General features: G+C 35.8%; 98 protein-coding genes and 1 pseudogene (2 of these 99 cut by a window edge). 59 read left to right on the plus strand and 40 right to left on the minus strand.

Annotation, left to right across the window (positions count from 1 at the left end):
* The 5 genes from EGI26_RS16865 to EGI26_RS16885 all read left to right on the plus strand — a co-directional run.
* On the plus strand, window positions 1-837 hold the 3' portion of the coding sequence (locus EGI26_RS16865; RefSeq protein WP_255080231.1) for a carboxypeptidase-like regulatory domain-containing protein. Its footprint begins 1944 nt before the window's first position; 837 of the gene's 2781 nt are visible here — the last part of the coding sequence; the start codon falls outside the window, past its left edge; the stop codon is at window positions 835-837.
* Window positions 838-942: 105 nt separating this feature from the next.
* Window positions 943-3396, plus strand: coding sequence for a DUF1549 domain-containing protein (locus EGI26_RS16870; protein WP_255080232.1), 2454 nt, complete (start codon window positions 943-945; stop codon window positions 3394-3396).
* 343 nt (window positions 3397-3739) lie between these two features.
* A complete protein-coding gene (locus EGI26_RS16875; protein ID WP_255080233.1) occupies window positions 3740-5167 on the plus strand; it encodes a DUF1501 domain-containing protein in 1428 nt (475 codons plus the stop codon).
* Between the two features lie 410 nt (window positions 5168-5577).
* Window positions 5578-7800 carry a catalase/peroxidase HPI gene (katG, locus tag EGI26_RS16880; RefSeq protein WP_255080234.1) on the plus strand — a complete coding sequence of 741 codons (2223 nt, stop codon included), beginning with the start codon at window positions 5578-5580 and terminating at the stop codon, window positions 7798-7800.
* Window positions 7801-8270: 470 nt separating this feature from the next.
* On the plus strand, window positions 8271-8675 hold the full coding sequence (locus EGI26_RS16885; protein ID WP_255080235.1) for a YMGG-like glycine zipper-containing protein: 405 nt from the start codon (window positions 8271-8273) through the stop codon (window positions 8673-8675).
* Between the two features lie 130 nt (window positions 8676-8805).
* On the opposite strand, the gene EGI26_RS16890 is transcribed toward EGI26_RS16885, so the two are convergent.
* Both EGI26_RS16890 and metH read right to left on the minus strand, forming a co-directional pair.
* On the minus strand, window positions 8806-9369 hold the full coding sequence (locus EGI26_RS16890) for a nuclear transport factor 2 family protein (RefSeq protein WP_255080236.1): 564 nt from the start codon (window positions 9367-9369) through the stop codon (window positions 8806-8808).
* A gap of 522 nt (window positions 9370-9891) precedes the next feature.
* Window positions 9892-13647, minus strand: coding sequence for a methionine synthase (gene metH, locus EGI26_RS16895; protein WP_255080516.1), 3756 nt, complete (start codon window positions 13645-13647; stop codon window positions 9892-9894).
* A 142-nt stretch (window positions 13648-13789) separates the two neighbouring features.
* On the opposite strand from metH, the gene EGI26_RS16900 reads away from it, so the two are divergent.
* From EGI26_RS16900 to EGI26_RS16915, 4 genes are all read left to right on the plus strand, one after another.
* Window positions 13790-14254, plus strand: a complete 465-nt coding sequence (locus tag EGI26_RS16900; protein WP_255050341.1) for an Lrp/AsnC family transcriptional regulator — start codon at window positions 13790-13792, stop codon at window positions 14252-14254.
* A 129-nt stretch (window positions 14255-14383) separates the two neighbouring features.
* Complete coding sequence (locus EGI26_RS16905) at window positions 14384-15316, plus strand: DUF1295 domain-containing protein (protein ID WP_255080237.1); 933 nt, start codon at window positions 14384-14386, stop codon at window positions 15314-15316.
* Between the two features lie 172 nt (window positions 15317-15488).
* Window positions 15489-16079: a DUF3575 domain-containing protein gene (locus EGI26_RS16910; protein ID WP_255080238.1), complete on the plus strand. Its 591-nt coding sequence runs from the start codon at window positions 15489-15491 to the stop codon at window positions 16077-16079.
* A gap of 21 nt (window positions 16080-16100) precedes the next feature.
* The gene (locus EGI26_RS16915) at window positions 16101-17864 is read left to right on the plus strand and encodes a hypothetical protein (protein WP_255080239.1); all 1764 of its coding nucleotides are present in this window, start codon (window positions 16101-16103) and stop codon (window positions 17862-17864) included.
* Between the two features lie 67 nt (window positions 17865-17931).
* Here EGI26_RS16915 and EGI26_RS16920 read toward each other — a convergent pair whose 3' ends face one another.
* The gene (locus EGI26_RS16920) at window positions 17932-18666 is read right to left on the minus strand and encodes a murein L,D-transpeptidase family protein (protein ID WP_255080240.1); all 735 of its coding nucleotides are present in this window, start codon (window positions 18664-18666) and stop codon (window positions 17932-17934) included.
* Window positions 18667-18823: 157 nt separating this feature from the next.
* Between EGI26_RS16920 and EGI26_RS16925 the strand changes: the two genes are divergently transcribed.
* From EGI26_RS16925 to EGI26_RS16950, 6 genes are all read left to right on the plus strand, one after another.
* Window positions 18824-19237, plus strand: coding sequence for an HYC_CC_PP family protein (locus EGI26_RS16925; RefSeq protein WP_255080241.1), 414 nt, complete (start codon window positions 18824-18826; stop codon window positions 19235-19237).
* A gap of 60 nt (window positions 19238-19297) precedes the next feature.
* Complete coding sequence (locus tag EGI26_RS16930) at window positions 19298-21487, plus strand: TonB-dependent receptor domain-containing protein (protein ID WP_255080242.1); 2190 nt, start codon at window positions 19298-19300, stop codon at window positions 21485-21487.
* Between the two features lie 35 nt (window positions 21488-21522).
* Window positions 21523-21876, plus strand: a complete 354-nt coding sequence (locus tag EGI26_RS16935; RefSeq protein ID WP_255080243.1) for a heavy-metal-associated domain-containing protein — start codon at window positions 21523-21525, stop codon at window positions 21874-21876.
* 81 nt (window positions 21877-21957) lie between these two features.
* Window positions 21958-22380 (plus strand): OsmC family protein, encoded by a 423-nt coding sequence (locus EGI26_RS16940; protein ID WP_255080244.1) that lies wholly within the window; start codon window positions 21958-21960, stop codon window positions 22378-22380.
* A 53-nt stretch (window positions 22381-22433) separates the two neighbouring features.
* Window positions 22434-22628 carry a hypothetical protein gene (locus EGI26_RS16945; protein WP_255080245.1) on the plus strand — a complete coding sequence of 65 codons (195 nt, stop codon included), beginning with the start codon at window positions 22434-22436 and terminating at the stop codon, window positions 22626-22628.
* A gap of 93 nt (window positions 22629-22721) precedes the next feature.
* Window positions 22722-23513: a thymidylate synthase gene (locus tag EGI26_RS16950; protein WP_255080247.1), complete on the plus strand. Its 792-nt coding sequence runs from the start codon at window positions 22722-22724 to the stop codon at window positions 23511-23513.
* A 1-nt stretch (window position 23514) separates the two neighbouring features.
* Here the strand turns inward: EGI26_RS16950 and folK are convergent, their stop codons facing one another.
* From folK to EGI26_RS16970, 4 genes are all read right to left on the minus strand, one after another.
* Window positions 23515-23994 (minus strand): 2-amino-4-hydroxy-6-hydroxymethyldihydropteridine diphosphokinase, encoded by a 480-nt coding sequence (gene folK, locus EGI26_RS16955; protein WP_255080248.1) that lies wholly within the window; start codon window positions 23992-23994, stop codon window positions 23515-23517.
* Window positions 23994-24749 (minus strand): geranylgeranylglyceryl/heptaprenylglyceryl phosphate synthase, encoded by a 756-nt coding sequence (locus EGI26_RS16960; RefSeq protein WP_255080249.1) that lies wholly within the window; start codon window positions 24747-24749, stop codon window positions 23994-23996. Before EGI26_RS16960 ends, folK begins: the two co-directional genes overlap by 1 nt.
* Complete coding sequence (locus tag EGI26_RS16965; RefSeq protein ID WP_255080250.1) at window positions 24730-25050, minus strand: hypothetical protein; 321 nt, start codon at window positions 25048-25050, stop codon at window positions 24730-24732. Before EGI26_RS16965 ends, EGI26_RS16960 begins: the two co-directional genes overlap by 20 nt.
* 92 nt (window positions 25051-25142) lie before the next feature.
* Entirely contained in the window at window positions 25143-27041 is a 1899-nt protein-coding gene (locus EGI26_RS16970; RefSeq protein ID WP_255080251.1) for an ATP-dependent DNA helicase RecQ, read from the minus strand.
* A 121-nt stretch (window positions 27042-27162) separates the two neighbouring features.
* Between EGI26_RS16970 and EGI26_RS16975 the strand changes: the two genes are divergently transcribed.
* Window positions 27163-29796: a T9SS type A sorting domain-containing protein gene (locus tag EGI26_RS16975; protein WP_255080253.1), complete on the plus strand. Its 2634-nt coding sequence runs from the start codon at window positions 27163-27165 to the stop codon at window positions 29794-29796.
* Between the two features lie 59 nt (window positions 29797-29855).
* Here the strand turns inward: EGI26_RS16975 and EGI26_RS16980 are convergent, their stop codons facing one another.
* The 6 genes from EGI26_RS16980 to bshA form a co-directional block, all read right to left on the minus strand.
* Window positions 29856-30710 carry an SRPBCC family protein gene (locus tag EGI26_RS16980; RefSeq protein ID WP_255080254.1) on the minus strand — a complete coding sequence of 285 codons (855 nt, stop codon included), beginning with the start codon at window positions 30708-30710 and terminating at the stop codon, window positions 29856-29858.
* Window positions 30707-31030 (minus strand): helix-turn-helix transcriptional regulator, encoded by a 324-nt coding sequence (locus EGI26_RS16985; RefSeq protein ID WP_255080256.1) that lies wholly within the window; start codon window positions 31028-31030, stop codon window positions 30707-30709. The genes EGI26_RS16980 and EGI26_RS16985 overlap by 4 nt, the downstream gene beginning before the upstream one ends.
* Before the next feature lie 66 nt (window positions 31031-31096).
* A complete protein-coding gene (locus EGI26_RS16990; protein ID WP_255080257.1) occupies window positions 31097-31666 on the minus strand; it encodes a pentapeptide repeat-containing protein in 570 nt (189 codons plus the stop codon).
* 13 nt (window positions 31667-31679) lie between these two features.
* Window positions 31680-32330, minus strand: a complete 651-nt coding sequence (gene hxpB / locus EGI26_RS16995) for a hexitol phosphatase HxpB (RefSeq protein WP_255080258.1) — start codon at window positions 32328-32330, stop codon at window positions 31680-31682.
* Window positions 32327-34114, minus strand: a complete 1788-nt coding sequence (locus tag EGI26_RS17000) for an ABC transporter ATP-binding protein (protein WP_255080259.1) — start codon at window positions 34112-34114, stop codon at window positions 32327-32329. The genes hxpB and EGI26_RS17000 overlap by 4 nt, the downstream gene beginning before the upstream one ends.
* Window positions 34115-34194: 80 nt before the next feature.
* On the minus strand, window positions 34195-35322 hold the full coding sequence (gene bshA, locus EGI26_RS17005) for an N-acetyl-alpha-D-glucosaminyl L-malate synthase BshA (protein WP_255080260.1): 1128 nt from the start codon (window positions 35320-35322) through the stop codon (window positions 34195-34197).
* A 190-nt stretch (window positions 35323-35512) separates the two neighbouring features.
* Here bshA and EGI26_RS17010 point away from each other — a divergent pair, with 190 nt between their 5' ends.
* Window positions 35513-36301 carry a geranylgeranylglycerol-phosphate geranylgeranyltransferase gene (locus EGI26_RS17010; protein WP_255080517.1) on the plus strand — a complete coding sequence of 263 codons (789 nt, stop codon included), beginning with the start codon at window positions 35513-35515 and terminating at the stop codon, window positions 36299-36301.
* 7 nt (window positions 36302-36308) lie between these two features.
* Window positions 36309-36896, plus strand: coding sequence for a phosphoribosylglycinamide formyltransferase (purN, locus tag EGI26_RS17015; protein ID WP_255080261.1), 588 nt, complete (start codon window positions 36309-36311; stop codon window positions 36894-36896).
* Here the strand turns inward: purN and EGI26_RS17020 are convergent.
* From EGI26_RS17020 to EGI26_RS17035, 4 genes are all read right to left on the minus strand, one after another.
* Complete coding sequence (locus tag EGI26_RS17020; protein ID WP_255080262.1) at window positions 36867-37271, minus strand: DoxX family protein; 405 nt, start codon at window positions 37269-37271, stop codon at window positions 36867-36869. The genes purN and EGI26_RS17020 overlap by 30 nt on opposite strands.
* A 2-nt stretch (window positions 37272-37273) precedes the next feature.
* Window positions 37274-37507 carry a DUF4834 domain-containing protein gene (locus tag EGI26_RS17025; RefSeq protein ID WP_255080263.1) on the minus strand — a complete coding sequence of 78 codons (234 nt, stop codon included), beginning with the start codon at window positions 37505-37507 and terminating at the stop codon, window positions 37274-37276.
* Window positions 37508-37601: 94 nt separating this feature from the next.
* Window positions 37602-38846 carry a thioredoxin family protein gene (locus EGI26_RS17030; protein WP_255080264.1) on the minus strand — a complete coding sequence of 415 codons (1245 nt, stop codon included), beginning with the start codon at window positions 38844-38846 and terminating at the stop codon, window positions 37602-37604.
* A gap of 729 nt (window positions 38847-39575) precedes the next feature.
* A complete protein-coding gene (locus tag EGI26_RS17035; protein ID WP_255080265.1) occupies window positions 39576-42515 on the minus strand; it encodes a leucine--tRNA ligase in 2940 nt (979 codons plus the stop codon).
* Between the two features lie 271 nt (window positions 42516-42786).
* On the opposite strand from EGI26_RS17035, the gene EGI26_RS17040 reads away from it, so the two are divergent.
* The gene (locus EGI26_RS17040; protein WP_255080266.1) at window positions 42787-43482 is read left to right on the plus strand and encodes a hypothetical protein; all 696 of its coding nucleotides are present in this window, start codon (window positions 42787-42789) and stop codon (window positions 43480-43482) included.
* A 181-nt stretch (window positions 43483-43663) separates the two neighbouring features.
* Here the strand turns inward: EGI26_RS17040 and EGI26_RS17045 are convergent.
* Window positions 43664-43947 (minus strand): annotated as a pseudogene (locus EGI26_RS17045) (alpha/beta hydrolase family protein); the annotation flags it as partial.
* Window positions 43948-44158: 211 nt separating this feature from the next.
* Here EGI26_RS17045 and EGI26_RS17050 point away from each other — a divergent pair.
* Window positions 44159-45172: an exo-alpha-sialidase gene (locus tag EGI26_RS17050; protein ID WP_255080267.1), complete on the plus strand. Its 1014-nt coding sequence runs from the start codon at window positions 44159-44161 to the stop codon at window positions 45170-45172.
* A gap of 119 nt (window positions 45173-45291) precedes the next feature.
* Window positions 45292-46788 (plus strand): sodium:solute symporter, encoded by a 1497-nt coding sequence (locus EGI26_RS17055; RefSeq protein ID WP_255080268.1) that lies wholly within the window; start codon window positions 45292-45294, stop codon window positions 46786-46788.
* Window positions 46789-46851: 63 nt separating this feature from the next.
* On the opposite strand, the gene EGI26_RS17060 is transcribed toward EGI26_RS17055, so the two are convergent.
* The gene (locus EGI26_RS17060; protein ID WP_255080269.1) at window positions 46852-47412 is read right to left on the minus strand and encodes a hypothetical protein; all 561 of its coding nucleotides are present in this window, start codon (window positions 47410-47412) and stop codon (window positions 46852-46854) included.
* A gap of 156 nt (window positions 47413-47568) precedes the next feature.
* Between EGI26_RS17060 and EGI26_RS17065 the strand changes: the two genes are divergently transcribed.
* The 3 genes from EGI26_RS17065 to EGI26_RS17075 are packed head-to-tail and all read left to right on the plus strand — an operon-like array spanning window position 47569 to window position 50957.
* Window positions 47569-48198: a DUF6134 family protein gene (locus EGI26_RS17065; RefSeq protein ID WP_255080271.1), complete on the plus strand. Its 630-nt coding sequence runs from the start codon at window positions 47569-47571 to the stop codon at window positions 48196-48198.
* An 11-nt stretch (window positions 48199-48209) separates the two neighbouring features.
* Window positions 48210-49487 (plus strand): NAD(P)/FAD-dependent oxidoreductase, encoded by a 1278-nt coding sequence (locus tag EGI26_RS17070; RefSeq protein ID WP_255080272.1) that lies wholly within the window; start codon window positions 48210-48212, stop codon window positions 49485-49487.
* A 6-nt stretch (window positions 49488-49493) separates the two neighbouring features.
* Complete coding sequence (locus EGI26_RS17075) at window positions 49494-50957, plus strand: 4Fe-4S dicluster domain-containing protein (RefSeq protein ID WP_255080273.1); 1464 nt, start codon at window positions 49494-49496, stop codon at window positions 50955-50957.
* A 67-nt stretch (window positions 50958-51024) separates the two neighbouring features.
* Here the strand turns inward: EGI26_RS17075 and EGI26_RS17080 are convergent, their stop codons facing one another.
* Window positions 51025-52740, minus strand: a complete 1716-nt coding sequence (locus tag EGI26_RS17080; RefSeq protein WP_255080275.1) for a GMC oxidoreductase — start codon at window positions 52738-52740, stop codon at window positions 51025-51027.
* Window positions 52741-52748: 8 nt separating this feature from the next.
* Window positions 52749-53237 carry a gluconate 2-dehydrogenase subunit 3 family protein gene (locus EGI26_RS17085; RefSeq protein ID WP_255080276.1) on the minus strand — a complete coding sequence of 163 codons (489 nt, stop codon included), beginning with the start codon at window positions 53235-53237 and terminating at the stop codon, window positions 52749-52751.
* A gap of 146 nt (window positions 53238-53383) precedes the next feature.
* Here EGI26_RS17085 and EGI26_RS17090 point away from each other — a divergent pair, with 146 nt between their 5' ends.
* From EGI26_RS17090 to EGI26_RS17100, 3 genes are read left to right on the plus strand one after another with little or no spacing between them, the layout of a single operon-like run.
* Window positions 53384-54076, plus strand: coding sequence for a glycosyltransferase family 2 protein (locus EGI26_RS17090; RefSeq protein WP_255080278.1), 693 nt, complete (start codon window positions 53384-53386; stop codon window positions 54074-54076).
* Between the two features lie 20 nt (window positions 54077-54096).
* Window positions 54097-55518: a cellulose synthase family protein gene (locus EGI26_RS17095; protein WP_255080279.1), complete on the plus strand. Its 1422-nt coding sequence runs from the start codon at window positions 54097-54099 to the stop codon at window positions 55516-55518.
* Entirely contained in the window at window positions 55511-56815 is a 1305-nt protein-coding gene (locus EGI26_RS17100; RefSeq protein ID WP_255080280.1) for a hypothetical protein, read from the plus strand. The genes EGI26_RS17095 and EGI26_RS17100 overlap by 8 nt, the downstream gene beginning before the upstream one ends.
* Here the strand turns inward: EGI26_RS17100 and EGI26_RS17105 are convergent.
* The 3 genes from EGI26_RS17105 to EGI26_RS17115 are packed head-to-tail and all read right to left on the minus strand — an operon-like array spanning window position 56793 to window position 61177.
* A complete protein-coding gene (locus EGI26_RS17105) occupies window positions 56793-58004 on the minus strand; it encodes an SGNH/GDSL hydrolase family protein (protein WP_255080281.1) in 1212 nt (403 codons plus the stop codon). The two genes, EGI26_RS17100 and EGI26_RS17105, sit on opposite strands and share 23 nt — an antisense overlap.
* Window positions 58001-59368, minus strand: coding sequence for an MFS transporter (locus EGI26_RS17110; RefSeq protein ID WP_255080283.1), 1368 nt, complete (start codon window positions 59366-59368; stop codon window positions 58001-58003). The genes EGI26_RS17105 and EGI26_RS17110 overlap by 4 nt, the downstream gene beginning before the upstream one ends.
* Window positions 59369-59401: 33 nt before the next feature.
* The gene (locus EGI26_RS17115; protein ID WP_409035376.1) at window positions 59402-61177 is read right to left on the minus strand and encodes an alpha-amylase family protein; all 1776 of its coding nucleotides are present in this window, start codon (window positions 61175-61177) and stop codon (window positions 59402-59404) included.
* A gap of 94 nt (window positions 61178-61271) precedes the next feature.
* Here EGI26_RS17115 and EGI26_RS17120 point away from each other — a divergent pair, with 94 nt between their 5' ends.
* From EGI26_RS17120 to EGI26_RS17135, 4 genes are all read left to right on the plus strand, one after another.
* On the plus strand, window positions 61272-63137 hold the full coding sequence (locus tag EGI26_RS17120) for a glycoside hydrolase family 13 protein (protein ID WP_255080284.1): 1866 nt from the start codon (window positions 61272-61274) through the stop codon (window positions 63135-63137).
* A gap of 11 nt (window positions 63138-63148) precedes the next feature.
* Complete coding sequence (pgmB, locus tag EGI26_RS17125) at window positions 63149-63799, plus strand: beta-phosphoglucomutase (RefSeq protein ID WP_255080286.1); 651 nt, start codon at window positions 63149-63151, stop codon at window positions 63797-63799.
* Window positions 63800-63816: 17 nt separating this feature from the next.
* The gene (locus tag EGI26_RS17130; RefSeq protein ID WP_255080287.1) at window positions 63817-66126 is read left to right on the plus strand and encodes a family 65 glycosyl hydrolase domain-containing protein; all 2310 of its coding nucleotides are present in this window, start codon (window positions 63817-63819) and stop codon (window positions 66124-66126) included.
* Window positions 66127-66191: 65 nt separating this feature from the next.
* Window positions 66192-66740: an NUDIX hydrolase gene (locus EGI26_RS17135; protein WP_255080288.1), complete on the plus strand. Its 549-nt coding sequence runs from the start codon at window positions 66192-66194 to the stop codon at window positions 66738-66740.
* On the opposite strand, the gene surE is transcribed toward EGI26_RS17135, so the two are convergent.
* A complete protein-coding gene (gene surE / locus EGI26_RS17140; protein ID WP_255080289.1) occupies window positions 66741-67517 on the minus strand; it encodes a 5'/3'-nucleotidase SurE in 777 nt (258 codons plus the stop codon).
* Window positions 67518-67702: 185 nt separating this feature from the next.
* On the opposite strand from surE, the gene EGI26_RS17145 reads away from it, so the two are divergent.
* The 5 genes from EGI26_RS17145 to EGI26_RS17165 all read left to right on the plus strand — a co-directional run bounded on the left by EGI26_RS17145 (window position 67703) and on the right by EGI26_RS17165 (window position 75872).
* Window positions 67703-68332 (plus strand): deoxynucleoside kinase, encoded by a 630-nt coding sequence (locus EGI26_RS17145; protein WP_255080291.1) that lies wholly within the window; start codon window positions 67703-67705, stop codon window positions 68330-68332.
* 111 nt (window positions 68333-68443) lie between these two features.
* Window positions 68444-71434 carry a DUF2723 domain-containing protein gene (locus EGI26_RS17150; RefSeq protein WP_255080292.1) on the plus strand — a complete coding sequence of 997 codons (2991 nt, stop codon included), beginning with the start codon at window positions 68444-68446 and terminating at the stop codon, window positions 71432-71434.
* A gap of 72 nt (window positions 71435-71506) precedes the next feature.
* Window positions 71507-73894: a TonB-dependent receptor gene (locus EGI26_RS17155; RefSeq protein ID WP_255080293.1), complete on the plus strand. Its 2388-nt coding sequence runs from the start codon at window positions 71507-71509 to the stop codon at window positions 73892-73894.
* A gap of 46 nt (window positions 73895-73940) precedes the next feature.
* Window positions 73941-74480, plus strand: coding sequence for a hypothetical protein (locus EGI26_RS17160; RefSeq protein WP_255080295.1), 540 nt, complete (start codon window positions 73941-73943; stop codon window positions 74478-74480).
* Between the two features lie 99 nt (window positions 74481-74579).
* Window positions 74580-75872, plus strand: a complete 1293-nt coding sequence (locus tag EGI26_RS17165; protein WP_255080297.1) for a hypothetical protein — start codon at window positions 74580-74582, stop codon at window positions 75870-75872.
* 1 nt (window position 75873) lies between these two features.
* Here EGI26_RS17165 and EGI26_RS17170 read toward each other — a convergent pair whose 3' ends face one another.
* On the minus strand, window positions 75874-76773 hold the full coding sequence (locus tag EGI26_RS17170; protein ID WP_255080299.1) for a glycosyltransferase family 2 protein: 900 nt from the start codon (window positions 76771-76773) through the stop codon (window positions 75874-75876).
* Between the two features lie 314 nt (window positions 76774-77087).
* On the opposite strand from EGI26_RS17170, the gene EGI26_RS17175 reads away from it, so the two are divergent.
* Genes EGI26_RS17175 through EGI26_RS17185 form a run of 3 tightly spaced genes read left to right on the plus strand, consistent with a single transcriptional unit; the run spans window position 77088 to window position 80502 of the window.
* Window positions 77088-78212 carry an acyltransferase gene (locus tag EGI26_RS17175; protein WP_255080300.1) on the plus strand — a complete coding sequence of 375 codons (1125 nt, stop codon included), beginning with the start codon at window positions 77088-77090 and terminating at the stop codon, window positions 78210-78212.
* 36 nt (window positions 78213-78248) lie between these two features.
* Entirely contained in the window at window positions 78249-79391 is a 1143-nt protein-coding gene (locus EGI26_RS17180) for a glycosyltransferase family 4 protein (RefSeq protein ID WP_255080301.1), read from the plus strand.
* Window positions 79392-79395: 4 nt separating this feature from the next.
* On the plus strand, window positions 79396-80502 hold the full coding sequence (locus EGI26_RS17185; protein WP_255080302.1) for a glycosyltransferase: 1107 nt from the start codon (window positions 79396-79398) through the stop codon (window positions 80500-80502).
* Here EGI26_RS17185 and EGI26_RS17190 read toward each other — a convergent pair.
* Window positions 80499-81764, minus strand: a complete 1266-nt coding sequence (locus EGI26_RS17190; RefSeq protein ID WP_255080303.1) for a hypothetical protein — start codon at window positions 81762-81764, stop codon at window positions 80499-80501. The two genes, EGI26_RS17185 and EGI26_RS17190, sit on opposite strands and share 4 nt — an antisense overlap.
* A gap of 240 nt (window positions 81765-82004) precedes the next feature.
* On the opposite strand from EGI26_RS17190, the gene EGI26_RS17195 reads away from it, so the two are divergent.
* The 4 genes from EGI26_RS17195 to EGI26_RS17210 all read left to right on the plus strand — a co-directional run bounded on the left by EGI26_RS17195 (window position 82005) and on the right by EGI26_RS17210 (window position 84499).
* Window positions 82005-83075 carry an SGNH/GDSL hydrolase family protein gene (locus EGI26_RS17195; protein WP_255080304.1) on the plus strand — a complete coding sequence of 357 codons (1071 nt, stop codon included), beginning with the start codon at window positions 82005-82007 and terminating at the stop codon, window positions 83073-83075.
* A 108-nt stretch (window positions 83076-83183) separates the two neighbouring features.
* Window positions 83184-83498 carry a 50S ribosomal protein L21 gene (gene rplU, locus EGI26_RS17200; RefSeq protein ID WP_255038233.1) on the plus strand — a complete coding sequence of 105 codons (315 nt, stop codon included), beginning with the start codon at window positions 83184-83186 and terminating at the stop codon, window positions 83496-83498.
* Window positions 83499-83527: 29 nt separating this feature from the next.
* A complete protein-coding gene (rpmA, locus tag EGI26_RS17205) occupies window positions 83528-83794 on the plus strand; it encodes a 50S ribosomal protein L27 (protein WP_255049611.1) in 267 nt (88 codons plus the stop codon).
* A gap of 108 nt (window positions 83795-83902) precedes the next feature.
* Entirely contained in the window at window positions 83903-84499 is a 597-nt protein-coding gene (locus EGI26_RS17210; RefSeq protein WP_255080306.1) for a NifU family protein, read from the plus strand.
* 4 nt (window positions 84500-84503) lie between these two features.
* Here the strand turns inward: EGI26_RS17210 and EGI26_RS17215 are convergent, their stop codons facing one another.
* Together EGI26_RS17215 and EGI26_RS17220 are read right to left on the minus strand one after the other, a co-directional pair.
* The gene (locus tag EGI26_RS17215) at window positions 84504-85982 is read right to left on the minus strand and encodes a helix-turn-helix domain-containing protein (RefSeq protein WP_255080307.1); all 1479 of its coding nucleotides are present in this window, start codon (window positions 85980-85982) and stop codon (window positions 84504-84506) included.
* Between the two features lie 37 nt (window positions 85983-86019).
* A complete protein-coding gene (locus tag EGI26_RS17220) occupies window positions 86020-86466 on the minus strand; it encodes a hypothetical protein (protein ID WP_255080308.1) in 447 nt (148 codons plus the stop codon).
* Between the two features lie 36 nt (window positions 86467-86502).
* On the opposite strand from EGI26_RS17220, the gene EGI26_RS17225 reads away from it, so the two are divergent.
* Genes EGI26_RS17225 through EGI26_RS17245 form a run of 5 tightly spaced genes read left to right on the plus strand, consistent with a single transcriptional unit; the run spans window position 86503 to window position 92511 of the window.
* Complete coding sequence (locus EGI26_RS17225; RefSeq protein WP_255080309.1) at window positions 86503-88167, plus strand: T9SS type A sorting domain-containing protein; 1665 nt, start codon at window positions 86503-86505, stop codon at window positions 88165-88167.
* On the plus strand, window positions 88164-90185 hold the full coding sequence (locus tag EGI26_RS17230) for a thioredoxin domain-containing protein (protein WP_255080310.1): 2022 nt from the start codon (window positions 88164-88166) through the stop codon (window positions 90183-90185). Before EGI26_RS17225 ends, EGI26_RS17230 begins: the two co-directional genes overlap by 4 nt.
* 2 nt (window positions 90186-90187) lie before the next feature.
* A complete protein-coding gene (pxpB, locus tag EGI26_RS17235) occupies window positions 90188-90841 on the plus strand; it encodes a 5-oxoprolinase subunit PxpB (protein WP_255080311.1) in 654 nt (217 codons plus the stop codon).
* Between the two features lie 7 nt (window positions 90842-90848).
* On the plus strand, window positions 90849-91778 hold the full coding sequence (locus tag EGI26_RS17240; protein WP_255080312.1) for a biotin-dependent carboxyltransferase family protein: 930 nt from the start codon (window positions 90849-90851) through the stop codon (window positions 91776-91778).
* Between the two features lie 13 nt (window positions 91779-91791).
* On the plus strand, window positions 91792-92511 hold the full coding sequence (locus EGI26_RS17245) for a 5-oxoprolinase subunit PxpA (protein WP_255080313.1): 720 nt from the start codon (window positions 91792-91794) through the stop codon (window positions 92509-92511).
* Here EGI26_RS17245 and EGI26_RS17250 read toward each other — a convergent pair.
* Genes EGI26_RS17250 through EGI26_RS17260 form a run of 3 tightly spaced genes read right to left on the minus strand, consistent with a single transcriptional unit; the run spans window position 92489 to window position 97973 of the window.
* On the minus strand, window positions 92489-93790 hold the full coding sequence (locus EGI26_RS17250; protein ID WP_255080314.1) for a TolC family protein: 1302 nt from the start codon (window positions 93788-93790) through the stop codon (window positions 92489-92491). The genes EGI26_RS17245 and EGI26_RS17250 overlap by 23 nt on opposite strands.
* An 8-nt stretch (window positions 93791-93798) precedes the next feature.
* Window positions 93799-96885, minus strand: coding sequence for an efflux RND transporter permease subunit (locus tag EGI26_RS17255; protein WP_255080315.1), 3087 nt, complete (start codon window positions 96883-96885; stop codon window positions 93799-93801).
* A gap of 2 nt (window positions 96886-96887) precedes the next feature.
* A complete protein-coding gene (locus EGI26_RS17260; protein WP_255080317.1) occupies window positions 96888-97973 on the minus strand; it encodes an efflux RND transporter periplasmic adaptor subunit in 1086 nt (361 codons plus the stop codon).
* A gap of 184 nt (window positions 97974-98157) precedes the next feature.
* On the opposite strand from EGI26_RS17260, the gene EGI26_RS17265 reads away from it, so the two are divergent.
* Together EGI26_RS17265 and EGI26_RS17270 are read left to right on the plus strand one after the other, a co-directional pair.
* On the plus strand, window positions 98158-99321 hold the full coding sequence (locus EGI26_RS17265) for an NRAMP family divalent metal transporter (RefSeq protein ID WP_255080318.1): 1164 nt from the start codon (window positions 98158-98160) through the stop codon (window positions 99319-99321).
* A gap of 71 nt (window positions 99322-99392) precedes the next feature.
* The gene (locus EGI26_RS17270; RefSeq protein ID WP_255049625.1) at window positions 99393-99521 is read left to right on the plus strand and encodes a hypothetical protein; all 129 of its coding nucleotides are present in this window, start codon (window positions 99393-99395) and stop codon (window positions 99519-99521) included.
* Between the two features lie 12 nt (window positions 99522-99533).
* Here the strand turns inward: EGI26_RS17270 and EGI26_RS17275 are convergent, their stop codons facing one another.
* The 3 genes from EGI26_RS17275 to rpsT form a co-directional block, all read right to left on the minus strand.
* The gene (locus EGI26_RS17275; protein WP_255080319.1) at window positions 99534-99812 is read right to left on the minus strand and encodes a rhodanese-like domain-containing protein; all 279 of its coding nucleotides are present in this window, start codon (window positions 99810-99812) and stop codon (window positions 99534-99536) included.
* Window positions 99813-100508 carry a RadC family protein gene (gene radC / locus EGI26_RS17280; protein ID WP_255080320.1) on the minus strand — a complete coding sequence of 232 codons (696 nt, stop codon included), beginning with the start codon at window positions 100506-100508 and terminating at the stop codon, window positions 99813-99815.
* 86 nt (window positions 100509-100594) lie between these two features.
* On the minus strand, window positions 100595-100852 hold the full coding sequence (rpsT, locus tag EGI26_RS17285; RefSeq protein WP_255049628.1) for a 30S ribosomal protein S20: 258 nt from the start codon (window positions 100850-100852) through the stop codon (window positions 100595-100597).
* Window positions 100853-101055: 203 nt separating this feature from the next.
* Here rpsT and EGI26_RS17290 point away from each other — a divergent pair, with 203 nt between their 5' ends.
* From EGI26_RS17290 to EGI26_RS17300, 3 genes are read left to right on the plus strand one after another with little or no spacing between them, the layout of a single operon-like run.
* The gene (locus EGI26_RS17290; RefSeq protein ID WP_255080321.1) at window positions 101056-101928 is read left to right on the plus strand and encodes a glycerophosphodiester phosphodiesterase family protein; all 873 of its coding nucleotides are present in this window, start codon (window positions 101056-101058) and stop codon (window positions 101926-101928) included.
* Window positions 101929-101931: 3 nt separating this feature from the next.
* Window positions 101932-103278 (plus strand): amidohydrolase, encoded by a 1347-nt coding sequence (locus EGI26_RS17295; protein WP_255080322.1) that lies wholly within the window; start codon window positions 101932-101934, stop codon window positions 103276-103278.
* Complete coding sequence (locus EGI26_RS17300; RefSeq protein ID WP_255080323.1) at window positions 103279-103908, plus strand: L-threonylcarbamoyladenylate synthase; 630 nt, start codon at window positions 103279-103281, stop codon at window positions 103906-103908.
* On the opposite strand, the gene EGI26_RS17305 is transcribed toward EGI26_RS17300, so the two are convergent.
* On the minus strand, window positions 103905-106031 hold the full coding sequence (locus tag EGI26_RS17305; RefSeq protein ID WP_255080324.1) for a Tex family protein: 2127 nt from the start codon (window positions 106029-106031) through the stop codon (window positions 103905-103907). The genes EGI26_RS17300 and EGI26_RS17305 overlap by 4 nt on opposite strands.
* 137 nt (window positions 106032-106168) lie before the next feature.
* Here EGI26_RS17305 and EGI26_RS17310 point away from each other — a divergent pair, with 137 nt between their 5' ends.
* Both EGI26_RS17310 and EGI26_RS17315 read left to right on the plus strand, forming a co-directional pair.
* On the plus strand, window positions 106169-106666 hold the full coding sequence (locus tag EGI26_RS17310; protein WP_255080325.1) for a hypothetical protein: 498 nt from the start codon (window positions 106169-106171) through the stop codon (window positions 106664-106666).
* A gap of 3 nt (window positions 106667-106669) precedes the next feature.
* Window positions 106670-107881 (plus strand): NAD(P)/FAD-dependent oxidoreductase, encoded by a 1212-nt coding sequence (locus EGI26_RS17315; protein WP_255080326.1) that lies wholly within the window; start codon window positions 106670-106672, stop codon window positions 107879-107881.
* On the opposite strand, the gene EGI26_RS17320 is transcribed toward EGI26_RS17315, so the two are convergent.
* Window positions 107870-109243 (minus strand): sodium:solute symporter family protein, encoded by a 1374-nt coding sequence (locus EGI26_RS17320; protein ID WP_255080328.1) that lies wholly within the window; start codon window positions 109241-109243, stop codon window positions 107870-107872. The two genes, EGI26_RS17315 and EGI26_RS17320, sit on opposite strands and share 12 nt — an antisense overlap.
* A 79-nt stretch (window positions 109244-109322) precedes the next feature.
* Here EGI26_RS17320 and EGI26_RS21250 point away from each other — a divergent pair, with 79 nt between their 5' ends.
* The gene (locus tag EGI26_RS21250; protein WP_255080329.1) at window positions 109323-110162 is read left to right on the plus strand and encodes a tyrosine-type recombinase/integrase; all 840 of its coding nucleotides are present in this window, start codon (window positions 109323-109325) and stop codon (window positions 110160-110162) included.
* Here EGI26_RS21250 and pdxA read toward each other — a convergent pair.
* Window positions 110159-111238 (minus strand): 4-hydroxythreonine-4-phosphate dehydrogenase PdxA, encoded by a 1080-nt coding sequence (gene pdxA / locus EGI26_RS17330; protein WP_255080330.1) that lies wholly within the window; start codon window positions 111236-111238, stop codon window positions 110159-110161. The two genes, EGI26_RS21250 and pdxA, sit on opposite strands and share 4 nt — an antisense overlap.
* A 343-nt stretch (window positions 111239-111581) precedes the next feature.
* Here pdxA and EGI26_RS17335 point away from each other — a divergent pair, with 343 nt between their 5' ends.
* Window positions 111582-111998: a hypothetical protein gene (locus tag EGI26_RS17335; RefSeq protein WP_255080332.1), complete on the plus strand. Its 417-nt coding sequence runs from the start codon at window positions 111582-111584 to the stop codon at window positions 111996-111998.
* A gap of 61 nt (window positions 111999-112059) precedes the next feature.
* Here EGI26_RS17335 and EGI26_RS17340 read toward each other — a convergent pair whose 3' ends face one another.
* Both EGI26_RS17340 and EGI26_RS17345 read right to left on the minus strand, forming a co-directional pair.
* Complete coding sequence (locus EGI26_RS17340; protein WP_255080333.1) at window positions 112060-112698, minus strand: Crp/Fnr family transcriptional regulator; 639 nt, start codon at window positions 112696-112698, stop codon at window positions 112060-112062.
* 68 nt (window positions 112699-112766) lie between these two features.
* Window positions 112767-113861, minus strand: coding sequence for a chorismate mutase (locus EGI26_RS17345; RefSeq protein WP_255080334.1), 1095 nt, complete (start codon window positions 113859-113861; stop codon window positions 112767-112769).
* A 109-nt stretch (window positions 113862-113970) separates the two neighbouring features.
* Between EGI26_RS17345 and EGI26_RS17350 the strand changes: the two genes are divergently transcribed.
* Window positions 113971-115164, plus strand: a complete 1194-nt coding sequence (locus EGI26_RS17350; RefSeq protein ID WP_255080335.1) for a proline dehydrogenase family protein — start codon at window positions 113971-113973, stop codon at window positions 115162-115164.
* On the plus strand, window positions 115161-115343 hold the beginning of the coding sequence (locus EGI26_RS17355) for a lipoprotein signal peptidase (protein WP_255080336.1). It continues 483 nt past the right edge of the window; the window shows 183 of its 666 coding nt (coding positions 1-183); it begins with the start codon at window positions 115161-115163; the stop codon falls past the right edge of the window. Before EGI26_RS17350 ends, EGI26_RS17355 begins: the two co-directional genes overlap by 4 nt.

Consider the following 115343-nt stretch of genomic DNA (forward strand, 5'->3'; position numbering starts at 1 on the left):
GAGCCTTTAGAGCATGCTGTGGTACTTATTGATAAGTTTCCTGTAGCTATGCAGATAGCCAATACTGTTAGCCAAAAGGCTGAAATGAGTGAAGAAACTAGAAAGGATTTTGAATGGCAACAAAAATTTCCTGATGGAATTTCAAATATAAAAAACACAGAGGTTTTTGTGGCCGAAAGTAATGGAAAAGAGGATCAAATAGACTCCGATGCGGGGGTAACCAAAATATATGGTGAGCCAGACTATTATGTAAATTTTGATAAGCAAATGAATTTTACGAACGTCTATGAAATGTTGCAAGGGAATTTGCCGGGTGTAAAAGTAGAAAAGACACGGAATTTTTATAAGGTTTTTGTGAGAGGAATAGGCTCATGGAATACCGGTCAATTAGATCCATTATTTTTAGTGGATGGTGTAGAAATGACCGATTTGAGTTCCATAAATCCGAACGATATTATCAGGATAGAATTATTAAGTGGCGGAAAAGCGGCTATTTTTGGAATGAAAGGCTCAAACGGAGTGATTGCTTTTTACACCAAGAGGTTTGCCGAAAAAAAGGCTGGTTTGCAATTTACCAAAAATGAAACCATAAACGGTTATCAAAAAGAAATTGAATTCCAACAGCTTGATTTCGAAAAGGTTGGGCTTGCTTTGGTCGAAGATAAACGCAGTGCCGTTTACTGGAATCCCGAAATTATCTTAGATTCCAAAGGCCAAGGTCAGTTTAGTTTTAAGGCTTCAGGTGTCTCAGCAAGGCTAAAAGTTGTAATTGAAGGTGTAACTTTATTTGGTTTTACGGTCAGAAAAGAATTTGAAGTTCAGGTTTCAGATAAATAGTTAGGCTGGCTTTTTTTGCATCTATTCGTAATAAAAACTATATTCGTAATCAAATCTATTTTCGCAATTCAGATTTGTATTTATTCAACCCGTAAATTCTTTTTAATGCCCGCAATATACCGAAAACGCCTTTTTGGAGTTGTTTTTTTTGTGTTTTTAGTGAGTTTTCAAACCTTTGGTCAGGAAACCACCGACCTTTTAAAAGTGGATGGTGGTTTTGATTTCTGGAAGTTTATAGGTCGATTTCATATCGTCATCGTTCATTTTCCCGTAGCCATATTGCTTTTGGCTGCTTTTTTAGAAATACATACAATCAAAAATTTCTATTCGAAATACCGTCCAGCCATCAATTTATCTGTGGTTTTTGGATGTATTTCGGCTATTTTTTCGGCTGTTTTCGGATATATTTTGGCACAAAATGAAGAAATTTCAGGTCAAACCTTGGATTTGCATCAATGGGGTGGAATTACAACGGCTGTTTTGAGTTTTTCAACGCTGTTTTTTCTTTTCTTGGTTTTGAAAAAGAGTCAATCAACTAAAATATCCCTTTACAGATATTCTCTTTTCGCAGCTTCTTTGGGTGTGATTTTCACTGGGCACTTTGGCGGTTCATTGACGCATGGGGACAACTATTTTAGCTTCATAAATGAAAAAGAAACTACAGAAAAAAGCGAGTTTTTGTCTTTAAATACAGATTCGGATAGTCTTTCTAAAGAAAATCAGGTAAAACTAATAGGAGAGGTAAGGGCGATTTTTGCTCATAATTGTTACAAATGCCATAGTTCCAATAAACAAGAAGGTAAATTGCGACTCGACCAAAAGGAGTTCGTTTTTGCTGGTGGAAAACATGGAAAAATTATTGAGCTAGGTAATCCAGAAAAAAGTGAGTTATCCAGAAGAATTTCTTTGCCTCGAAATCACAAAGAAGCCATGCCTACAAAAGGCAAGGCTTTGAAAGCTGAGGAAATAGAATTGATAAATTTCTGGATAAAAAAAGGTGCTCCTTGGCCAGATGGCTCCTTGCAACCCATGCTGTTTAAAGTGGCTAAAATGGAACCCAGAAAGCCAGCTCTGCCCGCTCCAACGGGCGATTTGAAAAATCCGATTGATTTGTGGGTAAATGAATATTTTAAACAAAACGAAATAGAATGGAAACCAAAGGTGGATGATCGTACTTTTTTGAGAAGAGCATATTTGGATATTGTTGGACTTTTACCCACCGCTTCACAAATTATTGCTTTCTCCAAAGATCAAAATCCTAACAAAAGGGCTTCCTTGATAAAGCAACTTTTGGCCCAAGATGAGGAATATACACAACATTGGTTGACTTTTTGGAACGATGCTCTCAGAAACGATTATACTGGGCCGGGATATATTACCAATGGCAGATACAATATTACAGATTGGCTCTACACGTCTATAAAGCAAAATAAACCTTATGACCAGTTTGCCAAGGAATTGCTCTCCCCGAAAGAATCTTCTAAAGGCTTTGTGGAGGGTATTCAATGGAGAGGAACCATCAATGCCAGTCAGCGGGTAGAAATGCAAGCCGCCCAGAATGTTGGACAGGTGATTTTAGGCTTAAATCTCAAGTGTGCATCCTGTCATGATAGTTTCATAAGTGACTGGAAATTAGACGATGCCTATGCTTTTGCCAATATTTTTGCAGAAGAAAGGTTAGAAATAAACCGCTGCGACAAACCAACCGGAAAAATGGCAGACACAAGGCTGCTGTGGCAAAACTTCGGAAATATAGATTCTACAGCTTCGAAGGCGAAAAAAATGGAACAAATGGCCAATCTTTTGGTACAACCAGTAAATGGCCGAATGTACAGAACGCTTGTGAATAGGGTTTGGAAACAGATGATGGGGAGGGGAATTATAGAATCACCCGACGAAATGGACAATGAGCCGTGGTCACAAGATTTATTGGATTGGTTGGCCTCAGATTTTGCAGAAAAGAAATACGACATCAAAGAGTTGATTTATTTAATTGCTACTTCGAAAATCTATCAGTCACCATCAGAAAGTGTTAAAAGTACCAACTTGCTTTATGACAATAATTACAGATTTGGTGGCATGACCCGAAGAAGACTTTCGGCTGAACAGTTTTCTGATGCGGTTAGTCAAATCATTACACCGATTTTTACGATAAAAGACATGAAATATTCGGGAACGAAGCCTAATGTTATTAAACCCGCTTTTGCAAGAGCATCTTTGGTGGCTAACAATGCTTTTTTGACGGCTTTGGGTAGACCAAATAGGGAGGTGGTATCCACAAGCAGAGATAGCCAAGCCAGCCTTTTGCAAGCTTTGGAGTTGACCAATGGTGAAAGATTGACGAATGTTTTGGCGAGAGGTGCCAAATATTGGAAGGCCCAATTTAAAACTCGGGATGTTATCATTAGAGTATTGTTCAGCAAAGCTTTGGGTAGATTACCCAGCAAATCTGAAATGAAAACCGCCCAGTCTGCTATGGACGAAAATCCAACTATTGAGCAAATTCAAGACTTGTTTTGGGCAGTTTTGCTTTTACCTGAGTTTCAGCTTATTTATTGAAAATATTTTCTTTTGAACAAAAATTAAACTTTTAATAAAGTTTTGAAAAATAAATACTTTTGTTTCCTTTAATCACAAAAATGGCCGTTTGTAAAATTTGATCTAGACTAAATTTTATTAGAATTTGAAAGTAAAAAATCAAATTTTTCAAGAGGACTTATTTTTTGTGAGTGTTTTTTTTGGTTACTTTTTTTCAAAAAAAAGTAACTCCCCGCCGGAAAGGCGACGCAGAATATGTTTAAGAGTTATTTTATTTTAATTTTCATTTTAGCCAAGAATCTGCTTATAAGGTCATTACTTGGAAAATATTACCTTTTGCGTTTTTGCGAGAAAAAATAAAAATATGAAAAACAACAGAAGAGATTTCCTTAAACAAAGTGCGGCTACCATTGCCACAATGGCTGTAGGCAGTCCAATAAGTCAATTATTGACATCTTGTGGGGTAAAAAACACAGGTAATGCAACAGCAGAGTCGGTTATTGTGCTTTTTATGGCAGGAGGAATGGCTCACACCGAAACTTTTGACCCTAAAAAGTATACTCCCTTCACGAAAGGAATGCGTTCTGATAGTGTTTTGAGTACCTTTAAGTCTGTTCCTACAGCCTTAGATGGCGTTCATTTTTCGGAAGGTTTGGAATCCATCGGTAAAGTTTTAAATAAAGGAACTGTCATTCGCTCTTATGTGGCTGCTGATTTGGGGCATATTTTGCACACCCGTCACCAATACAATTGGCACACTTGTTATGAACCGCCTCAATCGGTTGTGGTGCCACATTTGGGTTCATGGATTGCCAAGGAATTAGGGCCAAAAAATGAAGTAATCCCTCCATTTATTAATATCGGTCAGCGGTTTGACGTGGGTGAAGGCGAAGAACTCAAGGCTTTTCATAGTGCAGGGTTTTTAGGAAGTGAATTCGGACCTTTCATGATTCCTGACCCGACCAAAGGGCTTGATAGCGTGCGTCCGCCTGTTGGAATGTCGCTCAAACGGTTCGAAAGTCGTAACCAATTATATGAAAAACTCGTGAAAGAATCTGCCATGGGTGAGTTTGGGAGCGATTATCAGAAAGAATCCTTGAAACGCTCGATGGAGCAAGCGTACATTCTTCTAAATTCACCCGAAGCAAAAGCTTTTGATTTGAGTCAAGAACCTAAAGAAAAATACGATGTTTATAATACTGGAAAATTTGGCTTGGGTTGCTTGATGGCCAAGCGGTTGATTGATCAAGGAGCGAGATACATTACCGTTACGACAGAATATGTACCTTTTGAAGGCTGGGACACCCACGAAAACGGCCACACGAGATTAGTGGACATGAAAAAAATGATAGATGCACCTATAGCTCAATTAATAAAAGATTTGGACGAAAGTGGCAGGTTGGAAAAAACCCTAGTAATAGTTGCCAGCGAATTCAGCCGAGATATGCTCATGGAAGGTCGTCCAGACTTGCGAGTTTTGGACCAAGTGGATCAACCAGACGTGATTGAAGACATTAAAAACTATGGAATGCACCGCCATTTTACCGATGGTTGCTCCATGTTGATGTTTGGTGGAGGTATAAAAAAAGGAAGCGTTTTTGGTAAAACAGCTGACGAAAGACCCTGCAAAACTGTCGAAAAACCCATAAAAATAGCTGAAGTACACCAAACCATTTATCATGCCCTTGGTATAGTGCCAGACACCAATTACGAAATAGAAAAACGGCCATTTTACACCACGCCAGATGGCAAAGGGAAAGTGGCGATGGATTTGTTGGAGAAGAAAGTTTAGGTTTTTTGAAATGTATATTTTATTAGGAATAATTTAACTTTACTTTTTTTGTCTTTAAGGTTTTTTACCATCAATTTAGGAAACTTAAAATATAATTTTTTTGAATAAAGCTTCAATATTTCTTAATTGATGGAAAATTGGCAAAATGGACTTCTAGTTTTGGCTTGAATTTAAAAGTTAAGATATTTCCTCAGCTTTCAATCTCCATATCTATATGGCAATTATACTTTATAACTAAAAGTTATATCATAATAAAATCTATCGATTTGTCTTATGATTGATTTCTATGGATATTTGTATAAATTTATTGTAAAATATCACTGAAGTCATTTTTATATTAAAATCAAAGTGATTATTTAGTGTATGTTTTAATAGAAGCTCTGTTTTAATCTTAAAATAATTATTTACTAATGGAAAATTATACTTCCTCAGACTCTAATGGTGCAGGCAAATGCCCATTTAACCACGGTGCTGTAAATCAGAGTGCAGGTGGTGGCACCAGAAATCAAGATTGGTGGCCAAACCAATTGAATTTAGGCATATTGCGTCAACATTCGTCTCTTTCTGATCCAATGGATCCAGATTTCAATTATGCTGAAGAGTTTAAATCATTGGATTTTGCTGCTTTGAAGCAAGAAATCTATGACCTCATGACCAACTCTCAAGACTGGTGGCCAGCAGATTATGGTCATTATGGCCCGTTTTTTATTCGTATGGCTTGGCACAGTGCAGGTACTTACCGTATAGCTGACGGTCGTGGTGGTGCAGGTGCAGGTGGACAACGTTTTGCTCCATTAAACAGTTGGCCTGACAACGGCAACCTAGACAAAGCACGCCAGTTACTTTGGCCAATCAAACAAAAATATGGTCGTAAAATCTCTTGGGCCGATTTGATGATTTTGGCTGGAAACTGTGCTTTGGAATCAATGGGCTTTAAAACTTTTGGTTTTGGTGGAGGTCGTGCAGATGTTTGGGAGCCAGAAGAAGATATCTACTGGGGTTCAGAAGGTGAGTGGTTAGCAGATAAAAGATACACTGGCGATCGTGAATTAGAAAATCCATTAGCGGCAGTGCAAATGGGACTTATTTATGTAAACCCTGAAGGTCCAAACGGAAATCCAGACCCAATTGCCGCTGCAAAAGATATTCGTGAGACTTTTGGTCGTATGGCTATGAACGACGAAGAAACTGTGGCTTTGATTGCTGGTGGACACACATTTGGAAAGGCCCACGGTGCAGGAGATCCAGGCCAATATGTTGGTGCTGAGCCAGCGGGTGCTGCTATCGAAGAGCAAGGTTTAGGTTGGAAAAACTCTTTTGGTACAGGAAATGGAGAGTTTACCATAACCAGTGGACTAGAAGGTGCTTGGACAAGTACACCTACCAAATGGAGCAATAATTATTTCTGGAATCTTTTCGGATTTGAATGGGAATTGACGAAAAGCCCAGCCGGAGCTCACCAATGGATACCAAAGCATGGTATGGCCGCTGATACAGTGCCTGATGCTCACAATCCTGAGAAGCGTCATGCTCCTATAATGTTTACCACGGATATTGCTTTGAGAATGGACCCAATTTATGGGCCGATTTCGAGACGTTTTCATGACAATCCAGACCAGTTTGCGGATGCTTTTGCCCGTGCGTGGTTTAAGTTGACACACCGTGATATGGGTCCTAAAGTGCGTTATGTTGGTCCAGAAGTTCCTGCTGAAGACCTAATTTGGCAAGATCCAGTTCCAGCGGTTTCTCACAAACTAATCGATGATGCTGATGTGGCTACCTTGAAAGGTAAAATATTGGCTTCAGGACTTTCGGTTTCAGAATTGGTTTCTACAGCTTGGGCTTCGGCTTCAACTTTCCGTGGGTCTGACAAACGTGGAGGTGCCAATGGTGCTCGTGTACGTTTGGCTCCACAGAAATATTGGGCTGTGAATAATCCAGTTCAGTTGTCTAAAGTTCTGGATGTTTTGGAAGGAATTCAAGCTGAATTTAACGCTACAGCTACAGAAGGAAAAGCTGTTTCGATAGCAGATTTGATCGTTTTGGGTGGTTCAGCTGGTATTGAGCAAGCTGCCAAAAACGCAGGTCAGGATATCACAGTTCCTTTTACTGCTGGTAGAACAGATGCTTCACAAGAACAAACCGATGTAGAATCATTTGGTGTGTTGGAGCCTTTGGCAGACGGATTCAGAAATTATAGAAAGGGTCATTATACCACTCCAGAAGAAAAAATGTTGGTGGATAAAGCACAATTGTTGACTTTAACACCACCAGAAATGACAGTTTTGGTAGGCGGAATGCGTGTTTTGAATACCAATTTTGACAAATCTCAACATGGAGTGTTTACGAGCAGACCAGAAAACCTAACCAACGATTTCTTTGTGAATCTTTTGGACATCAGCACAACTTGGAAAGCGACCTCAGCTCATGCGGATGTGTTTGAAGGCCGAAACCGCAGTACTGGTGAATTGGTGGCTACAGCTACACGTTCAGACCTTATTTTTGGTTCAAACTCAGAGTTAAGAGCATTGGCGGAAGTTTATGGTTGTGCAGATTCTCAAGCTAAATTCTTGAAAGATTTTGTGGCGGCATGGACAAAAGTGATGAACTTAGACCGTTTCGAATTGGCTTAATTTAATTAAGATTTATAAGTTTCAATGGGTGGCTTGATTTTCAGGCCACCTTTTTTTTGTAACAAAAATGAATTTTCATGAGCTACAAATGGCAATGTTTTAAGTTGGTTTTTGGCAGAATGTAGAGACAATTTTGCTTTGGTAAGAATTAAATTTTCCTTAAATTTTCAATAAACAAATTTGTGTTTTCTAGATTATGTATTTAATTCTAGTAGAATGTAATTTATTGATTTTCAATAAATTGTGTTACATTTATGTAGCATTAAAAATAGCTTAAAACCCATCGTTGATTCCTTCTTGATATATTGGAGCGTGTTTTTTTTCATCTTTAGTACTTAGATTTGCATAGATATTTTACAAAAACATAAGAAACAAATCTGAAATAATTTCTGAAATTCATTTCTTAACATTTGAAAAATATTTACCCATAATATAAACGAATTTTTAAATCATTAAAACAAATTAAAATCATGAAAAAATTATTGTTGTTGATGCCCGCGTTTATAGTTGCAGCGAGCTGCACAAATCCAAAATCTGAAGTAAATACTCCAGCTGTGGAAGATGCTGTTGTAGATTCTACCAGTATCAAAGAAGCAGAGAAAGTTGCAGAATCAAAAAGTACAGATGCTGATAATCAAGGTGCGGCCGTGTCTTCGTCTAGTGAAAATAAGACAACGACAACAGCTAGTACTCCTGCTGAAAAAAAGAAGTGGTCTAACAAGAAAAAGGGTGCTATAATAGGAGCGACATCAGGTGCAGTGGCAGGTGCGGTAGTTTCTAAAAAACGAGTAAAAGGTGCTTTAATCGGTGGTGCAGTTGGAGCAGGTGTAGGATTGGGTGCAGGTGCTATTTTGGATAAAAAAGAGAATAATTGATCAAAAGCTGATTTTTTCAGTAGTTCAGTTTACCGTACAAAAAAGGTGATTTTAAAGAAAATCACCTTTTTTGTGTTTAAGCTTTATTTTTCTTTTGAATATTTTGCCGATTTACAAATTCTAAAAAAAACTATTTTTTTGCAGGAACAACCGTACCCATAGCCAATGCAGGAGCAAGGTTATCAAACCAAATATTTGTTTGTCTGATCTTTCCGTCGTCAATTTTAAAGACCGAATGCCACGGCACTTTTATATCTTTACCAGTTTTGTTGTCGTTGGCCACATAAGTACCCCATAGACTTACCCAGTCACCAACTAGGGGGCCTTCTGTTACTGTTAAGCAGCTACTAGCAAAAATTCCAGCATCTTGTTTCGTTCTGCTGGTTCCATTGTTTGCCCACTGGGTTTTAACTTGGGCAAAAGTTGCAGAGTCACTGGCGGCGGGGCCATAAGCCATAAAATTAGCCGTCACCATTTTTTCTGCTTCCCCACCATCGCCATTCAGAAGAGAAGCAAGATAACCTTGAGCCATCGCAATATTTACAGAATCATTTTCGGTTACATGGTAAATACGATTGCTATTTTCCGAGTCTTTTGGTGCATCGGCCACTGTAGATTTACAAGAATAGAAACTTACACTAGCAACTGCCAGCATAAAGATCAAATGGGCAATTGAACGGTTAATTTTTTTCATGATAGTTTATTTTTGGTTGTTTAAGAATTGAGAGTCTTGTAAAATATCTTATTATCAATACTTTACAATAATGAAAGTAATGTTAATAATTTACAATAAAAATAGTTTTCTATTTAACGGTAGATGAATTTTTTCTAGAAAAGAATAAATATTTGCTTTTGAGCTTTAAGAAAGTAAATTTGGAATTATTAGCATCCGACTAAATATTGAAAATCAAAGGCTCAAATCATAAATAACTGGTAATCAACAACCCCGAAGGGGTGATATTATTATAATAAAAATGATACTTTTGAATTAGAAACCCTGTACGGGTTTAATTTTCAAATAATTATGATGAGTTTCAGTTTTTTAGTCGGACGTCAGTAATTTGGAAAGAATAAAACGCATCTTCTTTCCTAAATTGAAACAAATTTTCCATTGTAATTTTTAAAAAACAAAAAAGCCCCAATCACTCAGGGCTTTAAAATTTTATCAGTGAAAATCTGTCAAATCAGCGTTATCAGCGTTCAAAAAAAAGTCGCTTCAATAATTCAAAGCAGGACTCAACCACCTTTCTGCTTCTTCTATCGATACTCCACGCTTTTTAGTATAGTCTTCTACTTGGTCTTTTTCTATTTTTCCTAGTCCAAAATACTTGGATTGTGGGTGAGAATAGTAAAAACCACTTACAGCAGAAGCCGGCCACATGGCTAAGCTTTCTGTTAAAGTAACGCCGATTGAATTTTCTACGTCCAAAAGTTTGAATAAGTCGGTTTTCAAGGTATGGTCAGGACATGCTGGATAGCCTGGTGCTGGTCTTATGCCTTGATATTTTTCTTTGATAATTTCCTCATTGTTAAGCGTTTCGGTGTTTGAGTAACCCCACAAGTCAGTTCTTACTTTTTTGTGTAAAAGCTCCGTGAAAGCTTCAGCAAATCTATCGGCTAATACTTTGAGCATAATAGAATTATAGTCGTCTAGATTGGTTTCGAATTCTTTTGCTCTTTCGTCTGCACCAAAAATACCTACCGCAAATCCACCAAAATAGTCAGTTTTGCCTGCCGAAACAGGAGCTATAAAGTCAGCCAAAGAAATATTTGGAACTCCATCACCTTTTTTGCCTTGCTGTCTTAGGTGCTGGAACTTCGCCAATGTTTGTTGCGTGTCAACTGTATAAACCGTATGGTCATGAGCTAGACTTGTACACGAACTGGTATGTCCTTCGTCGTTTTTCTCAAATCCATAAATGATTTGCGTGTCATCATTTTCAACATTACTCGGCCAAAAACCTACTACTCCGTTGGCTGTTAACCATTTCTCAGAGATAATTTGTTTCAGCATTACTTGAGCATCGTCGTATAGTTTTTGTGCTTCTACACCAACAACCGCATCAGTCAATATTTTAGGATAATGCCCATGCAAATCCCACGATTGGAAGAATGGCGTCCAGTCGATAAATTCGGCTATTTCTTTCAGACTATATTTCTCAAAAGTTTTTGTACCCAAAAACTGCGGTTTTGTAATTTGAGTGGCTTCCCAGTCTATTTTCAACTTATTCTGACGAGCTTCAGATATTCTGATATAGGCCTTGGCCGTTTGGCGACTTTGGTAATCTATTCTAAAACGTTCATAATCAGCTTTTACACTTGTAACGTAGTTTTCACTTAGCTCTTTGCTCAATAAATTACTCACCACGGGTACAGACTTCGAAGCATCCAAAACATGCACTACTGGTCCAGCATAAAATGGGTCGATTTTCACTGCAGTATGTACACGTGAAGTAGTGGCTCCGCCTATCAAAAGTGGCATTTTCATGCCTCTTTTTTCCATTTCTTTTGCCATATATACCATTTCGTCAAGAGAAGGCGTAATCAATCCGCTCAAACCAATGGCGTCCACATTGTGCTCAACAGCAGCAGCTAGGATTTTCTCGGCAGGAACCATTACCCCAATATCAATGATTTCGTAGTTATTACAAGCCAAAACAACGCCCACAATATTTTTACCGATATCGTGTACGTCGCCTTTTACGGTTGCGAGCAAAACTTTGCCATTGTTTGTACTCAAATCACCACTTTTAAGTTTTTCAGCTTCAAGAGCGGGCAGGAGGTAAGCCACCGCCTTTTTCATTACCCTGGCCGATTTTACCACCTGTGGCAAAAACATTTTTCCAGAACCAAAAAGATCACCTACCACATTCATGCCGTCCATCAAAGGCCCTTCTATAATGTGCAAAGGCACCGGATAAGTATCCAAAGACTCCTGCATGTCTTCATCGATAAACTCGATGATTCCTTTTACCAAAGCGTGTTCAATACGTTTTTCTAGCGGATAGCTTCTCCATTCTTGAGTGACAGTTTCAGCTTCTTTTGAACTACCTTTCAAGCCTTCTGCAATGTCCAACAATCGCTCGGTGGCGTCTTCTTTTCTATTCAAAAGTACGTCTTCCACCGCTTCCAAAAGGTCTTTCGGGATATCGTCGTACACCTCTAACATACTTGGGTTTACAATACCCATATCCATACCAGCACGTGTAGCATGGTACAAAAATGCCGTATGAATGGCTTCACGCACCTTGTCATTTCCTCTAAATGAGAACGAAACATTACTCACGCCACCGCTCACGTGAGCGTATGGCAAGTTTTCTTTCACCCATTTTGTGCCTTCAAAAAACGAAATCGCATTGATTTTGTGTTCTTCAATCCCTGTCGCAACTGGGAATATATTTAAATCAAAAATGATGTCCTGTGGTGGAAATTTAACTTTCTCTACCAACACATCATACGAACGTTTTGCTATTTCTATTCTTCGTGCTGTTGTGTCTGCTTGGCCGTCTTCATCAAATGCCATCACGATAACCGCCGCACCAAATTTCCTGACAATATTTGCCTGACGTATGAATTCTTCTTCTCCAGATTTTAGCGAAATAGAGTTTACCACACCTTTTCCTTGCACACACTTCAAACCCGCCTCTATGATTTCCCATTTAGAGGAGTCCACCATTATCGGCACTTTTGAGATTTCTGGTTCAGAAGCAATCAAATTTAGAAAGGTAGTCATAGACTCTATTCCGTCCAACATACCTTCGTCCATGTTGATGTCAATCACGTTTGCTCCGCCTTCTACTTGGTCTTGTGCCACAGAAAGAGCTTCTTCAAACTGACGATTTTTTATCAAACGCAAGAATTTCTTCGAACCTGTTACGTTGGTTCTTTCGCCAACATTCACAAATCCCAATTCTTTCGTTAAGGTCATCGGTTCCAAACCGCTCAATCTGAGTTGAGGTTCTATGGTTTTTGGTTGTCTTGGAGCAAATTCGCCAGCTATTTTAGCAAATTCTCTGATATGGTCTGGGGTAGTTCCGCAACATCCACCCAATATATTGATGTATCCTTCTTCTAAAAATTCACGAACTTGCTCCGCCATGTAGGCTGGAGATTCGTCGTATTGACCCATTTCGTTGGGTAAACCAGCATTGGGATACACACTCACCATACAATCTGCCACTCTTGAAAGTTCCGCCAAATACGGTTTCATGGCTCTTGCACCCAAGGCACAATTGAGACCAATCGACATCAGATTTCCGTGCGAAACGGAGTTGTAAAAGGCCTCAGAGGTTTGTCCTGTGAGTGTTCTTCCAGATTGGTCAGTGATAGTTCCTGATACCATTATTGGTATTTCGAAAGAAGCGTCTTTTTCTTTTCGTTCGTCTATAACTTCTGTAGCGGCATAAATGGCAGCCTTACAGTTTAATGTATCGGTTACCGTCTCTATCAAAAGCAAGTCTACTCCACCGTCTATCAGAGCATTTACTTGCTCTTTAAAAGCGACTAAAAGTTCATCAAAAGTAATGGCTCTAAAACCCGGGTTGTTTACATCTGGCGAAAGTGAGGCCATTTTGGTGGTTGGTCCCATTGATCCTGCCACAAATCTCGGTTTGGCCGGATTGGCTTTTGTGTATTCATCTGCGGCAATGCGAGCCAATTTGGCTCCTTCGTAATTGATTTCATACACCAAATCTTCCATGTGGTAGTCGGCCATAGCCACGGTTGTTCCACTGAAAGTATTGGTTTCTAAAATATCTGCTCCAGCGTCTAAATATTCTTTGTGAATAGCCAAAATGACATCTGGACGGGTGATAGAAAGCAAATCGTTGTTACCTTTTATGTCGTGCGGAAAGTCTTTGAATCGCTCGCCTCTGTAGTCTGCGTCCTCTAATTTATATCTTTGAATCATGGTACCCATGGCACCATCTAAAACCAATATCCTATCTTTTAAAACTTCTGTAATTTTGCTCATGTAGCCTTTCTCTGAATTTTTGTTCAAAATTAATAAATAAAAGATAAAAAAATAAGTGATGTTGTATAAATATAGATAAATTATCTATAAATGCTATTTTTTTTGAATACTTTATCTAAATTTGTCTTTCAAATCTCTGATTATGATAAAACTAGACGAAACCGACAAAGACATTTTGAGGTATTTGCAGCAAGATGCAAAACTAACCACCAAGGAATTGGCCAGCAGACTAAACCTCTCGCCAACGCCTGTCTATGAGCGTATCAGAAGGCTTGAAGACCAAGGTGTTATAAAGAAATATGTGGCTTTGGTGGATAGAGAAAAAGTAGGTCGAGACTTGATGGTTTTGTGCAATATCAGACTAAAAGAACATGCCCAAGAAGCAGGAGCGAAGTTTGTAAAAGCCATTGTCGGAATGTCAGAAGTGGTAGAGTGTTTGAATATTTCTGGTGATTATGATTTTTTGATAAAAGTTGTAGTAAGCGATATGCGTGAATATCAGTCGTTTATCATGAATAAATTGGCATCATTGGAAAATATCGGTTCTACACAAAGTATCTTCGTGATGGGCGAAATAAAGAATGAGACGGCTTTTGAGCCTGAGTGAGTTTTGTTAAAATCAAATAAATTAGTACTTAGGAAATCGCTAAAAATCAATAGTCGTCGAAATTGATGCTTTTACTTCATTGTTCTAACAAAAATTCATATTATTGTTAGTGAAAATAAACCTTAAACCATGAAGTTTAACCTAATTCTGATTTCTTCTCTTTTAGTCTTAGCTCTTATTTTTGTTCCCGTTTTCACTTTTTATTTTGATACCAATCATCCATTATCGGTTTTTCAAATTAGCACTTTACTTTTTTTAGCTAAACTGATGCTTGGTTTAGCTATTTTGGTTTTTATCGTTGGTGAAATCACTCAAAACAATAGTCAAGTTGATAAGCTTTGGAGTATTTTGCCGGCTGCCTATGTTTGGATAGTTGCATATGCTTCTGATTTTAATCCCAGAAATGGGTTAATGGCTATTTTAGTCACAATTTGGGCGGTGAGACTTACCTACAATTTCAATAGAAGAGGAGGTTATTCTTGGAAGTTTTGGGAAGGAGAAGAAGATTATCGCTGGGAAGTTTTGAAGCGAAATCCTGCTTTTAAAAGTAAAATTGTATGGAAATTATTTCATTTGTTGTTTATATGTATGTATCAGATGGCTTTGATTTTGCTATTTACATTACCAAGTATAGTGGCATGGCAAGGCAAAAATCCACTAGGACTTTTTGATTTGATTCTAACAGGCTTTTTTCTATTTTTTCTGATTTTTGAAACAATTGCGGATCAACAACAATGGAATTACCAAACAGTAAAATATGCAAAAAAAGCTGCGAATGAGCCGCTTGAAGGTGATTTTGAAAAAGGCTTTGTTGACACTGGATTATGGAAAAAAATGCGTCACCCAAATTACTTTGCTGAGCAATCTATATGGTTAATCTTTTATTTATTTAGTGTTTCTGCTACAGATAGGTGGCTTAATTGGTCAATAATGGGTATTGTTTTACTGCTTTTGCTTTTTCAAGGTAGTGCAGATTTTAGCGAAAAAATTTCCGCAGAGAAATATCCTGCATATAAAGATTATTTGAAGCGTGTTCCTAGGTTTTTACCAAAACTATGGTGACCTAAATCAGCCGAACTTGGGTTTTGAGTAATTTCAAATAATTATTAACCATAATAATTTTATAATCAGCTATTTAGTTTTTTTTGCAAAATTAGTTTTTTATTTAATGGTAATTTAGAAGATTGTGTTGCCTACTTTTGCGGCAATTTTTAATTAAACACAATCATCGAAAATGAAAAAAAATCTACTTTACTTCTTCTTAATTATTCCCTCTTTTGTCTCTGCACAATTAGATATTAAGTTGAATACCAGTGCGTTGTTGTCTAAAAAGCCAGAAATTGGACTCGAAATGGGCTACAACAAGTTTAGTGTAGAATTGGTCAATGGTTTTATTTTCCAAAAATGGGGCGAGGCTACTGTAATCGACAGTGAAGGCAACGAAACCGAAATTGGAGTAAAAAGGTACGGCTACAACGGCACACTTAGAGCCAATTATTACTTTAGTCCAACTGAAACACTAGACGGTTGGTTTGTTTCACCATTAGTTAAGTATCGCTCACAAAAAATTCAATTTGAAAATCCTATCAAAAATCAAAGATTGGGAGCCGGATTTACCTTGGGTAGGAAAGGCCTCATTACAGAGAAAATTGGTTATTTGGCCGAGGGAGGGTTTGGATATTGGTTTGTAAACAAGTACAAAGATAATAATGGCATGAATGCTCCAGTCTACAGAGATGTACCGTTTATAGGAGACTTACTCCAAAAAATGGATAAGTATATGGTGCCTTGGTCGGTAACCGTATTTTATAGAATAGGAGAATAATAAACATACAAAATAAATATAATGCAAAAAATATTAAAGGTAGTTACCGCTTTTTTACTATTCGTTTCTGTGCAATCTACTGCCCAGAGGGTAGATATAGACAAAGCTAAGTTTGTAATAAAAAGGACTTTTCTGCCTAGAAATCCTTTGGCTGAGGACGTGTTTTTCTATGGGGTCAATGTGAAGAATTCAGCATCTGTACGTCAATATATGCAAGAAGATGAAATAGCAAGTAGAATAAAAATTGATGGTTTTCAGAGAGCTGATGGACAACCTAATTCAGTGACTATAAATATGAATTTTGACGAGTTTATTGTAAGAAAAAATGAGCTCACTTCAAGAACTGAAGAAACCAAAGATAAAGCGGGGAAGGTAACTAAAAGCTATTATTATCGGATCAAGCTGACATATACTTTAGGAGCAGCATATGAAGTGAAATCTCCTGATAATAAAGATATTGTGAAATATGTGAATTATTACGATAACAGCGACTTAAAAGTTTGGGAGTCAAGTGAATATTCTACTTCAGCCGAGGCAAATAGATATTATAATGATAATTCAGCTTCTATAAGAGCTAATATTTTAACCAACCTTGTAAATGCCTTTACAAATAGAATTTCAAGCTACTTGCGTTACGAAATCGGATTTGCATCTCAGGAATTGAACGAATATTTTTGGATTCTTGATTCTAAAAAGCATGACGAATTTGAGAACAATCAGAAAATTACTAAACAACTGATTGAAGAAATGAAAAGGTTTACTGCTAATTCAAAACCTGAAAACGTTGACGAACATTTTAAGCCATATTTTGACTATTTTAATAAATTAGCAAAACTAGATATGGAGGAAAAAGGTAATAAAAAATTGGTTTATGCTGCCCTGTATAACTTATCGATTTTGAGTTATTATCTTGATGACCCCATTCAATCTAAAGTTATTGCAGAGCGTTTAATCAAAGATGATATAGACGAAAAAGATGGGAAAGAGTTGGTAAAAAATGCAGACTACCTGATAGATGTTTTCAAGAAAAACAATAAATTCTCGACGCATTTTGAACGCAAAATACCTGAAGCAGATGTTTCTCTAATACCTAAAAAGAATACGATATCAGCTACAAACGTTAAGATAGTAGAGGCTCCTGCTGCCCGTTTCTTAGAAGGGTTTGTCATTACTCTAGACGACAAGGAAGTCGAAGGGTATTTTTTCAATGAATTTGTAAATGCACCTTGGGAAGTGCAAGACGGCATCAGGTTTATACCTGCATCATTATTTAATGATGGCAAATATGATAAAAAATCTATTGAGAAATATTCTCCAAAAGAACTAAAAGGAATGGCTGTGGAGAAGAAGCTTTACATACCGATCTTGTTCAGTGATATTTCAAAATTGGCCAATGGAAGTCCGCTTGGTGCTACCTCAAAGAAGTATTTTATGGAAGTCATTAAAGATGGCAAATACAAATTGTTAAAATATTTTGAAGCACCTCCTTCTACAATGGTCTTTTCTGGCTCAATGGATGCTAAGCCAAATTTAGATAATCTAGAGGTATTCACTATTTTGCTATCTCCAAACGAAGAAAAGGGCAAAAGGCTTACTACCAGTACGTTAGAGGATGCATTGATGGCAAACAAGGTTGCATTTGATAAATACCAGAAGGGCGAGTTTTCGCTAAACGGAAAGCCCGTAAATGTAAAAAGAGATATGATTGACAGAATGACTGCGAAGTCTAGCTTAGACAAAAATATTAATCTGGAAGCAATTATGGAGGAATTAAACAAGAAATAATCTGCTAGATAATCTATTCCATATTGGCCGAGACTATTTTTAGTCTCGGTTTTTTTTGTTCAAAATATTATTTTTGAAGAACTATATCATAAATACCGTCTTTTCGAATATCTATTTTGGGGAGTTTTTTTCTACTTTCAAAAAACAAATATCCTTTCTGTAAAGTTTTCCAGAAGATGTAGCTTGGACTTTCTAAATGCTTATTTAATTTATTGTCAGTCATTTCAAAAGGAAAAATATGAACCGCAATTAGTTTTTGACCACCATTTCTAGCTTGAACGGCCAAAGTATAAACTTCTTTTATTTTATCATCCGTCAACGGCACGCAGCCTACAGTAACATCCGAGCCATGTATAAATATATCGCTTCCGGGTTTTTCTGTCCCCAATATTTTGTCTGAAGCATTTGGGTAATTTATGCCTAATGAAAGATAGAAACTACTCAATGGATTAAATCTGTCGATATGATAAAAGCCCTCTGGAACTTGTAAATCCCCTTCTGTACGTTTTGGTCCAAGTATACCCGATGAACGAGCCACATCATAAGTTTTAAGCAGTTCGAATTTTGATTTTGTATTTTTGCTTATCCAAATTTCAGTTTTTTGCTCCTCTTTAAAAACTCGGATGAATATCCGGAACTTCTCAGCATCAAAACCTTTATTCTTAATCAAAGTTTCTAAATCTGTCCATTTGGTGTCGTAAGCATCTTTTACTCTCTCAAATTTGAGCTGTTTTTGTTTGAAAGATTGGGCAGAAGTATTCAAAAGGAGTAAGTTTAGAATTATAATGAATGTTATTTTCATTTTGTGCCATTAATTATTGCGAAAATAAGATGAAACAAACTGAATTAGCACAATTTTTGAAAGAAATTCTTCAATATAAATCTTTAGAGATATGTAAAATTTTTCAAAAGTTCTAAATAAGGAAAACTTTTCAAAAGATTTTAACGTTTTAAATATTATGCGTCAAAAAGCAAAAAAAATATTCACAATATTTATGGTGCTAACCATTTTGGTTAGTTCTCATGCTTTTGCCTATTATGAGCATATTTGTTTGATAACCAAGCAAAAAACAGTCTCTTTCGAGCCCAAAACTTGTACTGGAAAGTCGGTTTTATCAGAAGAAAGCAAAACGCCTCAGCTTAAACGCTCCTCTTGCTGTGAACAAAGCTTCAAGTTGCAAAAAGTTGACAACGCTCAACAAAATCACCTTTTCGCTCCGGTTTTTATTGTTTTTGATGACGTTTTTCAAACTCCAAATTTTGTTTTTTCTACGATTGTTCTCAAAAAACAAAAATCTATTGTTTTTGTTTCTAGCAATTCTTCTCCTCCAAGAAAAAAACTTTTCATTTTAAACGATCAATTTCTGATTTGAGATTTAATCTTTTCTTCTTCTGAAGGAGATTAAACTATTGTTTCATTATACAATCAAATCATGAAAAATATTATCATTTTACTTTTTATATCAGTTTCTGCTTTTTCTCAAGTTATAGAAGGAAGAGTAATTGACAAGACCCAACAATCGTTACCAGGTGTAATAGTTTTTTGGAAAAATAACCCTAATTCTGCCGTGCTTACCAATGAGTCAGGTGGTTTTGAAATCAGTAGGCTTTCTGAAGATAAGTTGCTTGTTTTTAAGTTTTTAGGATACAAAACAGATTCTTTGCTTTTGACAAATGACGACTTTGTGACAAAAGTACTCCAGGAAGACGATCAGGATTTGGATGGAGTTATTGTTAAAGGAAACGCTACAGTTATTGATAGGCTTTCGCCAATTCATACTGAAATTATTACCACGAAAACCCTCGCAAAAGCGGCGTGCTGTAACCTCTCCGAGAGCTTTGAAACCAATGCCTCTGTAAGCGTAAGTTATGCGGACGCAGTAACTGGCTCAAAACAAATTCAACTTTTGGGGCTTTCGGGAACCTATGTGCAAACAAATATAGAAAATATACCCAATATCAGAGGTTTGGCCTCAACTTTTGGATTTAATTATGTGCCAGGCACATGGGTACAGTCTATAGATGTCGGCAAGGGAGTAGGTTCAGTAGTGAACGGCTATGAAAACATGATAGGAGCCTTAAATGTAGAATTGAAGAAACCCGAAGCCTCCGAAAGAATGCTTCTCAATATGTATTTCAATAACTTTGGAAGGTCAGAGGCAAACTTAAATCTCTCAAAAAAAATCAATAAAAAGTGGGCAGTAGGGCTTTTGAGTCATGGTTCGTTTTTAAAATCGAAAATTGATAATAATGGAGATGGGTTTTTGGATTTGCCCAAATACGATCAGGTAAATTTGCTAAACCGCTGGAAATACACGTCGAATAGATTTGTTGCTCAGTTTGGACTTAAGTGTTTGAAAGAGAACAGGATAGGAGGGCAATCGGACTTTGTGAATAGAGAAGCCACTCCTACATTTTACGGCTTTACCAACAATACTTCAAGGGTAGAGTTTTTCTCAAAAACTGCCATTCTTTTTCCTGAAAAACCTTATAGAGGTTTGGGATTGATAGTGAATGCATCTTCTCATAATTCGGATTCATATTTTGGTTTTAAACCTTATTTGGCAAATCAGAAAACCATTTATACCAACCTTATCTATCAGGATATTATTGGAAATACCAATCATAATTACAAGGCCGGTTTGAGTTTTTTAAATGATAATTATGATGAAAATTACGGAGCAATAGTGCTTCAAAGGAATGAATTGGTGCCTGGTGCTTTTTTTGAATATTCCTTCAATCATTTAGATAGAACGAATTTGCTCATTGGCGTCAGAGAGGACTTTCATAATCTTTATGGGAATCAGTTTTCGCCAAGACTACATTTCAAACGAGAATTTGGTCAAAATCAAACCCTTAGATTATCGGCTGGACGTGGATTTAGAGTACCTAATCCTTTAGCTGAATATTTCGGAAATTTGGTGAGTAGCCGTGCTGTAAGAATTCTTGAGCCACTAAAACCAGAAGTTTCTTGGACGTTTGGGTCGAGTTATATGGTAAACATCAAGAAGTTTAGTATCTCAGGCGAATATTATTTTACGAGTTTCGAAAACCAGATGATAGCCGATTTGGAACATTCGGAATATTTGTATTTCTATAATTCGGAGGGCAAATCCAATGGACAAAGTGCACTTATTGAGCTGAATTACGGGCCTGTGAAAAACTGGGAGGTAAAACTCGCCTACAGATATGTTCAAATTCAGCAAACAATGGGCAAGCCACAAGGCGAGAAAGTTGTATTAGACAAGATGTTTTTGCCTAAAGAAAGAATTTTGCTAAATGTTGGTTATGCATTTCCTTACGACAAATGGAAAATTGATGGAACGCTCCAATGGAACGGAAAGCGAAGAATAGCTGATATGGAAGCCTCGGCAGATCACGTATCTTATTATGCTATGCCTTCCAAATTGGCACCAAGTTATGTAAATATCAACGGACAAATATCAAGAAATTTTCCTCGCTTTGAATATTATCTAGGGGGAGAAAACATCACGGGTTTTAAACAAAAAGACCCAATTTATAAAGCTCAACATCCTTTTAGCACGCATTTTGATGCAGGAATGGCTTGGGGACCTGTGGTAGGAGCAACTGTTTACACAGGTTTTAGATATAAATTATTATAAAAGAACGCAAAACAATAAATTTAAAAACAAATAAAATGAAAAAAATCGTAGCAGTATTGGTAACTATTCTAGCCATTAGTTTTGGCTCAAACGCACAAAGTGTAGCTAAAACAGAAGTCGTGAAGTTTAAAACATCTGCCAAATGTGGCATGTGTAAGGCAAGAATCGAAGGCGATATGGGCAAAACTAAAGGGGTTCAAAAAGTAAAACTTGACTTGAGTGACAAAACGGTGAGCATTGTTTATAACCCAAAAAAGACTAATCCTTCGGCATTGAAAGCGTCGATTTCGAAAATTGGATACGATGCTGATGAGGTTATTGCCAATCAAAAATCACACGATGCATTGCCTGATTGTTGTCAGAAAGACGCAGCTGCTCATTTGGATTAATCTCTCAAAAACTGAGGTTTTTTTGCAAACTGTTTTAAATTTGTGTTTTAAGGCAGGGTTATTATTAAGTAAAATATTTTTATGAAAGTTGAATTAAATAGGGTAGACGAGGCATTTCACTTCGAAGCTACTGGAGCTTCGGGTATTGCTGTAAATATAGACGCTGGTGAAAATATCGGTGGCCATAATGCTGGTGCAAGGCCAATGGAATTGTTATTGATGGGTTTGGGAGGTTGCACTTCCATTGATCTTATTTTGATTCTAAAAAAACAAAGACAGCCTCTGGAAGACCTGAAGCTAGTGATAGAAGGTGAAAGGGTAAAAATTGAAGGGACGGAAATGTCACCTTTCCGCAAAATCAATATCCATTTTGTTTTTAAAGGCAATTTAGATCAAAATAAGGTAGAAAAAGCTATTGCTCTTTCTATGGAAAAATACTGTTCGGCTACGGCTCAGCTGGCTTGTTCATCAGAAATTACACATTCTTTTGAGATTAACGAATAGTTGGCACGGCGTTTGAAATGTATCTAGTATCAATCAAAATAACACTAGGAAGCATGAAAAAGTCAATAGCATTATTCGCAGTTTTAGTAGGTTTGTCGATGTCGTCTTTTGCGGCCGATTCTCCTTTGAATAGAGAAAGAAAAAAATTAAGAAAGTCGAAGTCATCGGCTTGTTGCACCGAAATGGTCAAACAAGAATGTAAAGCAGTTTGTACCAAAGAGGAGCAGAAGTCTTGTATGAAAAAATAATATTCATTTAGATTTTTATTGTTAGAAATGGGCTTCGCTTAGGCGAAGCCTTTTTTTTGTTTATTTTTGTGTAGAATTCAGAAAAACTATCCAATGAAGCAATACCAAGACCTACTCAAGCATATTTTAGATAACGGAACAGAGAAAACAGATCGTACGGGTACGGGTACTATCAGTGTTTTTGGTTATCAAATGAGATTTAATCTCAATGAAGGTTTCCCATTGGTAACCACGAAAAAAATCCACTTAAAGTCTGTTATTCATGAGTTGCTTTGGTTTATAAAAGGAGAAACCAACATACAATACTTGAAAGACAATGGAGTGAAAATATGGGACGAATGGGCCAGCGAAAGTGGCGATTTGGGTCCTGTATATGGTAAACAATGGCGTTCATGGGATAGTAAAAATGGTGAAATTGACCAGTTGAAGGAAGTACTGAAACAACTAAAAAATAGCCCGGATTCAAGAAGAATTATAGTGTCGGCCTGGAATGTTGGTGAACTATCAGAAATGGCTCTCATGCCTTGTCATGCTTTTTTTCAGTTCTATGTTGCTGATAATAAGCTTTCTTGCCAATTATACCAACGCAGTGCCGATGTATTTCTTGGCGTGCCATTCAACATTGCCTCTTATGCATTATTAACTATGATGATTGCCCAAGAATGCGACCTAGGTTTGGGAGATTTTGTTTGGACAGGTGGCGATACACATATCTACTCCAATCACATGGAGCAAGTAAATCTGCAATTAAGCAGAAATCCAAAAACTCTGCCAATCATGAAACTAAATCCTGAAATTAAATCAGTTTTTGATTTTAAGTATGAAGATTTTGAATTGCTAAACTACGACCCTTATCCACTTATTAAAGCCCCTGTTGCTGTTTGATTTAAAGTTTTTTTATCCAGCTTTTGTCGATAGACTCAGCTGAGAGTTGAGCAATGCTTTTCCTTAGTTTTGGGTGAATAAAATTTGGAATGATCTCATTGAGCGGTTCTAAAACAAAATTTCTTTTTTCTAAAAAAAGATGTGGAATATGTAAGTGATCTGTAGAAATAATTAAATTTTCATAAAGTAGTATATCGATATCTATTATCCGGCTGTCCCACTTCTTTTCTCTGACTCTGCCAAGCTCTTTTTCTAACTCTAAAACCTTTTCTATCAACTCCAATGGCAATAATTTCGTATGTATTTCAATTGCCATGTTATAATAATTGCCTTGATTTTCGACTCCCCAAGCTTCGGTTTCGAAAAGACTTGATTTTTTTGAAATTTGCCCAATTTCATTTTCAACCTTTGAAATAGCTAGCTTCAAATTTTCTTCTTTTTGTCCAAGATTAGAGCCTAATCCTATGTAAGCTTTAAACATCAGGCTTCGCTTAAATTATAAGATTCTATCAATTGTGATACTTCACTCAAAAAACTTGGATTGTCTTCTATTGCATTTCCAACTACGATAATATCAGCACCGGCCGCAAGTGCTTTTGACGCTTTTTGAATAGTGTTTATACCACCACCCACTATTAAAGGCACTTCAATGTTTTTCTTTACTGTGGATATAATAGCTTCACTAACAGGTATTTGAGCACCTGAGCCGGCATCTAAGTATATTAGGTTTAAACCAAGCATTTCTCCAGCTATAGCTGTAGCAGCAGCTATGTCTGGCTTGTTGTTTGGTAGTGGAATGGTATTACTTATGTATGAAACTGTGGTAGGTTTTCCACCATCCACCAGCATGTAGCCTGTAGAAATTTTTTCGAGTTTGCTGCGTTTTAGTATTGGTGCTGATATCACATGCTGCCCAATCAAGAAATCAGAATTTCTTCCTGAAATCAATGAAAGTAATAATATTCCATCGGCTAAGTCATTTATATGTAGTCCGTTGCCCGGAAATATGATTTTTGGGATAAAGGTTTTTTCTTTCAATTCTGACAAAACAAAGCTCATATTGTCGCTAGAGATTAAGCTTCCACCCACAAAAACATAATCTACAGCAGAACTGTTTATTGAGGCAATTCTATTCTCTAGAATTTCAGGATTGAGCTTATCGGGGTCTAGCAATACAGCAAAAGCTTTTTTGCCAGATTTACAGTTGGCGTATATGTTATCCTTTAGTTTCTTCATTCTGGTTTAATTGCTCAATCAGCTCTAAGATTTTGTTTTTCGCCAAGGTCAGCAACACCGATGTCACCATGCCGGTAATTGCCGTACCCACAAAAGATGGCTCAGATTTTTTTCCCGCAGACTCATCCTCGCTATCTTCACTAAAAACTCTGGTTATTGCATAAGCGGCCGCAATAATTCCCCCGACTATTAGCAAGTTTTTGCCTTTTTCTTTATAATCACCCAGTTGATTTTGAATAGCATCTGAGGCAGATTTTGCAATATTTTCTAATTGACTCTTTTTTTGGTCCCTAATTTCCATGATGATTCCTTTTGAAAAAACAATGCTAAAATAGTCTTTTTGGTTCAAATTCGGAGGTTTGCAGGATGAAAAATTAATAAACTATGGTCTTTCTATCTTTTATAAATTAAACCTTGACCATCAATAGCCAGCGTGCCAGACTCAAAATGATATTTCAATATTTTAGTAATCAGTAGCTTATCTTCTCCAATCATTTTATTTTCTAAGTTTGACGGAGTAGATGGTAGGATGTTAAGTATTCTTTTGGTGATTTCATTGGTTTGTTCCGTTGCTAAGCCTAATCTTTTCATTTTTAAGCACACATCGCATATACCACAGGTTTTTGAGGTGTTTTCATCAAAATAATCTTGTATCAGCAACATTCTGCATTTAGCAGTCTGCTCAGTGTAAAGCTTTACCGACCTTAATGCCTTTTTTTCGTTTATTTTTCTTTGTTCTATCTCTTTATGGTTTATTGATAGGTTTTCAGCATCTTGTCTTGGAGTAAGAAACCCAAGTTGGGGCACCGATTTCTGAGGACTATAATCTACGATATGATGCTTATTAAGCAAATTAAGATTTTGTAAAACTTCATTGAACGAAGCATTGTACGAATTACCTATTTCTTGCTCAGATATGCTGATATAATTCGCATAAATTTCGCCACCATAAATTCTTAATAATGTCTTGCAAAACAATTCCAGGGAAGGATTTCGCAATTGAAAATTATAAAAATCAATTGGATTTGCTATGATTTTAAGCTTTGATGGATTAAAATAAGCATCACTTAAATAAATCAACCCTTGGCTTTCAAGTAATTTGAGGGCATAATGTGTAAGTCTAACATTCATGCCGAAAGTGGCTGTAAAATTTTGGATTTCAAAATCAAAACTCTCGAAGGCCTCACTTTCAAATGCCAATTTATAATAGTTACAAAGACTTTGGTATACTTTAGAAAGAAATTGGGGATCAGGGTATTTAAGCTCCAAATTAGTCTCTAGATTTTCAATATCAGTGATATTGTAAAGTGAAACGGCATAAGCTTTATAGTTATCTCTTCCGGCTCTGCCAGATTCTTGGTAATAAGCCTCGAGATTCTCGCATAAATCCACGTGTACTACACATCTAACGTCTGGCTTGTCAATACCCATTCCGAATGCATTGGTAGAAACCATCACTCGCGTTATATTATTTATCCAATCTTCTTGTTTCTTGTTTCTTTCTTTCAAACTTAAACCAGCGTGGTAATAATCAGCTGAAATACCATTGGCTTTTAAGAATTTTGAAAATTCTACAGTTCTGTTTCTAGTTTTTGTATAAACTATTGCAGTTCCTTCTACTTTAATAAGTATTTGAAGCAGTTTGTTCTCTTTTTGATCGGTTTCTATGACTGAGTAGGAAAGATTATTTCTTGCAAAACTTTGCACAAATGTGTTTGACTTTTTCAAGTCTAGTTTATCAATGATGTCTTTTCTGACTTTTTCTGTGGCGGTAGCGGTGAGTGCTATTGTATTTACATTAGGAATGAGTTTTTTGAAATCGCTAATTTGTAGATAGGCAGGTCTAAAATCGTAGCCCCATTTAGAGATACAATGTGCTTCGTCAATGGCAAAAAGCCCAACTTGCATATATTTGATTCTATCTTGAAAATTTCTGGCTTTAAGTCGCTCGGGTGAAACATATAAAAATTTTATTTTCCCGTCTACTGCATCGTCTAAAATAGCTTCAATTTCTGAGAATTTCATACCTGAGTAGATAGCTTCAGATGAAATATTCCTCTCTTTTAATTGCCTCACCTGGTCTTTCATGAGGGCAATTAGGGGGGAAACAACTATACAAATTCCTTCAAGAATTAAACCTGGAACTTGAAAACAAATAGATTTTCCACCCCCAGTTGGAAGCAAAGCCATTGTGTCATTTTTTGCTAAAACACTATTGATTATTTCTTTTTGTAATGGTCTAAAATCGCTGTAGCCCCAATATTTTTTTAATATTTCCTCAGGAAGAAGCATACTTTTGAAAGAGAAATTGCGTATTTGATGTAAAGCTATCGATTATTTTGCTTTTTAGAACCAATGGCCTTGTTTTTTGATTTATATTTACAAACTGACCGAGGAAAATTTAATTTATACTATGAAAAAACTTGTACTTTTTGGACTATGTTTATTTAGTTCATCTTTAGCCTTTTCACAACAAAAATATAAGCTCAAAATAGAGCATACCAAAGGACAGGAAATAATTTGTCCTGCTAGTTTTGTAGATAGGCCTTCATTTGTAGACATGCCAGCAGAAGTTAAAGCCAAACTTCTTAACAAAAAAGCGAGAACTGAAGGCGGGCAAGCAGCCACATTTGTGGTCACATATGTTGACTTTCCCGAAAATGCTAAAGCTGCATTTCAAAGGGCTGTTGATATTTGGGCAGAACTGTTAGTTTCAACTGTTCCTATCAGGGTTACTGCTTATTGGGAAGATTTAGGAGATAATGTTCTTGGAGCTGCAAATACAAACGATTATTACAGAAATTTTCCAGGAGCTAGAGAAGTAAATACGTTTTATCCATTGGCGTTGGCAGAAAAACTAGCAGGGAGGGAACTGAACTCTGTCAACGAGGATGATATTTTTTGTAGGTTTAACAGTAAAATCCCGTGGTATTATGGCACTGCCTCTAACGTCCCTATCGGAACTTTTGATTTTACATCAATCGTATTGCATGAATTAGGACATGGGCTGGGTTTTGTCTCCTCTATGCGTGTCTCTGGTCAACAAGGTTTTTATGGCTTTGGTACTAAGTTTAATGCCATTTATGATAAATTTTTGCAAAATGGCGAAGCCAAGAGTTTAATAGATACTTTAACTTTTAAGAATCCTTCAAATGTGCTTAGGAATGCTTTGGTAAGTGAAGATATATTTTTCTCAGGACCGAATACCAAAGCCGATGTCAAGGAAAATAAAGTTTTGATTTATGCCCCTAATCCTTGGGAAGGAGGTTCGAGCATTTCGCATTTGGACGACGATAAGTACGGTAACGGAGGCATAAACTCGCTGATGACGCCCACGGCAAGTTTAAGAGAAAAAAACCTTAATCCAGGACCATTGGTTATGAAGATGTTTCAAGATATGGGTTGGAAAAGTACTTCGATTGTCCACGATCCCTTGAAAAATAGAGCATTAGCAGGTGCGATTAGATTCGAAGCTAAAATATTGTCAGACACAACATTAGTGAATAATTCTGCAAAGTTGATTTATGTTTTAAATGACGCAGCTTCAAGCCAAGCTAAAATAGTAGAATTGCAAAAGGATCCGACAAGCGGAAAATATTTTGCGAATGTTGACCTACCAGCTAATACAACTAAAGTAGAATACTTTTTTGAAATTAAAGACAACTATGGATTGACCACAACAAGCCCGGGTAATGGAGGATTGGAAGCATCTAATTTTGTTTACAGCTTTGAAATAGGCTCTAAAGACGTTTCTGGGCCAGGAATAGAGCATTATGCTCCGGATATTTTACTATCTACTTCACCAGTTAGTATTTTGGCAAATGTCATTGATGACTTTCAGGAAGGTATTGATACAGTATATATCTTATTTACAGTGAATGCCATAAAGGCTCCTTTAAAGCCTTTGAAAAAATATAAGCCTGGTGTAGATAATCCAGTTTTCTCACAAGGAAGAGCCGATGACAATGCTTATCTGGCAGAAAATGTGATAACAGACTTGAAGGTTGGGGATAAGGTCAGGTACCAAATTGTGGCCAAGGATAAGGCAGGTAATCAAACCATATTACCAACAAACTATAGTGGGACCAATCAAAACGATAAGCCCGGTGATGGTTTCTATACTTTTACAGTTACATCTATTAAGAATTCAACAGTTACTGAATATGTAACGGATTTTGAAAGCTCAAACGAGGATTTTGCACTTTTAGGATTCAATATTGATCAGGCAGATGGGTTTGCGTCTAAGGCATTAAATACTGCTCATCCTTATATTAATGGTTTAGGATTGTTAGATCCAGTAGATGGAGGAATCTATATGCCATTTGATAAAAGTGACATAGCGATGCTTAGAATTCCAATAGAATTAAAATCAACCAACGCAACTATAACATTTGATGAAGTGGCTCTTGTAGAGCCAGGTGATGTTGGTTCATCTTTTGGCGATCAAGACTTTTACGACTATGTTGTGGTTGAGGGTTCTTTGGACGGAAGTTTTTGGTTTCCGCTAGAAGATGGTTATGATAGCAGAGCCAATGCCACTTGGAACAATGCTTTTAATAGTAGTTTTTCGTCAGGTACTGCACCAAACTCAATAGCAAAAGCTACTTCAGCTATGCTAAAACGTAGGACTGTTCAGATATATGGTTCGGATTTTACATCAGATTTTGCTGGTGAGAATCTTCTAATCAGATTCAGAATGTTTGCTGATCAGTGGACCTCTGGGTGGGGTTGGACCATTGATAATCTTTATATTCAGAAAGATATTCCTGTGATTTTGGCCAATGAAAATACTTCAATAGTTGGCTTGAAAATTTTTCCAAATCCGACAGAGGAAACCTTGAAAATAAACTTAGACTTGGCTGAAAGCCAGAATGTAAGACTGGAGGTGTATTCTTTGAGAGGAAGCAAAATGATGGACGAGATGATACCTTCAGATGGTAATATGCTCAATTATGAAATAGCCATTGGCAATTTTGCTCCGGGAACTTATATGCTCAAACTTACAGAAAAGCGAGGTGCCGTAGTGAAAAAATTCATTAAGAAATAAAACCAGGATTGTAAATAAAACAGGATGCTTTCTCCAAAAAAGCATCCTTTTTTTCTGTTTTAAGAATATAAAAACTCTAAAAGGGAAGTTCCAATAATTGATGTCCATCCCGCTTCGAAATTTTTCTTTGCAAAGTCTGGATTGTTGCTCGGGAATGATTGAAGGCCTTTGTGGGCTAGTGTCAGTTTTGTTTGCGTTCCAATTGATTCTAATTCAAAAATGACTGTAGAAATGCCTCCATATCCCGCATAAGCCCATGTGTAGGCCAATGTTTTTTCATGAACGACTTCTACTATCTCGCACAAATGTAAATATTCTTTTGGTGGCTCTCCTCCAACAAAATTAAACTTAAAACCAACCTCAGCCTTAAATTCTTCTAAATCAAAATACCACAGTTTCATTACATCTTTGTTCGAAATAGCTTCCCAAACTTTAGAAATGTCAGCATTGTATGTTCTTTCAATTACAAAATCACTTGATGTAGGAATGTAAGCTTCTAATTTCTCGATGTTTTGTTTTAAGCCTTCCTCAACAATGCCCTCTTTTAATATTTCTTTTAAAGTTTGCTCTGACTCAAAGTTAGAAATCAAGGTCAATTTGGTTTTTTCTCCCAGATCTTCAAAAGTCATTTGCAATTCAAAATGTGGAGGCCCTTGGTGAATAATCACTATTTTTTCATGAAAAACCAGCTCCTTAAATATGTTAAAGTTGTTGTAATCTGTGCCATCGGGACCATGCATTATAAATTTCCATTCACCATTGTTTTTTGCTTCCATTTTATGGATGGTGCTGGTGAAGCCATTTGGACCCCACCAATGTTGAATATGCTCAGGCTCAGTCCACATTCGCCAAACAAGCGAAATCGGTGCGTTTAAGATTCGTTCAATTCCAATTTGATTTTTCTCAAGGTTCATGATTCTTTAAGTTTTATTTCTTCTAAATAATTTTCCAAAGCATCGAGTTTCTGATTCCAGAACTCCTTGTATTTCTCTATCCAAACAGAAACTTCGTTGAGTTTGTCCAGTTTGGCTTCACAATAGCGTTCTCTTCCTTTTTGTTTGATTATCACCAAACCACATTCTGTGAGGATCTTCATGTGTTTAGAAATGGCCGGTCTACTTACATCAAAATTGTCGGCGACGGCATTTAAATTAAGCGGTTGTTTAGTTAGAAGCCCAATGATCTCCCTTCGAGTGGGATCTGATATGGCCTGAAATACGTCTCTACGTGTCATATATGTAACTGATTGGTTACAAATATATGCGTAACTATTTGGTTACGCAATAATATGCAGAAAAAATTACTTAATAATTATTTTGAAGTCTAATAATAACCCACTTAGGTTTTCAGAAGAGAAAATGGCTTTTGTTATTCGGTTGGTAGATGGGTTGATTCTGAAGTTAATTGCGGTCTTAAAGTCTGCTTTTTCTAAAATACTGTTTTCAAAAATAGCACCCAAAAGGTTGGAGTTTTTAAAGACTGCCTCTGTAAGATTGGCTTCAACAAAATCCGATTCTTCCAATGAACAGTTTTCAAAGTTGGCTTTTTTAAGATTGAGTTTATAGAAAGAACAGTGATTTAATAAACAGTCTTTGAAATTTACCTCAAATAGGAATGGGTTACAATTCGCAAATTGCAATCCCAAAGCTTTGCAGTTGATAAACTTAACGTCTTTAAAACCACAATTGATGATGGTAGCATTGCTCAAATTGCAATTGGTAAAAGTACATTCCGCAAAAACAAAGTCTCTGAAGTTAGCATCCGAAAAATCACAATCGACAAACTGACAGTAATCGTATTCCGCTTTTTCTAATGGAGAATCGCCACTTTTTATTTTCGAGAATCGCTCGTTTTCTATACTTTTTAACATCTTTGTTTTATAATCAACTAATGAGTTCTAATAGGCTTTTTATCTTGTGGTCAGCAATTTTGTATTCGTCAAACTCAAAAAAATGAGCCTCAGGAACGGCTATAACCGTGGCTCCAGATGCTTTTGCACCTTTTACACCATTTACAGAATCTTCTAATATTAAGCAGTTTTCAATTGGACAATTTAGTTTTTTTGCTACTGTCAAATAAACATCTGGATGCGGTTTGTTGTTTTTCTCCAAAGTGGCCGAATGATAGAAGTCAAAATAGCTTTTGATTTCTAGTTTTTCAATAACAATTTCAATCAACATAAGGGGAGAAGCAGATGCTAAGCCAATCTTTAGACCTCTTTTTTTGAAATATTCTAGAGTTTCCAATACACCTGGCATTGGCTTGGCTTTTTGTTTTATAAGTAAAACCATTTTCTCAAAAAGCATCGTTTCCAATTCTTTTTTGGTCTTACCAGTCCATGGCGATATTTCATACCAATAATCAAAAACCACCCCCGTAGGCATTCCAGTTGTTTTGAGGCAATCTTCAGTGCTTAGATTTATACCAACGCTACTAAAAACTTCTTTTTCAGCGATGTGCCAAAGTGGTTCGGAGTCGACTAACAAGCCGTCCATATCGAAAATTACACCTTGTATTTTTTCTAAAGAAATCATAATTCTATTGCTTCCGTATAACTTTGTTTTTCGTAAAGGTCGTTATACATTCCAGCAGCTTGAAGGAGCTGTTCGTGTGTGCCTTGTTCTACAATTTTTCCTTCGTCCAGCACTATTATTTTATCCGCTAGTCTTGCATTTGATACCCGGTGAGATATTAAAAATGTAGTTTTTTCGTTCATAATTCCCTTTAGATTGTTCAAAATGGCGTTTTCGGTGTTGGTGTCTACCGCTGACAAACAGTCGTCCAAAACCAATATCTTGGGATTTCTTATAATGGCTCTTGCTATAGAAATCCTCTGTTTCTGTCCACCAGAAAGTGTTATGCCTCTTTCGCCTATTTTGGTGTCAAATCCTTCTTCAAAGTCCATGATGTTATTGTAAATCTCAGCTTTTTTAGCAGATTCATGAATTTTATCCTCTGAAATTCCATTTATTCCAAACTGAATATTGTTTTTTATGGTTTCTGAAAAAAGAAATACATCTTGTGGTACATAAGCCATTTGTTCTCTGAAATTGGAAATATTCAAATTCTTAATATCAACGCCATCAAACAATATTTGTCCTTCGGTAACATCGTACATTCTCAAAAGAAGATTGGCAATCGTACTTTTTCCCGAACCAGTGGAGCCGATTATGGCGACAGATTCTCCTTCATTTATTTCAAAACTGACATTTTTTAATGCTTCTATTCCAGTATCAGGGTATTTGAAACTCACATTTTTGAAGCTTATTTTTCCTCGAAGCTCCAGTTTTTTGTTTTCGATAGAAACTATATCTGTTTTGATTTTCAGAAATTCGTTTATCCTTTTTTGTGAAGCCGCCGCTCTTTGTATCTGGCCGGATGTCCAGCCGAGAGCTGTTAATGGCCATGTGAGCATAAATACATACATGATAAATTCTGTTATATTTCCGGCGGTTATTTTGCCAGAAATTATTTCTTGCCCACCCACAAAAACACAAATGACTGTACTCAATCCAATCAAAAATGAAATGGCAGGAGAAAATAAAGCATCCACCCTTGTAAGACTCAATGATTCCTTTCTATAGTTTTCGCTTTCTTTGGTAAAAGTCTCAACAAAATTTTCTTCTTTCGCAAAAGATTTTATGATTCTTATTCCGGAGAATGCTTCTTGTACGAACGTGGAAAGGTTAGAAAGACTTTTTTGAATTTTCTCTGACTTTTTGTTGATGATACTACTTACAAAAAAAATGCTGATAGATAAGATTGGCATCGGAATTAAAACATACCAAGTGAGTCGAGCATTTACTGAAAACATGTATGAAAGCACCAAAAATACCAAAATAACCATGTTGAGCAAATACATGAGCGATGGGCCAATGTACATTCTAACTTTAGACACATCTTCAGAAATCCTCGCCATGAGGTCGCCCGTGCTGTTTTTCTTGTAAAAAGAGAGCGGAAGTGTTTGATAATGAGCGTAAATTTCGTTTTTTAAATCATACTCAATATGCCTTGACATCACAATCAGTGTTTGCCGAACGGCAAATAAAAATATTCCTTTCAGAATAGCCATAGCCAATATCAATATGCCAAAAATAGCTATGCTAAAAGTTATGATTTTATAAGAACTAACTTGTAGAGAGGAGTTTTCAAACAAAAAATACAGGTCAATGTTGATCTTGACCATTTCCAAAGCATGTCTTACCACTTGTGCTGGTACAATGCCAAAAAGATTAGAAACTAGCGTAAAAACAATACCCCAAAAAAGATAGAACTTGTATTTGTAGAAGTATTTGTTGAGGTAAGCTAGTTCTTTCATTTAAAATTTTTACAAATCCTTGCGGCGATTATCTACAACCTTTCTGAGTTAATTTTCAAGCAAATTACCAAAAAAAAGGCTTATTTCAAACCATCGATTACTTTGTGGTAATAAGCTTCATATTGCTGTACAATCACGTTTACATCGAATTGTTTAGCTCTTTCCAGAGCGTTCTTTTTGAAAATTGGGAGATTTTCTTCTTTCAGAATAAACAAAGCATTTTTTACCATATCATCAATGTCTCCAACATTGCTTAAAAAGCCTGTTTCTCCATGAATATTTAGTTCTGCCAATCCACCTGTATTACTTGAAATTACTGGTACTTCGCAAGCCATAGCTTCCAAAGCAGCCAATCCAAAACTTTCTTTTTCAGAAGGCATAAAAAACAAATCAGCCACCGAAAGTACTTCTTCTATAGCTTCTAGCTTACCAATAAACCGTATATCGTCGCTCAAACCAAGATCACGACTGAGTAATTCCATTTTTTGTCTTTCCTCACCATCGCCCACCATTAGTAGTTTACATGGTATTTGTTTCCTTATTTCAGCAAAGGCTTTTATGATATCATCTATCCTTTTTACCTGTCTGAAGTTGGAGGCATGTACCAATAATTTTTCGTTATTTGGACAGATAAAACGCTTAAAATGCTCTTTTTCTTGTTTATAAAAACGCGTTAAATCAACGAAGTTGTAAATAACCTCAATGTCTTTATTTACTTTAAATGCAGATTCTGTATCTATTTTTAAATCTCTCGAAACGGCTGTAACACCGTCAGACTCATTGATACTGAACGTTACTACTGGACTCAAAGCTGGGTCTCTGCCTACTATTGAAATATCAGTACCATGCAGCGTAGTAACCACAGGAATATTCAAACCCTCACTTTTGAGTATTTGTTTGGCCAAATATGCCGAGGTAGCATGGGGAATAGCATAATGCACATGAAGCAAATCCAAGTTAGCGTGTTTTACCACATCCACCATTCTCCCAGCCAAGGCCGACTCGTAGGGTGGGTATTGAAAAAGAGGATAAGATGAAATACTTACCTCATGATAAAAAATATTTTCGTTGAAAAAATCTAATCTGATAGGTTGAGAGTAGGTGATAAAATGTACTTCGTGACCTTTTTGTGCTAATGCTTTCCCTAGTTCTGTGGCTACAACTCCACTGCCTCCAAAAGTTGGATAACATACAATTCCGATTCTCATTCTTAATTTTTTGCGTATTGAATATACAACAACAAAAAGCAACTAAATAATTCCCTTTCTGAAGTTTGGACAAGAAGGCCAATTAATCATTTCCTTTTTTTATCTAAGGTTTTATTGATATTTTTGAGCACCAAAGAAATATCTCATTAAACCATTCCTAAAACTTATTCGTTGGAACAACCTGCTCATTATTGCATTTTCGCAGTATTTGGTGAGATATTTTTTGGTTGAAAATGCTGAAAATTCAATTTTTAAGGATTGGGAGTTTTTAATTTTGGTGTTGTCGACTGTTCTTATTGCCGCTGGAGGATATATCATCAATGATTATTTTGATGTTAAAATCGACCAAATAAATAAGCCAGATGAGGTTTTTGTGGGAAGAATTATCAAACGAAGATATGCATTGCTCATCCACCAAATCTTGAGTGGAATGGGCGTTGTTCTTGGACTATTTTTGAGCTGGAAGATTTTATTGGTAAATAGTTTCTCGGTGACTATTTTGTGGTTCTACGCTTCCATTTTTAAGAAAAAACCTTTTTCAGGAAATCTTATCGTGGCGTTTTTAACGGCATTATCTATAAGCGAAATCGCACTTTATTATGAACCTGGTAGAATCATAATTCATATATATGCTTTGTTTGCTTTCTTTATAAATCTCATAAGAGAAATTATAAAAGACATGGAAGATATGAAAGGCGACGCTGCACATGGATCTAAAACCCTCCCGATATTTTTGGGAATAAGAAAAACAAAAAATATAATATACTCATTGTTAGTGCTTTTTGTTGCTCTGGTACTGATTTTACTTGCCAAGTTGTCTAACTTTAATCTTTGGCTTTGTTTCGGTATTTTGGGATTACTTTTGTTGCTAATGCTATATAAACTAATTTTGGCAGATAGAAAAAAACACTTCGCTGAATTGAGCAGAATTTGTAAGATTATTATGCTCTTGGGTGTTGCGAGTATTGTTTTTGTGTAAATATAATATGATAAAAATTGCCATTTTTGCCTCTGGCTCAGGATCTAATGCTGAGCGAATAGTTGAGTTTTTTAGCTCAAATGAAGAAATAGAAGTTACCTTGGTATTGACCAATAATCCAGCTGCAGGAGTTATTGAAAGAGCCCAAAGGTTGAATATTCCCACTTTGATTTTCAACAAAACTCTTTTTTCTAAAACTGACAAAATTGTCGAAATTCTTCAGTCACAGCAGATTGATTGGGTTATATTAGCTGGTTTTCTGTGGTTAGTTCCCAATAATCTCACAAGAGCGTTTGAAAACCGAATGATCAATATTCATCCAGCTTTATTGCCAAAATATGGCGGAAAGGGCATGTGGGGGCATTATGTCCATGAAGCTGTTGTGGCCAATCAAGAGAAAGAATCAGGAATTACGATTCACTACGTGAACGAAAAATATGATGAAGGCAAAGTGATTTTCCAGGCTAAGTGTGAAGTTACTTCAGGCGATTCACCAGAAGATGTTGCTAAGAAAATACATGAGCTTGAATATCAGTATTTTCCAGAGATAATATATCAAGAGATATTATCTGCTAAAAATTCGATTGTCGAGTGAGAATCTTCCAGGACCAGTGATGAAAATAGCTGTATAGATAATCAAAAACGTTAGTGCGTGTTCTTTTACAGTTATGGGGTCTGGTGCATGAACTATAAATCCCGCCACAGCCATTGTAAACATCAGCAACAACAATGCAGGCCGTGTCAATATTCCAAAAATGACCATCAAAGAGCCAAAAAACTCTGCTAAAACGGCCAAAAAAAGAGAAATACCTTCACCCAATCCCAATGGATCTGCAAAAGTCCAATCTCCTGAAATGAGTTTTATGAGTTTTTCCCAACCATAAGTCAGCATGAAAAGCGATGGAAAAACCCGAAGGATCAAAACAGCAAAATCTATGGAAATAGGTATGTGGAATTTTTTCCTCAACATAATTATTTTACTTCTTCGTAGTCAACATATTGTCCACCAGACTCATTTGGGCGGTCGTTTCTGTTGGGTTTGTAATCTACTTTTATTTCACCTTCTGGACGTACAGGAGTGTTAGGTTGCTGATATTTTTTTTGTTCTTTAACTATCTGCCTTCCAACAATGAGCCAAAATAAGAACCTTCTGAGAGGTGCCACAAATACCAACAATAACAATATAAGAAATATGAACTTGAACATTTTTTTTATTTTATTCTTTTAAATAAAACGCTTCAAAGCCGTTATTGATTCAAAATTATTAAATTTTTGGTATTCTCAATCTTATTATTTCCAATTATTTTGCAAGTTCTAATAATTCGCCCAAAGTCTCGGGACTGCTCGGCCTTTTGGCATTTGCATTTACGATTTTGCCTGTTTTGTCAATCATCATATAGCGTGGTATCGTGCGAATCATGTATTGTTGTGAAACCTTGGCCGACCACTCTGGCGTTACCCAACCGTTTACAAAATCTCCCAAGTCATTAGATTCAATGCCGCCTTTCCACTTTTCCTCGGTGTCGTCAATTGAAATGTAGAGGAAAACTATTTTCTTTTTATCTTCTTCAGACAGCCCTGAATGCATGATTTTAGAATGAGGAAATTCAGCTTTACAAGGGCCGCACCAGCTTGCCCAAAAATCCACATAAACCACTTTGCCTATATATTTGCTAAAATCGAAGTTTTTTCCTTCTAAATCTGCAAACTGCACCGCCGCTTTTTGTGCTGCTTTGGCTTCTTCTTCTTTTTTCTTTGCTGCTGTGATGGCCTCATTGGCTACAACCTCATTTATGAATTTACTTTCAAAAATATACCTGACGTTGTTGTTTTTAATGTTTTTGGCAATACTTCTTGTTGTTCTTCCAGTAAGGTATTTCTTATTATTTACCAGCAATTGAGCTAAAGAATAGTCTAAAATATCACTATTAAAGCTTTTTAAGGCATACTCGGCTTTGTCGTTTACAGACTGCAATTGGTTGGAGTATTTCACAAAATCCTTTTCCTCAGAGTTTTTGTAAGTGATATAATACATCAGCAGATTTCTGAATGATTTGTTATGAATCAGGCTTTGATCTTTAAGTAATTCAGCTTTCAAATTGGCAACCATCACTGTTGGAAGCGAAATAACCCTTCGAAGCTGCTGATCTTTATTACCTCTTTCGATAGGATACGAAAAAATCAAATGCCAATAGTTGTATTTTATTTCTTTTTCTAAATGTTCGGCTAGAAATTTCGAAATATCAGCTTTTTTTAAGAAATCTAATTGAGCCTTTCTTTGGTCAAACAAATCCATTTCTAGCTGGTCAATATTGGACGTCAAAAGTGCTTCATATTGAGTTTTTGTATCAAAATTTGCTCCGAACTTTTTATTAAAATCCTTTAAAAATTCTTGATTTTCAGGCTTTGAAAGCTCCAGTTTTAAGGAATCGTATTTAGCATATTTGAAACTGGTGTATACATCAGTACTATCAGCTAATAAATTGTCAGGAAATTGAGCGATAGCATTAAAACTTATAAAAAGAAGGACAATGAGTTTTTTCATTAAAACGAAAATGGTTTGTTATCCTTATAACAAATTTTGTTCCTAATTATTGAGTTTTCAATAAAAAAACCTATTTGCTATTGATTATAGGTCAAAGTTTTAAATCACAGAGTATTTTTTTTACATACAATTCATTTAGAAAGTAATAAGGGGGGGTATTAATGATTTGATTGCTCTGCTCTTGTTCATTAAGACCTTAGAGCGGTCGAAATAAAATAAAAAATGGTTTTAGACATATCAACCCGACCGCAGAGCGGTCGAACTATATTAGAAATTAGTATGTGAAGTATCAATCCGACCGCAGAGCGGTCGAATTATATTAGGAATTAGTATGTGACGCATCACCCCGGCCGCAGAGCGGTCGAAGAAAATTGAAAATGGTTTAGGATTTATCAAGCCGACCGCAGAGCGGTCAAACTATATTAGAAATTTGAAATGGTTTACGATTCACCAATCCGACCGCAGGGCGGTCGAAGTATTGCAGATTTTGATAATATCACGACCCGAAGTCCAACATCTCTGAGGTCGCTATATTCGTTTTTGAACGTCTTTTTTAATATAATTTGATCGCTCTGCGGTCATCTTTGAGTTGGTTGTATCCCTCTTGAAACTAATATTGAATTCGCTATTTTATTCTAAAAAAAAGCCTGAAGAATTTAATCCTCAGGCTAAAATATTAAAAATCAGCATTAATCCGTCCTATCTGTGTCATCCGTGTTCCATTGAGCCTCAAACCACTACATTCACGATACGCTTTGGCACCACAATGATTTTCTTCAGTTCTTTTCCTTCCATCCATTTGATTACCTGGTCGTTAGCCAATACTTGTTTCTCAATTTCTTCTTTCGCCATATCAGCTGGGAAGTTTAGGTTTACCCTCACTTTTCCATTGATTTGTACTGGATATTCGAAACTATCCTCTACCAAATAAGCCGCATTAAAGGTAGGATACACAGTTTTGGTAATGCTTTCTGTTTCACCAATTTGCTCCCAAAGTTCTTCAGCAATATGCGGAGCATACGGTGAAAGTGTAATCAATAAATCCCTCAAAATAGCTTTTTTATGGCATTTTAGATCCGTCAATTCGTTCACACAAATCATAAACGAGCTTACCGAAGTATTGAAAGAGAAATTCTCCACATCTTCAGCTACTTTTTTGATGGTTTTGTGCAAAGATTTTAACTCGTCTTTGGTAGGCTCTTCGTCTTTGAAAATCGGATAGCCGTTTTGGTCAAAAAACAAACGCCAGAATTTCCTCAAGAATCTATAAGTTCCCTCAATTCCACGTGTATCCCAAGGTTTTGACTCTGTCAAAGGCCCCAAAAACATTTCATACAAACGCAAAGTGTCAGCTCCGTATCTTTCAACCAATGTATCAGGATTTACCACATTGAACTTGGATTTTGACATTTTTTCATGAACCGGATATAGCTTCAAATTATCCGTTTTTGAAAGAAAAGTACTATCAAATGTAAAATTTGATAACAAATAATTATAGTCTGCAATTTCTATATCTGCAAATTTTAAATACACTTTACCTAACTCAGTTAAACTAGTCTTATTTAAATAGACATCGCCATTCACATATTCTGCAAATTCTATTGGAATATTGACGTCCGCAAATGTTCCATTTCTAAGACAGAATTCACCTTCTAAGAGTGGTTTTGAATTATATGGTAGTAAATAAGATCTTTGCTTGTTAGAATTATTAAGTTCAGTTTCATTTAAATTGCCTTCCCATGCTATTGTGGCAAGCATACTCACGCCCTGAATCATCCCTTGATTGATCAATTTTTTGGCAAATTCTTCTTGTTTTACATAACCCAAGTCTTTCAAAACTTTGTTCCAAAAACGGCTATACAAAAGGTGACCTGTGGCGTGTTCGGTTCCGCCCAAATACAAGTCTATATCTTGCCAATAATCCAAAGCTTCTTTTGAGGCAAAATCGGTGTCGTTGTTGGCATCCATGTAGCGGTACCAATACCAACTACTTCCTGCCCAGCCCGGCATGGTGCTCATTTCTAGTGGATAAGCTTCTGTTGAACCTTCAGGTGTATAAGTCCAGTTTTTGGCTCTTCCCAATGGCGGTTCACCTGTTTCGGTTGGTTGGTATTTGTCGATTTCAGGCAAAATCAAAGGCAAATCCTTTTTATCAACCAAATGAGGCACAAGGGTTCCTTCGGCATTTGGCTTGAAATAGACGGGAACTGGCTCGCCCCAATAACGCTGACGAGCAAAAACAGCATCACGCAAACGGTAATTTACTTTTCCTCGGCCAATTTTATTTTCTTCCAAATAAGCCACCAATTTGGCAGTTGCTTCTTTGTAATTCAGGCCATTTATCATGCCCGAATTGATGTATTTTCCTTCTTTGGTGGCATCCGCTTGGGTTTCGATGTCCGCTTGAGCATCCAAAATCGGGATGATGGGCAAGCTGAAATGCGTCGCAAAATTCCAGTCACGTTGATCGCCCGATGGTACGCCCATCACGGCACCTGTTCCGTAACCCGCCAAAACGTAATCCGCAATCCAAATTGGCACTCGCTCACCATTGAAAGGATTTATACAGTACGAACCCGTAAACGCACCCGAAACTTTCTTGACATCAGACATACGGTCCAATTCCGAGCGTTTTTGGGTTTCTAGGATGTATTCTTCTATACTTGCTTTTTGCTCAGAAGTCGTCAAATCGGCCACCCATTCGTGTTCTGGAGCTAAAACCAAGAACGAAACGCCATAAATGGTGTCAATTCTGGTCGTGAAAACTTCTATTTTTTTGTCCGAATTTTCCACTTCGAATTTCACTGAAGCACCGTTGGATTTGCCAATCCAGTTGCGTTGCTGGTCTTTCAAAGATTCCGACCAGTCGATGGTATCCAAGCCAGAAATCAATCTGTCGCAATAAGCCGTGATTCGCATCATCCACTGACTCATTTTTTTCTGAATCACCGGGTAGCCACCACGCTCCGAAACGCCGTCTTTCACCTCGTCGTTAGACAATACCATGCCCAATTCTGGACAGAAATTGACCACAGATTCCGCCAAATAGGTCAAGCGGTAGTTTAATGAAACCTCATATTGTTTTTCTTTCGACCACGAATTCCATTCTTCGGCGGTAAATTCTGGCAATTCTTCATCACAAACGGCCTTGGCCTCATTTGAGCCTCCTTTTGCAAACAAATCGTACAAAGTAGCCACATTTTCGGCTTTGTCAGACTCCTTGTTGTACCAAGAATTAAATAATTCCATGAAAATCCACTGCGTCCATTTGTAGTAAGCAGGGTCAGATGTACGCACTTCACGCGACCAATCGTAGCAAAAACCGATGTTTTTTAACTGGCCAATATATGTTTCGATGTTTTTCTCTGTCGTAATGGCCGGATGCTGCCCCGTTTGGATGGCATATTGCTCGGCAGGCAATCCAAATGAGTCAAAACCCATGGGGTGCAACACGTTGAAGCCCTTGAGTTTTTTGTATCTGCTATAAATGTCAGAGGCGATGTACCCGAGCGGGTGGCCCACATGCAAACCTGCCCCAGATGGATACGGAAACATATCCAGCACGTAGCATTTAGGTTTTGTGGTGTCTATTTCAACTTTGTTGGTGTGGTTATTTTCCCAATATTGTTGCCATTTTTTTTCTATCTCTCGGTGTCTGTACTCTGCCATTGCGTTTTTTAAATCAAATTTTCCGCAAAATTAGTGATTTTTGGTGGAATTTGGTAAGTTGAGAAACGCTTTAAGCCGAAAAGAAAAGATTTATTGTCAATTTTTAGATGAAATAAATTGATAATTATTTGAAATTTTATAAAGGTGAAGAAATTGTGAAATTAATATATTTCAATAGCTTTGAATCTGATTGGAAATCCACCCCATCTTGTTTCGACATTTGGAAGAAACCAAAGAGTTGTTTAATCAAAGTTAATTTATAATAAATTCGATGAAAAAATTAAATGAAAACTGGGCAGTATTCTTAGCCCTATTACTTATTCTATGTTATTCTTACATTAAATTTAGGTATAGTTTTATTGGTTTCAATCCATTTCCATATATGGAATTTTCGGAAGTAATATCATTTGCTTTTAATCCATTTTTTAACTTTAAATTCACATTGATAATAATATTATTGTCAACTTGGATATTTGCAATGTTTTTTCCAGAAAAACTTGATAGAGATAAAGATTACGTCAATTTTCAAGCTTTTTTTATTATATTTTTTATTGTTTGTTACTCTGCAATTAAGATATTAATTGAATTCTTGGGTAATCGTTATCTTCAGGTTACAAACAAAAATATCCCCTTACAATATGAAACCATCTCAATAATTATTTCAATAGTCATTTATTTTTTATTAATTATTAAAACTAATATCTGGACTAAATTTAAGTTCAATATTGTTTTAGGAGTATCTTTTGTCGTACTTTTTTTTGTAATCTTTTTTAAAATTGACTTTAAAGAATTTTCAGATAATAATATTAAAAGTCTTATTTCAAATTCACAAACAATTGAAATTAAAGGAGAACTAATTGTGGCAGGAGACTTTAAAAACTACATAGTATTAAGAAACAATTCCTCCAAAGAAATCATTATATATAACAAATCTGATATTCAAAAAATAATATTGAAAGGTGATTAAAAACATCACTTTCTGTGCTTAGTCTTCTGACTATGCACGAGTGAATTTCGGTCTTCAGACCGATGAACTTAACCAATAGTTATCCAAAAGGCATTTTCAACATTTGAACCTTTACAAAAATCCTTCAAACCAAAAGGAAATTGTTAATTTAAAACCTTTTAAATAAGTCCACTTCAAACCATCACCTCCCTCCAGCCGCACAATGTTCTTTCAAATACTTTGTGTAGAGCGTAGAAGGTGTAAAGTGGTGCCTTCGCCTTCGTAAATGCCGTGGCTTCGGTTGGGGTAGGGCATAAACTGGAACTGCTTGTGGTATTTTATCATTTCGTTTATGAGCAGTTCTGCATTTTGGTAATGCACATTATCGTCGCCTGTTCCATGTATGTAGGGCAGATTTCCTTTAAAATTCTTCACAAAATGTATCGGAGAGCCATTTACAAAATCTTCTTTGTTTTCTTGCGGAAGCTTTATGTTTTCATATTACCATTGTTTTTTGCTGCAGTGGAGTTTCAATTTAGTCTTTAGTCCAATTCAAATTTTTAATTTAAACTTAGAATATCCGTAAAACTTAAAGATATATGATCCTAATTCAATCCAAACTTTAATCTCTTAATTCTTTCCCCACCAGATATTTTTCCTAAATTTATCTCCATAAAATTCAACCATAATCTTACAAATGAAATACCTACTTATTTTCTGTGCAGGAATTCTGTTTTCTGCCGCCCAATCTCCCATCGTCAAATCCGAATTTATTTACGAAAATGCTCCTTTTCCTTCTTGTCATGCATCCACATTGGCCGAAACGCCTAATGGAATAATAGCAGCATGGTTTGGCGGTACGGCAGAAAGAGACCCAGATGTGGGTATTTGGGTAAGCAGAATAGAAAATGGCAAATGGACAACTCCTGTAGAAGTAGCCAATGGGGTGGAAAGTCCGAAGAAAAGATATCCGACTTGGAATCCCGTTTTGTTTCAAATGTCTGGAGCCGAATTGATATTATTTTATAAAGTAGGTCCAAGTCCATCTACTTGGTGGGGAATGTTGAAAAGATCTTTTGATGGAGGCAAAACTTGGTCAGCGGCTGAAAAATTGCCTGATGGAATATATGGACCTATAAAAAATAAACCAGTTTTGCTTTCAGATGGTACTTTGCTTTGCCCAACAAGCTCTGAAGACAATGGCTGGCGTGTCCATTTTGAAATGACCAAAGATGCAGGTAAAACTTGGACAAAAACAGAAGCTATAAATGATGGGAAGGAGTTTTTAGCCATTCAACCGAGTATTTTGTTTACCAAAGATGGTCAATTACAGATCCTGTGTAGAAGTAAGAATAGTTATATTTTAGAAGCTTTTTCTAAAGATAATGGAAAAACCTGGTCGGCATTGAAGCCCATTTCACTACCAAATCCAAATTCAGGGACAGATGCTGTTACGCTAAAAGATGGTAGACAATTTTTGGTTTATAATCATGTGGGCAAAAGCGAGGAACTTTGGGGTGGAAAACGCTCACCGTTAAATGTCGCCATTTCTGATGACGGAAAAGAATGGAAACCGTTTGTGGTTTTGGAAAATGAACCCAAAATGGAGTTTTCATACCCAGCGGTAATTCAAACATCGGATGGAAAAGTGCATATAACTTACACTTGGAAACGTAAGAAAGTGAGGTATGTGGTGCTGGATGTGAAATGACGGCACCTTCGGCTTCGCTCAGTGACGGCACTTTGGCTCAGCTCAGTGTGAAATGCGTTGTCTGAGGCAGAGTCGAAGACAAAACCCAAATTTAATATTCAACCCTGTAAAATTGTAAAATGGCCATTTTAGACATTTCCATTATTGTATTTTATCTCCTTGCCATGGTAGGTATTGGCTTATATTTTTCTAGAAAGAATAAAAGTACGGCTCAATTTACCACTGCTTCCAGCACCATTCCGGGTTGGGCCATTGGGATGAGTTTTTATGCTACTTTTTTAAGTGCGATCACTTTTTTGGGAGATCCCGGCAAATCATTCGGTAGCAACTGGAATCCATTTGTATTTAGTATTTCTATGCCGTTTGCGGCTTATTTCTCTTCTAAGTTTTTTGTAAGTTTTTATCGAAATACTGGTGAAATCAGTGCCTACACCCATCTCGAAAAGCGTTTTGGCTCCTGGGCGAGAAGTTATGTCATGCTGTGTTTTATCCTTACGCAATTGGCCAGAATGGGAACCATTTTTTACGCAATTGCCATTGCTATCAATGCTTTGACTGGATTTGATATTTCTTTAATTATCATATTTTCAGGTATTTGTGTAATCGTTTACACAGTATTCGGTGGTATGGAAGCGGTGATTTGGACTGAAGTGGTGCAAGCGGTTCTGAAAACCATGGGAGCATTGCTTATTTTAGGAATTATTTTGTATGCCATTGACATTCAAACGATTGTGAATGAAGGTCTTGCAAAGGATAAATTTAGTTTGGGTACTTTCAAACCTGATTTTACTCAAAGCTCGTTTTGGGTGGTTTTTGTGTATGGTTTTTTCATAAACTTGGTCAATTTTGGGGTAGATCAGAATTATATCCAACGTTACCATACCGCCCAAAGTACCAAAGACGCTCAAAAAAGCATCTGGCAATGTGTGATTTATTATGTGCCTGTTTCATTCTTGTTTTTCTTTGTAGGTACTGCCTTATTTGTTTATTATCAGCACTTTCCTGAGCAGATTCAAAGTCTGAAAGAAGTGGTTTCTCTCGAAAAAAGTATAGCACTGCCTGATTTACAACCTGCAGATTATGGCGACAGAGTTTTACCACATTTTATCAAAACTAAAATCCCGACTGGTCTTTTGGGATTGTTAATGGCGGCTTTACTTTCAGCAGCCATGAGCACCATGAGCAGTAGCATGAACAGCTCCGCAACCGTTTTTTTGAAAGATTTTTATACCAGATATTTCCAAAAAAACTTGAATGATTTGCAGCAACTCAAAGTTTTAAGAATTGCCACCGTTGGTTTTGGTCTGTTGGGTATCAGTTTTGGAATTGCCATGATTGGGGCTAAAAGCATTCTTGATATCTGGTGGAAACTCTCTGGAATATTCGCTGGAGGAATGTTGGGTATATTTTTGCTGGGCTTTTTGGTAAAAAATGCAGGAAAGGCTGCTGCCATCGGAGGTACAATGGTAGGAGTGGTCGTAATTGCCTATTTGTCTCTACAAACTTATTTGCCAGAAAACGTTAAAACCAATTTGGAACCTAAAATGACGGTGGCATTTGGCACATTGACAATTGTAGGAGTTGGCTGGTTGATTACGAAGCTTGCGAAGCGTTAAGAAGTTTACATTTTCTTGAAAAGTCAAAGTATTAATTTGTAGAGAAATAGATTGATGCTTTTTTTATTTCCAGCCCCAAGGTTTCCAGTCTATTTGGATGGGATTTTTCAGGTCAAATTTTACGGTAAAAAGTCTATCTGAGCCGATTTTTCTGAGATTGTAGCTAAAAAAATCATCGTTGAGCTCAACCCACCAAACATTTGTTGCGGCTAATGGAAGCATTTTGGCAGTTTCATCATCTGCAGGAAACATCTGTAAACCCTCTTGCCCACTATTTGAACTGGTACCACCATACATCGTTACTTTATCAGGCTCGCCATTTTCGTGTCGGTGATCGTGTTTGAGTTCAATTTTATCTCCTTTTAAAGTAAAAACCCAAGTTCTGGATTTGTCTCCATCGACATAAAAAGGAATTTTGATAACGTTTTCTTCACAGCTAATCACTTGCATTACCAGTCGTTTATTTTTGAAAGTGTCATTGTCTACTCCTGCAATTGGCGTTCCTTCATAGGATTTTCCGCAGTGTTTCTTCAAATTTTGCCAAAAGACCGAACTATTTGCTGGGGCCTGTGACTTTCCCAATATGGGAATCAAAATCAAAAATAAAAAAGTAAATCGTTTCATCAGAAAAGTTTTTCTTGGCAAATTATGATTTAATTGACCAAAATATTGTTAAACAAATAAATTATTACGTTTTGTAACATAGATGACAATCCTTTAGCGTCACAATTCCGTAATTTGAACAAAATTATTTACACACCATACAGTATTTTCAAAAAAATGACTCGATTAATTTTTATTCTGTACTTGTTTTTTTATCCACCTGCTTTTTCACAAGAAACTGTTGAAACGAAGAAATATGCCATAGAAGTGGCTGGCATTAAAGTTGGAGAAATGCATGCCACCAAATATCAAGTGAGCAAAGATGTAGTAAATTATAGGGTCAAAAGTGATGTGAAGATTAATTTATTGGTTTTTACATTAAAAATCAAATACGAGGTAAAGAGTCAATTTGATAAAAACAGGTTGGTTTTTTCTGAGGCAAAGGCGAATTCAAACAAAGGCGATTTTTTTACCACAACCATATTTAAAAATGGACATTTTGAGGTGAAATCGAAACAAGAAAAAAAGGAATTTGAAAAAGTCTTGAATACTGATATTACATGGACTTCAAGCAGGTTGTTTTTCGATGAACCAACTCATAATCAGAAGTTTTATGCAGAATATTATGCTTTTTTCAACAACGTAAAGAAGAATAAAGATGGTACATTTACTTGCCAAATAGAAAACAATATCGACAAGTATGTGTATGAAAATAGTAAATTGGTAAAAGTTATAAAAAAGAACCCGATTAAGAACATTGAATTGAGGCTTATTTCAGAGAAAGTACAAGCCGATATTGGATTATAATTATTGAATAGATGTCAAAAAAAGTTGTAATTATCGGTAATGGTGTGGCAGGAATAACCACTGCAATTGAACTCAGAAAACTAACGGATTTTGATATTTCGGTTGTTTCTGATGAATCCGAGTTTTTCTTCTCTCGCACCGCTCTTATGTATGTTTTCATGGGTCACATGAAGTTTGAGCATACCCAACCTTATGAAAACAGCTTTTGGGAAAAGAATAAAATCTCATTGATAAATGGCCGAGTAAGCGAAGTTTTGTCTGAAAAAAATACAGTTTCTTTAGAAAATGGAGTCAATTTGGTTTACGATTATTTGTTGATTGCAACTGGCTCAAAACCAAATAAATACAATTGGCCTGGACAAGATTTAGAAGGTGTTTCGGGTTTGTATCACAAGCAAGATTTGGAATATCTTGAAAAATATTCCTCAAAAATCAAAAAGGCGGTAGTTGTTGGAGGTGGATTAATAGGAGTGGAGTTGGCCGAAATGCTGAATTCGAGAGGAATTGAAGTTACGTTTTTGGTTAGAGAAAATAGTTTTTGGAACATGGTTTTGTCGGAAAATGAAGGCAGAATGCTCGAAAAACATATTTTAGAACATGGAATAAACCTTAAATTAAATGTAGAACTAAGAGAAATAAAAGGGAAAGATTCGGTCGAGTCAATTATTACATCAGAAGGAGAAAGTATTGATTGCCAGTTTGTTGGGCTGACGGTTGGTGTAAGTCCGAATATTGATTTTCTGCGAAATTCTAATATAAATATCAACAAAGGAGTTTTGGTAAATGAATATTTGCAAACAAATGTTCAAAACATTTATGCCATAGGTGATTGTGCCGAAATTCAGCAGCCGCAAGTGAGTAGAAGGCCAATTGAGGCGGTTTGGTACACAGGAAAAATAATGGGACAAACACTTGCAAAAACTTTGGCTGGAGAAAAAACTTCTTACAATCCAGGACATTGGTTTAACTCTGCCAAGTTTTTTGATATCGAGTACCAAACTTATGGATTAGCCCCAGCTAAATTGACCGAAAATCAAGAGGAGTATTATTGGGAAATGGAAAACAAAGCAGTCAGAATAGTTTTTAACAAAGAAAATCGAGCTTTTGAGGGAATAAATACTTTCGGAATACGTATGAGGCAGGATTTCTTTGAAAAGGTTTTGAATAAAAAGGAAAGTGTAGACTTTGTATTAAAAAATCTAGAAAAGGCCAATTTTGATCCTGAGTTTTTCAAGAAGTTTGAGAAAGAGATAAAACAAGTATTTTCAATGCAAGTATCTCAAATATAGATAATTATGAAATTGGAAATTAACAAAAGCATAGGTTTAAGTTTGGGTTTTGGCGGAATGATAATTCTTGTAGCTGCCCTTTTTAATTTATTGGAAGGCTCAGCTTTACTATACCTTTCTTTATGTATGATTCTAACTGGAATTGTCGTGTATTCATTTGGTGAATATTCCAGTGAATTGTCTGGAATCAAGAACAACGAAGTTTGGTTTAAAAGTGTTTCTTCAAAAGGAATTGTGGCTTGGATTCTGGGTTTTGTGCTTACTGCTTTTTATATTGTAATTTATTGGTTTCCAGAGTATTTAGGCTTAAAAAAAGAAGGAAATACGGGTTTAGTTGCATTTTTTGATCCACTAAGTTTTGCTTTAAACGGCCACGGTGCAAGTCAGTGGTTTGTTTATGGAACACTTTATACAATAGCCATACTTGGATTTGGCGTGAAATTTATTCTGAAATATCGTCATAATACCTATCAAATTGTAAGGACTTCTTCGGTAATGTTTTTCCAATTGGGATTTGCATTCTTACTTCCAGAGTTTTTGGCGAAGCTTAATCCCAAACTTGATTATTTTGCAAAAGATATAAAAAACATGTGGCCACTGAACTACTATTTCTTCGAAGATTGGCACTTGAAAGCCATGTTGGGCGGCGGAAATCTCGGGATGTTTATGCTATTCTTTGGTATTGGCATGATATTTTTGATTTCACCGATTTTGACCTATTTTTTCGGCAAAAGATGGTATTGCTCATGGGTTTGTGGCTGCGGCGGTTTAGCCGAAACTGCTGGAGATTCCTTTCGTCAGCTTTCAGACAAATCTGTAAAAGCTTGGAAAATAGAGCGATGGATGATTCATTCGGTTTTGTTGTTTGTTTTTATCACTACAGTAGCGGTTATTTATTCATTTTTAATCAATGAAAAGGCGGCTCTTAATCCCCAGCTTTTTTTGGTTGGGGTAATTATATTTTTGGGAGTTTTTAGTTTGTATGTTTTCAAAATTGCTTACAAAAAACTGGCATTGGATGCTAGAAAAGGGATTTATTGGGCATCAGGAATAATTTCGACTTTCTTGATTATCAATATGGCCATCGGCAATACCAATGTGTTTTTTATTGATTCCTACACTTTACGTTCTTGGTACGGCTTTTTTATTGGAGCAGCCTTCAGCGGTGTAGTTGGGGTTGGTTTTTATCCTATTTTGGGCAGTAGAGTTTGGTGTAGATTTGGTTGTCCAATGGCAGCCATTTTAGGATTTCAACAAAAACTTTTGTCGAGATTCAGAATCACTACTAATGGCTCGCAATGCATTTCATGTGGCAATTGTTCCACCTATTGCGAAATGGGCATTGATGTGCGAGCCTATGCACAAAAGGGCGAGGATATTGTTCGTTCATCATGCGTAGGTTGTGGAGTTTGCTCGGCGGTTTGTCCTCGAGGAGTATTGAAATTGGAAAATGGGAGAGTGGAGATTTGAGAACATAAAAAAATAGACGAATTGGTTAGATTATTTAAACATCAATGCCAATTCGTCTAATGCTTTTTTACAAATTCCCCTTCCGAAACTCCTCCACAGCATGATTAGCCGCTCTGGCAGTCAATGCCATATAAGTTAGAGAAGGATTTTGGGTTGAATTGCTGGTCATGCAAGCCCCATCGGTTACAAACACGTTTTTGCAATGGTGCAATTGGTTCCATTCATTCAACTGCGAGGTTTTAGGGTCTTTGCCCATTATTACGCCGCCCATTTCGTGTATATCAAGACCCGGATTCCATCCATTTCTTCCATTGGCTTTTATGTTGGTAAAACCTGCTAAAGTGTACATTTCGGTCAATTGCTCTCTAAAATCCTTGGCCATTTTGGCATCATTATCATCCATGGCTACGTTAATTCTTATCTGCGGAACACCCCATTGGTCTTTAAGCGTTTCGTCCAATTTTACATAATTGGTTATTTTCGGGATGGTTTCACCCATAAAATGTGAACCCACTCTCCAATTGCCATATTTTTTCTCGAAAAGATTATTTTTGAGTTCCTCACCCCATCCTTCTCTGTTTGTTATTTCTGTTCTACTCGCACTAAAGCCTGATGCATAACCTCTTAGGAAGTCTGTTTCTTGTTTTTTTACATTTCTAAAACGAGGGATATAGCTTCCGTTTGGTCTAATTCCATCTGTCTTTTTATCCAAGAAACCTTCATATTCGCCCGAAATGGTGGTTTGGAAGTTATGAAAATGTATATACTTGCCCATCAAGCCGTTGTCATTACTCAATCCATTCGGAAATCTACTTGATTTTGAGTTTAGTAAGATAATATTTGTGTTGACAGTCGAACCGTTTACAAAAATAATCCTTGCGAAATACTCTACTTCTTGTTTGGTAATCGCATCAATAACTTTTACGCCTACTGCTTTTTGCTTTTTCTCGTCATAAATGATCGAATGAACCACCGAATTGTTTCTCATGGTCATGTTACCAGTCATTTTGGCCCAAGGAAGGGTTGAGGCATTGCTACTAAAATATCCGCCATAAGGACAACCTCTTTGACACAAATCTCTTTGTTGGCACTTGGCTCTACCTTGTTGGTAATGAATAGGTTGAGGGTCGGTCAAATGAGCACATCTACCGATAATCACCGGTCTTGCACCGTTGTAATGCTTTCGCATCTGTTCAGTAAAATGCTTTTCGACACAAGTTTGCTCGTGTGGTTTTAGAAATTCTCCATCTGGCAAAGATTCCAAACCATCTTTATTGCCAGAAATACCAGCAAAAATCTCTACGTGACTGTACCAAGGAGCAATGTCGTCATAGCCAATCGGCCAATGCACATCGAATCCATCTCGGGCTGGCCCCTCAAAGTCATATTTGCTCCAGCGTTGTGTTCCTCTTGCCCACAGAAGCGACTTACCACCTGATTGATAGCCTCTTATCCAGTCGAAAGGTTTTTCTTGGATATAAGGATGTTCTGCATCTTTTACAAAAAAATGACTTGAATCTTCACCCATTGCATAGCATTTACTCGCAATCGGATTGGCATCTTTCATTTCTTTAGTGAGTTGCCCCAAATGTTCAAATTCCCAAGGCTGCATCATGGTGGTGGGGTAATCGCCATGATTTACTTCTTTACCACGCTCTAGAACCAAGGTTTTTAAGCCTTTTTCGCTGAGTTCTTTAGCTGCCCAGCCACCACTTATTCCTGAGCCAATCACTATTGCATCAAAGGTTCTTTTCTTTTTAGAATCTATATTAAAATTTGCCATAATTCGGTTTAAATCTCAACACAGCCATGGAAATATGCCGGGGCCATTTGATAGTTTTTATGATTGGTTAAATAAAATTCTGAACTTGTATATGACCTGATGGTCAGGTTTTTAAGGAACTCAACAGTCTTTTTATTTGAGGTGTTGTTTTTCAGGATATCCACGGCTTGTAGATTATCAAGTTTTTCAAAAGACTTTTGGTGTTTAGCCATCGCATCTTTGCTCAAACTCTCCAAAGTTTGATTGACTTCACTTTGAATTTGCTCCGAATAGCAGTCCTTTATTACTTTTTCAACATATTGATGAGCTCCGACTGATTTTGCACCTGGCGTATTTGTTTCAGGAATTAGACAGTCAACTATTTTGCTAAACATATTGGAATTCTCGAATTCTAAATGCTCAAAACTATCGGAATTCCAATTATTTGCCCAAGATGGCAATTGGCCAAGTCCTAAAAGGCCAATTCCTAAAGACTTAATTACATTTCTTCTTTCCATTAAAGGTTGATTTTTGGCTAAATTACGGATTGACTTTTGAAAATTCTACATTTTTAAAAAATATTAATAATTCAAAATCTATTCATTTAGTATAAAGTTTGAAAATACCCTTTTTCGAGGGTAAATTTGTAATAGAATCAGAAAATATGCCCCCAAAAGTAAGAGTAATCATACCCGCCTATAACGAACAAGATTCCATTGGAAAAGTTATTAGTGAAATACCTGCTATCGTCACCGAAATTATTGTGGTGAGCAATAATTCTACGGATAATACGGAATCGGTAGCACGAAATGCGGGAGCGACTGTTTTGAAGGAGAACCAAAAGGGATATGGATATGCTTGTCTTTTAGGAATGCAACATATTGCCAACACGGCTCCAGATACCGATATTGTCGTGTTTCTGGATGGAGATTATTCAGATTATCCAGAAGAATTGCTGCTCCTTATAAAACCTATTTTGGAGAACAATGTTGATATGGTGATAGGAGCGAGGTCGGCTCATTTACGATTGTCAAATTCTATGACACCACAGCAGGTTTTTGGCAATTGGTTGGCTACTTTTTTGATGAAAATATTCTTTGGTGCAAAATTTACCGATTTGGGGCCTTTTAGAGCTATAAAATATCAGAAGTTGCTCGCCTTAAATATGGAAGACAAAACCTATGGCTGGACAGTAGAAATGCAATTAAAAGCCCTGAAGCAAAATCTTTCGTATGTAGAAGTACCTGTGAGATATAGAAAGAGAATTGGAGTGAGCAAAGTTTCTGGTACCATAAGAGGCACCATCATGGCAGGGGTAAAAATTTTGGGATGGATATTTAAATATAGTTTTAAGTGATTTTTTTGTCAAATATTACTGTGATATTATACGGAATAGCGGCCTTTTTGGTGTTGCTGTATAGTATTTCGCAGTTTTTTCTTTTTTATTCCTATTTGAGAAAAAAGTCGAAAAATCCAGATTCGCTCTTTGAAAAACTACCTTTCGTTACCATCCAGCTACCTATTTTCAATGAGAAATATGTAGTAGAAAGGCTTCTAAACTGCATTGAAAAGATTGATTATCCATTTCTTCAGATTCAAGTTTTGGATGATTCCACAGATGAGTGTTTAGATATTTCAAAAAATTTGGTTGAGAAGCTAAAATCAAAAGACTTAGATATTGAATTGATTCACCGGACGGACAGGTCAAATTTTAAGGCAGGTGCATTAAAAAATGGCTTGGAATCGGCAAAAGGGGAGTTTATCGCCATTTTTGATGCTGATTTTTTGCCTGAGCCTGATTGGATAAACAAAATCATTCATCACTTTACAAATTCAGAAGTTGGAGTAGTGCAAACTCGATGGAAACACATCAATAGAAATTACGGAATTTTGACAAAGGTTTTAGGTATGGCCTTAGATCATCATTTTACCATTGAGCAGGTTGGGAGAAATCAAAGTCAGCATTTTATAAACTTCAACGGAACGGCCGGTGTTTGGCGAAAGGAGTGCATTTTGGATGCAGGAAATTGGCAAGGAGATACCTTAACAGAGGACTTGGATCTAAGTTATAGAGCTCAGATGAAAAACTGGGAATTTGTATATTTAGAAGATGTGAAAACCCCGTCAGAATTACCAGTAGTGATGTCAGCCATACGCTCACAACAGTTTAGGTGGAATAAAGGTGGTGCCGAAAACTTTCGTAAATTCGGTTGGGAGGTAATTAAAAGTAAAACTATTGGCTTAAATCACAAAGTTCAAGGATTTGCACATTTGTTAAATAGCTCGGTTTTTGTTTGGGTATTTTTGATGTCTATTTTGAGTGTTCCATTGGTATTTATTCAAGAAACTAAATTTGATGCACTTCTGATTTTTGGTACTGGATTGAAATATACAGTGGTAATCCTATTTTTTGTGTTCTACACGAGTTTTAGGAAAGCTCAAAGTGCCAGTTTCAAAGATTTTCATAAGTTTTTACTTCAATTTTTGGTGTTTTTTCCTGTTATATTGGGCTTAACTTTTCATAATTCCATGGCGGTCTTAGAAGGATATTTTGGCATTAAATCTGACTTTATCCGTACGCCGAAGTTCAATATTGTTTCTAATAATGATACTTGGAAAAACAATCAATACTTGGGTAAAAAACTGACATTAAGTCTGTTTATCGAGATATTATTGATTGCTTACTTTTCATTTGGAGTATTTTTAGCCTTTAAAAATCAACAATTTGATTACTTGCCTTTTCACGCTCTTTTGGTTCTAGGATATAGCATTGTGGTAATTAAGTCGTTTGATGAATAATCCTTTGAAAATATCAAATTCTTGGTTGATTAGCATTGCTGTAGCATGTTCTTTAACTTATTATGTATTTGCATATCATTTAGAAAGGTCAAATTTTAATCTTCTTTTGGCACTTTATTCTGGACTTTTCATTGGATATATTTTACTTATTTCTTCTGATTTTAAATACAAATTCGCTCTTGGACTATTGTTTAGGGCGATTTTTGTCCTCCAAATACCAAACCTGTCGCAAGATTTTTATCGTTTCATTTGGGATGGCAGATTGATGGTATCGTATCTAAATCCATATTCATTCATTCCAGTAGAAATTGTCGATAAAGTCTTTGATGGCCAGTTTTTGATATCAAAAATGGGAGATTTGAGTGCTCATAATCATAGCAATTATCCACCTTTGAACCAACTTATTTTTGCAATAGGAGCTTTTTTGTCACCCAAAAATTTGTTAGGAAATGTTTTGGTTTTGAGAGTATTAATCATTGTTGCAGATATAGGAATTTATATTTTTGGTAGAAAAATATTAGAATTTCTTAAGCTAGAAAAAGAAAAAATTCATTATTACTTCCTAAATCCTTTAGTGATAATCGAACTCGCCGGAAATCTGCATTTTGAAGGTGTGATGATGTTTTTTTTGTGCATTGGCTTCTATTTTTTCTATAAAAGTAAATATATATTTTCAGCGGTTTTTATAGCTTTAGCCATCCTCACAAAGCTCATTCCTTTGATGTTATTACCTTTTTTCATTAAGAAAATTCCTGCAAAAAAATTGATAGGTTTTTATGCCCTTATTGGATTGATTTGCCTTGGAGCGTTCATTCCATTTTATGATGAAAATCTCGTCTCGAATTATTCAAAAACAGTAGGTTTGTGGTTTAACAATTTTGAGTTCAATGGTAGCATTTATTATTTATTGAGAGAAGTCGGTTATTGGGTAACAGGATACAATATAATTGCCATAATAGGAAAAATAACGCCTGTTTTTATAGTTATATATATCGGGTATTTAGCTTTCAAAAAGTCAAATTTTCTAGAAAATCAATATTTGGCTTTAATGGTTTACTTTTTTTTGTCCACTACCATACATCCATGGTACTTGATTTCCATGATATTTTTAGGAGTTTTTCTTAACACCAAAACTATCTGGATTTGGTCGTTTACGGTAATTTTTAGCTATTCTGCTTATGAAGGAAATCAGTTTGAAGAAAAGCTTATTTTCCTAGTTTTGGAGTATTTGCCAGTATTCGTAATGTTTTATTGGGAACACAAAAATCGTAGAATTAATTATTCGCAGGGGCTATAGTTCTCCATTTTGAAACCAGTTCATTCCCGATTTTCTCATGGCCTTTGGAGTTGATATGATCGTCCAAAAAGTAGTAATCTTCGATTGTTAGTTTTCCGCCCATATTTACAAAGTGTACACCTTCAATATTGTTTTCTGTCGCATATTTCTCAAAAACTGCCACTACTTTAGGTTCAGTATAAAAACTCCCCGCATAAGTGAATATGATTGGGCCGGCGTAGGTTTCTCTAATTTGCTCAACAATGGAATAAAAGTCCTTTCCAAAGCTCGGTATTTTCTTAAATTCGGCCCCTAAATCATTCCCTTTGGCATTTGGATCAAGTTTAGGACTCGGTGTAATGAAGTCAATAATGGCTGCTTTAAGATGTTTAAAAAGGTAGTATTTTTTGATTTTCGAGTTATTTTTTACTTGAGATTCAAAATCTGCGGCTGTTTTATCTCCAAGTTTTTTATTTTTTATCCAGTAATTATTTTCCTCTAAATCCGTATCGTGAAATTGAATTACGATAAGTTTTAACGAATCAGGACTTATTTTTTTGAAATTAAAATATTCACGAGCCGTTCCATAGGATGAAATGCCAGAATTTAAAACCTTTAATTTTGTCTGATTTTCAAATACTTGGGCAAAAGTCTTATCTTGGTCAATTCCCCAACCCATCGTAAATGAATCGCCCAAAAACAGAACTTCTGGATGGTTTAAATCAGCTTCAGAATCTCTAAAACCACCTGAATTTACATTATACTGATTATCAAATTCATAACTCGCAAATGTTGATTGACCTGGTTTTAATGTGTAAAATAAGGTAGAATCATATCTCGCACAATCTGCTTCAAATTGTATTAATGTCCTGTTGGCCAAAGAAACTCGCTTAAAATGACCGAAAAATCCTTTTGCTTTTATGCTTTCAGGAAGAAAATTTGGGCCAAAGTTGAAAACAAACAGATAGGTACATTCCCAAAAAACAAAAATTGCAATAAATAGCCACCATTTAATTTTAAAGGCTTTAGCCAAAAAATAACCAAATAGTAAAATAGAAAGAGAAATACCCCAAAGTGAGAAATAATTTTGCATAAATGCATTGATTCTCGGGCGATTAGGAAAACTCAGTAACTCGCCTCTAAATACGATTATGGCAAAAAGTAGGAACGAAAATAGTAGTCCTATGAGGTTTTTCTGTGATTTGGTCATGAAGCTTTATTAACAATCTCGTCTTTATCTTCCACAAAATTAACACTAATTGCGGCAATTAAGAAACAGATTCCGCCTAGAATTAAAGCAAATATGGCCTGACCTCCGAATAAATATTTTACCAAAAGCCCTCCAACTATTGCGTTTAAAATTTGCGGGATAGTAATGAAAAGGTTAAAAATACCCATGTAAACACCTATTTTGTGGGCCGGCAGTGCTCCTCCTAGAATAGCATAAGGCATGGCCAAAATACTTCCCCAGGCTATTCCAACGCCAATCATTGACAGCAGAAGGAAGTTTTCGTTTGGAGCAAAGTAGATAGAAATCAATCCAACAGCTCCTGCAATCAATGAAAAAGCATGGGTCTTTTTACGTCCATATTTTTTTGCAATACTTGGCAGAATAAATGCAAAAATAGCACTTACGGCATTGTAAACCCCGAAAATAATTCCTACCCAATCTCCTGCTTTGTTAAACATCACTGAAAAATGGTCAGATTCTGGTAGTCCATAAATATGCTGAGCAACTGCAGATGTGGTGTAAACCCACATACTAAACAAGCCAAACCAAGAGAAAAACTGAACTACACCCAGCTGAAGCATGGTTTTGGGCATGGAGAGTATATCAGCTAGAATATTTGAAGATTCGTGTGTTTCCTCCACCTCTTCGAAGCTTTTGAGTTCTTCTGGAGAGTATTCTGGTGTAGTAATGATGGTCCAAATTATAGTGCCTAAAAGAAAAAGACCACCAATGATAAACGACCAAATGACGTTTGATGGAACTTCGCCTTCGGCGGCCGGAGCATCAAATCCCAGCCAGTTGGTTAATATATAAGGTAACCACGAGCCTACTACCGCACCAATACCTATTAGTGCTGTTTGAATGGCATAACCTTTGGTCCTTTGTGAAGAATTAAGTTTGTCAGCCACCAATGCTCTAAATGGCTCCATGGCTACATTAAATGAAGCGTCCATGATCATCAAGAAACCTGCACCTACCCAAAGAGCAGGTAAGTATTTGGTAAAACTACCTGCGTTGGGCATTAAAAATAAGCCCAAAGCAGCCAAAATAGCTCCAACTAAAAAGAAAGGTCTACGTCTGCCCAAACTTGTCCAAGTATTGTCGCTCATTTTACCAATTATGGGCTGAACAATCATACCGGTTAGTGGTGCAACAATCCAAAACCACGACAATTGGTGAACATCAGCACCGAAATTCAAGAGAATCCTGCTGGCATTTCCGTTTTGAAGTGCAAAACCCATTTGAATTCCCAAGAAACCCAGACTCATGTTCCAGATTGTGGAAGTTGACAAATTCGGTTTTTTCGAACTTGTATTTTTTGAAATCGATCCTGAAGAAGCCATTTTTTATATTTAAGGTTAAAGTTTATAGTATATCTAAGGTTTTGTTATCTCAAAAATTTTGAATGAATTAGGTTGAATATTTATTAAATCAGTTTGTGATTTTTCTATGGTCAATTTTTGCTTTTCTTTTCCTTCAAAAACTTGTTTTAGTTTTACCTGAGTCACATTTCCAAACTGTTTTTCCAATACATTTTTTGGAAGTGATACTTTTATGTTTTTTTCGCTATTTAAATCGAAATTATATACAAAAAGTAATATTTGCTCATTGGTATATCTCAAATAAGAATAAACTTTTGAAGAATCATAACCTTCAGAGTTAAAATTCAAATATTGTAAATCATGAAATTCGCCATCAGAAATAGCAGGGTTTTCTTGTGCAAAAATCAATGTGCTTCCGTAAAATTCTCTTAAACTTTTTTGTTCTTTACTGAGTTTTTTGGTGTCAAACTTTCCTTTATTTATCCAGTTCTGAAGCTCAGTTACTCCCCAATAATCAAATATCGTAGTTCGGCCATCGTTGCCTTGAAAACCTTCGGCTTGGCTAGGTTTTACTCCAAGTTCCTGACCATAATAAACCATAATTGGTCCTGTGTGTAGTGTTGCCGAAAGCATCATTGCTGCTAAAGCTGATTCTCGATTTTTGCCAAATTCTTCGGAAGCAATACGTTGTTCGTCATGGTTTTCGAGAAACCGAAGCATTCTGTTTGAGAAATTACCCGATTCTTTTTGCCAAACCGCTGTGATGTCATTGGCATTTCCATGACCTTCAATTAGTCTTCTAAGAGCGTCATAAAGACCAACTTTATCGTATAAATAGTCAAATTTTCCTTTGAAAAGGTAATTTCCGTATTCGTTAGGATTATAAATCTCTGCAATGAAAATTACTTTAGGATTTATCGCCTTTATTTCAGGAATTACCCAGCCCCAGAACTCTACAGGAACCATTTCTGCCATGTCGCAACGGAATCCGTCTACACCTTTTGCACTCCAATAGGCTAAAATATCCTTCATTTTCAACCAAGTATCTGGAATTGGGTCAAAATGAGTGGTTCTGCCATTCAAATAATCCACACCGTAGTTTAGTTTCAAGGTTTCAAACCAGTCATTGATACTTGGTTTGGCCGAAAATACATCATTTCCCGTCGCTTTGGCTGGGAATTCACTATATTTTTCTTTAAAAGCTACTGGAGGATTCACACCCTCAGGAATCTCAAATGCTTGATTCGGAAGGTAATAGAAATTGTTTTGGGAATTAAAAGTCTTAGATTTATCATCTTTTTCACCAAAATCAGTAATTCCTTGGGGTTTGACATCCGAATTGTACTCTCTAGAAACATGATTGGGTACAAAATCAATTATAACTTTTAAATCAAGCTCATGGGTTCTCTTTACCAAATCTTTAAATTCGGTCATTCTATTTTCCACATTTTCAGCCAAATATGGATTTACATCGTAATAATCCTTGATGGCATAAGGCGAGCCAGCAATGCCTTTTACAACTTGCGGATGATCTTTTTTTATGCCAAATTTACTAAAGTCACTCATGGTAGCGTGCTCAATAATACCTGTGTACCAAACGTGGCTAATCCCAAGCTCCTTAATAGACTTTAATGCATTTTTATTGATGTCTTTGAATTTGGCGGTTCCGTTTTCTTCTAAAGTCCCATTGAACTTGTTTGTGGTGTTTTGGTTGGCAAATAATCTCGTGAAAATCTGATAAACAGCTAATTTGTCCGAACTTTTGGTTTGGTTTTGGGCAATACTCATAATAGGCATTAAAACGATGAGAATTGAAGATAAAAACTTCATTTTAGGTTAAAGTATAATTTCAAAGGTAAATATGTTTTTTTTATGAAAAAACAGTCATAATGCTTTATTTTGTAAAAAAAATACTATTAACCTCATGAAGAATAAATTACCAAATTTGTATTATCTTGGAATAATACTAGTTTTCTGTGTTTTTACGTCCCAAGCCCAAAAAGCTGATATTGCAAGAGTAAATCCTACCAATTGGTTTGTTGGAATGAAAAATCCAAATCTCCAGCTGATGATTTATGGCAAAAATCTAAAGGCAAACAATGTTATTTTGAAGCCTTATGTTGGTGTGAAACTTAAAAAAGTACATACCGTAGAAAATCCAAACTACCTGTTTGTGGATTTAGAAATTTCGAAAAGTACCAAGCCTGGAAATCTTAAATTTACATGCAATGGGACAACTTTTGATTTCCAACTTAAATCAAAATCAGCAAATCCTAAAGGACTAAATCAAGCAGATTTCATATACTTATTGATGCCCGACAGATTTGCCAATGGCGATCCCTCAAACGACAAATTTGCTGACATGGCGGATCCTAATCATGACAGAAAGAATCCGTTTCTACGCCATGGAGGTGATTTGAAAGGAGTTACCGAGCATTTGGATTATCTTAAAGAACTTGGGGTCACAGCTATTTGGATGACGCCCGTGATTGAAAACAATCAGTTTTTAACCGACGAAGGTGGCGTAATGCGAAGTGCTTATCATGGATATGGTTTTACAGACCATTATAATGTAGATAAAAGACTTGGAGGAAATGAGGCCTACAAAAAACTCTCGGATGAAGCACACAAAAAAGGCATAAAAATGGTGCAAGATGCTGTTTATAACCATGTTGGGATAAATCACTGGTTTTTAAAAGATATGCCATCAAAAGATTGGCTCAATCAATGGGACAAATACACCAACACTACCTACAAAGATCAGCCACTTTTTGATATTCATGCCTCGCCAAAAGACACCAAGGAAGTTAGAAATGGTTGGTTTACCTCATTTCTGCCAGATTTGAACCAAAATAACCCCTTCGTTGCAAATTTTCTAATTCAGCATGCCCTTTGGTCAGTCGAAACTTTTGACCTTGACGCTTGGCGAATAGATACCTATATTTATAATGATTTGTACTTTATGAATAAATGTAACCAAGCATTGCTTACCGAATATCCTAAAATTCATATTTTTGGGGAATCAGCGGTGAATACGGTTATCAGTCAGGCGTATTTTACAAAGAATAATTTGGCCATTCCATTTAAAAGTAATTTGCCAGGAGCATTGGATTTTGTGGTTGAAGAGGCCATGTTTGATGCATTAAACCACGATTTTGGGTGGAATGATGGAGTAAGTAGGTTGTATAGCGTTTTGGCTCAAGATTTGGCTTATGCTGATGCTACCAAAAATGTTAACTTCCTTGAAAATCATGATCATCACCGATTTTTCTCGGTTATTGGTGAAGATTTCAACAAATATAAAATGGGAATAACTTGGTTGATGACCTTGAGAGGCATTCCTCATTTTTATTATGGGACGGAAATTCTGATGAAAAACTTCAAAGATCCTTCAGACGCTGAAGTTAGAAGGGATTTTCCTGGTGGATGGAAAGAAGATGCTGTTAATAAATTTGACAAAGCCGGAAGAACTGAGCAAGAAAATGTGGCTTTTGATTTTGTAAAGAAATTGGCAAATTATCGTAAAAACTCAGATGCCATCGAAAATGGTAAATTTATGCAGTTTGTACCTCAAGATGGTGTTTATGTGTATTTTAGATATACTCATAAACAAAGGGTGATGGTTGTTTCTAATACCAATAAAACAGATAAAACTTTGGATACGAGCAGATTTGAAGAAGTGTTAAAAGGTTCAAAATCAGCAACAAATGTCCTTTTGGATACTAAGATAGACGATATTTCTACACTTAATATTCCTGCAAAAGGAGTGATGATTCTTGAGATTAACTAATATACTATATAATGATAAAAGCTTTTTTGTTTGATTTGGATGGAGTGATTGTGGATACGGCTGTATTTCATTATAAAGCGTGGAAAAGATTGGCCAACCAGCTGAATTTCGATATTGACGAAGAATTTAATGAAACACTGAAAGGTATTAGCCGAATGGATTCTTTGGATGCCATTTTAAAGCATGGTGGAGTGAGCCTGAGCCAAGAAGAAAAAGAGAAATATGCTAAAATAAAAAACGATTGGTATCTGGAATTGGTTAATCAGATGACAGTCAATGATATACTGCCTGGAGTTGAAATTTTTTTGAAAGAATCCAGAAATCTTGGAATAAAAATAGCCTTAGGTTCTGCATCTAAAAATGCCAGTCTAATTCTAGAGAAAACGGGCATTTTAGGTCTTTTTGATGCTTTAATTGATGGAAATCATGTTTCTAAAAGTAAACCTGACCCTGAAGTTTTCTTGAAAGGAGCCGAAGCTTTGGAGGTAGAATATGACGCTTGCGTGGTTTTTGAGGATGCCTACGCTGGTGTGCAAGCAGCAAAAGCAGCTGGAATGGTGGCTGTTGGTATCGGAAGTTGTGAAGTCTTAAACAATGCTGATTTTGTGGTAAAAGGCCTGTTTGAAATGAGCCCGAGTGAAATAATTACGAAAATACTTTAATATCAAATACGAGAAAAATGAAGAGTTACATTAAGCATGATGAGTGGAGGGTGGTAGAGAGTGGATTTCATGCAGAATTTAATGAGATTACCGAAAGCTTGATGAGTCTTGGTAATGGGAAAATGGGTCAAAGAGGCAATTTTGAAGAAAGATATTCAGGCAAAACGCTTCAAGGAAATTATGTGGCGGGTGTTTGGTTTCCAGACAAAACGAGAGTGGGCTGGTGGAAAAACGGGTACCCTGATTATTTTGCAAAAGTCATAAACTCTATCAACTGGATAGGTATTGATATAGAAATAGACGGCGAAATGGTGGATTTGGCCAAATGTGAGATTCTGGAGTTTTATAGGGAATTACACATGCAGCATGGTCATTTGATGCGTTTTTGTAAAATTCGCCTTCAGAATGGTAAAGAATTACATATTGAAAGTGTCAGGTTTTGTAGTATTACGCATGATCAGATAGGTCAGGTTGACTATGAGATAATTCCTGTAAATTTTGATGGCAAAATAAAAATCACCCCATATTTGGATGGAAACGTTCAGAATCGTGATTCCAATTATAATGAATATTTCTGGGATGAGATTTCAAAGTCTGCAAACGATAACAGAGCCTATCTTCAAGTTAAAACCAAAGAAAATAAATTTGCAGTAGAAAGATTTGATATCTGTGCTGGAATGGATGTCGAAATTTTCCTTGGTGGGCATAAACAAGCTGTCTCTTTCAAAAATATTGAATCTGAAAAATACACAGGATTGGAGTTTGAAATTGATGCAAAGAAAATGCAATCAGTTAGGATTTTGAAGAAAGTGGCTATTCATAGTTCCAATAATTTCTTTCCTGATTATTTGGTGACGGAGTGCGAAAAGTCACTCGATTCTGTTGCAAATTTGAAATTACAGGTTTTGCAAAGAGACGCATGGAAATTGAAATGGGAAAACTGTGACATTAAAATAGAAGGAGATGAATCTGCCCAACAGGGTATTAGATTCAATATTTTTCATTTGCTACAAACTTATACCGGGCAAGATGCTAGACTGAATATTGGTCCCAAAGGATTTACTGGAGAAAAATATGGCGGCGTAACTTATTGGGATACTGAGGCTTATTGCATTCCATTTTACTTGTCAGCGGCGGAACACTCTGTTGCACGTAATTTATTGGTTTACAGGTACAACCATCTTCAAAAAGCTATTTTAAATGCTCAAAAGTTAGGTTTTAAAAAAGGTGCGGCATTGTATCCTATGGTGACCATGAATGGAGAGGAATGCCACAATGAGTGGGAAATCACCTTTGAGGAAATTCACAGAAACGGTGCTATTGCCTATGCTATATACGATTATATAAATTACACTGGCGATGAAACGTATCTGAATGAGTTTGGCTTGGAGGTGTTGATTTCTATTTCTAGGTTTTGGTCGCAAAGGATAACTTGGTCTGAGAATTTACGAAAATTTGTAATGTTGGGCGTTACAGGTCCGAACGAATACGAGAACAACGTAAACAACAATTGGTATACTAATTATATCGCTATTTGGACGCTCAAATATACTTTAGAAGCCATAAACAAAGTAAAAAATAACGCAACCGATTATCTAAGAATTAAGGCAGAACTAAATTTTGAAGAAAAAGAAGAAACCGCCAGATGGACTGAGATTGTAGACAAAATGCACTTTCCGTATGACGAAGAAAGGCAGGTGTATTTACAGCAAGACGGCTTTTTGGACAAAGAACTATTGAATGTTGAGCAAATAAGGCAACATCGCCCAATTAACCAGAATTGGTCATGGGATAGAATTTTAAGATCGTGTTTTATAAAACAAGCTGATGTTTTGCAAGGTTTGTGTTTCTTTGAAGATGATTTTGATATCGACACCCAAAGAAGAAACTTTGATTTCTACGAGCCAATGACCGTACACGAATCCTCGCTTTCGCCTTGTGTTCATACTATTTTGGCCTGTAAATTAGACAAGATTGAAAAGGCTTATGAAATGTATGTTCGGACAGCTCGGCTAGATTTGGATGATTATAACAATGATACAGAGGATGGATTGCACATAACTTCCATGGCTGGAACTTGGATGTCTGTAGTAAAAGGATTTGGTGGAATGCGGGTGAAAAATACGCAATTGCATCTTAATCCAATTCTGCCTTCCAACTGGGAATCACTGTCTTTTAGGGTAGGTTTGAAAAATAATCTATTGGAAATTGGTATTTCTAAAGACGGAGTCACAATTAAGAATCTTTCGGAATCCGACGTTGAAATTTCGCTTTTTGATAACAAAGTGCTAATAAAAGGAAATTCTGAGTATTTTAGTGTAGGATAATTTATTAGTATTTGGGAGAAAACAAATCTGCTTAGATTTGTTTTCTCTTTTTTGTGATGTAAAATATGGAAAAAGAAAAAAATAATTGGGAGAAAATTTCCACCATAGTTCCTTATTCTAATCCTTGGATTGAAGTTCAACACCATGAGGTTATTAATCCATCTGGTGGAAAAGGAATTTATGGGCAAGTTAATTTTAAAAACATCGCTATTGGAGTTGTTCCTGTTGATAATCAAGGCAATACCTATTTGGTTGGTCAGTTTCGTTTTCCCTTGGAGGAATATTCTTGGGAGATTCCCGAAGGTGGATGTCCCATTGGTGAGGACATTTTGGATGCAGCCAAAAGAGAATTGTTGGAAGAAACAGGTTTTACAGCTCAAAAATGGACATTAATTTCTAAAATTCATACCTCCAACTCAGTTTGTAACGAGGTTGGATTCATATTTCTAGCAGAAGAATTGCTTGAAGGACAAGCTGAACCAGAAGAAACGGAAGACTTGATAATAAAGAAAGTAAGTTTAAAAGAAGCCGTTGATTTAGTGATGAATAACCAAATAACGGATTCTATTTCCATTGCCGGAATCTTAAAAATAGCCAGACTTAAAGGTTTATAGTCAGGACTCAATACCACTATCTATTAGCGATTCTATGGCTGAGTAGTTTGTTAAATCATATTGGCAAGGGACTACTGATATATAATTGTTTTCAAGAGCCCAAAGATCATTATCAGTAGCTTCGCTTTCCCTGTTTACAAAATGCCCACCCATCCAATAGTAGGGCCTTCCATGAGGGTCTTTGCGTGAGTCAAACTCCTCTTGCCAATAGCCATTTGTTTGCCTACATACTTTTATACCTTTTATTTCTCCTTTCTGACTATTTGGGAAATTTACATTAAGTGCAGTTCCTTTTGCCATGCCATTTTTCAAAACAAAGTGGGCAATTTGGGATAAATATGGCCTAGTATGTTCAAAATCTGCATCATAGTGAAAATCATCCAATGAAAAGCCAATTGCAGGAATTCCTTCTATGGCCCCTTCAATAGCCGCTGACATTGTTCCTGAATAGATTACCGAAATAGAAGAGTTGGAGCCATGGTTTATTCCACTAACCAATAGATCAATTTTTCTTCCTTTTAGAAATTCGTGTTTTGCCAATTTTACACAATCTGCTGGAGTACCTGAGCATTCATAAGAAGCAATATCTCCAAAAATAGGTGATTTTTTAATATGGATGGTGGAGTCTACAGTAATAGCGTGACCCATGCCCGAATTAGGGCTATCGGGAGCCATTACGTACACTTCGCCTATTTTAGACATCTCTTCAATCAGTACTTTTATGCCTTTTGAAGTTATACCGTCGTCGTTTGTTACTAGTATTAATGGTTTTGTCATGTCTTGTATTTTCTAAATATTTGCTGAAGTTCTATCAATATTAAATGGATACCAAAGGTAAGATTTTTAAATTTCTTCTAACTATCAATTGTTTAAAATTTGTCATTATTCATAACGCAAACTTATAATAATTGGTGAAATTTTTCCCAATTTATGCTATTTTTGCATAAACATTAACAAACGAAATGCATATAGCTATAACTGGCAATATAGGAGCTGGAAAAACCACATTAGCTGAAAAACTCGCTGAACACTATGGTTGGGAAGTTTATTATGAGGCAGTTGATGGCAATCCTTACTTGGCACCGTTTTATACAGATATGGCCAAATGGTCTTTTCACCTGCAAATATTCTTCCTCAACTCGAGGTTTGAACAAGTTCTGAAGATTATAAATCAACAAGAAAAGACCATCATTCAGGACCGTACAATTTACGAAGATGCCTATATTTTTGCCCAAAATTTATACGAAAATGGTCAAATGAATGAAACCGATTATAACACTTATCGGGGACTTTTTAACACCATAATGAAGGCGATATCTCCACCCGATTTGATGATTTACCTTAAAGCAGACATTTCGAAACTCACTACACAAATAAAAAAGCGGAACAGAGATTTTGAGCAAAATATTGACCCCAATTATTTGATAAGCCTAAATAGATTGTATGAGGGTTTTACAAAGGAATACCAGCATGGCAAACTGATAGAAATAGATGTCAACAACCTGGATTTTGTGTCTAAACCGGATGATTTCAAGAGCATTGTGGAAAGGATAGATAAAACGATAAATTTGGGTACACAGCTCAAAATTTAACTTTATTTATAATAATTATTACGCCTTTATTGGTTCGAATTTTGTTATTTTGAAAATAATTTGGAAAAAAGTCCTGATAAATAAAATTAATCAATTGAATATTAATTACTTATGAGTTTTAGAAGTTTAAACAATATTGGTGGATGGCTGGTTTTTGTCATTTCATTGATAACATTCACGCTAACAGTAGAGCCAACGGCTAGTTTCTGGGATTGTGGAGAATTTATAGCTTGTGCGTACAAATTGCAAGTACCACACCCAGCTGGAGCACCTTTTTTCTTACTAATTGGTAGAATAGCCTCCATGTTTGCAGGTTCAGATGTTACCAAAGTGGCATTGATGGTGAACATGGTTTCTGTTTTGGCCAGTGCATTTACCATTCTTTTTATGTTTTGGACAATCTCATTGATTGGAAGAAAAATGCTTAGTAAAAATGCAGAAACTATCAACTTCGGCGAGACTGTTCTTGTTTTGGGAGCCGCTTTGGTAGGATCATTGGTTTACAACTTCTCAGAATCCTTCTGGTTTTCGGCTGTTGAGGCGGAAGTTTATGGTATGTCTTCGTTCTTTACGGCCATAGTTGTTTGGGCGGCATTTAGATGGGAATTGATTGAAAATCCAGCCGCTCAGAATAAATGGTTGCTTTTAGTAGCTTATTTGGTAGGTCTATCTATTGGTGTCCATTTGCTGAATTTGGTAACGATTCCTGCCTTGGCTATTTTGTTTTATTTTAGAAAAACTGATAAAGTATCTTTCAAAGGTGGTTTCATAGCTTTTCTCGCAGGATTAGTTGTATTGGGGGTTATTATGGTGGGTTTGATCACAGGATTGCCAACCTTGAGTTTTTCTTTCGATAAACTTTTCGTGAACACATTCGGATTGCCATTCGCATCAGGTATGATTTTCTTTATCATCGTTCTGATTGCAGCTTTAGCCTATGGTATTCACTACACGCAAAAACAAGGTAAGGCCATTGCGAACACCATTTTGCTCTCTTTTGCTTTTGTTTTGATTGGTTATTCTACCTATACGATTGCTTTGATCAGGTCTAATTACAATCCACCCATCAATGAGAACAATCCAAGTGACGTATTAAACTTTACTTATTATCTTAAAAGAGAGCAATACGGTTCGAGACCGTTGCTTTATGGCCCAATTTATACCGCTCAGTTGACTGAAATTAAAAAAGGTGAACCGAATTATAAAGTAGGAAAAGATAAATACGAGGTGTACGATTATAACCCAGAATATGTGTGGGATAATAACGGAAAAATGTTGTTGCCACGTGTTTGGAGTCAGGATCCATCTCATATTAACCTATATAAAAGCAAATTGAATCTTGCGGATGGTCAGAGGCCTGGATTGTTTGATAACCTGAAATTCATGTTCAGTCACCAGTTTGGACACATGTATTGGAGGTATTTTATTTGGAACTTCTGGGGAAGAGCTTCAGATATTTCTGATGTTTATGGAACAAATATCTTTGAGACAAAATCAGATTTGCCAGCTTCATTTGCAAATAACAAAGGCAGAACCAATTATTATGGACTCCCATTGATTTTGGGTATTTTGGGCTTCTTTTTTATGTATTTGAAAAGGGGTAAAGATGCCATTGTGATGTTTTTACTTTTCTTTTTTACTGGTTTAGGATTAGTGATTTATTTAAATTCACCACCCGTTGAACCACGTGAAAGAGATTATATTTATGTGGGTTCGTTCTATTTCTTTGCTATTTGGATAGGAATAGGTGTTATGGGAATTGCAGAATATGTTTTGAAATTTATTAAAAACTTAACGGTTAAATCTGGAGTTGCGACGGTTTTAGGTTTAGCGGTGCCGATAATAATGGCAAAAGAAGCTTGGCCAGGTCATGATAGGTCAGACAGATACCACCAAATAGATTTTGCGAAAAACCTATTGAATTCTTGTGAAAAGAACGCCATACTGTTTACTGGTGGCGACAACGACACATTCCCGCTTTGGTATGTTCAGGAAGTTGAAGGGTTCAGAACTGACGTGAGAGTATGTAATTTGAGTCTATTGGGTACAGACTGGTACATTGACCAAATGAAAAGAAAAACTTACGAGTCAGAAGCTTTGCCTATTTCGATGAATATTGAGAACTATTACAAAGGAATAAACGATCAGATTCCTTTCGTGAAGAATCCAAATCCGCAAATTCAAGCAGGGATTAATCTTAAAGAGTATTTGAATTTGGTAAAAAACAACGATCCAGCTATTCAAATGCAGGTAAGTTCGGGTGAAATGATAAGCGTATTGCCATCACCAAACTTCTACATGGATCAAAATTCTGAAGAAATTGCAAGAGCTAATTTCGTTCCAGAGAAATACAAAGCTTTGGTAAAAGATAGAATTGAGTGGAATTTCGGAGAAAGAGATATTTTGAAAAATGACCTTTTGGTTTTGGATATGATTGCTCAAAACAATTGGAAAAGGCCAATTTATTTCTCTGGTACATTGTCGCCTTCTTCTTATTTGAATTTGAAAGAATATTGCCAGCTCGAAGGCTATGCGTACAGACTGATGCCGTTTAAAGTAGCAGGTGCAAGAGATGGATTTGTCAATTCAGAAATTATGAAAGACAGACTCCTTAATAAAATGTCTTGGAGAAACTTAAATAATCCAAATGTTTATTATGACTCTGAAACTTATCTAAAGGTGCCAATGGTAACCGCAAGGTTTGCATTCTTAAGGCTAGTGGATGAATTGGTAAGAGAAGGTAAAAAAGACGAGGCAGAGAAATTCTTGGACAAGTCTTTAGAATTAATGCCAGATAATACGATTCCTTTTGATCAATTGGTAGGTAATTATCCGATTTTTTATTATGAAATTGGAAAATCGGAAAAAGCCAAGAAAATAGCTGAGTTAATGGTAAATAGGGCAGATGAGGAACTTAAGTATTTTATTGAGCAAAGTAAAACTCCAGGTAATAGACAATGGGGAGACGGAAATGTGCAGCAGTTGATTCAATCGAATATGCGAACAATTCAAATGTTATATTCGGCAGCTGAGCAATATGATAAGCCACTGTCGGAGAAATTTAAAAAGATTTATGATGGTCACTTGGCCAAAGTTCAGTAGATTTTTTGATTAAAACATATTAAAGGCCTCGAATAAAATATTATTCGAGGCTTTTTTATTACTTTTGCAATCATGTTGCAAAAAGGAATTTCTTATACATTTAGGCTCACTATTTCTATCCTTATTTTGTCTAATTTATCATTTGGACAGACGCTCAATTGTACTTGTTTTGTTAAAGGGAAAATAATTGATAGACAATCAGGCGAAGTAGTTGTTGGAGCTTTAGTAGAAATTAGTGCCCAGAAAAAAGCTACATTTACCAATAAAAATGGAGAATATTTAATTGAAAATGTTTGCGAAGGCAAATATGAAATGAATATTCGGATATTGGGATATGATTCTCAAAAGCTAGAAGTTAACCTTGTTCATGAAAACACCCATGATTTTAACCTAAATGAGTCTCAAATACATTTAGATGGCGTAAATATATCTGCCAAGAGAATTGAAAATATCAGTGGAAACGAAAAACAGCTGGATTCGGAACAACTCAATAAACTAACAGGGCAGAATTTAGCAACTATTCTTACGTCCATTTCGGGCATTTCGATTATTCAGACAGGCTCATCGATAGGAAAACCGGTGATCCACGGAATGCATTCCAATAGAATCCTTACCATCAACAACGGCATTCGGCATGAAGGTCAGCAATGGGGAAATGAGCATGCTCCAGAAATAGATCCATTTTTAGCCAAGCAAATTACAGTCATAAAGGGGGCCAAAAGTGTTAGATATGGACCTGAAGCCATTGGAGGCGTAATTGTTATTGAACCCAATGAACTGAAACATTTAGATAAAATACAAACTGAAATCAATCAGTTTTTTATGTCGAATGGCTTACAAAACGGAATTTCTGGAATAGTTGAAAGCAGTTTTCATAAGATAAGAGGTTTGGATTGGAGAGTTCAGGCAAGTACCAAAAAAGGAGGCAATACTTCAACCCCTGCGTACAATTTAGCAAATACTGGCTCACAGGAGTTTAATTTTTCATTGGGTGCCAAGTATTCAAAAAAGAAAACTGACCTGAATCTTTTTTTTAGTCAATTTAATTCAAAAATCGGTATATTTTCAGGTGCACATATAGGCAATACAACTGATTTGGCTTTGGCCATTGGCCGCGAAAAACCATTAGATGTTTACACGCCAGAGTCTTTTTCTTACAAAATTAATAAACCATATCAAGACATTCAGCATAGTCTTTTCAAACTGAAATTGAATCAATTGCTCAGCAACAACCAAAATCTTCAAGTCACTTTTGGACAACAGTATAATTTTCGGGCGGAAGTAGATGCACTTAGAGGGGATAGAAATACGGCTCAGGTTTTTAAAATAAATACCAACACTTTAGAGGTTTTGTTCAATCATAAACCATTTATTAAAAGAATATCCGGCAACTTAGGTCTTAATGGGCTTTATCAATACAATATTTCCACGGGCAGCATAAATGTTCCTCAAAAATCTAATGTCTTAATACCTAATTATACAAACGTTACTGTTGGGGCTTTCTGGATTGAAAGATATGTCAAAGGAGATTTTGAAATGGAGGCGGGAATGAGGTATGATAGACGTTTTTTGGATGTTTATTATTTGAAAAGACTTCAGAATGAAATCTCAAACGAGTTTTTTGGCAATCAGAACTTGACCAATACTTTTAGTATTTCTAGAATTTTCAAAAATCGAATTAAATTGGGTTATAATTTTGCAACAGCTTGGAAACCACCTGTTGTCAATGAATTGTTTAGCGATGGAGTTCATCATGGCTCTGCTACTTATGAGGTGGGAGATGTGAATTTGAAAACAGAAAAGGCTATCGAGAACTCAATTGTACTCAATTTTTCTGATAAATTTTATCAATTCGAGGTTTTGGGATATTTTAATTATTTGAGGAATTATGTTTTTCTAGCTCCCACAGGTAATTCTGTTTTGACTATTCGAGGGGCTTTTCCAGAGTTTAAATATACCCAAACAAACGCCAGATTTGTGGGATTCGATATTTCAAATACGATTTCTAAGTTTCAAAAATTTACAATTTCCAACCAGCTTTCACTTCTTTGGGCAGATGATCTAACCAGAAATCAGCCATTGATATTTATTCCTGCCAATAAATCGGAGACAGCCATAAATTATAAATTCAATAAATCGTGGTTGAGCGAAATGGCTCTGAATCATCAATTTGTAGCTAAACAGAACAGAACACCTCAAAATCAGATATTTGATAATATTAGTGGTGAAACAGCTCTAAAATTAATAGGTGGAGACTATATGGCTGCTCCAGCGGCTTACAATTTGTTTGATCTTTCAGTTTCTAAAAATTATAAGTTTAAAAATCTCAGCACGGTCAACATAATTTTAGAATGTAAGAATGTTCTAAATACGCAGTACCGCGATTATTTGAATAGATTCCGCTACTTCACAGACGATATTGGAAGAAATTTTTCTTTAAGAACTAACATCAATTTCTGATTTATTTCTATATTTGCAACATTGTTGCATTTAAATAATTTCATCCATGAAAAAATCGAGTATTTTGTTGTTGTGTTTTGTATTGGGCTTCTCAGCTTGTAAAAAAGAAGATGAGATAGGAGAGGAGAACGAATTAATAACCACCATTAAACTGAATTTTAAAAACGGTACTGACATTAAGTCGTTTAGCTACAAAGATTTAGATGGTGACGGTGGAATAACACCAGTAATTGATAAAATTAGTTTGGCTGCCAACACTACTTATGACCTCAGCATTGAGTTTTTGGATGAAAGTAAATCACCAGCAGTTAATATCACACAAGAAGTGAGTGGCGAAAGTGATGAGCATTTGGTGTTATTTACGCCTTCGACAATTGCTTTGGGAACGTATTCTTATGCAGACAAAGACGTTAACTTGCTTCCAATAGGCTTAATAGGAAAGTATAGCACGCAATCGGCAGGCATGGGAATGCTAAAAGTGCAGCTTAGACATCAGCCGCCAATAAACGGTAAAAACACCAAAGACGGGACTTCAATTCCTGGGAGTGACGACATAAATATTGATTTTGCTTTAGAAGTTAAATAAGCTAAATCTAACTCCACACAATTTTCATTTTAAATTAGCTTTTCCAAAAAATGCTCCCAAGTGAAGATATTTCATTGTATTTTTGATAAATTTTTTTGAATGAAGTATATTCTAAATAAGTTTTTAGCGAATAGAGATGCATTAGCAGTTGCTACTTTTGTGGCTGGATTACCATTTATTTATTTTCTGAGAGATGGTGTGAAATTAGCTCCTGCAAATACTTTTTTTGCTATTTTCTTGTTATTTTTTCCCTTTGCTTTATCTCTGATTTTCAAAGATTTAAAGACTTTTGATGCCCCAAATAAAGTAGGATTTACGCTTTTATCTTGGTTTATTATTATTGGATTCACATACTACCTTCTTCGAGATAGATATACAGCAGTTAATGGAGTTCGTGAGTTTCTTAATTTTATTCTTATTTTCCTTATTTACTTTGGTTCAATTTTTATAAAAAGAGAATCTTTAAATAAGAATTTTATTTATTTCATTATTTTTCTTTCTGTCTTAGGGGCTGTTTCGCTTATATATTTCACATTTACAAATCCACTTTACCAATTTGGTCAAAGAGCTTCTATCGCGTTAGATGAAGACGGAGCTACTGGTGGCAATCCTCATATCAATTCTCGAGGAGCTTTTTACGGCCTGATAGCCAGTGTTTTGGCTTTAAAGTATAACAAGCAAATCAAGTTAGGGTTTATTATACCTTTGCTCGCAATTTTACTATTCATAGTGGTTTTATTTTTGACACAAACCATGCTTGCTTTTTTAGCAGCGTTTATATTTTTGGCTCTTTTCCTCTTTTTTAATTTTAACTTAAGGAAAGTAGGTTCGACCATTAAGTTTCTGTTTTTCAAGTGGTACGTACTTTTGGCATTGGTTTTGGGAATAACCAAAGGCGTTTCGTCATTGGATAAAGACACGGATTTTATAACGCCGATTACGAACTATATGGGTTATAGATTGACGAGCATTATGGAGTCTTTTGATTCTTCAGATGGAAAGAAAAAAAGCAAAAAAGTATCAGGTGACGATTCAGCAAATACCAGAATAATGTTGATTTCTACCGTTTTTGAGAGGTTTGCCGAAAATATTGAAGAGGGTAAGGTTAGGTATGCGGTTTTTGGGAATGGTTATCAAAGTTTGTATGTTGATGTTCCTCAAATGGAGGTTCTAGATTCTTATGGAATACTTATTTTTATTTTTTATTCAGTCATGTTTTTCCATTTAGTCAAAATTGCCTGGAAGGAAATCAAGAATCCTGACAGTATGGGTACTGAATTTATTGCCTACGCCTTTATTTATTACTTTGTTGCCAATTTCACTGCTGGGGTTGTGGTGGACTATACACGATTAGGAATGTATATTTTGTTGGTTCGGTTTGTACGAAAATAAATCAGAAATTTATTCCCCATTTTTTTACAATAAATTCCTCTATTTTTCTTGAGTCTTCATCACAGGCCTTTTCAATTTCATAAATATTTATATCCACCACAATCCTGTACCAAAATGCTTGTAAAAAGTGAAAAATCCATCCTTTTGGGCCATCTAAGAAACCCATCTGTACGATAAATCTCAAAAAGAAATATATCATCGGTCTAAGTCCGTAAGGCAGTTTGTAATAGAAATTATCTTTGATCTTCCTTTTTCTCTCTGCTTGTTTGGTGATGTTTACATCTTTTTCGGTGTTTAAGCCAAACGAATATTTATTAGATAAAAAATCAACAGCTTCACGTCTTGCATAATTTAAATGCTTGGCTGTCCACCAATTGATATCATTTAGGTTTTCGTCAACGATATCATGGTCCAAACATATTATTTCGCCAGAATTAACGACGATATGCTCATCCATAAACCGTTCTTCGCTATATCCTTCACCAGTTTTCCAAATTCTGATGAGTTTTATTGGATAAAACCCGCCATGCTTTATCCACTTATTTTTGAAATAAACCCTACGCTTTAACTCAATTCCAGCAATGTTGCTGCTCAAAGTTTCAATTTTGGAATTGATTTCAGCTTGTAATTCTTCCAAAACATATTCATCGGCATCCATTCTCATGGTCCATTTTGAGGTAATATTACAATTCTCAATGGCCCAATTCATTTGCTTTGAATGATTGTTTTCCCATTTGTTTTGAAAAATCTCGACATTCAATCTTTTACAAATATCGAGCGTAGCATCAGTAGAAAAGGAATCGACAATGCAAATTCTTTCACAAATTGGTTTTAAAGAGGCAATACACCTTTCAATATGTTTTTCTTCGTTAAAAGTCAGTATTACAGCAGTTATCCTCATTAATAATTGAATTGCCAAGAAGTCATTAATCTTGTATCAGAAATGTTAAGTATCTAATTACTCAAAATTACAACCAAATATTCAAAATTTGGCCATTTCGACTTTACTTAAAATAAGAAAGCTAAGCTTTATGGCTTAATAAAGCATGATATTTACCTTTTGCTTCAAATCAAGGAAAAGTTTTAATGGATAAATTTTCTATCTTTGGCAAAGAATACGCATTTACAAACTAAATTTTTACTTTTCTCAGATTAATTTTTTGTTCAAAGAGGTGAGTTTTTGCCTTCTTGAATTTTTAAACATTGCTTTATTTAATGAATATTAAGGTTTTAGATGGTCTCAGAGGATTGGCCGCTTTATATGTGATGATAGGTCACGCAAGGTGGTTACTTTGGGAAGGTTATAGTGAAGGTTATTTAAAACACACCACGGAATATGATTGGATTGATAAATTGTCTATGTATTTCTTGTCTATCTTTAAATTTGGACATGAATCTGTCTTGCTATTTTTTGTACTCTCTGGGTTTGTAATACACAAAGGTTATGTAAAGAAATTTTTGAGTGACCCTTGGCAAAAGGTTAACATTAGACAATTTTATATAAAAAGAATTAGGAGAATATACCCACCTTTTTTGTTTGCTCTTTGTCTTACAGGTTTATTAGATTTTATAGGAAGAAATTATGGTTTTTCTATATACACAGGAAACACACCAAATGAGGGAATTAATATTACTGTTGGTAACCAAAGTCTTAGTTTTTCTACTTTTATTGGCAACGTGTTTTTTTTATTTAAAGAATATGTGCCCATTTTTGGTACAAATGGGCCTACTTGGTCCTTAAAGTTAGAGTGGTGGTTTTATATGATTTACCCCATTTTTTTGCTATTTTCTCGGAAACACATTTATTATTCGACTTTCCTAATTGTCGTATTATTTGTATTGGTCAATTATACGTCTTTTTGGACAGAAACACTTTCCAAGTCAGTATTTAGTGCTATAATAAGCTGGTGGGCAGGAGTGATTTTAGCAGAAATATATTCCAAAAGGATTGGGATTGGTCTATTGAAGTTTGCTTTTATGAACATATTAGGATTCATTCTATTGCCATTTTTACCCGTTTACAGCCATTTGTATGATTTTAGAATTGCATTATTACTGACCGCTGTGATTTCCATTTTGTTGTATTTTCAAACCAAGAATATCAGTTTAAAGCTTATAGAAATTTTTAAATTTTTTGGAGATTTTTCTTATACCCTGTATATAATTCACTTTCCGGTATTGGTCTTTATATCAGGAGTAGTGCTTAAATTCAGTCAAAATCAACTTCCAAAACATTCATTTTTTGTATTTTTAGGCATATTTGTTAGTCTGATAATGGCTTATCTAACTCATTTTATAGTTGAACTGCCCTTCATGAAACCAAAAATGCCAAAAGAATAAAGATGATTTTGCTACAAAAAAACACTTTTATTAAAAATGAGGATTTTAATTATTCATAATATTCTTTGGACACATTATAAGTCAGTTTTGTTTGAGGCAATCGAAAGACAAAGGACTGATAAGATGGAGATTTGTGTTCTTCAAATAGCCAAAAATGATATTTCAAGGAAGAATATGTCAAGTCCCGAAGTCAATTACCAATACAGCTTCAAACTGCTTTTTGATGATTTTATTGAGAATATTCCGACATTCAAAAAAGTTCAAGCAGTGCTTGGATATATTAGGAGCTACAAGCCTGATGTTGTGAATGTTACAGGATGGGCTGGGGATTTGTCCTTGACTTTGGCCATTATATTTTCGTTCTTGCTTGGAAAAAAAGTAGTAATTTCAAATGAATCGACCTCATTTGACCATCAAAGATCATTTCTTAAGGAGTTTTTAAAGAAAGTTCTTGTAAAAATGAGTGATGGTTTTATCGTTTTTGGTAAAACTTCTAAGGATTATTTGATTGAATTAGGAGCAAAACCCGATCAGTTTATTGAACAAAAAGGAGCTGTTGTGGATGATAAAACAATTAGAAAGGTCTTTGAAAAAGCTAAAGAGGAGATTTTTTTGTCAGAGGTAATTAAGACTCCTCAAAACTTTATTTATGTTGGGAGAATCATTGGTGTGAAAAACATACCTATTCTTGTCAAGGCTTTTCAAAATATTAAATCCAAAATTGTTGAGGCTGAAGATTGGGGCTTGATTATTTTGGGAAATGGGCTTTTAGATGAGGAAATCGAAAAATTAATTGAAGTTCAGAATAAACATATTTATAAGTTCCCTGCCGTAGATTGGCAAGGGGTACCAAAATATTTTAGCCAATCTGATTGTTTGGTTTTACCCAGCAACTCCGAGCCATGGGGTTTGGTGGTAAATGAGGCTATGATTTGTGGCTTGGGTGTAATTGTCTCAGATTCATGTGGTTGCAAAGATGACTTAGTTCAAGATAATGGGTATGTTTTTGAATCTGGAAATCAAAATAGCCTTGAAAATGCGATGAAGTCGTTTGTGTTGGACATGCATAAATTGGAAATTATGAAATCCAAATCTCTGGAGATAATCAAGGATTTTAAGGTAGAGGAAGTGGCCAAAAGAATTGTAAACGGTTTTCAAAGAATATATCAATCAGCTTAAAATTATGCATTTTGTACATATTTTGTCCTATACTTGGGAAAACGGTGGGGCGTCAAAAGTGGTTTATGATATAGCGAAATTCCAGGTTGAGCATGGTGAAAAAGTGACCATAATTACGATGGATTTGGAAGGCCAAAAAAGATATAAGGATATTGAAGGAGTGAACTTTATTTCCATAGCTCCGCAATTGCTCACTAGGTTTCTTCCGTTGTTTTCCTCTGAATTATGGCAAATTTTGAAGAAAAATGAACATGGCTTTGATATCGTTCATTTGCATGGTTTATGGAATTTTACTTTGTTGGCGGCTTATTTACTCAGGCTGCATAATAAGAGTATTGTTACGGTTCATGGCTGTGCCCATCCTTATACTTTCATAGGAAATAGACTAAAGAGGGTGTTGTTTACTTATAGTTTTCAAAAAAAATTTCTGAAAAAAGCAAGAATGGTTCATGTCCTTCATGAAGGAGAAAAAAATGAAGTAGCAAATTATCTAGGACAAGAAACATTAAATATTAGAATTATCCCCAACGGAATTGACGTACCAAAAATAAATTTCAAAACCATAAAAAAAGCCAACCAAGTACTCTTTTTGAGTAGGCTTCATCAAAAAAAAGGGCTGGATTTGCTTTTGCCAGCATTCAAACAAGTTATAGCTAAAATTCCTGATGCTCAGTTGATCATTGCAGGGCCTGACTTCGGAATGCTGGGTTTTGTTCAAGATTTTATAAAAAAAAATAAACTTGAAAAGTCGGTGATTTATGTTGGAGCTGTGGATGGGCAAGCCAAAATAGATTTATTACTAAGTTCCAAGGTTTTCACACTTCCTTCTTATTCTGAAGGATTCTCTATAGCTGTTCTAGAGGCATTGGTTTATCAATTGCCAGTGGTTGTATCTACTGAAACAGGACTTTCAAATGAGATAAAAGAATACCAAGCTGGGGAAGTAATAGCACTTAATATCGACTCCATTTCTAAATCAATCGTACAAATTTTACAAGACCAACAGTTGGCCGATAAAATGGCTACAAATGGTAGAAAATTGGTGGAAGAAAGATTCGAAACTTCAAAAGTTTGTGGCCAATTTGACCGAATTGTAAAACAACTTTTCTAATTCCTCGAAGCTTGTCTGTCTTCCATTATCTTTATTAATGTTAATAATGTTGGTATTATTACTGGCAAAAGGTGTCTTTCGAAGCCAAATGCTATGGTGTATGGTATAAAATATAGACCAATCAGACTTATATATTTAAGGCTAAGTGAAGCATGATATTTCCTGTTTTTACCCAGTAACAATAGAAATAAATATACCAAACAAAACCATTGCAGCAGTCTAAATACGAGCATATAAGCCATCCCTAGTATTTTCAGTGGTGTAGTTAGGTTCTTTTCAAATCCAGGAAAAATTCCGTTTGGCCGAATATCAAACCAGATGGTTAGGATTTTGGTGGGCAATAATTCTACAATTTCTTTTTGGTGATTTTCAAAATAAGTGACCGTTTTTTCTTTAAACAATTCATTGAATTCCCATTCATTTTTTATAGAATAAGGAATTTTATAGTAATCCTCAAAATCTAAAATATCCAAAGAATATTTTGGATAAAGTTTTGCAGTTCTTTCGTTGTTTCCTTTATAAATATTAAACCACTCTAAAGAATATTTTAAGGTGAATTTTCCAGAGTTTTTTTGATTAAAAGAAGCCAAAGAAAATGCAGAAATAACTAATAATAAAAGACTTGCTATGATAAATTTTGTTTTTTTTCTGTCCGTAATCAGAATGATTACAGATAGAATTGGGATTATGTATAAGAAAGTATTCTTTGAAAAAAACAGTAAAGAAGGCAAAACAATAAAATATGCTTGTTGCCACTTTGTAAATGGTTTATCGTTGGTTACCAAAAACCAATAGTAAGCCAAAATAGGTATGATATAGGCTTCTTCAAGGTCAATTTGGAGACCGTGTAGGAACAATTGAGGGAAACTTAGTAAAAACCCCGCTATGATGACTTTAAAAATAGGCTTGATATTTCTTTTGTTTATACCTTCGTGCAGAAAGGGAATCCAAAGCAATGAGAAAATTAGATTTTTAAGAAGTGTAACAAAAAGTATCTTTTGCGTGCCAAAAATTATGCTCAAATAGGCAATAAAATAAGGAATCGCCGGGAGTCTGTGGGCTCTAAAATCAATGTCAATATTGTCTGCATATTTACCTTCAAACTTGTTATGTTTAATGATGTTTTCTACAACGTCACCGAAATTAAAAGCTATTTCAAAAATTGAATGGTTCCAGTCTTTAAGATAAAAAAAATGCAAGAAAATAGAACCTCCCAGTAAATAGATCAAAGTAAATAAAACAAGTTTGGCTTTAGAAATCATAAAGAATTGTTGATGAAACTTTCTTTTTAGTGAAATACTTCCCAAAATTAGTATATAATCTCTTTGTTAGGATAGTTTTTTTTCTGTCACCAAACCAGTCTTCTTACATGTTTGTAATTTTAATAGCTCAATTTATTATCTTTGCCCACATTTTGGAAGAATCATTTAATTTGACAAAGGCATACTATGCTGATATTCCAAAATTTATTGCCTTTAATCGATGCCTAAAAAAAACTATAAATGCTAAAAGGTATTTTATCGAAAATCATCTATTTGTTCTACGTTTTGATCATTGTAGCGGTAGCATTAGAGATATTTCTTCGTTTTTTCTCGCCCGTTCCAGTTCGTATAAAGGGAAATGAGGTTGTTTTGCCCAAAAATCAGAAATACACTTTGCCTAATGACAAGTTTTCTAAAATATCCAAAAATGCTATTCACACTAAAAATTCTGTAGGATTTAGGGGTGAAGAGTGGGATGTCAACTCAAAAAAGACAAAGATTATATTCGTGGGGGGAAGTACAACAGAGTGTTTTTTTATAGATGACAACAAACATTGGCCTTTTTTGGTCGGCAAAAAAATAGGATCCCAATTTTTAGTGAACAATGCTGGACTAAACGGACATTCGACAAAAGGGCATATTTCACTGCTAAACGGATATTTGTCTGAATTAAGGCCTGATTTTGCTTTCTTTTTAATTGGCATAAACGACCTTGCCACCACCGAAAATGGCGGAAATAGCTTCGATAGAAAGCTTACTGAGAAAAATGGCGAATATTATGTGTTACAAATTGAGGAACATTCAAGACTAGTAAATCTAATTCATTCATTTTATAGAAGTTATCAAGCCTTTAAATTGGGAGTAAGAGACAATGCTGAATGGACTTTGAAAAAGCAAGACATGCAGAATTACCTTAGCCAGTATGAAATGAACAAAGTTCTTGAATTACACAAAAAAGCTCAAGCACAGTATGCGAAAAGGGTTTTGTCTTTGATAAATATTTGTAAAAAGAACGGTGTAAAGCCCATATTCGTTACACAACCTTTGCTTTTTGGAGAGGGAATTGATCCAACTTCGGGTATAGATTTGGGCAACTATGAAATTTACAACATGAGCGGCATTCAATATTTTCAGAAGCTCGAAATTTACAATCAAACGGTGAGGGAATTGTGTGAAAAGCAGAACTTAAAGTGCATAGATTTAGCGAAATTGTTACCGAAAGACAGTAAATATTTTTTTGATGATATGCATTTTTCAGATGCCGGTTGCGAGAAAATAAGTGAAATCATTTTTGAAAATTGGAAAAAGTAAGTTTTTTGTAATGAAAAAGGGGTTTTATTTAAGTTTCAATTTGTTTATTAGAAATAAAATCTTAATTTTGCACTCCAATTTTTTTATTATCATTTAAATTTAGCTAAGATGTACGCAATCGTAGAGATAGCAGGCCAGCAGTTTAAAGTTGAAAAGGGTCGTTTCATTTATACCCACCGTTTGGCGGGAGAAACGAACGCTGAGCTTGTTTTTGACAAGGTACTCCTTGTTGATAATGGCGGTGCAGTTTCAGTAGGAGCTCCAACCGTGGCAGGTGCAACCGTAAAATGCACAATTATTGAACACTTGAAAGGTGAGAAAGTCATCGTTTTCAAGAAAAAAAGACGTAAAGGTTATCAGAAGCAAAATGGACACCGTCAGTCGTTGACAAAGATTCAGATTGACGAAATAATTGCAGCTTAATTAATTAATATTTAAAACATTAAAAGACGATGGCACATAAGAAAGGAGTCGGTAGTTCTAGAAACGGTCGTGAATCAGAAAGCAAGCGTTTGGGCGTTAAATTGTATGGTGGTCAGTCAGCTATTGCTGGTAATATCATCGTTCGTCAGCGTGGAACAAAGCACAATCCAGGTCAAAATGTTGGTTTAGGTCGTGACCATACTTTGTTTGCTTTAAGAGATGGTCTAGTGACTTTCAAAAAAGGTCGTGATGGCAAATCATTTGTACATGTGCTTCCTGCACCTGTAGAAGCTTAATTTCCGTTAAGAAATTCGAAAAAAAGAGGCTCAGCCTCTTTTTTTATGCCCAAAAATCAAACTTAATCTATAAAACTGGTGTTTTAAAGGTTAGCAAAAGATAATTATATGTTGAAGAGAAATACTATGATTTACACAGAATTGAGTCCAAATCCGAACTCAATGAAGTTTGTTCTAAATTTTGAAATAGTACCTGAGGGTTTGTCATTCGATTATCCTGATATGGCTTCTGCCATGGATGAATCTAAAGCCTCACCTCTTGCGGCAGATATTTTTCAGTTTCATTTTGTTCAAAGGGTATTTTTGTCTTCCAACTTTATTACTATCACCAAAGACTCAGATATTGAATGGGAAGAGTGTTTATTTGACCTTAAAAAATTCCTGAAGATATTTTTTGATGAGAACAATTCTGTTTTTGCTCAAAAGACTATAGATTCTAATACCTTAATTGTAGATGCCAATGATTCTTCTATAGTTGCCAAAATCAAGGCTACATTGGATCAATACGTACGTCCGGCAGTTGAATCTGACGGTGGAGCTATTAATTTCTCCTCGTTTGACGAAGAATCGGGATTGGTGAAAGTATTCCTTCAAGGCTCTTGTAGTGGATGTCCATCTGCCACTATTACGCTCAAATCAGGTATTGAACGTTTATTGACCTCTATGGTTCCTGAGGTTAAATTGGTAGAGGCAGAAGAAATATAAGCAATTAAGATAGCTTTGCAATAGCCTCTTTCATTTGATTTATTTGCCTTTTTTTCTGTAGAATAGTTGGTGCAGCGACTCTTTCCTTACAATCAAAAATCGAGCATTTTTCACACGTTTGATTTACCTTTTGGTGCTTTACCTTTGAATCATTCAAGAAAGCGATTTTTTGACTTACCTCCGGGGATATTTCAAAACCGATACTTACACTTACATTAGTGCTTTCCAGAATATTCAAAGGTCTAGCAATAGATATCACAAAGTATTGATTTCCAGCATCTTCATAGTCTGACACTTGAGCTTGTATAAGCAATTCGTCTTTCTTGTTTTTTTGTAAAGACGATAGTTCGTCAAGTATTTTTAGAGAAACCCATCTTCGGCAATAGTTTTCGTTTTTGCTTTCTTGCGGGTCATGCAATTTTGAAAGGTGCAGCTCTTTTGTTAAAACATAATCTTTTGAGCCTACTGGAGCTTCAAACCTCAAGAAAAACAATTTGTCAATTTCAAAACAATTCGGAAGGATACTAAAAACCCTGTGAAGTAAGGTTTCTGGAGTGGTTTGAAACTTATTTATTATATCACTTAGCTTTTTCTCTGAGAACTTTTCTGATGAAAAAAGTTGCTTTAAACTTTGAACCAAAGGCTCTTTTTTGATCAAAATAGCCCCAGCGAAATATGAAGCTTGGAAATTATTAAAAACCTCATCGAAAGAGTTAACTTGAATCCAGGAGGATGTCATAGGTCTCATTTTGAGGTTCATGTGTAGGAAACCCAATTCTCTTGCCAATGTAAAAGCTCTTTGATCAGACGATATCCTTTTGTTAATTAAGAGTTTTTTTGATTTCGGAATAAATACTGACCTAATCGAGCCTAAAATTGGATAATCTTTTTCATCGAAAAATTCAATGATTATTCCATACTGATCAGAAAGTAGATTTGACAAATAAAATTCGTCTATTACTTTTTCATCAGGAATGTTGTTCTTTTTTAAAAAATCTTCTGCAATTTCTTCAAGCTCTGGGAAATAGTTGTTGTGCATTTCTTGGTAGGAGCGGAGCACAGCAAAATAGAACTGCTCCACACTCATACTGTAACTTTTACCAATTTTTATGATGGTGTTGATAAATGCACTTAGCTTGGTAGGTGCATCTGACAGCATTTCCAACAAATTAGCGGGGTCAATTCCAAAAAAATCAAATGGGATTTCAGTTAGAAAATTCGATTTGAGTAAATTAGAAATAGGCTGAAGTTTTTTGTTAAGTTTTAGAGAAACCAAATTGTCATATTCAATTCCCAAAGCCTCCGCCAAAGAAGAAATTTTGTCCGCTTTTGGGTATTTTTTACCTTTTTCAATTTCATTGATATAAGACATCGAAAGGCCCGAAACATTTGAAAGATCTTGTAATGAAAAGTTCTTTTCTTGACGTAATTGCTTGAGTTTTAGCCCAAATATCAACTTTATGTGATCGGTGTTTAGACTCATGGTTTAAAGAGGGCTAATTTTAAAGTTTTAGACAAATTTAGTTTTTAGATTCAACAAATTCCATATTAATTTCTGACCCAACACCAGACAAAAAATTACCTGTACTGGCTTGCAAAGTCAGTTTTCCTTTCGAAAGCGTAATTATCTTAAATTGTCCTTTAAAACTTGTGATGTTGATATCTAAAACCGTTTCTTGAGAAAGTAAATCCCAAGTTCCTCGGTTTAAAATGTTTTTCGTGAGTTTATCAACAGCTCTGGTCTCTTTATCTGTCCGAAACTCAAATTGCAAACCATAAAGGGCTACTGCCGCGATATTTAATTCCGAGTTGGTTAGAGTTTTTCCGTTTGTGTCAGTATATCTGCTTAATTGCCAGCCATTTAAGGACAGTAATTCAGATTGACTAAGATTCGTTGGTTCTACCTTGTCATCCTTACAAGCCAAAGAAATGAAAGTAACAAATGCTATTATTAAGACTTTTTTCATTTTTTTTGAGTTAATTTTGTAATAAAACGAAATAGAATGCCTACAAATTTAGGAAAGAAATATTTAGGATATATTAATAGGCAATTTTATATATTTATTTTTTGTATTTTCTCTATTTCTAGCTATTCTCAGACCTGTCCACAGACCCTCGATTTTGACTTTAAACCCTCTCAATCGGGCAATGGAATCAATTGGTTACAATTTCCGGAGTTTGAATTACCGTTCAAAATCGTCTATGGTGGACCTTCTAGATTTGTGAATACTGGGCTAATGTTTAAGCGAGGATTTACGCATCTTTCGAATCCGAATTTTTTAAATCTCATACCAGAAAAAAATAGAGCATTTATACAATATAGTGTTGCTTACACAAATCCGGCTCAGCCTTGGATGACGCATAAATCACCTTTCAACAACGATTTGAGCGTTTCACAAAAATATTGGGACTCGGAAATTACCAGAATGATTGATGAAACTAATGGAGTTGATAGGATTGCTTCTGATATTTTTGTGTTTGATGTAGAAACCCAACTAAAATCGGATGATTCTATTTTGGTATTGAAGAATTCTAGCGTGGTTCCACAGCAATTTAGGAATTTATCCAATCAACAGTTTATTGAGCAATATAAGCGTGGAATTCAGGAATTGTATGGAAAAGCCATGCAATACATTTTGGAAAAAGGAAAAGTGACTGCTCAAAATGTTAGTTCTTACTCAGATGCCCCCATTCTCAACACTTTCATAAATATTCAGGGGAGGTCATGGGATGCTTGGAAAACTGATAAATCTGTAGTGAATTATTTGTGTTATGATTTTGATAAGAATCAGGTAGGTGGTTTGGCCTATAATTCACAGACATTTATGACACCTTCGGCTTATTTTTATTATGACTATCCACATCCTTTTGCGGGTGAGTATTTGTCCTATTTGTTGTTTCAAATTGAGGCCAATAGAGCTTGGACGAATAAAGAACAAATGCTTTTCGTGTGGGGAAAATATAGCTTTAACAAAGAGTTTGTGCTGAAAAACATAAAACCCTGGATGGCGGAATCGATGGCTATTTTTCCGTTTTTTGCTGGAGCAAAGGGTTTATGGCTTTGGGAGGATCCGACAATTACAGAAAACGATATGTCTAATTATGAGTACTTTACAAAGGGTTTATATAGGCTGTCGAAGTTTAAAAATATGTTTGAGGGCGATTACAAACTTATAGAGACCATATCTGCAAGAGAGTATAACGAAACCAAGAAGCCAATTTGGAGAGGAGTTCTGAAAGAAAATAAATTGCTTGTAGTGGCTCATAACCCGAACGCTAAATCAGATACAGAAGAAGCTAAAATATTGGTCAGTTATGGTAATTTTAGCAAAGAAATCACGCTAAAAGGCTATGAAATCTTTCTCTGTCAGTTTGATCTTTTATTGGCAACAGGCCTTGAACCAAATATCAATTTTACAGAATTACAATGTTTTCCTAATCCAACCTCAGGACAAATAAGGGTACAATTTGAACTGAAATCTGCCACGAATTTTAGATTAAGAATTACAGATATTTTGGGTAAAACTCTTTATAATGAAGAAGTTAAATCCAAAGAATTGGTTTTCGATAGATTGATAAACGTTTCGGACTTTAAAGCCAATGAACTCATAGTCAGTATAGAAGATGGGTCATCTTTAGTTTCCAAAAAAATTATTATTGCACAATGAATCATTTAGCCAAAGAGACCAGTCCATATTTACTTCAGCACAAAAACAATCCTGTAGATTGGTATCCATGGGGGCCAGAAGCCCTTCAGAAGGCTGCTGATGAGGATAAAGTTATTATTTTGAGCATTGGTTACTCGGCTTGCCATTGGTGCCACGTAATGGAGCATGAATCTTTTGAAAATGAGGAAGTTGCGAAGGTCATGAACACTTTTTTTGTGAATATTAAAGTCGACCGTGAAGAAAGACCTGATATTGATGGCATCTACATGGAAGCTCTTCAAAACATGGGTTTAAGAGGCGGATGGCCATTAAATGTTTTTTTGATGCCGAATACCAAGCCGTTTTATGGTGGTACATATTTTCCAAAAAAAAATTGGGTAAATCTTCTTTATGGAATTCAAGAGTCATTTAAAGAGAAAAGAGCCGCTTTAGAGGAGTCAGCGGAAGGTTTTGCCCAAAGTTTAAACAACAAAGATTCGGAGAAATATTTGTTTGGAATGGACGAAACTGATTACAGATATTCTTCGGATGAGCTAAATCAAATAGAACAAAAGCTTTCAAAGGACTTTGATGAAGAATTGGGTGGAATGAATCGTGCACCGAAGTTTCCAATGCCCAGTGTTTGGAATTTGGTCTTGAATTTATCGATTCATGCACACAACAAAGCTACTATTTCTCAATTACAAAATACTTTAGATAGAATTGCACTTGGAGGTATATTTGACCATTTGGCTGGGGGCTGGACGAGGTACTCTACGGACGAAAGATGGAAAATTCCACATTTCGAAAAAATGCTTTATGATAATGGACAATTGGTGAGCCTTTATACCAAAACATTTCTTTTTTTTAGTTCAAAAGAAGGTTTTACCGAAAATTTGAAACTTTACAAATGGGCTGTAGAATCAAGTGTAAATTGGCTCAGATCAGAGATGACTTCAGAATTTGGAGGTTTTTATGCCGCTCTTGATGCTGATTCTGAGGGTGTTGAGGGTAAATATTATGTTTGGACAAACGAAGAAGTATCCAACATTTTAGGAAAAGATGCACAACAATTCATGACTACTTATGAATTTTCTAAACAAGGAAATTGGGAGCATGGAAACAACGTTTTGCATTTAGAGGCCATTCCTGAAAACTGGGAATTTTTAACAGAATGTAATAAAAAATTGTTGAAATTTAGAAATTCGAGAATAAGGCCCGGTCTGGATAATAAAATAATTTGTGGGTGGAATGGTTTGATGCTTTCTGGTTTAATAGAAGCATACAAGGTATTTGGAATTGGATTAGATTTGATTGAAAATAACGTACAATTCATTGAAAATCATTTAGTTTCTGAATTCAGAAATGAAGATGGAGTCGAAGCACATGGACTTTGGCATCAGCATGATGTGAAGAAAATTCCAGCATTCTTAGACGATTATGCTGCTATAATTGAGGCTTTTATTCAATATTATCAAATAAGTTTTGAAGAAAAGTGGCTTTTTAAAGCTCAAAGCCTAATGAATTATACTTTGGCAAACTTTTTTGACCTAGAAGAATCTCTGTTTTATTTTACGGATATTGAAGGTGAAAAATTAATAGCCAGAAAAAAGGAAATTTTTGATAATGTGATTCCAGCTTCCAACTCCATGATGCTAAAGAATCTCTACTTTTTAAGTCGATTTTTAAACAATACAGAGTATTTTGAGCTTTCAAGTCGCATTTTTTCAAAAATAAAACCCTTGTCTCTAAAAGATCCACAATGGTTGAGCAATTGGACCGATGTTGGACTTTTGTTTTCTTCTAGTCCTTTTGAGATTACAGTATATGGAAAAGGATTTAAAGAAATTATAGCAGAAATTCAAAGAAATTATTACAATCCCAATACCATTTATTTCGGAGCAGATAATGAGTCCACATTACCAGAGTTTGAAGGAAGAATGCAAAATCCTAACGAGATAAACATTTATGTTTGCGTTGATAAAGCCTGCCATTTACCCGTAAAAACAGCTCAAGAAGCTTTAAAACTACTAAAATAAGCATGAAAAGCCCTTTCACTTTGTCTATTTTGTCAGAAAAAGCGATTTGCATTTTCTTGAATAAAAAAATAGGGTTAGAGGCTCATGAGGAAGTTTTAAAGATAAAAAAGTCTCTTAAGTCCCAGAATTGGCCATGGTTAGTCGAAACGGTTCCTTCCTATAATTCCATAAGCATATTTGTAGATTTTAGTTTTTATAATTCCAATACTTCTTTGTTGACTTTTTTTGAAAATTGGTTTTCTGAAAATGTAATGGATGAGTTTGATTCTAATTTCCAAGAATCAATACTCAAACAAATACCTATAAAGTATGATGGTATAGACTTGGATTATGTTTCAAACTATTGTAAACTATCTGTAAATGAGTTTGTTGCATTGTATTCAAAAACTATTTATACGGTGGCAATGATTGGTTTTTTGCCAGGTTTTCCATATTTGTTGGGGATGGATGAGAGGCTATTTGTCCCTAGAAAAAATACTCCAAGGCTAAAAGTTGCAAAGGGAAGTGTAGGTATTGGTGGTTTTCAAACAGGTGTATATCCATCTGAAAGTCCGGGTGGATGGCAAATAATAGGTACAACTGCACTTGAACTGTTTGATTTAGAAAAGCTGAGTTATCTTTCTATCGGAGATAAAGTAACATTTAAACCGATTTGAAATATCAATGAAAATATTGAAAAAAGGTGTTCTAAGCACATTCCAAGACCAGGGGAGGTTTGGTTATCAATCCGTTGGAGTTAATACTGGTGGAGCGATGGACAGTTTGGCCTTAAGGTTGTTGAATATAATTTTAGGAAATCATTCAAATGAAGCCGCTTTAGAAATTCACTTTCCAGGTCCACATATTGAATTTGAAGAATCATGTATTTTTGCCATAACAGGTGCAGATTTTAATGCTACTTTGAATGAAAAATTGCTAACTAAGAATAAAATATATCAAGCAAAATCTGGTGATTATTTAGTCTTTAAACACAAATTGAATGGAGAAAGACTGTATTTCGGTGTGAAAGGTGGCTTTGAAATTTCAGATTGGTTGCATTCAAAATCTACCAATGCTCAGTTGAATTTTCCAGAGTTTTCTCAAATTATAGCTTTAAGAAATAAATGTGAGCTAGAAAATAGTCAAGTCAATTATGGAGTATCTTTTGATTATGACTTCGTCGATAAAAAAATAAGATTTGTACCCAGTTTTGAGTTTGATGAATTAGATATTGAATCGAAGGATAGTCTGCTAAATTCAGAATTTTTAATCACCAAAGACTCCAATCGCATGGGTTATAGATTAAGTGGTGAACCTTTGGCTCTATTGCAAAACAAGGAAATGGTTTCTGCATCGGTTACAAAAGGTACCATCCAACTTTTGCCTGATGGACAGTTGATTGTTCTGATGGCCGATGCCCAAGTGAGTGGTGGCTATCCTAAATTAGGTTTTGTTATTGAAAAAGACGTTTCCAAATTGTCTCAGCTTGGTTTTCAATCAAAGATTGAGTTTGAAATGATCAGCTACGAGCTGGCTGTAGAAATAATGCTGCAGACCGAAAAAACTTTTAATCTGATAAATAAATCATTAAAGCTTTGTGAAAAAGAAAATTGATATCAACTGTGACATGGGAGAATCACTTGATTTTCTCTATTCAGGGCATGATGAAGCCCTCATGACTTTCTTAACTTCAGTCAATATAGCCTGCGGTTTTCATGCTGGAAGCCAGGAGATTATGGACAGAACAATAGAGAATGCCCAAAAGTATAATTTAAATATTGGAGCTCACCCTGGTTTTGATGATAAAGCAAATTTCGGAAGAAGTGAAATAGATTTATCATTCGTAGAGGTTAAAGAACTGGTAAGTACGCAGTTATCTGTTTTGGATAAATCCTTGAAAGCGAAAGGTTTAAGAATGAAACATGTCAAACCTCACGGTGCTTTGTATAATATGTCCGCAAAAAACTCTGAATACGCCCGAGCAATTGCTAAAGCTGTTTATGAGTTTGATAATGAACTCATCCTCTTTGGTTTGTCCGGTAGCGTGAGTATATCAGAAGCCCAAAGAATGGGATTAAAGACCTATGCGGAATGTTTTGCGGATAGATCGTATCAGTCTGATGGTTCATTAGCAAATAGGAGCTTAGTAAATGCTTTAAAGTCAAATGTAGAAGACATAAAAAAACAGACCCAATCACTTGTGAATGGGTCTGTTATAAGTACTTTAGATGGAAAACTTATCGAACTTCAGTGCGATACTATTTGTATTCACAGCGATACTCCGAATGCTTTGGTATTTGCAAAAGCTATTTATGATATTAAAATTACTTCATCAATTGGCCGCTGATGGTCAATAAGTCTAGCTGTGATATTTTTACATTGAACTGAGCACTTACCAAGCGATTCAAAACCGTATTGTACCGAGTTTGGGCGTCGTTTATTTCCAAAATAGTAGATGAGCCTAACTTGAATTTTTCTAATGAAATAGATAGGTTTTCAGCTGCAATTTCTTTATTCTCTTTTTCTAACTCAAGAAGTTTCTTGTCAGTTTCGTATTGAAAATAAGAAGTGGTTAGCTGATTTTCTAGTCTATTCAGTAAATCTGCTTTCTGTGCTTGAATTATTTCCCCATTGATTTTTGATGACTGAATATTCCTGTTTATCAACTGACCATCAAAAATCCTCCAAGATGCCGAAACACCAGCATTTAAGCCAACTGACTGGTTAAAAGTAATCAAACCCGCATTGTTTGAGTTAAAATTGTATCCAAAAGAACTGTTCAAGTTGATTCTTGGCTTTTTAAATGAACTCGCTTCTTTTTGACTCAGCAAGTTAATTTCCTCAGTTTTTTTCAAATTCAAGAATTCAGGATTCTGTGATTTTGCTTGGTCTATCAAAAAAGATAAATCATACATAGGACTTGCAATCTGCTCTTTTTCCACTTCAAATTCTATCTTGGGATCTCGTCCCAAAACGCCATTGAGGCTGATTTTTGCATTTTTTAATTGATTGCTGTTGTTGGTCAGATTGGTCAATTGGGTACTCAAGTCAGCTTTTGACTGTAAATAATCTAATTTTGAACCTCGTCCAATCTGCCACCTTTCTTCAGTTATTTTGAGCCTTTCTTCATAATATTTTATGATTTCATTTAAATACTCTTCGGTATTCTGTAATCTTTGAATATCAAAATACACTTGCATGACATTACTCAGCGTATTTTGGATTGCTAGTTGCTGTTGAATTTTTGACTGCTGACCCTGCGTTTTTAGTCTTTCAAAGACAGTTTGCATTCTTCTGCCATCATAAAGCGTATATGCTAAAGCTAAATTACTGATTGGAGAAAGTGATCTACCAAAACGATTAATTACTCTACCGTCTACAAAGTTCTGGTTTACTTGATTGAAAGAAGAGTTAAAACTCGTGTTCCAGTCAATGATTGGAGACATTCCTGCATTGGCCTTAAAGATTTGGTTTTGAGCTAGTTCAACTTGTTTTTCAGATACTTTCAGGCTAAAATTGTTTTCTAAAGCATATTTCTGAGCGTCACTCAATTTTAATAAGCCCTGCGATGATGCTGCGTATCCAACGAGTAGTAAAAATACTACTTTAACTAATGATTTTTTCATAAATAATATCAAGCTTCGGCCATTTCTTCGATGGCTTTCATCCTTTCAAAGTTTTTCTTTTTACTTAAATAAATATACATGGCAGGGATTACGTAGAGTGTCAAAATCAATGACATTACCAATCCGCCAATAACTACAATACCCATTGAACGTCTGCTAGATCCAGCAGAACCCAGAGCAAGTGCAATAGGTAAGGCACCAAAGGTTGTGGCTAATGTGGTCATTAGAATAGGTCTCAATCGCAACGATGCGGCCTCTACGGCAGCTTTAGCCTTTGGATATCCTTTTTCTTGCAACTGATTTGCAAATTCTACGATCAAGATACCATTTTTAGTAACTAAGCCGATCAGCATAATCATACCGATTTGGCTGAAAATATTAAGAGTCTGATCAAATAACCAAAGAGATAAAACGGCTCCAGCTATAGCTAAAGGTACAGTAAACATGATGATTAATGGATCAACGAAACTTTCGAATTGGGCCGCTAAAATCAAGAATACCAAAATAAGGGCAAGTCCAAACGAAAACAAAGTATTTGAGGAACTCTCAGCAAAGTCTCTTGAAGAACCTGTTAATGCCGTTCTTACTTTTTCATCACCAAGCTTATCTCTGATCTCATCCATAGCTTTAATACCGTCTGCGATAGTCTTTCCAGGGGTTAATCCAGCAGAAACAGTAGCACTCATGTAACGGTCATAATGGTACAATTGTGGCGGACTACTATTTTCCTCCACTTTCACAATATTATCTAACTGAACAAGGTCGCCTTGGCTATTTTTCACATACATGCTTTTGAGGTCAAGCGGCTCATTTCTGTCGCCTCTCTCAAACTGTCCAATTACTTGGTACTGCCTTCCATTCATAGTAAAATAACTAAACCTTTGACCTGCAAAAGCCAATTGCATGGTTTGAGCAACATCAGCCACAGCTACTCCTAGACTTTTTGATTTTTCTCTGTCTATTTTAATTGATAACTCTGGTTTGCTGAACTTTAGGTTAACATCTGTGGTAGTGAAAACTGGACTTTTCTGCACTTCATCCATGAATTTTGGAAGGTATTCTCTAAGTTTTGCAAAGTCAGGAGCCTGAATCACATATCCTACAGGCAAACCGCCTCTTTTATTTACTGCTATTGTTTGTTGCTGATTTACAAATGCTCTTGCGTCTGGCAATTTCTTCAATAAGTTAGAAACCGTTTCAGCCACTTCTGCCTGAGATTTGGTTCTTTGGTCTTTTGGATATAGTGCAATTCTACTAAATCCAGTATTTGCAGCTCCAGAACCACCAAATGATGGAGCAGTCATGGTCATAACACCAGCAAGCTCAGGAACAGAGTCCTTCATCATTTTGCCAGCTTTCTGAATATATTTGTCCATATAATCATAAGAAGAACCCTCTGGGCCTGTAAATTGTACTTGCAAAGCACTTCTATCATCTAAAGGAGCAAGTTCAGATTTTAACTCACCCCAAAAGAAGTAAACCATTCCGAAAATGACCACCATGATAGGCATAACCAACCATTTTTTTGTCAAGAAATTCAAAAGACTACTTTTGTAATTTGACTCCATTCCCTCAAAGAAAGGCTCTGTCATATTATAAAACTTCGACTTTTTGATAGTTTTTCTATTCAAATAGGCATTCAACATTGGTGTCAGTGTGAGCGACACAAAGGCAGAAATAAGGACCGCACTGGAGAGCACTACACCGAATTCTCTGAAAAGCTTTCCTACAAAACCCTCCATGAAAATAACAGGTAGAAATACCGCAGCAAGTGTAATAGATGTAGAAATAACTGCAAAGAAAATCTCATTTGCACCTTTTACAGACGCTTCTATCGGGTTCATGCCCTCCTCAATTTTCTTGAAGATGTTCTCTGTAACCACAATTCCGTCATCCACTACTAAGCCTGTAGCTAAAACAATGGCCAAAAGTGTAAGTACATTTATGGAAAAACCAAAAATATACATAATGAAAAATGTACCCACCAACGAAACTGGAATATCAATCAAAGGACGAACCGCTACAATCCAATCTCTAAAGAACAAGAAGATGATGATAACCACCAAAATAATGGCAATAGCTAAAGTTTCCACAACTTCCTCTACCGATTGCTTAACGAAAGTGGTATAGTCTAGGATGGTACCGAGTTTAATATCAGAAGGCAATGTCTTTTCTATTTCTGCTTTCCTTTTGTAAACTTCTTTAGCAATGTCTAAGTAGTTAGCTCCGGGTTGAGGTTGAACAGCAATTCCGCACATAGGAACACCGTTCCATCTGAGTATAGTTTCAAGATTTTCGGCTCCGATTTCTGCATAGCCAATATCTCTAAATTTGATAATTCTATCTCCTACGTTTTTAACAATCATGTTGTTAAAATCTTCAGCATTAGTGAATCTACCAACTGTTTTTACAACAAGTTCAGTGTTCGTACCTTGAAGTTTACCAGAAGGTAATTCAACATTCTCTCTATCCAAGGCAGATTTTACGTCTTGTGTGGTTACTCCCATAGAGGCCAACCTATTTGGATCCATCCAAAGACGCATGGCATATCTTTTGAAACCCCAAATACGTATCTCACTTACACCTTCAATGGTCTCAAGACGAGGAGAAACTACGTTTTCGGCATAATCACAAACATCCAAAATGTTTCTTGAATCACTATTTAAAGATAAAGAAAGAATAGTTTCGGCGTTTGCGTCGGCTTTCCTAACTGTTGGCAAACCATCCAAATCTCTTGGAAGAATAAAAGCGGCTTGAGAAACTTTATCTCTAACATCGTTAGTTGCTTTCTCCATGTCCACATCAAGATTAAATTCTATGGTAATATTAGAATTTCCTTGGTTTGAACTAGAACTCACAGATCTTATACCCTCAACACTATTAAGTGCTTTTTCCAATGGCTCGGTGATTTGCGATTCTATGATGTCTGCATTTGCACCAGGGTAACTCGTACCTACGTTTACAATTGGCGGGTCAATGGAAGGATATTCCCTAACACCTAAATATTGATAACCTATAAACCCAAACAAAAGTATGAGCAGGTTCATCACAATTGCCAAAACTGGCCTTTTGATCGATAAGGTTGATATTGACATAATTAATTATTTTTAGTAAATACTGGACTTCCTGCCTTCAGTGTCATTAACCCGCTAGTTATCAATGAATCTCCAATGTTTAGGCCGCTTAAAACCTGTAAGCTGTTGGCGTCTCTCAATCCGGTGATTATGTTCACTTCTTCTGCTTTGCCATTTCGTTTAACAAACACTTTTTTACCATCAGCAACAGGAATAACCATTTCAGTTGGAATCATAATGGATTGAGAGGTGTTTAAATTCAATAAAACTTTAATAAACATACCCGGCATTAGGTTATTACCACCATTTTGTGAAATTGCACGTACCTTCAAAGTTCTCAAAGCTTCATCTACTTTAGGGTCAATGGCTACTATTTTAGCTGTATACTCGTTATTTGAACCGTCTGTTTGGAATTTAATTATTTTTCCAAGCTTAACTTCCGAAACATATTTTTCAGGAACTGTAAAATCTAATTTCATTGGATTAAACTGTACAATTGTAGAAATAACTGTTGCAGGGGTAACATAAGCACCTAAAGAAATGTTTTTTAAACCAACTTTCCCTGAGAAAGGGGCTCTGATTTCTGTTCTTTCCAATTGAACTTTCAATAAGTCTTTATCTGCTTTTAGAGTAAAAACTCTGTTCTGTGAAATTTCGTATTCTTCTCTACTGATAGCATTAATATCTAATAATTTCTTCTGACGTGCTTCTATTTGATCTGCTAGTTTTTCTTCTAATTCTATTTTTCTCAATTGAGCAAGAATATCATCGTCTTTGATTTTGGCAATCAAATAGCCTTTAGGAACAACGGAACCTTCAGGAATGCTAAGTTTTACAATTTTTCCTGAAATTTCACTCTTAACTTCAACTTCCTCGTTTGCTATTGTAGTACCGGATGAAAAAACGGTCTTTTGAGAATCGCCAAGACCCACCACCGTGGTAGTTACTCTCATAGGTTTGACATCTCCGCCTTTTCCACCCATGGCCGCATTGCCTGGCTTTTTATCACCGGGTTTATCGGATTTTGGTTCAGAATTGTCATTAAAAAAGAAAATTTTACCTAAAATCAAGGCTAAAACTAAGCCAGCTGCTATTAAAAGAGGACGCATAAATGTTGTCTTAAATGGTTTTTGTTACAAATAGAAAGAAAATTTTTCATACACAAATGCGTAATGGATAAGGTATGTATTTTTATAGACAAAAATAAGTTATTAAGAAACTAATCACAAGCCGTTTTTTTATTTGTCATTTTTTGTTTTTATTTGATTTTTGTAAGTTAAATAGGCTTTATTTATGTTTAAAAAATCAGGAAAAGAAATATTTGCAGCAGCATTTTTGATGGCCACTTCGGCTATCGGGCCTGGATTTTTAACGCAGACTACTGTTTTTACCGAAAAACTCCTTTATAATTTTGGCTTTGTTATCGTAGTTTCCATCATAATTGATGTGGTTGCTCAAGTAACTATTTGGCGAACGCTGACCTTTTCTAATCTAAAGGCTCAACAGTTAGGGAATATTTTGCTTCCTGGATTAGGCAACCTTTTGGCCATTTGTGTGGCTTTTGGTGGTCTAGTATTTAATATAGGAAACTTTGCAGGAGCTGGCATGGGGATAAACGCTATGTTGGACATTCCCAACCAATTGGGAATTGTAATAACCGCAAGCATTGTTTTTTATCTTTTTTACTCTAAAAACAGTCTTAAAAAACTTGATTATGTCATTAGAATCCTAGGAATTCTGATGTTAGTTTTGATAACAATAATGATTTTTAAGGCCAAGGTTGATTTCGCAAAACTCATCGGATTTAGTATCTTACCAGAAGTTTTTGATATAAAATCTACCATTACCCTTATTGGTGGCACTGTGGGTGGGTACATCACTTTTGCAGGTGCACAGAGACTCATGGATGCTGGTATAGTGGGAGAAGAGTACTCCAAAGAGGTTGTTAAAAGTGCGTCTATTGGCATAGTTTTTACGGGTGTTTTGCGGTATTTTTTGTTTATCGGAACACTGTCTATCGTTCTTACAGGTATTAGCATTGATGCTAATAATCCAACGGCTTCGGTATTTATGGCCACTTTTGGTAGCATAGGTAAAGTACTATTTGGCCTTATGATTTGGGCAGCGTCCATTACTTCCGTTATTGGAGCAACTTATACCTCCATAGCTTTTCTAAAGGATTTTCATCCGGTTTTTGAACAAAAAAAGAAGTTTTTTGCCTTGATTTTTGTTCTTATTTCGGTTCTGGCAATATTGGTTTTTGGAAAACCGGTGAACTTGTTGCTTTTTGCCGGCTATATCAACGGATTTATTTTACCCATAGGTTTGGCAATAGTTTTACTAAGTATAAGAAATAAAAATATTTTCAGTGGTTTTAAATATCCGGTTTTGCTTCAATTTGTGGCCTGGGTTATTTTAGTTGTTTTGGCTGGCTTTGCTGTTTACAGCTTATTTTGAATTTAATTTTAATCCAAAGTATTCCTTTAGAAATATTTTTGTCCTAAATTTGTAGAAAAAAGAAGAATAATATGTTTGGATATCAATTTCCCACTTGGTTACCTATTTTGTTTTTTGTTTTGTTGCTTTCTGGTGCATTTGTAATAGGCAAATGGTTGGTAAAAAACGACAGAGATTATAAAGGAATCGGAAGAAAGTAATTTTATATACTTTTATTGAAAAATCCCTTCACTCAAGTGGTAAACATTTGCGTTGGGGATTTTTTTATGAATTACTCTGGCCATAATACTGCTTCTGAGGCCGTTGGAACACACAATTATAAGATTTTCATTGTTAGAAATTTCCGAAAGTCGAGTCGTGATTTCGTGTGCGGGTATATTTATTCCACCAATGTTTTGCTCGAGAAATTCTTCTTTTTCTCTAATGTCTACTATTGTACAACTTGGGATATTCGGAATATCGGATAACCCGATTTCGATGATTTTTTTCATTTAAAGCATGTTTTGATCAGCAAAACTATAGTAGCCGTCATTCGCAAATATAATATGGTCTGAAAGGGTCATGTCCAATAATCTGGCACCATCGGTCAATTGTTTTGTGAGTGTTATGTCTGCCTGGCTAGGGTTAAGATTTCCGCTGGGGTGGTTGTGACTCAGAATAATGCAGCTTGAAAGGTTCTCTAAGGCATGTTTAAAGATGATTTTTGGGTCGGCTATAGTGCCTGTTACCCCACCGGTGCTGATTTGTATAGTTTTCGTGACCTCTTGGTTCCTATTGAGGCAAATCATCCAGAATTGCTCATGGTCGAGATCCATCATATAGGGTTTTAGAAAGTTATATGCTTCTTTTGAGTATTTAATTTTGTCCTTCTTGAGCGGATCGGTGTCTTTTCTGCGGCGTGCCAATTCCATGGCTGCCACTATGCTTATCGCTTTGGCTTCTCCTATTCCTTTAAACTTCATCAATTCTTTTACGCTCAATTTGGCAAGTTCATTGAGGTTATTTGCTGTAGATTGTAAAATCAATTTGGAAAGTTCAACAGCGGACATTTCTCGCGTACCCATACCGATAAGAATCGCTACCAATTCAGCATCAGAAAGGCTTTGTTTGCCTTTGTTAAGCAGTTTTTCTCTTGGCCGATCGTCTTCAGCCCAAGCTTTTATACCAGATTTTATGTTGTATGACATTTATAATTTTATTTTTTAGAATAAAACTAAACAAAAAAAGGCTGACTCAAAAAAGTCAGCCTTCAAAATAATATTTTTCGGAAAAATTAAGCTGCCAAAGCATTTACATGCTTAGTCAGTGAAGACTTAAGGTTAGCTGCCTTATTTTTGTGAATTACATTCTTACGAGCCAATTTGTCAACCATCGAAGAAACTGCTTTCAACAATGTAGACGCCTCAACTGCATCTTTAGAAGCTCTCAATTTTCTGATAGCTGTTCTAGTAGTTTTATGTTGGTAACGATTTCTTAAACGTTTAGCCTCGTTTGATCTAATTCTCTTTAATGCTGACTTATGATTTGCCATCTGAAATATTTAATTAATTCTTATTTGTCTATTCTTTCGGACTGCAAAATTAAGAAATTATTTCGAAATCTAAAAAAATATCTAGAAAATATTCATTAAAGATTTAAATTTTGATTGGTTGGTCGTTTTTTGGCATGCTTTTGCGATAAATTTAACCTGTTATGGCTAAATTTGTCCAATACATTTTAGACATTTCAATCATAATGACAAAAAAATTAGGATTAATTTTGTTAATATTTGTTGGTTTTTCCTGCAAAATAACTCAAACTAACAAAAAATATACAGCTCAGCCAAGTTCTATTTTTGAGTTTTTTCAATACGAAAAATCAAAAAGAACAATGGTCTCGGTTCATCGTGGTGGTGGTGAACTGAAAGGTTTTCCTGAAAATTGCCTCGAATCTTTTGACTATATTTCAAAAAAAATGCCGTGTTTGATAGAGTGTGACATAGAAATGACTAAAGATTCGGTGATGGTTTTGATGCACGATAAAACCCTTGACCGAACTTCCACAGGAATAGATTTAGTTGTAAATAATACTTTTGAAACCGTGCGAAAACTTAAGTTGAAGGATAATTTTGGCAATTCCACTGATTATAAAATCCCAACTCTAGAAAATGCCCTCAAATGGGGTAAGGATAAGGTAATCTTTACCCTTGATGTAAAGAAAACCACTCCATTCAAAAGAGTAGTTGAGATGGTGGACAAACTAAATGCCGAGAATTACGCACTCATCATCACCTACAATGCAAATGAAGCCATTGAGGTGTATAAATTAAATCCTAATCTCCTCATTTCTGTAAGTATAATGCAAGTGTCTGACTATGAGCGTCTTCATGAGGCTGGGATTCCTGACCAGAATATGGTTGCATTTATTGGAACTAGAGAACCCAAAACCGAACTTATTGATTTTTTGCATAAAAAAGGTATTATGTGTATCTTGGGCGTGTTAGGCAATTTGGACAAGAGAGCCGCCGCAAGAGGAGATGAATATTATAAGACTTTTATCGACCAAGGCGTGGATATTTTGGCCACAGACCGCCCAGAAGCTGTAAACGAAATAATAAACAAACTATAAATAATGAAAAAACTCCTAACCCTATCCTTATTATTGGGCTTGTCGCAAGTTCAAATTGTTGCTCAAACCAACATCAAACAAATCATTGAGCTGAAGTCTAAAGAAATTGAGCCCAAAGTTATCGCCTGGCGTAGAGATTTTCACGAGCATCCAGAGCTTGGAAATCAGGAATTTAGAACTGCAAAAATTGTTGCAGATCATCTAAGGTCATTAGGCATCGAAGTTACCGAAAACGTAGCTTTTACGGGTGTTGTAGGTGTTCTTAAAGGTGGAAAACCAGGTCCAGTGATGCTTTTGAGAGCAGATATGGATGGTTTACCCGTGACCGAAAGAGTAGATGTTCCATTTAAGTCAAACGTGAAGGTTACTTATAATGAGCAAACTACCGGTGTGATGCATGCTTGTGGGCACGACAGCCATGTGGCTATTTTGATGGGAACAGCTTCTGTTTTGGCCAGTATGAAGGATCAGATAGCTGGAACTGTAAAATTTGTTTTTCAACCAGCTGAAGAAGGTGTTACAGACAAAAATATAGCTTTTGGTGCGGATGGGATGATAAAAGCGGGTGTTTTGGAAAATCCAAAAGTAGATGTAGCTTTTGGTTTGCACATCAACTCACAAACACCTGCGGGTATGATTGCTTACAAGCCAGGACCAACTCTTGCGGCTGTGGACGAACTTAATATCAAAATCAAAGGTAAGCAAACTCACGGAGCTTATCCTTGGGAGGGTGTTGATCCTATCGTAACTGCTTCACAAATTATTATGGGACTTCAAACCATTGTTTCGAGAAGTGTAAAACTTACTGAAGCACCTGCTGTAGTGACAGTTGGAGCGGTACATGGAGGAATTAGACATAATATTATTCCAGAAGAGGTGAAGATGATTGGAACAATCAGAACATTGGGAAGAGAGCAGAGAGTTTTGGTACATAAGAGAATTAAGGCCATTGCTAAGAGCATAGGTGAAGGTGCAGGATGCGAAGTGGATGTGGACATTGTTAACGGTTATCCTGTAACGATTAACGATGTAGAACTCACAAAAATGATGGTTCCTACTCTCTTCGAATCGGCTGGTAATAATATGGTTAGAGAAGTTCCAGCATCTATGGGAGCTGAAGATTTCAGTTATTTTCAGGAAAAAGTACCTGGTTTTTTCTTCTTTTTAGGAGGAATGGATCCCAAAAAGCCTTCTAGTGAGGCCGCTCCACACCACACTCCCGATTTTTATTTAGATGAGTCGGGGTTTACGGTTGGCGTTAAAACATTCTGTAATTTGGTTTTCAATTATCCTGCCCTTAAAAATCCAGTTCCTGTAGCAACATCGACTGGTAAGAAAAAAATAAAATAAATGGCCGCTGAATTAGTAGAGGTATTTCCTGATAATCCTGACGACAGGGTTATTGATAAAATTGTAAACTGTTTGAAAAACGGTGGGGTAATTATTTATCCCACCGATACGGTTTATTCCATGGGCTGTGATTCGAGCAATGTGAAAGCTGTAGAAAGACTTTGTAAGCTCAAAAACATAAAACCAAGTCAGAATAAATTCTCTATTGTTTGTAGTGACTTAAGAGATATTTCAACTTACGCCAAAGTGTCCAATGAGGCTTTTCGACTAATGAAAAGTCTACTTCCAGGACCTTTTACATTCATTATGCCCTCTACAGGGGATTTGCCCAAAATACTCCAAACCAACAGAAAAACTATCGGAATAAGAGTACCAGACCACAAAGTTCCCAATCTTATTATTCAAAAGCTAGGGCATCCTATCATCACAACCTCTGTCAAAGACGACATTGACGACATTGTAGAATACCCGAATGAAATAGAATTACTTTTTGACCAAAACCAGCACAAAGTGGACATGATCGTGGACGCAGGTTGGTGCGGAGTAATTCCTTCCACAGTAGTTGATGCTACTGAAAGTTCAAACATTCATGTATTGAGAGAAGGTTTAGGCGATGTAGGCGATATTTAGACGTCCTTCATGCTCAAAGCAATCCTTTTTCTTTGAACATCCACCTCTATAACTTTCACCATGACTTTCTGATGCACTTTCACCACTTCATTGGGGTCTTTTATAAATCTATTGGCCATATTCGATAAATGCACAAGGCCATCCTGATGAACACCAATATCTACAAAACATCCGAAAGCGGTTATGTTGGTCACTATTCCTGGCAAAACCATGTTGGTAGTCAGGTCTTTCATGTCATTAACATTTCCAAATTCAAAGCTTTCTAATTGTTCTCTTGGGTCACGACCTGGCTTTTTCAGTTCATTCAGAATATCATTAAGCGTAGGCAAACCAACTTCTTTGGTAACATATTGTTTTGGATCAATACTTTTTTGAAGATTCTGATTTTCAATCAATTGTTTCAAAGTTGTGTTTAGGTTTTTTGCCATTTTTTCAACCAAATGATAACTTTCTGGGTGCACTGCCGAGTTATCCAATGGATTTTCTGCCCCATGAATCCGGAGAAATCCTGCAGCTTGTTCGAATGCCTTTTCACCGAGCCTAGGCACAAGTTTTAGCTCTTTTCTGCTTTTGAACTTACCATTTTTGGTTCTGTAATCAATGATATTTTGAGCAATAGAAGGACCGATGCCTGACACATAACTCAACAAATGTTTACTCGCAGTATTTAATTCTACACCTACAAGGTTTACACAAGATTCCACTGTTACATCTAACGATTCTTTTAGGTTTTTTTGGTCAACATCGTGTTGATATTGTCCTACTCCGATGGATTTTGGGTCTATTTTTACCAATTCTGCCAATGGATCCATCAATCTTCGTCCGATAGAAACGGCACCACGGACGGTCAAATCTTTGTTAGGAAACTCTTCTCTGGCAATATCAGAGGCCGAATAAATAGATGCTCCTTGTTCCGAAACTACCACTGTCATCACCGATTTGCCTTTTTCGAAACTTGAAAGTGCATTTTTTACAAAACTTTCGGTTTCTCGACTCGCCGTTCCGTTACCGATGGCGATGGCTTCTATTTTATGTTTTTCTATTAATGATCTTATAATGGCTGCCGATTCTTGTTGTTTGGTTAACGGAAAAATAACCAAGTCTTCTATTAAATCGCCCAATTCGTTCAAAACCACAGTTTTGCAACCTGTCCGAATACCTGGGTCTATGGATAAAACTCGTTTTTGGCCTAAAGGGGCGGAAAGTAACAGTTGCCTTAAATTTCCAGTGAATATCTGAATCGCTGCCAAATCGGCTTTTTCTTTAAGTTTGTTGTCAAATTCTTTCTCTAAACTGGGTAGAAGAAGTCTTTTTAGTGAATCTTCAACAGCCAAGCCAACTTGCTGTTTGGGTTCTGTAAAGCCTTGTAAATAAATTCTTTCTAGCAAATCAATCGCATATTCAAGCTCGATATCAATACTCACTTTCAAAAATCCCTCTTCTTCGCCTCGTTTTATCGCCAAATATCTATGTGAAGGAATGCTTTTGCCAGCTTCTGAATAGTCGAAATAGTCTTTGTATTTTGCGGCCTCCGTTTCTTTTCCTTTTTTGAGTTTTGAAGTCAGGATTCCGCTCTTTTCAAAGACAGTTCTTATCTTATTTCTCGCATTTATGTCTTCATTTATCCATTCTGCTATGATATCTCTTGCTCCAGCAAGTGCCTCAGCCGTATTTTTTACTTTGTCAGAAACGTACTTTTTTGCGATATTTTCTATATCTCGGTCTTTCTGGCCAAAAATAATCTTTGCAAGCGGTTCTAAACCATTCTCAATGGCTATCGTTGCTCTGGTTTTCTTTTTTTGCTTGTATGGCAGATATATATCTTCTAATTCGTTTACAAAAAGTGCATTCTTTAAGGAGTTTTCGAGCTCAGGAGTTAGTTTTCCTTGTTCTTGGATAGATTTCAGAATGGCTTCTCGTCTTTTATCGGCTTCTATGAATTTTTCATGAAGCTTCTTTATATCCAAAATTTCTACTTCGTCGAGACTCTCTGTTACTTCTTTTCTATATCTGGCTATAAAGGGCACAGTGGCACCATCTAGCAACAATTCTACCGTTTTTGTGATTTGAGATGATCTAAGTTTGAGTGTTTCACTCGTATATTGAATTTGTTTGGCGGTCATTCCAACTATTTGTTTTTATTTTTGGTCTTCATTACAAAAATCAGAAGATTTTCCCGAAAACAAGTTTCTAAGAAGACTTTATTTTTGAAGAAACTTGCAATCAACTGACAGATATTAAATTACAAATTGATTATCTCATGAAAAATACCCTCATTCTATTTTTATCAATATTTTTGGTTTCTTCTTGTGGTTTTATTGACCTTGATCCAAAATCAACCACTAATTTGTCCACCATAACCATTAAGTCTGGGCAAAGTTTTGGCTTTTGTGTGGGTAAGTGTCACGCTGAAATGACGATAAAAGACCAACATGTTAATTTTTTAGTGAAAGAACGCAATTTTGAGTCGGGTGTTTTAGAAAACAAAGAGTACGCTTACAAAGATGTTTTATCTGCTCAAAAAGTGAGCGATATTGAGAAATTAATAGATACACAAAAATTCTTCAACCTCAATGATGTTTACGGATGCCCCGACTGTGCAGATGGCGGTTCGGAATGGATAGAAATCATTACGGCCGATGATAAATCTAAGAAAGTGACATTTGAATATGGAAAAACCGTTCCTGAAATTGAAAAATTGATTAAATTGCTTCGCGAAGAGCGAGAAGCTCTGAGTTCTAAGTACATGAAACAATAATTGATGCTCGAATTTGATTTTCTAGTGATTGGGGGCGGAGCAGCGGGCTATTTTGCGGCTATAAATGCAGCTCAAAATTTACCCAATATAAAAGTTGCTATTTTAGAGAAAAACCGTGAGGTTTTACAAAAAGTAAAAGTCTCTGGTGGTGGCAGATGTAATGTAACGAATGCTATCACTGAACCCACAGAGTTGATAAACAATTACCCTAGAGGTCACGAGTTTTTGTTAGAACCTTTCGAAAGATTTGGTTCAAAAGATGTTTTTACTTGGTTTGAAAAACGGGGAATTCGACTCAAAACAGAGAAAGATGCCAGGGTATTTCCTGAGAGTAATTCATCACAAACTATCATTGATTGTTTTTTATATGAATCTAAGTCAGTAAAGCTCTTTACTTCAGAAAGAGTGAAGAATATTGTAAAAAAGGGAAGTTTTTGGGAGGTTTCCACCAATTCTGAGAAGACTTTTGTTACAAAGAATTTGCTAATTGCCACAGGTAGCGACAAAAGAATTTGGGAGATTCTAACCGGTTTGAATTTTAAAATAGCACCACAAGCTCCGTCGCTTTTTACCTTCAATATTAAAGACGAAAAACTTAAAGATTTACAGGGAGTAAGTTTCTCAGCTTGCTCGGTCAAAATTCTTAATTCTACGTTTGAGCAGTCTGGTCCTTTACTCATTACACACTGGGGATTATCCGGTCCGGCTATTTTAAAGCTCTCGGCTTGGGCCGCTTTAGAACTTAAAGCCAAAGATTATGTTTTTAAAATTGCTGTAAATTGGCTTCCAGAAATACAGAAAGACAAGGTTTTGAATGAATTCCGGTTAAATCTTGAAATAAACCCAAAGAAAAATGTTTTGGCCAATCCATTGTTTGGTCTTACTGCTAGATTTTGGAAATACATTTGTGAAAAAGCTGGAATATCTGAGCATCAAAAATGGGCGGAGACCGGCAAAAAGCATTTTCAAGCTTTGTCCGATAATTTGCTTTCAGCCCAATATGAAGTAAATGGTAAAAGTACTTTTAAAGAAGAATTCGTGACTGCTGGAGGAATTGATCTTTCGGAAATATACCCTGAAACTTTTTCTTCAAAAAAACACGAAAACTTGTTCTTCGCAGGTGAGATTTTAAACATTGATGCAGTTACAGGGGGCTTTAACTTTCAAGCTGCTTGGACAGGTGGCTGGCACGTGGCCAAAGGTTTAGGTTTTTGAGAATAGACTTCCTAAAATCATCGCCAATAAGCTGATTATAAATCCAAATACCGCTGGAGGGACTCCCAAGTCGATATTGAGAGCTATTAACCAAGAAATTGTGCCTAGAATCATGGATAATATTGCTCCAGTTTTACTCGCTTTTTTCCAATAAAGACCAGCGGTAAGTGGTACAAAAAGTGCTACCAAACTCAAGGCAGATGCTTCACCCACCAATTCATAAATATTGGTTTTAATAAATGTCATCGAAACGGCGATGATGGTAATAGCAATGGTCGAATACCGCATGATTTTCAATAAATCTTGGTCTTTTAATGATTTGCCAAAATAAGGTTTTATGATGTTTTCTGCCACCACAGTAGCTGGTGCTAAAATAGCAGCACTACAAGTACTTAAAATGGCCGAAATCAATGCTCCAAAAAACAGTATTTGAATAAAAAGATTGGTATGAGCCAATACCAATTCAGGAATGAACATTTGATTGTCAGCTTTCAATAGCTCTGGGTGCGAAATTGAACCAAACAGTACAACTGATAAAGGCAGAAAGGCTACGGTCAAGTACATAAATGCTGAAATAACAGATCCTCTTACTGCAGTGTTTTCTGATTTTGCAGACAATACTCTCTGAAATACGTCTTGCTGTGGAATAGAACCCCATCCGATTGTAATCCATGCCGAGAAGTATAATAACCAAGTATTTAAATTATTTTCCTTAGGAATCATCCTAAAAAAATCTTTTGGAATTTTTGTTTTTATGGTGTCGAAACCTCCAGAATGTGCATAAAAATAATAACTTAAATATCCCAATCCTCCTACTATTAAAACGGTTTGGATCGTATCAGTTATAGATATCGACCACATGCCGCCAATAAATGTGTAAAACAAAACTATAGATGCACATAAAATTACTCCCAAAACAAAGGGCAGCCCAGAAATGGCTTGTAAAATAATGGCCAAAGCAATTAATTGTGCCGCAATCCAGCTGAAGTAGGAGGGGATCATGAAAAAAGCCGATATAACCTCTACTTTTTTTCCAAACCGTAAGCCAAAATAATCGCTAAAAGTATAAAGTTTAAGTCTATAAAGTGGTTTTGCGAAAAATAAACCAATGAGCAATAAACACAAAGACGCTCCAAAGGGATCTTCAATGACTCCAATTAAACCATGACTAAGAAACTCTGAACTCGCACCCATTACAGTCTCTGAACCAAACCAGGTAGCAAACAAGCCAGAGGCGACCACGAAGGTGGGCATTTTTCTGCCGGCAAGTACATAATCCTGCGAATTCTTAACAAACTTGGAGGAATACCAACCTACTATAACAGTGATAAAAAGGTAGATTCCTATAAATATTAATAACATGAAACGAAATTGCGAGTTTTAAAGAAAAAAATGTAAATTTGACATCAAAAGTAAAACATTATAAATATTCATACCAGCAGTGACACACTTAATTGAGAGATTTACAGAGCATCTAAAAAAAGGAAAATATAATTCGGCCACTATTGCTGCTTATCGAAACGCCATCTTTGTTTTTTATAACCACTTCAGAGATTATCCTCAAAGCAAAATTACTGACGAGCTAATCTCTAATTACCTTTTAGGACTATCTAATAATAAGAATTCTAAGCACGACGCTGTTCAGTCAGGGAAAGCTATTAAATTATTCTATGAAGTTATTTTTAGCAAAAAACTGAATCTAAAATCTACAGGAAAAATCAAGGAAGACCAAATTATAGATATTTTGTCGCATGAAGAGTTGTTTCAATTGTTTAATGCCGTTAGGAATATCAAACACAAGCTTCTTTTGATGTTTGTGTATAATAATGGCTTGAAAGTTAATGAGATAATAAACTTGGAGCTGGATGATGTAGATACAGAAAATAACACGATTACCATAAAGAACGACAATCCTAAGAGAACAAGGGTGTTGAGACTATCTCCAAATTTAAATTGGCACATAGAAAAATACAAATTGAAACATAATCCCCAAAAGGTATTTTTTCCAGGGTCTGGTGGAGAAGGTTACTATTCAGCTCGAAATATTCAATTATTTTTCCAGAAATCTTTGGCAGATGCAGGATTAAATAAGCACGCTACGCTAAACACACTCCGACACAGTTTCGCTGTGCATTCGTTAGAAATGGGCATGGATGTACATATTTTACAACGAATTTTGGGACATAGCAACATTCAAACAACAACTGTTTACAATCAGTTTGTAAAAGTTAAGGTAGAATCGCTAAGAAGCCCGTTAGAAAATATTGACATTTTGGGTTAATTCTTTTCTTTTCTTAAGCTATCGATATCAATTTTCTGATGTTTTAGTGCATTGGTTTCTAAGTCTATGTATTCTTTTCGTTTTTTTGAAATATCTACTGCAGCATATATGGCATGCAACATAGAGCTAGCATCCGCTTGGTTTTTTCCGGCTATGTCAAAGCCTGTTCCATGATCTGGGGAAGTTCGAATACCCATCATACCTGCTGTGAAATTGACTCCAGTGTCAAATGCGAGCATTTTAAATGGTGTCAAGCCTTGGTCGTGATACATAGCCAATATCCCATCGAATTTTTTGAAATTTCCTGTTGCAAAAAAACCATCTGTGGGAAACGGCCCCATTACCAAGTTGCCTTGTTTTTTGAATTCTTCAATAACAGGATTTATGGTATTGATCTCTTCATCTCCCAATAAACCATTTTCTCCGGCATGAGGATTTAAACCCAAAACAGCTATTTTGGGCTTAGTAATGCCAAAATCTATTTTGAGAGATTCAATCATTATTTTCAATTTGGAAGTGATCAATTCTTTGGTTAACTTCTTCTTTACCAAGTCAATAGGGATGTGCCCAGTTACAACACCAATCCTTATATCTTCCGAAATCATAAACATAAGAACTTCCTTCTTCTCAAATTCTTTTGCTAGATATTCTGTATGCCCTGGAAATGTAAATGATTCACTTTGAATATTTTCTTTAGAAATAGGAGCGGTCACCAAAGCATCAATTTCTCCTTTTTTTAGATCTTCTGTTGCTCTTTTTAAACTTTCAAAAGCCAATTGTCCTGCCTTCGAATCTTTTTTGCCAAAATCTATTTCAAAAAACTCGCCCTTTCCGCAATTTATTAAGTTAGAATTCTTTGCGTTTGCTTGCTTGGCTTCGCTTATAGTTACAAACTGCCAATGGTGTAAATCCACAAATTGTTTGTATTTGCTCAAATGTTTTCCAGAACCATAAATGACAGGATTGCAGATTTTATTTACTCTTTGTGTAGCCAAGGCCTTCAAAAGTACTTCGGGGCCAATTCCGTTTATGTCGCCTATTGTGATTCCTATTTTTGGTAAAAATTCGTTCTCCATTTCTAAAATTTCAACATGTTTGTTGCAAAATTAGTAAATTTTCATGGCTGTTTTTTGATTATTTTCAGAAAAGCCAAAAGGCATTTAGAAAAAGAGAGATTCCGCTTTGAATGAAATTTCAGACATTACATAATAATTGAATGAGACATTTTTAATTCAATTAAAAGCTAAGCTTAAAGTATATGAATTATATACCGAAATTTGAATACCTTTAATTATTATAAATTCCTATAAGCTAATGACGAAGCACTACTTATTTATCCTTACTCTTATTCTCCCCATTTTTACCTTTTCCCAAAATAGAAGTAAGGTTATTTTTGGGGAAATTCTTGGACAAACTTCAATGATTTCGATTAATTTTGATTCAAGATTTAAAAAATCGAACGAAGGACTTGGTTTCAGAGTTGGTTACGGTATTAGTAATGCCTTTGCTTGTAAGGAATGTGATTTTATAGTTTTAAAAGGAAACATTATCCCGATTTCTGTAAATTATCTTTTGGGTAAAAAGAAAAATCATTTAGAATTGGGAACTGGATTAACCGCTTTCATAGCAAGTAAAGACTCTCCAGCCTTCCCCATTTTGGGCTTAGATTTTGGAGAGTATAGCCTTTCTAAAAACTATGGCACTTTTACAATTGGATATCGATATTACAAAAAAACACCTTCGCTATTATTTGGCATTTCTTGGGTTCCTACATACAATAAATACGATTTAAATCCCAAAAACGTAGGAATATCTATTGGTTATAAAATAAATTAGGGAGCTGTTTCTCGAAACAGAGAATTAATAGTATTCACTCCAATTTTGTAATGGACTTATTTTACAACAGTTCTATTTTGTTTCTAGAAAGTTTAAGTTTTCCAATTTTCTCGAGTTGTTTGAGCAATCTAGATACCACTTCACGAGAGGTAGCCAATTCTGTGGCAAGTTCTTCATGTGTGCAATAAAGTATCTTGGTACTGCCCGAAACTTTTATTTTTTTCTTTATTAAAGACAGAAGTCTTTGGTCTAATTTATTGAAAGCTATGCAATCAATGGTTTCTAAAAGGCTGTCAAAGCGTTTTTGGTAGGTTTGGAATACAAATACTTTCCATGTATTGAATTTACACATCCATTCTTCGACTTTCTCAAAAGGGAAAGATAACAATTTCGTATTTTCATCCGCATAGGCAGAAATATCGCTGATTTTTGAGGAAAGACAACAAGTAAGTGACATGGCACAACTATCAAGGCCAGACAAGTGATAAAGCAACATTTCTTTACCGTCTTTATCTTCTCTAAGAATTTTAATAGTACCCTCCAATATTATCGGAACAGATTTTATATATCCTCCGGCTTTCATCAGATAACTTCCAGATTCTATTTCTTGATACCTCCCGAATTTTTGCATCTCAACCAAAAGTTCGTGCTCAAATAAACCCTTGAAGTGTTTTTCGTAAAAATCAATGTCTTTCAGCATAATGTGTCTTTGATTTACAAAAATAACAAAGTTTCAAAAAAAAAGCCTTCCGAAGAAGGCTTTAATTATTATGCATTTTGTTGATTCATAACTTCGGTTTGTTTCCGAATAGACTCCATGTGTATCAGTTTGAATAACTCCTCCACTACTTCTGGATACAGATTAAGGCTTTTTGCCCAGTCTGCACGCGATTCGTGAACTTGCTTCCATCTATTTAATTGAAGAACAGCTACGTTGTTGTCTCTTTTGTATTCGCCCAATTGCTCTACAACAGACATTCTGCTTGCCAATACTTCTAGTAATTCTCTATCAAGATTATCTAATCTTTCTCTTAATCTATCCAGTTCACTTTGGAAGTCGCTTCCATAAGTTGCTTTTCTGAACTCGATTGACTTCAACATTTCTGCCAAAGCGTCTGGGGTCAGCTGCTGCGAAGCATCTGACCAAGCTTCGTCAGGGTTTCTATGAGATTCAATGATTAAACCATCATAGTTTAAGTCCATGGCTCTTTGTGTAAGTTCAGCCAAATATTCTCTCTTTCCTGCCATGTGGCTAGGGTCACCTATCATTGGTATTTGCGGGAAGAATGTCTTAAATTCAACCGCTATTTGCCACATTGGAGAGTTTCTGTATTTTGTTTCTTGAGCATTAGAGAAACCTCTGTGTATGGCTCCCATTTTATTGATACCTGCACCTGCAATTCTTTCGAATGCACCCAACCACAAAGCTAAATCTGGGTTTACTGGGTTTTTGATCAATACAGGAATATCAACTCCTTTAAGCGAATCTGCAAGATCCTGGACATTAAAAGGGTTTACCGTAGTTCTAGCACCAATCCAAAGGACATCAACGCCATATTTCAGCGCTAATTCGACATGCTGAGGTGTAGCTACTTCAACCGCAGTCTTCAATCCAGTTTCAGCTTTAGCTTTTTGTAACCAAGGAAGTGCTTCTTCTCCTTTACCTTCAAAACTACCTGGTCTTGTTCTTGGCTTCCAAACGCCTGCACGCAATATGTGAGCAAAACCATTTTTGGCTATTCCTCGAGCTGTCTCCAATACTTGTTCCTCTGTCTCTGCACTACACGGCCCGGCTATAATAAGAGGCTTTCCACCGGTGTTTACCCAACTATCTAAAGGTAAAACATCTAAATTTGCTTTCATCTGTAATTAATTAAAAAAACCGACACTGAGGTCAATTGTATATCCCTAAACATTATTATTTAAATCCTAATAGGTATCTTTGCAGCCTCATCGACAAACATTCATATAAATGAAACGCCTAGAAATTGATTTTTCAGACACAAAAATTGCCTTTGAAAACCAAAGCATCGAAAAACTCAAAAAGAACTATGCAATTTTTGCTCTAATGAACCAAAATTGGCTCGTAAAGATAGGTACTTTTTTTATTAAATACAGTTTAAAATTTGGTTTGCCCATAAAAAAATTAATAAAAGTAACTATTTTTGAACTTTTTTGTGGTGGTGAAACCATTGAAGATTGTAAAAATACAATTCAGACACTTAATAAATTTTCGGTTGGTACTATTTTGGATTATTCCGTTGAGGGAGAAGATGATGAGGATAGTTTTGATGCCACAGAAAAGGAAATTTTGGATTCTATTGCCTATGCAAGTGTGTATAAAAGCGAAATCCCATTTTCGGTTTTTAAGGTTACGGGGATAGGTTCAAGAGACTTGTTGACCAAAGTTCAGCTAGCCAATGAGACGCTTTCTGATTTAGAGAAACAGAATTATAATAATTTTAAGAGACGTTTTGAAGTTGTTTGTAAAAAAGCAGCAGATTCTGAAATTAGATTATTCATTGATGCAGAAGAAACCTGGATTCAGTCAGTAATTGATGGTTTGGTGCTTGATATGATGAAAAAGTATAACATTGAAGGTAAAACTTTTATTTTCAACACATATCAGTTGTACAGAAATGAAGGTTTAGGAATATTAATGCAGCATATCTCTCAAGCGAAAACCAAAGGCTTTAAAGTAGGTGCTAAATTGGTCAGAGGTGCTTACATGGAAAAAGAGCGAAAAAGGGCTGAAGAAATGAATTATCCAGACCCTATCAACGAAAATAAAGCCAAAACCGATGAGCAATTTAATCTCGCTTTGGAAGCTTGTATTGATCATATTGATGTGGTTAGTGTTTGTTCTGGAACACACAATGATGCAAGCTGCAAACTTGGAATAGACTTGATGAACAAAAAAGGTTTGGATTCTGGAGATCAACATGTTTATTTTGCTCAGCTTTTGGGCATGAGCGACAATATCTCTTATAATTTAGCCAAAAAAGGTTTTAATGTAGCAAAATATGTTCCCTACGGCCCAATAGAAGCTGTAATGCCATATTTGTTCAGAAGAGCTGAAGAAAACACCTCAATAGCGGGTCAAAGCAGTAGAGAGTTTTTGTTATTAAAAAAAGAACTAAAAAGAAGAAGTAAAGAAAAAGTATGAAATTATCCTATAAGTATTTTCTATTCACCATCTTATTGATAATCATTGATCAAGTCCTTAAGCTCTGGATGCATTTTGTGGTAGTTCCACAGCATTTCGGAAATATTGATTTGATTCCTGAGTTTTTAAAACTGCATTACGTGACCAATCCTGGTATGGCCTTTGGTATAGAACTCGGT

This window comes from Lacihabitans sp. CCS-44 (assembly GCF_024343735.1).
Taxonomy (GTDB): Bacteria; Bacteroidota; Bacteroidia; order Cytophagales; family Spirosomataceae; genus Leadbetterella.

Coding starts and splice junctions, on each gene's coding strand:
- EGI26_RS17020 (WP_255080262.1), bottom strand. CDS start 37,271: ATGTTGAGGAAAAAATTCCACATACCTATTTCCATAGATTTTGCTGTT.
- surE (WP_255080289.1), bottom strand. CDS start 67,517: ATGACAAAACCATTAATACTAGTAACAAACGACGACGGTATAACTTCA.
- folK (WP_255080248.1), bottom strand. CDS start 23,994: ATGTTTAAAGCTTACATAGGATTAGGCTCTAATCTTGGACAAAAAGAA.
- purN (WP_255080261.1), top strand. CDS start 36,309: ATGATAAAAATTGCCATTTTTGCCTCTGGCTCAGGATCTAATGCTGAG.
- EGI26_RS17105 (WP_255080281.1), bottom strand. CDS start 58,004: ATGACCAAATCACAGAAAAACCTCATAGGACTACTATTTTCGTTCCTA.
- EGI26_RS16940 (WP_255080244.1), top strand. CDS start 21,958: ATGAAAGTTGAATTAAATAGGGTAGACGAGGCATTTCACTTCGAAGCT.
- EGI26_RS17275 (WP_255080319.1), bottom strand. CDS start 99,812: ATGAAAAAAATCATCGAAATCGGGTTATCCGATATTCCGAATATCCCA.
- EGI26_RS16905 (WP_255080237.1), top strand. CDS start 14,384: ATGAAGTTTAACCTAATTCTGATTTCTTCTCTTTTAGTCTTAGCTCTT.
- EGI26_RS16875 (WP_255080233.1), top strand. CDS start 3,740: ATGAAAAACAACAGAAGAGATTTCCTTAAACAAAGTGCGGCTACCATT.
- hxpB (WP_255080258.1), bottom strand. CDS start 32,330: ATGATTTCTTTAGAAAAAATACAAGGTGTAATTTTCGATATGGACGGC.
- EGI26_RS17070 (WP_255080272.1), top strand. CDS start 48,210: ATGTCAAAAAAAGTTGTAATTATCGGTAATGGTGTGGCAGGAATAACC.
- EGI26_RS17040 (WP_255080266.1), top strand. CDS start 42,787: ATGAAAAAATTAAATGAAAACTGGGCAGTATTCTTAGCCCTATTACTT.
- EGI26_RS17295 (WP_255080322.1), top strand. CDS start 101,932: ATGAAAAAACTCCTAACCCTATCCTTATTATTGGGCTTGTCGCAAGTT.
- EGI26_RS17145 (WP_255080291.1), top strand. CDS start 67,703: ATGCATATAGCTATAACTGGCAATATAGGAGCTGGAAAAACCACATTA.
- EGI26_RS17335 (WP_255080332.1), top strand. CDS start 111,582: ATGATTTCGATTAATTTTGATTCAAGATTTAAAAAATCGAACGAAGGA.
- EGI26_RS17075 (WP_255080273.1), top strand. CDS start 49,494: ATGAAATTGGAAATTAACAAAAGCATAGGTTTAAGTTTGGGTTTTGGC.
- EGI26_RS17290 (WP_255080321.1), top strand. CDS start 101,056: ATGACAAAAAAATTAGGATTAATTTTGTTAATATTTGTTGGTTTTTCC.
- EGI26_RS17345 (WP_255080334.1), bottom strand. CDS start 113,861: ATGAAAGCAAATTTAGATGTTTTACCTTTAGATAGTTGGGTAAACACC.
- rpmA (WP_255049611.1), top strand. CDS start 83,528: ATGGCACATAAGAAAGGAGTCGGTAGTTCTAGAAACGGTCGTGAATCA.
- EGI26_RS16900 (WP_255050341.1), top strand. CDS start 13,790: ATGATAAAACTAGACGAAACCGACAAAGACATTTTGAGGTATTTGCAG.
- EGI26_RS16930 (WP_255080242.1), top strand. CDS start 19,298: ATGAAAAATATTATCATTTTACTTTTTATATCAGTTTCTGCTTTTTCT.
- EGI26_RS17215 (WP_255080307.1), bottom strand. CDS start 85,982: ATGAGTCTAAACACCGATCACATAAAGTTGATATTTGGGCTAAAACTC.
- EGI26_RS17310 (WP_255080325.1), top strand. CDS start 106,169: ATGAAAAATACCCTCATTCTATTTTTATCAATATTTTTGGTTTCTTCT.
- EGI26_RS17085 (WP_255080276.1), bottom strand. CDS start 53,237: ATGGAAAGAAGAAATGTAATTAAGTCTTTAGGAATTGGCCTTTTAGGA.
- EGI26_RS17110 (WP_255080283.1), bottom strand. CDS start 59,368: ATGGCTTCTTCAGGATCGATTTCAAAAAATACAAGTTCGAAAAAACCG.
- EGI26_RS16910 (WP_255080238.1), top strand. CDS start 15,489: ATGAAAAAAAATCTACTTTACTTCTTCTTAATTATTCCCTCTTTTGTC.
- EGI26_RS17050 (WP_255080267.1), top strand. CDS start 44,159: ATGAAATACCTACTTATTTTCTGTGCAGGAATTCTGTTTTCTGCCGCC.
- EGI26_RS17340 (WP_255080333.1), bottom strand. CDS start 112,698: ATGCTGAAAGACATTGATTTTTACGAAAAACACTTCAAGGGTTTATTT.
- EGI26_RS17120 (WP_255080284.1), top strand. CDS start 61,272: ATGAAGAATAAATTACCAAATTTGTATTATCTTGGAATAATACTAGTT.
- EGI26_RS17025 (WP_255080263.1), bottom strand. CDS start 37,507: ATGTTCAAGTTCATATTTCTTATATTGTTATTGTTGGTATTTGTGGCA.
- EGI26_RS17245 (WP_255080313.1), top strand. CDS start 91,792: ATGGGAGAATCACTTGATTTTCTCTATTCAGGGCATGATGAAGCCCTC.
- EGI26_RS17165 (WP_255080297.1), top strand. CDS start 74,580: ATGAAGTATATTCTAAATAAGTTTTTAGCGAATAGAGATGCATTAGCA.
- EGI26_RS16990 (WP_255080257.1), bottom strand. CDS start 31,666: ATGTTAAAAAGTATAGAAAACGAGCGATTCTCGAAAATAAAAAGTGGC.
- EGI26_RS17350 (WP_255080335.1), top strand. CDS start 113,971: ATGAAACGCCTAGAAATTGATTTTTCAGACACAAAAATTGCCTTTGAA.
- EGI26_RS17240 (WP_255080312.1), top strand. CDS start 90,849: ATGAAAATATTGAAAAAAGGTGTTCTAAGCACATTCCAAGACCAGGGG.
- EGI26_RS17180 (WP_255080301.1), top strand. CDS start 78,249: ATGAGGATTTTAATTATTCATAATATTCTTTGGACACATTATAAGTCA.
- EGI26_RS17305 (WP_255080324.1), bottom strand. CDS start 106,031: ATGACCGCCAAACAAATTCAATATACGAGTGAAACACTCAAACTTAGA.
- EGI26_RS17065 (WP_255080271.1), top strand. CDS start 47,569: ATGACTCGATTAATTTTTATTCTGTACTTGTTTTTTTATCCACCTGCT.
- EGI26_RS16975 (WP_255080253.1), top strand. CDS start 27,163: ATGAAAAAACTTGTACTTTTTGGACTATGTTTATTTAGTTCATCTTTA.
- EGI26_RS17315 (WP_255080326.1), top strand. CDS start 106,670: ATGCTCGAATTTGATTTTCTAGTGATTGGGGGCGGAGCAGCGGGCTAT.
- EGI26_RS17175 (WP_255080300.1), top strand. CDS start 77,088: ATGAATATTAAGGTTTTAGATGGTCTCAGAGGATTGGCCGCTTTATAT.
- rpsT (WP_255049628.1), bottom strand. CDS start 100,852: ATGGCAAATCATAAGTCAGCATTAAAGAGAATTAGATCAAACGAGGCT.
- EGI26_RS17100 (WP_255080280.1), top strand. CDS start 55,511: ATGAATAATCCTTTGAAAATATCAAATTCTTGGTTGATTAGCATTGCT.
- EGI26_RS16870 (WP_255080232.1), top strand. CDS start 943: ATGCCCGCAATATACCGAAAACGCCTTTTTGGAGTTGTTTTTTTTGTG.
- metH (WP_255080516.1), bottom strand. CDS start 13,647: ATGAGCAAAATTACAGAAGTTTTAAAAGATAGGATATTGGTTTTAGAT.
- EGI26_RS17260 (WP_255080317.1), bottom strand. CDS start 97,973: ATGCGTCCTCTTTTAATAGCAGCTGGCTTAGTTTTAGCCTTGATTTTA.
- EGI26_RS17255 (WP_255080315.1), bottom strand. CDS start 96,885: ATGTCAATATCAACCTTATCGATCAAAAGGCCAGTTTTGGCAATTGTG.
- EGI26_RS17210 (WP_255080306.1), top strand. CDS start 83,903: ATGTTGAAGAGAAATACTATGATTTACACAGAATTGAGTCCAAATCCG.
- EGI26_RS17135 (WP_255080288.1), top strand. CDS start 66,192: ATGGAAAAAGAAAAAAATAATTGGGAGAAAATTTCCACCATAGTTCCT.
- EGI26_RS17160 (WP_255080295.1), top strand. CDS start 73,941: ATGAAAAAATCGAGTATTTTGTTGTTGTGTTTTGTATTGGGCTTCTCA.
- EGI26_RS17190 (WP_255080303.1), bottom strand. CDS start 81,764: ATGATTTCTAAAGCCAAACTTGTTTTATTTACTTTGATCTATTTACTG.
- EGI26_RS17270 (WP_255049625.1), top strand. CDS start 99,393: ATGTTTGGATATCAATTTCCCACTTGGTTACCTATTTTGTTTTTTGTT.
- EGI26_RS16920 (WP_255080240.1), bottom strand. CDS start 18,666: ATGAAAATAACATTCATTATAATTCTAAACTTACTCCTTTTGAATACT.
- EGI26_RS17030 (WP_255080264.1), bottom strand. CDS start 38,846: ATGAAAAAACTCATTGTCCTTCTTTTTATAAGTTTTAATGCTATCGCT.
- EGI26_RS17090 (WP_255080278.1), top strand. CDS start 53,384: ATGCCCCCAAAAGTAAGAGTAATCATACCCGCCTATAACGAACAAGAT.
- bshA (WP_255080260.1), bottom strand. CDS start 35,322: ATGAGAATCGGAATTGTATGTTATCCAACTTTTGGAGGCAGTGGAGTT.
- EGI26_RS17150 (WP_255080292.1), top strand. CDS start 68,444: ATGAGTTTTAGAAGTTTAAACAATATTGGTGGATGGCTGGTTTTTGTC.
- EGI26_RS17185 (WP_255080302.1), top strand. CDS start 79,396: ATGCATTTTGTACATATTTTGTCCTATACTTGGGAAAACGGTGGGGCG.
- EGI26_RS17115 (WP_409035376.1), bottom strand. CDS start 61,177: ATGAAGTTTTTATCTTCAATTCTCATCGTTTTAATGCCTATTATGAGT.
- EGI26_RS16985 (WP_255080256.1), bottom strand. CDS start 31,030: ATGACACGTAGAGACGTATTTCAGGCCATATCAGATCCCACTCGAAGG.
- EGI26_RS17080 (WP_255080275.1), bottom strand. CDS start 52,740: ATGGCAAATTTTAATATAGATTCTAAAAAGAAAAGAACCTTTGATGCA.
- EGI26_RS16890 (WP_255080236.1), bottom strand. CDS start 9,369: ATGAAAAAAATTAACCGTTCAATTGCCCATTTGATCTTTATGCTGGCA.
- EGI26_RS17195 (WP_255080304.1), top strand. CDS start 82,005: ATGCTAAAAGGTATTTTATCGAAAATCATCTATTTGTTCTACGTTTTG.
- EGI26_RS16970 (WP_255080251.1), bottom strand. CDS start 27,041: ATGCTTCTTCCTGAGGAAATATTAAAAAAATATTGGGGCTACAGCGAT.
- EGI26_RS17220 (WP_255080308.1), bottom strand. CDS start 86,466: ATGAAAAAAGTCTTAATAATAGCATTTGTTACTTTCATTTCTTTGGCT.
- EGI26_RS17250 (WP_255080314.1), bottom strand. CDS start 93,790: ATGAAAAAATCATTAGTTAAAGTAGTATTTTTACTACTCGTTGGATAC.
- EGI26_RS17130 (WP_255080287.1), top strand. CDS start 63,817: ATGAAGAGTTACATTAAGCATGATGAGTGGAGGGTGGTAGAGAGTGGA.
- pdxA (WP_255080330.1), bottom strand. CDS start 111,238: ATGGAGAACGAATTTTTACCAAAAATAGGAATCACAATAGGCGACATA.
- EGI26_RS16915 (WP_255080239.1), top strand. CDS start 16,101: ATGCAAAAAATATTAAAGGTAGTTACCGCTTTTTTACTATTCGTTTCT.
- EGI26_RS17035 (WP_255080265.1), bottom strand. CDS start 42,515: ATGGCAGAGTACAGACACCGAGAGATAGAAAAAAAATGGCAACAATAT.
- EGI26_RS17320 (WP_255080328.1), bottom strand. CDS start 109,243: ATGTTATTAATATTTATAGGAATCTACCTTTTTATCACTGTTATAGTA.
- EGI26_RS16945 (WP_255080245.1), top strand. CDS start 22,434: ATGAAAAAGTCAATAGCATTATTCGCAGTTTTAGTAGGTTTGTCGATG.
- EGI26_RS17265 (WP_255080318.1), top strand. CDS start 98,158: ATGTTTAAAAAATCAGGAAAAGAAATATTTGCAGCAGCATTTTTGATG.
- EGI26_RS17000 (WP_255080259.1), bottom strand. CDS start 34,114: ATGAAAGAACTAGCTTACCTCAACAAATACTTCTACAAATACAAGTTC.
- EGI26_RS16960 (WP_255080249.1), bottom strand. CDS start 24,749: ATGAAGAAACTAAAGGATAACATATACGCCAACTGTAAATCTGGCAAA.
- EGI26_RS17300 (WP_255080323.1), top strand. CDS start 103,279: ATGGCCGCTGAATTAGTAGAGGTATTTCCTGATAATCCTGACGACAGG.
- EGI26_RS16885 (WP_255080235.1), top strand. CDS start 8,271: ATGAAAAAATTATTGTTGTTGATGCCCGCGTTTATAGTTGCAGCGAGC.
- rplU (WP_255038233.1), top strand. CDS start 83,184: ATGTACGCAATCGTAGAGATAGCAGGCCAGCAGTTTAAAGTTGAAAAG.
- EGI26_RS17225 (WP_255080309.1), top strand. CDS start 86,503: ATGCCTACAAATTTAGGAAAGAAATATTTAGGATATATTAATAGGCAA.
- radC (WP_255080320.1), bottom strand. CDS start 100,508: ATGTCATACAACATAAAATCTGGTATAAAAGCTTGGGCTGAAGACGAT.
- EGI26_RS16980 (WP_255080254.1), bottom strand. CDS start 30,710: ATGAACCTTGAGAAAAATCAAATTGGAATTGAACGAATCTTAAACGCA.
- EGI26_RS16925 (WP_255080241.1), top strand. CDS start 18,824: ATGCGTCAAAAAGCAAAAAAAATATTCACAATATTTATGGTGCTAACC.
- EGI26_RS17170 (WP_255080299.1), bottom strand. CDS start 76,773: ATGAGGATAACTGCTGTAATACTGACTTTTAACGAAGAAAAACATATT.
- EGI26_RS16965 (WP_255080250.1), bottom strand. CDS start 25,050: ATGGAAATTAGGGACCAAAAAAAGAGTCAATTAGAAAATATTGCAAAA.
- katG (WP_255080234.1), top strand. CDS start 5,578: ATGGAAAATTATACTTCCTCAGACTCTAATGGTGCAGGCAAATGCCCA.
- EGI26_RS17155 (WP_255080293.1), top strand. CDS start 71,507: ATGTTGCAAAAAGGAATTTCTTATACATTTAGGCTCACTATTTCTATC.
- EGI26_RS17055 (WP_255080268.1), top strand. CDS start 45,292: ATGGCCATTTTAGACATTTCCATTATTGTATTTTATCTCCTTGCCATG.
- EGI26_RS16950 (WP_255080247.1), top strand. CDS start 22,722: ATGAAGCAATACCAAGACCTACTCAAGCATATTTTAGATAACGGAACA.
- pxpB (WP_255080311.1), top strand. CDS start 90,188: ATGAAAAGCCCTTTCACTTTGTCTATTTTGTCAGAAAAAGCGATTTGC.
- EGI26_RS16935 (WP_255080243.1), top strand. CDS start 21,523: ATGAAAAAAATCGTAGCAGTATTGGTAACTATTCTAGCCATTAGTTTT.
- EGI26_RS17230 (WP_255080310.1), top strand. CDS start 88,164: ATGAATCATTTAGCCAAAGAGACCAGTCCATATTTACTTCAGCACAAA.
- pgmB (WP_255080286.1), top strand. CDS start 63,149: ATGATAAAAGCTTTTTTGTTTGATTTGGATGGAGTGATTGTGGATACG.
- EGI26_RS17060 (WP_255080269.1), bottom strand. CDS start 47,412: ATGAAACGATTTACTTTTTTATTTTTGATTTTGATTCCCATATTGGGA.